Here is a 114244-nt window from a genome sequence, read left to right as displayed (position 1 = left end):
GCTTTGCCCGCTCTCTGGGCTGGTGATTGCGCTACCGCTGATGTGGCTGCTGCCACTTAACCCACTGCAAACCGCCGTGCTGTTGGTGTTTGCCGCGCTGCCACCAGCGGTGCTGAATTACCTAGTCGCGGAGCAGTATAAGCTCGCCCCGCATAAGGTGGCATCGCTGGTGCTAATTGGTAATTTGGGAAGTTTAATCGTTATGCCGCTAACGCTAGCGGCTGCCTTTGCCTGGATTCAGCCGCCGCCCTAGCGATTGGGTTCACCCTTTATTCTCGGGTTCATTCTTTACTTCATAACTCTTTACTTCATAGCTGCCTTCCAGGGCATCCTGCTGCCCTGACGGCTGTTCGCTTGCATAGCCGCCGCCGATGTCTTGGGCATTATCGGCACGCATCTGCTCCAGGCGCTTTTTCATCTTATGGCGCACAAACGGCATCATGGCCCAGCCGATCAGCAGGAAAAATAACCCAAGCACAACGCCAACAATCATCAGTGCGCCAAACGCGAGCCACGTCAACAGCAGTTTTAAGCTACCTACCAGCCCATTGGGCTGAGTTTGCGCAGCCCGAGCGCGCCACTGATTAGCAGCCTGCCAAGCGGCATTACGTTGGTCGCGATTCATCTGTGGCATGAAAGCCTCCGTCGTTCGTTTGCCACCATTGGAACATAGCCGAGGTCGCAAGTTCACTGCTTCTTTTTTAAGACTTAAAAACCAATATATAAGATATATCTAATTTTTATGTGTAAAGCCCCTAGCATGCGATAGCTAGCATCGAATGTTAGGATTTAAGTGAGCGCACTAACATTATGTGCGTTTTTTTATGAGCTAACGTTTTTATGAAGCGTTTTTTTATGCAGCAATGTTTTTATAAACCCATATGTTCATTAACCAGGGTGGTGCTATGACGAACCATGGAGGTAAGTCGGTGTTTATCGCATCGGCAATTATTATTTTTGGCTTAGTCGTTGTTGGAGCTGCGTTTCCGGTGGCGTTTGGGGGCGCTGCTGAAGCCGCTCTCACAACGATTACTGAGCTATTTGGCTGGTTTTATCTCTTTTCAGTGTTTGGCTTTGTGGTGTTTTTGATTGGCTTGGCGCTTAGTAAATATGGAAAAGTGCGCCTAGGGCCACAGGATAGTACGCCCAGCTACAGCTTTTTTTCCTGGATCAGTATGTTACTGGCCGCCGGCTTTGGGGTAGGGCTCGTGTTTTACGGCATGGCAGAGCCCATGACGCACTACATCAACCCACCTTACGGAGATGTTCCAGCCGAAAGCGAAGCCGCTGCGCGCTATGCGATCCAGTACAGCTACTTTAACTGGGGAATCCACCAGTGGGCGGCGTTTTCCGTGGTGGGGCTGATTATTGCCTACTTTCAGTTCCGTAAAGGGCAGGCAGGGTTAGTCTCGTCGGTACTCTCTTCGGTCACTGCCAAGCATCCCCGAGTGCGTCCTTATGCCTCCTGGCTGGATGTCTTTGCGGTAGTCGCTACTGTGATGGGGGTAGCCACATCGCTGGGCTTGGGCGTGTTACAAATGAATGGCGGCCTGAACGCGGTCTTTGGCCTGCCGGAAAACGGGTTTTGGCAGTTTGTCATTTTGTTTGTGATGTTCTGTGCCTATATGGCATCTACCTGGTCGGGGCTGGATAAAGGCATTAAGCGCTTATCCAACCTAAACATGGCGCTGTGTATCGGCTTAATGCTCTATGTACTGGTCACTGGCCCGACCATCGCCATTTTGGAAACGATTACCCTCGGGATAGGCGATTATCTGCAGAACTTTATCGGTATGAGCCTGCGAATTTCACCCTATAGCGATAATCAATGGGCCAGTAGCTGGACCATCTTCTACTGGGCCTGGGTGATTGCCTGGTCGCCCTTTGTAGGCACCTTCGTGGCGCGTGTTTCCCGTGGCCGTACCATCAAAGAGTATGTGTTTGGGGTGCTGTTTGTGCCGCCGCTCTTGGCCTGCTTGTGGATTGGCGTATTTGGTGGTGCGGCGCTTAATCTGGAGCTTAACGGCAGCGATGTTGGCTTAGCCGCCGCGACCGAGGCGAATATTACGGTAGCACTGTTCGAGATGTTTGAACTGATGCCGTTCTCGGGCGTGCTCTCTGTGGTAGCCATGCTGCTGATTTTCATTTTCCTGGTGACTTCAGCAGATTCCGCTTCGTATATTGTGGCGCAGATGACCGATAACGGCTCCATCAACCCACCGCTCTATAAACGGGTGGTGTGGGGCGTGCTGATTGCGGCGATTTGCCTGACGCTGATCGTGGCGGGTGGACTCTCCGGACTGCAGTCGGCAGCCGTACTGTCGGCGCTGCCGTTTACCTTTATCCTGTATATGATGGTGATTGTGTTGGTGCGCGAGCTACGTGCAGATCGTAAAGCGATGCTGACCCAGCTTTACCGTCGCCACGGCGAAACCCCCGTGGGTGCTGATGCCTTCGAGGCAGAACAGCTTGGGGAAGAGGAGCGGTTGCGTCGTGCGCCTAACGTGGTTAACCGGCGCATTAATAGTTAAATCACGGCTTCGTTAGGGGAAGCAGCTATGGAAACAGCGTACTAATGGCTGCTCGGCAGAGCCGCCACGGTGCAACGCGGAGGCAGCCAAAAGGGGCAGCCTTTGACCGTTGGTTAGACCGCGTGGTGACCGTTGCGGTAGTGACAGCGATGGTAGTTGGTATAGCGGCGGTGATTGCTCACTGGCTGCTTTGACACGGAGCCTATTGATGGCCACGAGCGCCCGGCTATGCCGGGCGTTCGTGTATCTCTATGCGGTTTCGGCCACGCCGTTTGGCATGGTAGAGCTGCTGATCGGCCTTGTTGAGTAGGTCATCGGCGCTGAGGGGGTGCTCAGGAGTCGTGGTGGCAATACCCATACTGGCCGTTAAGTGTGAATGGGTGCTGGAGTAAGCATGGGGAATCGCCAGTGAGAGGATAGCTTGGCGCAAGCCGTTGGCAATATGCATCGCATCGTTGGCATCTTTGCCGGGCAGCACGCAGATAAACTCTTCACCACCATAGCGGGCCAGCAGGTCACAGCTTGAGTCGATACACTGATTGAGTACCGTGGCGACTGCACGTAGCGTGTCATCGCCCATGGTATGGCCGTAGTGGTCGTTAAACTCTTTAAAGTTATCAATATCGATAAAAATCACCGACAGCGGCTGTTTGGCGCGTTGCGCCCACTGCCACTGTTGGGCAAAAAATAGATCAAAGTGCCGACGGTTTGCCACTCCGGTTAAGCCGTCATACTGGGAAAGCTGATGAAGATGGTCACGTTGAGCCAACCCCATCTGAAATTCGTTGAGTAGATGGTCCAAGCTTTCTACTAAGTGCCCTAGCTCATCGTCCTGATGCCCTTTCAGGGCCGGTTTTGGCCATTGCCCTGGCCGAGTGGGGTCGGTTTGAGTAATAGCTGCGTGAACTTTAAGCAGTGGGCGAGTGATAAAGACATGGAAGAAAGCAATAACTAAACTGCTTAACAGGAAGGCTTCCGCCATGCTTCTGCCCACAACGGTGTAGCTGCGGTCGAGGAATCTCTGGGTAAGGTGTGCCGTATCCAGTGACAGCTGTATTTCTCCCACCGTGGTTGCCGGTGTATCGCCGCCCATGTAGTAGTGCAACGGCATCTCATGATAGACGATGTCGCCAAATAGGCGCTCACTTAGCCAGCCTGTGGATAATGATTCATCTTGATGAAATTCTGCTAAGGCACGGCCAAAGTCATCGCGAATAGTCACTTGAGCAACGTCACTGTCGTTAAACAGGCCGTAGGCAATTTGGTGTGCTAAATCAGGGTTGAGTTGGAAGGCCGCTTCTGCAGCAGCTCCATTCACAATGGCAAGCTGTTGTGAGGTTTGCTGTTGTACGTTTTCACGCATGCTGCTGGCATGGCTAATTAGCTCAAAACTGCCTGCGATAAGTGTGATCATAAACGCAATCAGCAGGGTGAGAAGTGCCTGCTTAAGCGTTAAACGACCGCTGGCAAGCGATGGCTTCGTGGGACTCACGGCATCGGCTCCAGTGGGGTGGCAAATGGGGTATCAAGCTGCTGCTGAAGGCGCTCCATCACATCGCTTCCTACGCTTGGGTGGCAGGCAAGATAGAGCGGCGCGTAATAGAACGTGAAGAGATGCTCAATCGCGAGGTTTTGCTCTTCGGCAAGGTACTCGCCGGTCGCTCGCCCGGTGACAATAACATCTAGTAGGCCAGCGGCCAGCCGAGCCATATTTTCTCTCTCGGTAGGTGCACGTAATACGCTAACGCCTTGGCTCTCTACATAGTCTCCTACAGCATCTTCTCGAAAGCTGCCAACGCGCCACGCATGAAGGTCGTCTAGCTGGGTCAACGCTAACTGTCGCTCAGCTAGCCCAAAGGCTGACCACTCGTTAATCACTAGCGGCCCTGCCCAATGGAACTGTTGTGCGCGTGCGTCGGTACGAGTTGTTGAGTACACACAATGATGGTCGCGCAGCCGAGCCTCAGTATAGGCACGTGCCCAAGGTAGTACCCGAAAATGCGCCTCAATACCTGCATGGCGCAGTGCGTTGCGCAGTTTCTGGGTGGCTATACCGTCTACTATGCCCTGCGCGTTTAGATAATTGAATGGTGGGTACTCTTCTGTGTTGATGGTCAGCAGCGGGGGCTGGGCGCGCGTCGGCAGGCTGTTGCCCACCAGCAAAATGCCTAAAGCGATGATGAGCCAGTACGGCTTTACGGGAGAACGCGGCTGCTTAACCATCGCTACCTACCTGTGTGGCCACTGAGAAAGAGGTTACTCGTTCAAACGCTTGCTGCAACTGAGCGACAAGCTGTGGGTCTGTTTCAGGATTAAGAGCAAAGTATAGGTAAGATTCACTAAGCGTGTAGAGGGGTGTCAATATCTCCTCGGAGTACCCCTCCTGCTCGGCAATCCATTTAGCGACATCGGCACTGTAGGCCCATAAGTCGACTCGACCGTGTAGGAGCATGTGCAGCGCGCTATGATTATCGATTGCAGGCCGAATGAGCGCTTCTGGGTAACCGGCCTCTACCAAGGCTTGAGCGCCGATATCCTCTCGGATAACGGCAACGCTCAACTCTTGATCAATCGCATCGTCAAGAGAGCGGATGCGGAGAGGCGTATTGTGCCGTGCCAGTAGCACGACTTGGTCCTGGGCAATCGGGCCAACCCAGTGAAACTTTGCTTCTCTGGTGGGAGTGCGTGTCGTTGAAAAAAGCACAGTGTTAGGGCGACTAAGTGCGAGTTCATAGCCACGTACCCAGGGGTAGTAGTGGATATTACTGTGATCCAGGTGAAGCCCTGCCTGAATCAGCATCTCTTCTAAGAGGCGCACCGAAGTGCCCACCACTCGGCCATCCTCTTGATAATTGTAAGGTGGGTACTCTTCGGTAATAAAGGTCAGGGTAGCAAGAGAAGCAGGCGGCGTATCAGCAGATAGTGGCAGAACAGCAGAAGTGCACCCTAATAAGAGTGAAAGCGTAACCGCTAAACGCTTTTTTATAACGTTGCCACACGCCATTTATCTGCGCCCCCCATTGTTAGGTAGTCCAGTAAAGTTAGAGTAACTTTATGGCGCTGTCATCTCTATTCTGTTAACGCTAGTCATAGCGGTGCGTTACAGCTAGCTGCTAGTCTTATCCCTCTTTCCAAGAGACCACGCTATTTTCCAAGAGAGCACGCTATGCCGCCCACAACCTCCTCAGTGGTTGCATCTCCCTATGCCTCACGCCGCGAGATTTTCGGCTGGGCGATGTTCGATTTCGCCAATCAAGCGTATACGCTGCTGATTATTACCGTGGTATTTGGCGAGCTGTTTACCACGGTGATCGTCGGTGATCGTAACGATAGCTATCGCTTAGCGAATTTTTTATGGAGCTTGGCCCTAGCCATCAGCTATCTCATGGTGGTGATCAGCGCCCCTTTGTGCGGTGCCATTATGGATTACCGCGCCGAAAAGAAGCGCTTTCTTCTATTTAGCTATGTGGCAACAGTGGCGACCACCGCCATGCTCTACTTCGTTGAGCCTGGCTATGTAGTGCTGGGATTACTGTTAATCATACTCTCTAACTACGCTTACTCTATGGGGGAGTCGTTTATTGCTGCTTTTCTCCCAGAGCTTGGCCCGCCGGATGCACTGGGGAAAATCTCTGGTTTTGGTTGGGCATTAGGCTATATCGGTGGGTTAGTAGCGGCAGGGTTTACCTTGATTGTGCTAGGCGAGGCAACGGCCGATAATTTTGAGCGCATCCGCTGGGTAGGACCTTTTGCAGCAGGCTTCTTTTTAGTGGCGGCAATACCCACTTTTCTATGGCTGAAAGAGCGTGGCGTGCCTAAATTTCATGCTGCCTCCTATCGTCAAATAGCTCGACAGCGAATTTTGGGGACCTTTCATGAGCTTCGCTACTTCAAAGACCTAAGCATTTTCTTAGTATCGCTGCTGTTTTCGATGGCGGGCGTTTACATCATTATCGCCTTTGCTTTTATTTACGGGGCCCAGGTGATTGGCTGGGATGAGAGCGTGCGCAATATCATGTTTATTATTGTGCAGGTAACGGCGGCGGCGGGAGCCATCGGGTTTGGTTGTTTACAGGATAAGCTGGGTGCTAAACACACCTACCAAATGACGCTTGCGTTGTGGGTGGCCGCAATTATTGCTATTTGGGCAACGCCGGAGTTAACCGTGTGGCTCAATCAGCAGTTTGGGCGGCAGTGGCAGGCGCAACACCTATTTTTAGTCGTTGGCTGTTTAGCTGGGTTGAGTTTAGGGTCTAGCCAATCAGCCAGCCGTGCATTGGTTGGCGTATTTTCACCGTTGGAGAAGTCGGCAGAGTTTTTTGGCTTCTGGGGGTTGGCGAACAAGCTGGCGGGCGTGCTGGGCATCGTTATACTGGGCGTGTTGCAAACGCTGATTGGCCTGCAGGCGTCTATTCTGTTATGTGCTGGCCTATTTATCGCAGCCATGCTGATTTGTGTAGGCGTCAATGAACGCCGTGGCCGTGAGGCGGCGGTGTCCTGGAAAAGTTCCTGATGCCGTGAGGTGAACGATGGCAAAACACAGGCCTCAGCAAGGCGGCATTGTAATAATGCTGCTGTTTTGGGTGCTGCTCATGGCAGTGGGTACATGGTGGATCCAGGGTGGGCTTGAAGACATGCTGCACCCAAATGTGCACATCATGAATACCTCTCCAGACAACGGCCCGGTTACGCTAAAGCGTAACCGGGCAGGGCATTTTGAAGCGCCGGGCCAGATCAACGGTGAACCGGTTACATTTTTGTTGGATACCGGTGCCACTTACGTGGCGGTGCCTGGTGAGTTAGCCAAACGGCTAAGCCTAGAGCCAGGGCGGCGAGCTTGGTTTAACACTGCTAATGGCCGTGTGGAGGGTAACCTGACTCAGCTAGATGAAGTGGTGCTGGGCGGTATACGGATGAACAACGTTCAGGGCTCTATCAGCCCCGGCATGGAGCGAGATACGGTGCTATTGGGAATGAGCTTTTTAAACCAGCTAGCCATCGAGATTCGTGGCGGTGAAATGGTGCTGCGTTTGCCGGAACCCTAGGGCGACTTGTGTGCACTGCGGTGTTGTGCTTAGCTGAAGGTTCATGGATGCCAACATGCTAAGGAGTTGCTATGGGTATTGAAGTCGGTGGTTTGCTCGGTCTTATCTGGCTCATTATTGTGGTATGGGCCATCGTCAAAGTGGCCAAAAGCTCGGCGAGCGGGCTTGCTAAGCTACTGTGGATTATTGCGCTACTCGTGTTTCCCCTGGTAGGGCTGATCGCTTGGTTCTTGTTTGGCCCCAAGGGATAGCCATTTTAACCATGAAGATAAATTAACAAGGCAGACCTCAATAGGCCTGCCTTTTCTTTATCTGCGCGCCGTCATTCGAGTGAGCCATTGCTTTCGCTGGGTGGCGCTTTATAGTGCCCGGGAATTTTTAACTTTTCTCCGTTGGGCAGGTCACGCACTTGCGTTGGAACATAGATACGCTTAATGACACTCTTGGCTTTGCCATCTCCCATGGCGATCTCCTCCTGTCAGATTGTCGACAGTTTGCCGATTCACATTAGCGCTTGGTGGTGGAAGAATCAAGCTGCCCTTGGGGGGCTTAACGGAGATAGATACGGGAACATTCATCAAGGGGGCAGGCGTTTGTGAGGTTTTAAGGTATCCTGGAAGTTATCACAACCTGCTTTTGCACAGGGTGAGCGGGTGATAACACAAACTGCCTAAGCGGAGTAAAGAAAAAGGATGGTAGAACACTTGGAACAGCAATTTCAAGCTCTTGGTGCTCAGGAGTCGGTCACTCCCGATTACCCTGACCAGGATCATGTGCTGATTATTGAAGATGACCAGCGCTTGGCCGAGCTCACCCGCGACTATCTGGAAGCAAACGGCTTTCAAGTGACGCTAGAAGCGGATGGTGCCAAAGGCGTAGATCGCATTTTAACGCTGCAGCCAGACCTAGTGATTTTAGACCTGATGCTACCGGGTGAAGATGGCCTGGCGATTTGTCGCCGAGTACGCCCCAATTTCGCCGGCCCCATCATGATGCTGACCGCCCGCACCGATGATCTTGATCAAGTGCTTGGCCTGGAAATGGGAGCAGACGATTACGTTCCCAAACCTGTGCAACCCCGTGTTTTGTTAGCACGCATGCGAGCGCTGCTACGCCGGGCGGATGCACCAGCCCCCGATGGTGAAATGCGTCTTAAGTTTGAAAACCTGGAGATTGATAACGCCACTCGGGAAGCCTGGCTCTCTGGTGAACGCATCGACCTGACCAGCGCCGAGTTTGACTTGCTATGGCTGCTAGCGCGTAATGCCGGCCGTGTACTGACTCGAGAAGAGATTTTCAGCGACCTGAGGGGGATTAAATACGACGGTCAAGACCGCTCAATTGATGTGCGTGTCTCGCGTATTCGCCCCAAAATTGGTGACGACCCCAACCAGCCGCACCGTATCAAAACCGTGCGCAGTAAAGGTTATCTGTTTGTTAAAGACAGTTAAATAAGAGGGGTCGCCTAATGCGGCGAGTGCTTAGCCACGGCTCGTTTTTACGCTTCTACCTGCTGCTAGGCCTAGCGCTATGCGTGGTGTTTTTTATTGCGCTAGGTGGACGTTCGTTTATTGAGCAGGTACGCCGGGAAGATTATCGTGAACAGCTCGCCGCACTGCCCATGTCATTAATGACACAGCGGCTTGCCAGTGTGCCTACGGAAGAGCGTGAAGCATTAATAGGCAACTTTTCCGAGCAGTTGGGTATGCAGCTGGCACTCCGCGACATGAGAGATGCTCCGTTAGGCTACTTCGAACGAGCGCGGCTTGAGCGAGGCACCGTGTTAGTGGCTGAAGAGCCGTGGCAGTTGCGCCAACGGCTGCCCCTCGCTAGCGGTTCAAGTGATGAGCAGTGGATGTTGGAAGCGACCTTTAACGCTTGGAGCGAACGCCAGTGGCAGGGCAGTATGGTCTTGTTAGGAGAGTGGTTGGCCGCTATGCCTATGGAGGAGCGTTTAGATGCTTTGGCGGCGCTACGCCCTGGCAGCTGGCCGCTTAGCTTGCTGAATGCGCTGCCGGATGACTTAACCACCGAGCAGCAATTTCAGCTAACGCTTGGAGGCGTTATTACTCGGCTTGTCTCCGATAAGCTCTCGATAACGCTGCTGTATCAGCTGCCTAACCCTTCAGGTGGAACTGACCAGTGGCTCCAGGCCGGGCCGATTTCTCGGGGTGACACCTTGCCGCCCAATTTACATTTACCGCTGCTAGTGGCGCTGATGGTCGTGCTAAGCCTAATCGTTTATCTGATTATGCGCAGCATTGAGTCGCGTATGGCACGGCTTGAGTTGGCGGCAACGCGCATTGCCAGCGGCCGCTTGGAAACCCGCGTCAAGGTGGAGAGCGGTGATTTTCTGGGGCGCTTGGGAATGGCCTTTAACGGCATGGCGAACCAAGTGCAGAGCCTGTTGCGTGGCCAACAGGAGATGATTCGCGCTGTTTCCCACGAGCTACGCACACCGGTGGCACGCATCCGCTTTGCGGTGCAAATGGTAGAGGACATGACCGACCAGCCCGCCATTCAGCGCCAGTTGCAGGGCATTGATGCGGATATCGCCGAGTTGGATGAGCTGGTGGACGAAATTCTGACCTACGCCCGCCTAGGGGGCGAAACGGTCAACGGCGCCGAGCTGGAGATGGCGCTGGTAGATTGCCGCGCTATGGCCGAGCGGGTGATTGATACCTTGGCCCCATTGCATAGCGGGCTAACATTGGAGCTGATGCCAGGGCCTGACATTGAGCTGTTGGCAGAGCCGCGCTACCTTCAGCGGGCGCTACAAAATTTAGTGGGCAATGCCTGCCGCTACGGCCAGTCCCAGGTGGTAATCCGCCTGTGGGACGAACCCCACCTGGTGCGTATCGATGTGGAAGATGACGGGCCGGGCATTCCTTTTGAAGCACGTGGGGATATCTTCAAACCCTTTGCCCGTCTTGATGATAGCCGCGCCCGCAGCTCCGGTGGCTACGGCCTGGGCCTGTCGATTGTCCAGAAAATTATGGCAGGCCATGGTGGTAGCGTAACGGTGGATAGCAGCCCCGCACTCGGCGGGGCGCGCTTTACGCTGCTGATTCCTCGTCGCGACTCGCCGGTTTAATCCCAGAGAGCACCGCAAAGGAGGTCTCCTTGGCGGTGCGCAAGAAGTCCTGCATCCACGGCGCTTCCGCTGACTCCTCACGGATCGCCGCATAGAGCGTGCTCCAAATACCCTGTTCGCCTAGCTTCACAGCGCTCACATAGTCGCGCTCTAAATACTCGGTGAGCGCCCAATTGGGTAGCGCGCACACGCCGCGGCCACTGGCTACCAGCTGCATCATCATAATCGTCAGCTCTGCGGTGCGGATCTCTTTAGGGCGCACATTGGCCGGGGCCAAGAACTGAGTAAACACATCCAGCCGTGACTGCTCCACCGGGTAGGTAATGAGCGTTTCCTCGGCCAGCGATGCAGGGGAGACAAACGCCTGCCCGGCAAAGGGGTGCTGTCGGGCAACGGCCAGCAGTCCTTCATAGCGAAACAGCGGTACATAGCGCACGCCCTCAAGCGGCTGAGGGTCGGCGGTGATGACTAAATCCAGCTGCTCGCGGGCCAGCGCGGGCAGCGGGTCGAAGTGGTGCCCGCTGGGAATATCAATCTCCACCTCCGGCCAGTGGTCGCGAAAGTAGTCCACCGTGGGCATTAGCCACTGAAAGCAGCTATGGCACTCAATGGCCATGTGCAGGCGACCCTGTTCGGTGCCAGCAAGCCGCGCTAGGTCCCGCTCGGCTTTGCGTACTTCCGGCAAAATCTCATCGGCCAGGGCCAACAGCCGCAGCCCCGCCCGAGTGAACTCCACCGGCCGCGTTTTACGCACAAATAGCGCGCTATCCACGCGGCTTTCCAAGTCTTTCAATTGATGAGAGAGGGCCGACTGCGTTAGGTGTACCCGCTCGGCGGCTTCCACAAGAGAGCCGGTTTCGCGCAGGGCCAGCAGGGTGCGCAGATGGCGTAATTCAATCATTGTGAGTAATTTTCATGGTTGATATTAAAATCTTTAGTTTGATTCACGTTGGTGTGGCGCTCAAACTGTGTGAAATCATTCACGTTAGAAGGATTCATCATGACAGTTTCTCATATTCTCGGCTATCCCCGTATCGGCGCACAGCGTGAATTGAAAAAAGTCACTGAGGCTTACTGGAAAGGTGGCGTCAGCCGTGAAGAGCTTGAAGCGGCAGGCCAAGCGCTGCGGCTTGCCCACTGGCAAACTCAGCAGGCCGCAGGTTTGGACATGGTCAGCGTGGGTGATTTCGCCTTTTACGACCAAGTGCTAAACGTTTCCGTGATGCTGGGTGCGGTACCTGACCGCTTTCAAGCCCAAGAGGAAGTCAGCGCAGGCCGCGTCGACCTGGATACCGCCTTTCGCATGGCCCGTGGCCGCGCGCCGAGCGGTACTCCGGCGGCCGCCTGCGAGATGACCAAATACTTCGATACCAACTACCACTACCTAGTCCCAGAACTCCACAAAGGGCAGACCTTTACCTTAGCCTCCCAGCGCCTCTTTGACGAGGTGGATGAGGCGCTACAGGCGGGCTTTACCCCTAAGGTCACGCTAACCGGCCCGTTGACCTGGCTATGGTTGGGCAAGACCAAAGGGAGTGAATTCGACCGTTTGGAACTGCTGGAGAGCGTGCTGGATGTTTACAGCGAAATTCTTTCCCGCCTAGCGACCCAGGGCATTGAGTGGGTGCAGCTAGATGAGCCGGCGCTGGTACAGGATTTACCGCTGGCTTGGCAGCAGGCGTACGAGCGCGCTTACCATCGCCTGCAGTCGGCACCGTTGAAGCTATTGGTGGCTACCTACTTCGGTGCCCTGGGCGATAACCTATCGCTCGCTACTCGGCTGCCTGTCGATGGTTTGCATATTGATGCAGTGCGAGCGCCCGAGCAAGTGGAGAGCGTCATTGACCGGTTAAGCCCGCATCAAGTGCTATCGGTGGGGTTAGTGGACGGGCGTAACATCTGGCGTGCCGACCTAGCCGCACTGCGCGAGCGCCTGCTGCCGCTGAAGGTGCGGCTAGGCCAACGGCTGTGGCTGGCGCCGAGCTGTTCACTACTCCACGTGCCGGTGGATGTGACCCAGGAAACCGAGTTAGACGCCGAGTTAATCAGCTGGTTGGCCTTTGCCCGTCAGAAACTGGATGAAGTGGTGACACTGGCACGGCTGATGGATAATCGCGCTACTCCGATAGACGAGCAGCGCTTGCGCGAGGCCACCCGCGCCTTGGATGCGCGCCGGGAGTCGGCTCGCATCCACCAGCCTGCGGTGAGCGAACGCTTAGCCTCCGTCACGCCCCAGGATAGCCAGCGACATTTACCCTATGCCCAGCGCGCGCAAGCCCAGCGCAGGCTGCTGGAACTGCCGCTGTTCCCGACTACCACGATTGGCTCGTTCCCGCAGACAGATGACATCCGCGCGGCGCGGCGTGCGTTTAAAGCCGGTGAGCTAAGCCAAGCGGAGTACGAAGCGCGGATGCGCGAAGAGATCGCCTACGCGGTGGAGCGCCAGGAGGCGTTGGGGTTAGACGTGCCAGTGCACGGTGAGGCCGAGCGTAATGACATGGTGGAGTACTTTGGCGAACAGCTGGATGGCTTTGCGTTTACCCGCTTTGGCTGGGTGCAGAGCTATGGCTCCCGCTGTGTGAAACCGCCGATTATCTATGGTGATGTGACCCGCCCCGAGCCGATGACCGTGCGCTGGAGCGAGTATGCACAATCGCTCACCCACAAGCCGATGAAAGGGATGCTGACAGGGCCAGTGACGATTCTGCAGTGGTCGTTTGTGCGTGATGACCAGCCCCGCGCCACCACCTGCCGTCAGATCGCCTTGGCACTGCGCGACGAAGTGTGTGACCTGGAAAAAGCTGGCATTCATGTGATTCAAATTGACGAGCCAGCGCTGCGTGAAGGGTTGCCGCTACGCCAGAGCGATTGGCAAGCGTATCTGGATTGGGCCGTCGAGAGCTTCCAACTGAGTGCCGCAGGCGTGGCCGACAGCACCCAGATTCATACCCATATGTGCTATTCAGAGTTCAATGACATTATTGGTGCCATTGCAGCGCTGGATGCCGATGTGATCACCATCGAGACCTCCCGCTCGGATATGCAGCTGCTGGATGCGTTCCAGGACTTCGCCTATCCCAATGAGATTGGGCCGGGCGTCTACGATATCCACACCCCAAATATTCCCGAGGTGGAGTGGATGGTGGCACTGATGGAGAAGGCGCTGGAGAAAATTCCGGCAGAGCGGCTATGGGTAAATCCAGACTGCGGTTTGAAGACCCGCGGCTGGGCCGAAGTGGAGCCTGCCTTGGCCAATATGGTGGAGGCCGCCCGGCAGCTGCGCCAGCGCTACGCATAAGCCGGATGGGTTCTATTCATCGCTCTATTTGCCCCGCTGCCAAGCGCAGCGGGGCTTTCGCGTTAACTCTTGGACGCGTAGGCGTAAAGCAGCGTTTCCTGGGCGCTGATCGCATCGCTACTGCCTGGGTTTTGTAGCTGGTAGCTGCCGTCGCTCTGCAGTAGCCAGCTCTGGCAGTTATCCACCAGGTAGGTTTCCAGGTCTTTACGCACCCGCGTGGCGAGCTTTTTATCCAGTAGCGGGAAGCAGGTCTCTACCCGATGGAACATATTGCGCGACATAAAATCCGCGCTGGAGCACCAGGTTTCCGGCTTGCCGTCGTTGTGGAAGTGGAAGACCCGCGTGTGCTCAAGAAAGCGGCCGATAATCGAGCGAACGCGAATATTCTCCGATACCCCCGCCACGCCGGGTTTTAAACAGCACATACCGCGGATAATCAGGTCGCACTCCACCCCTGCCTGGGAGGCACGGTACAGCGCCTTGATCAATTTGGGTTCGGTCAACGAGTTGCACTTAATAATGATATGCCCGCGCTTGCCCTTACGCGCTATCTGGGCTTCCCGGTCAATCATCTCGACTAACCGCTCATGCAGTGTAAAGGGTGCATGTAGCAGCGTATCGATTTTGCGCGCCCGGCCCATGCCCGAAAGCTGCTGGAAGACTTTATGCACGTCGGCACAAAGCGCCTCGTTGGCGGTGAGCAGGCTGTAGTCGGTATAGAGCTTGGCGGTTTTCGAGTGGTAGTTGCCGGTGCCTAAATGCGCGTAGTGGCGCAGCTCGCCTTTTTCACGGCGCACGATATGCAGCATTTTGGCGTGGGTTTTGTAGGCCATAATGCCGTAAATAACGATAGCGCCCGCCTCTTGCAGCCGTGAAGCGAGCTGCAGGTTGTCGGCCTCGTCAAAGCGTGCCCGCAGCTCAATCACTACCGTCACCTCTTTCCCCTGGCTAGCGGCGTCTACCAGCGCGCTAACGATGGGCGAGTCCGAGCCGGTGCGGTAAAGCGTCTGCTTGATGGCCAGCACGTCGGGGTCGCGGGCGGCTTCCCGTAGTAAATCCTCAATGGGCGAGAAGGATTGAAAAGGGTGGTGAAGCAAGATATCGCTTTTAGCAATGGCGCTAAACAGGCTGCCGCCTTTCAGCGTTTTGGGCACGCTGGGGGTAAACGGGCGGTAGAGTAGCTCGGGCCGGTCCACATCGCCCAATACCGCCATCATGCGGGTCAGGTTGACAGGCCCCCTTACGCGGTACAGGTCACCGCTTTCCAGGTCGAACTGGCGGAGCAGGAAGCTGGTTAAATCGTCGGGGCAGTTGTCGGCAACCTCTAAGCGCACGCCGCTGCCGTAGCGGCGGGCTAACAGCTCACCGCGCAGGGCAGAGGCAAGATCGGAGACCTCTTCCGGGTCGACGGTCATATCCGCATTGCGGGTCAGGCGGAACTGGTAACAGCCCCGCACGCGCATGCCGGGGAAAAGCTCCTCGGCGTGGGCGTGGATCATCGACGATAAGAACACATACTCGGAAAAACCTTCCGCGCACAGCTCTTTAGGCAGCGCCATCAGGCGCGGCAGCGAGCGCGGCGCGGGCAGAATCGCCATGCCGCCCGCGCGGCCAAAGGCATCTTTGCCCTCTAGTTCGACAATGAAGTTGAGGCTCTTGTTGACCAGCCTTGGAAACGGGTGGGAGGGGTCCAGGCCAATGGGGCTAATCACCGGCATGATTTCGTTATCGAAGAAATCCCGTACCCAGGCTTTTTGCTCGTCTGTCCACTGGTCGCGGCGGCGAAAGCGTAGCCCCTGGGCTTCCAGCGCAGGCAGCAGCGTATCGTTGAGAATCTCGTACTGGCGGGCAATCTGCTGGTGAGCGATCTCGGAAATCTCGGCCAGCACGGCTTTGGGTAGGCGCCCATCGGCAGCGGTGGTGTCATCGCCCAAGGCCATTTGATGTTTTAGCCCGGCCACACGTATCTCGAAAAACTCATCCATGTTAGATGAGAAAATAAGCAAGAACATCAGCCGGTTGAGCAGCGGGTGCGCCTCGTCTAACGCCTGCTCTAACACGCGAATGTTAAACTGTAGGTGGGAGAGCTCGCGGTTAAAGTAAAGCTGCGGGTCGTCAAGGTCAGCTTCGGTGTGTGACTCCTTCGCTTGAACCCCGGTAGGTGTGCGGTTAATACGCAGCGGCGCAGTTTCACCTTCGCCGCTGGGCTGCTCGTTGGGCTGCGCTGTAGATAGTGTCGTAGATAATGTTGGCGTGGAATCTGTTGCGTTGTCGTCCATGGTTGCCCCCCCGCAGTAGTGGTTCTGCCCATCATAGCGTTTTAACGTTTATTAGGGTGAGTATGCAGGGGGAAGATGACAAACAGGTGTCACCGATTTGTCATCTTAATAGCATAAATGGCGATTAACGCTGCAGCAGGCGGGCTGCCTCTAGGGCAAAGTAGGTCAAAATGCCGTCGGCGCCGGCACGTTTAAAGCACATCAGCGACTCTAGAATCACCGGCTCTGCTTCTAGCCAGCCATTATCGAACGCGGCGCGGTGCATGGCGTACTCGCCGCTTACCTGATAGGCAAAGGTGGGCACCTGAAGCTCGCTCTTTACCCGGCTTACTACATCCAGGTAGGGCATACCCGGTTTGACCATTACCATGTCGGCGCCTTCGGCAATATCCATCGCCACTTCGTGCAGCGCTTCATCGCTATTGGCGGGGTCCATCTGGTAGGTGCGTTTGTCCGCTTTGCCTAGATTAGCCGCCGAGCCGACCGCGTCGCGGAAGGGTCCGTAGTATTTAGAGGCGTACTTGGCGCTGTAGGCCATAATGCGTACGTTATGCAGATGCTCCTGCTCTAGCACCTGGCGGATAGCACCAATACGGCCATCCATCATATCGGAGGGTGCCACCACATCGGCGCCTGCTTCCGCGTGGGAAAGCGCCTGCTTTAGCAGCGTATCGACGGTGCGGTCGTTTTGAACGTAGCCGTGCTCATCGAGAATACCGTCCTGGCCGTGGCTGGTGTAGGGGTCGAGGGCCACATCGGTAATAATCCCTAGTTCCGGCAGCGCCTCTTTCAGGGCGCGCACGCTGCGCTGTACCAGGCCGCTGGCGTTATAGGCCTCTTCAGCCAGCTCGCTTTTTTGCTCGGGGCCAATCACCGGAAACAGCGCCAGCGCGGGAATACCCAGCGCATAAGCTTCGCGGGCCTGCTCGATGAGCAGGTCAATCGAGAGGCGCTCAACACCGGGCATGGAGGCCACCGTTTCGCGCTGATTTTCGCCTTCCAGTACAAAGACCGGCAGGATCAGGTCGCTGGGGGTTAAGGTTGACTCCTGCATCAAACGGCGCGAGAAGTCGTCTCGGCGCATACGGCGCATCCGGGTGGCAGGGAAGTGGCGTGGGCTTGAGGTATTCAACGGCTCTCTCCAGGCAATCGCATTGAGGATGCCCCTCGCTATGGGGCTTGGTGTGAGTATATCAGTCATACCATGCAGCGAAAGCCGCCTTGTGGCAGCGATAGAGACTGACTAAAGTGAGCCATTCAGCCACATGGATGGCTTGGACAAGGAGATAGGTATGACAAAGCAGGTAGCAGTCGTATTGGCAGGTTGTGGCGTGTTTGATGGCTCGGAGATTTACGAGACCACCCTGACGCTGTTGCGTCTTGACCAGTTGGGTATCGGATACCGCTGCTTTGCCCCGGATGTGGCGCAGCACCATGTGGTCAATCACCTGGATCAAACGCCGGTGGAGGGGGAAACGCGCAACGTGTTGCAGGAGTCTGCTCGTTTGGCCCGTGGCGATATTAGCCCGATTACCGAGCTGGATGCCGGTGCCTTTGATGCAGTGATTGTGCCGGGTGGTTTTGGAGTGGCTAAAAACCTCTCTGATTTCGCCGTACAGGGTGACAGTATGCAGGTATTGGAGAGCGTCAAAGAGGCGTTGGCTGGCTTTAAAGAGGATGCTAAACCCATCGGCTTGATGTGCATTGCGCCAGTGATGGTGCCGCGCCTGCTGGGCGATGGCATTGCGGTAACGGTAGGCAACGATCCGGGCGTATCCGGGGCGATCAGCGCCATGGGTGGCCTGCACCGTAGCTGTGGCGTGGAAGATATCGTTGTGGACCATGAGCACCGTGTGGTGACAACGCCGGCCTATATGCTTGCCACGCGTATTAGCGAAGCCGCCACCGGTATTTTCAAGCTGGTGGACCGTATCGATGAAATGATGGGCTAAGAAGCGCACGCTCGGCAGAACCGAGCAACGAAACCGGCGGGAAAAAAGCCTCTGTCATCGTGGGATGACAGAGGCTTTTTAGAGGGCACTGCTTGCGTTTTGGGGACTACTCTTCGTCGTCATCCGCTGCGCGGCGCTTGCGAACCAAGCGGCCAAACAGCAGGCCAACTTCGTAGAGCAGATACATGGGGATCGCCAAAAGGCTTTGGGAGATAACATCTGGCGGTGTCAGCAGCATGCCGATTACAAAGCAGCCCAGCACAATGTAGGGGCGCTTTTTCGACAGGCTCTCGACGGTGGTGGCGCCGGATAAGATCAGCAGGAATGTCGCAATGGGGATCTCAAAGGCCACCCCAAAGGCGAAAAACAGCTTCAGTACAAAGTTCAGGTACTGATTGATGTCGGTCATCACCGCGACATCTTCCGGGCCGGTTTGAGTAAAAAACTCAAATAACAGCGGAAACACCACGTAGTAGGCAAACGCCGCACCGGCATAAAACAGCGCAACGCTGGATACCAGAATAGGAATCGCCAACGCTTTCTCGTTGTCGTAAAGCCCGGGTGCTACAAATGCCCAGGCCTGATGCAGCACAAACGGTATGGCAATAAAGACCGCCACGACCAGCGTCAGCTTGAACGGCGCCAAAAACGGCGAGGCCACCTCGGTCGCAATCATCTGCGAACCTTCCGGCAGCAAAGCCATCAGCGGTTCGGCGACAAAGCTGTAGATGTCGTTCGCAAACGCGTAAAGCCCCAGGAAAACCACCAATATCACCACAATCGCCTTCATTAAGCGCGAACGCAGTTCGATGAGGTGCTCAATGAGAGGCGCTTGGCTTTGGTCGTTGTGCGGCTCCTGGGAATCGCCAGACATACTCATTGGGGGTTGCTATCCTTTTGATGATCGGCCTTATCGGAAGGGGCTGGGGCGTCGTCACGTACCGTCTGCAGCGCGTCGTCCAACCGAGCGCTGGCGCTGGCAACCCGCTGTTCGGTGGCATCATCCTGGGCGGGTGTTTGGGAGCTACGGCTGGAAGGTGCATCTGCGATGCTTTCGACATCCTGCTTAGCTTTCTTCAGGCTGTCGTCAAGCTTCTTCTGCTGCTCATTAAGCTTCTGCCGTAACTCTTCCGCTTCCAGCTGGGCGCTGATCTCACGCTGCATGCCGGATACCGTACGCTTGATCTTGCCGATCCATAACCCCGTGGTACGCGCCGCTTTGGGCAGGCGCTCGGGGCCGAGCACCAAAAGCCCCACGATGCCAATGAGCATAAGTTCAAGAAAGCCGATATCCAGCATGGCTTATTTGCGCTCTTCGTTACGCTCTGCGGCGCGTTTCTCTTCCGCCTGAACGTCGTAGGTGTTACCGGCCTCTTCATGGCTAACCTTCGCCTGGGGCTGGTCGGCGTCTTTCTTGTCGCCCTCTTTTTCGTCTTCGTGCATGGCTTTCTTGAAGCCCTTGACCGCACCGCCTAAGTCGGTGCCCACGTTGCGCAGTTTTTTGGTGCCGAAAATTAGGATGATAATGCCCAGAACAATCAGCAACTGCCAAATACTGATACCACCTAACATATGCATTTCCTCATTGGTGCAGAGTTAATGTTGCGGCCGGGACGCTTTTTCGTCGTGGCCAGAAATACCGAACCGCCGGGCGAGTTCATCGAGTACCTGCTGATGGTCAAGATCCAGGTGCGACAGCATCACAAGGCTATGAAACCACAGGTCGGCCGTTTCGGCGATCAAGGCTTCTCGGTCTTGGTCATTACCGTGCTCAGCATCTTTGGCGGCCAGCAGGGTTTCGGTGGCTTCTTCGCCTACTTTTTCGAGTATCTTGTTCAATCCCTTATGATGCAAGGAGGCAACATAAGAATCTTCTGGATTGGCGTGACGGCGCTGCTTTAAAACCTCAGCAAGGGCGTCTAGCACGGGAGCGTTGATAGCGTCGGTCATGGTGTTCCCTTTATCAATCGGCGTCGTCGTTTCGTCAAGTGTCGTATGGAACTAGTGCCAAAGCAGTAGCACCAAGCCGACCCCGGCCGCCGCCAATATTGGCCAATCCTGGGTGGCGGCCCAGCTGCTTAGCGGCTGCCAGGCCAGGGCAATGGCGACCAGTGCCAGGCCAAGACGTAGCCGGTGCTGGCGCTTGCCCTGTTGGCTTAATTGACGGTGCATTTGGCTAATCGCAGTGACCTGCTGGTGACGCTGGCGATGTTCATGCTCCATACGGCTTAGCGCCTGGTGGGCAAGTACTGGCAGCTCAGGTAGCTGGTGCGACAGCTCCGGTGCCTGGCGCTTGAGCGACTCCCATAGCCCGCCAATCCCTGCCCGCTCCTTCATCCACTTCTCCAGGTAGGGTTTGGCGGTGCTCCATAAATCCAGCTCCGGGTAGAGCTGGCGGCCCAGGCCTTCGATATTGAGCAACGTTTTTTGCAGCAGCACCAGTTGGGGCTGCACTTCCATATTAAACCGCCGGGCGGTCTGGAACAGCCCGAGCAGCACCTGCCCGAAAGAGATGTCTTTAAGCGGCTTCTCTAAAATGGGCTCGCATACCGTGCGGATAGCGGCGGCAAACTCATTGGCGCGGGTGTTTTCACCCACCCAGCCCGACTCGATGTGCAGCGCGGCGACCTCGTAGTAATCCTGGTGGAAGAACGCCAGCAGGTTACGGGCTAGGTAGTCTTGGTCTTCCCGGGTGAGGCTGCCGACGATACCGCAGTCGATTGCAATATATTGCGGGTCGTTCGGGTCATCGCAGTTCACAAAGATGTTGCCGGGATGCATATCGGCATGGAAAAAGTTGTCGCGGAACACCTGGGTGAAGAAGATCTCCACCCCGCGCTCGGCGAGCTTTTTCAGGTTGGTGCCCCGTGCCATTAAGGTGTCTAGGTCGGCGACCGGCACGCCGCGGATACGTTCCTGCACCATGACATGCCGCCGCGTGTAGGGCCAGTAAATAGTCGGCACAAACAGCAGCGGCGAGTCTTTGAAATTACGCTTGAGCTGGGAGGTGTTGGCGGCCTCTTTGTAGAGGTCCAGCTCATCGAACAGTGTGGCCTCGTAATCGCGGATCACTTCCACGGGGCGTAAGCGTCTGGCTTCTGGTACTTTGGCCAGCAGTTTGGCCACCTGATACATCAGCCCCATATCCTGGCGCATAATGCGGTCAATGCCGGGGCGGATGATTTTAACTACCACGTCTTCGCCGCTATGCAGCGTGGCGGCGTGGACTTGGGCAATCGAGGCTGATGCCAACGGCACACGGTCGAAGGCGGCAAACGCTTCGCCCAGCGACATCTCCAGCTCTTTCTCTACTCTCGCGGCAGCAAGCTCGCCAGAGAAGGGCGGTACCTGATCCTGTAGGCGTTTAAGTTCGTCGGCGATATCCTCCGGCAACAGGTCGCGGCGGGTGGAGAGCATCTGGCCGAATTTAATAAAAATCGGCCCCAGCGCTTCAAGCGCTAAACGCAGCCGCTCACCGCGGCTGCGTTGGCCTACCGGCACCAGCTGTAGCGGTGACAACTTAAGCAGCAGGCGCATCCATAGCGGCAGGCGCTCAACGGGAATCAAGGTGTCTAAACGGTGTCGAGTGATGACCCAGACAATTTTAAACAGCCGCAGGCTCATCCGCGCTGCTCCTTAGGCGTTGATGGCTCCGCTTGCTGCGTGAGGCGCTTATGTAGGCGATTCAGCCGCGCTTCCAGCCGGTCGGTGGCGATCTCAAGCTCGGTTAAGTGGTCGCGTAGTACGTCGCGCTGTTGGCGGCCGGGCAGCAGGCGGGCTTCTTCAAAGACATACTCCGATACGTCTTGCAGCAGCTCGTCTTTGGCGCGCAGCCCCCAGCGGGCAGCACGTCGAATACCTTCCGCAAGCGAGTGGGCAGGCAGGTCGCCTAGCCAGCGGGCCAGCTCGCCTTCCCAGTCGATATCCAGGTCGAAGAGCAGGTCACGGGTCGCTTCCAACAGGTGAATACGACCGCGCACGGCCAGCTTGCCGTCGAACATAAGCCGCTCAATAGAGGCACCGCTCAGCCACTCGGAGAGCGTTTCGGGGGTGAGTTCAACGACGGCGTCCACGTCGGTCTCTTCCACCTCATCGCCATGCTGCAGGTCAATGCCTGCCGGGTGATAACACAACAGTAGTACTAAATGGGGCTTCTCCAGACGTACCAGCAGGTGGCTGCCCGCTAGCCGGGCCAAGCGCGCGGGAGCGGCTGGGTCGCGGGCAAGCAGGGCATTTAACGTGCGTTCACATCCGGCCAGCAGTAGGGTCGGGGTGACTAGCATACTGGCCTCTTGTTCCAGTGGGTCATCGCGTGATGCTGCTGTGTCATAGCTTGATGCCGCGGTGAAGGGCGACGATACCGCCGGTTAAATTGGTGTATTCCACCCGCTCAAGGCCCGCGGCTTCCATCATGCCTTTCAGGGTTTCCTGATCTGGATGCATACGGATCGACTCGGCAAGGTAGCGATAGCTTTCACCATCACCTGCCACCAGCTCGCCCATTTTGGGCAGTAGCCGGAAGGAGTACTCGTCGTAGGCTTTGGAAAGCAGCGGGTTATTGGGTTTGGAGAACTCTAGCACCAACAGGCGACCGCCTGGCTTCAGTACCCGCGCCATGGAGCGTAGTGCGGCGTCTTTATCGGTGACGTTACGCAGGCCGAAGGCAATGGTAATGCAGTCGAAGCTGTTATCCGGGAAGGGCAAGCACTCAGCGTTGGCTTGAACGTACTCGACGTTGCCACCCACGCCGTTATCCATCAGCTTGTCGCGGCCAACCTTGAGCATCGAGGCGTTGATGTCGGCCAGTATCACTTTGCCGCGAGGACCCACCAAGCGAGAGAACTTGAGGGTGAGGTCGCCGGTGCCGCCGGCGATATCCAGCACATGGTGCCCAGGGCGAACGCCTGCGCGCTCGATGGTGAGACGCTTCCAGACGCGGTGGATGCCCATGGACATCAGGTCGTTCATGACATCGTAACGAGCGGCAACCGAGTGGAAAACATCGGCCACGCGGGAGGCTTTCTCTTCGACCGGCACTTCTTGGTAGCCAAAATGGGTAGTGCGCTTTTCCGTGGGGCTCATGGGGCTTTAGCTCCCGAGTTCGAGGCGGTAGTTGTCGACCGTGAGGTCATCGCAATAAATGATGGGCAACATTGTAGCCTTCTCGACCCCGGCTTGTCTGCGCTTCACCTGGGGCGCAGGGTCACAGTTGCTTGAATTGAATACCAGCAGGCTCGCGGGAGGCGCCTGCTTCCTCTAACCGCTTGAGGTAGTTTTGCCAGTAGGCGTCTTGGTGCGTGGCAAGGTCGAAGAGATAGTTCCAACTATAAAGGCCGCTATCGTGGCCGTCGTCGAAGTGCAATTTGAGTGCGTAGTTACCGGCCTGGGTAATGTTCTGCAGGCCAACGTCTTTTTTGCCCACCTGGAGAACGGCGGTGTCGCCACCGTGGCCGCGCACCTCGGCGGAGGGGGAGTAGACCCTTAAAAATTCGACGGAAAGCCGATAGGTGTCACCGTTGGCATAGCCAAGTTCAAGCTCGCGGGCCTGTTTGTGGTAGTGAACCCGTGTGGGCGTCGGGGCGTTCATGGATGTAGGACCTCGTAACGATAAGTAGCAAAGGCAGCCTGCCCACCCATGCGGACAGGCTGCCGGTGGCTATACCGATGGTAGCGCTTACAGAATATAGCGCGACAGGTCTTCGTCGACCGCCAGCTCGCCCAGTTGGGCATTGACGTAGTCGGCGTCGATCACTAAGGGGCTGTCCATATCGCCACCCTTGAACGACGCCTCTTCCAGCAGTCGCTCCATCACCGTATGCAGGCGGCGGGCGCCGATGTTCTCGGTGCCTTCGTTCACCTGCCAGGAGATTTCGGCAATCCGCTCGATGCCATCGGGAGTGAACTCAACATCCAACCCTTCGGTCGCCAGCAGCGCCTGGTATTGCTTGGTGAGCGATGCGGAAGGCTCGGTGAGAATCCGCTTGAAGTCGCCTGGTGTCAGTGCGTCTAGCTCCACGCGAATGGGTAGGCGGCCCTGCAGCTCGGGAATCAGGTCGGAAGGCCGCGACAGGTGGAAAGCACCGGAAGCGATGAACAGAATGTGGTCGGTTTTCACCATGCCGTATTTAGTCGACACCGTGGAGCCTTCGATTAGCGGCAGCAGGTCACGCTGCACGCCTTCACGGGAGACTTCGCCACCGCTGGATTGGCCGCTGCCCTTAGCCACTTTATCGATTTCATCCAGGAACACGATGCCGTGCTGTTCGACGGCTTCCACCGCGCGGGCTTTGATCTCTTCTTCGTTAACCAGCTTACCGGCCTCTTCGTCACGCAGCAGTACCAGGGCCTCTTTGACGGTGACGCGGCGCTGCTCACGCTTTTGCTGCCCCATGTTGGAGAACAAGCTCTGCAGCTGGCTGGTCATCTCCTCCATGCCCGGCGGGGTCATGATGTCGATGCCCTGGCCTTGGGACGAGATTTCGATATCGATCTCTTTATCGTCCAGCTGGCCTTCGCGCAGCTTCTTACGGAAGGCTTGGCGGGTGCCGCTCTCTTCGCGGGGTTTGTCTTCCTGTCCCCGAGGCGGCGGCAGCAGCGCGTCGAGAACGCGGTCTTCGGCGGCGTCTTCGGCGCGGTGACTCACTTCTTCTTTGGCGTGCTCGCGGACCATTTTAATGGCGGCTTCCATCAGGTCGCGGATAATCGACTCAACGTCGCGGCCCACGTAGCCCACTTCGGTGAACTTGGTGGCTTCCACCTTGATAAACGGCGCGCGGGCGAGCTTGGCTAGGCGACGGGCAATTTCGGTCTTACCAACGCCGGTGGGGCCAATCATCAGAATGTTTTTCGGCGTGACCTCCGGGCGCAGCTCGTCATCGAGCTGCATACGGCGCCAGCGGTTACGCAGGGCAATGGCCACGGCGCGCTTAGCATCCTGCTGTCCAATGATGTACTGGTCCAGCGCATGAACGATTTCGCGGGGTGTCATCTGGGTCATAAAGTGGCCTTAACGATCGTTGATGTTCAGCTCTTCGAGCGTCACGTGATGGTTGGTGAATACACAGATGTCACCGGCGATAGCGAGGGATTTTTCGGTGATTTCACGGGCGGAAAGCTCGGTGTTTTCGAGCAGTGCCCGGGCGCTGGCCTGGGCAAAGTTGCCGCCAGAACCAATGGCGATGATGCCGCGCTCCGGCTCGACCACGTCGCCGTTACCGGTAATGATCAACGAGGCGCTGTGGTCGGCGACGGCCAACAGCGCTTCCAAGCGGCGCAGGGCGCGGTCGGTGCGCCAATCTTTGGCCAGCTCAACAGCAGCTTTGGTGAGGTGGCCTTGGTACTTCTCAAGCTGTGCTTCAAAACGCTCGAACAGGGTGAAGGCATCGGCGGTGCCACCGGCGAAGCCGGCCAGCACCTTGCCACGGTAGAGGCGGCGCACTTTACTGGCATTGCCTTTCATGACGGTGTTACCAAGAGAGACTTGGCCGTCGCCTGCAAGTGCAACTTGGTTACCGCGGCGAACGGAAACAATCGTGGTCATGGAGATAACTCCTTGGGGGAGACGCGCTCCCGATGACTGATCGGCCGCTTGGCGGCCGTAAAAAAAGCGATTCACAACAAAATGCGGGCAGCCGATAAAAAATCAACCGCCCGCAAGCGAAAGCCGGCAGATAAAGCGTAGCGAGAGGCGCCGAGCGCCTTTGAAGTTAGTTCTGGAACTGAATTAGTTCTGGAGCTGAATCAGTAGCGGCTCGATGCCCTGGGTGCTCATCAGGTCCTGGGCGCGGTTGAGTTCGCGGGTATCATCGTAGGGGCCAACCTGTACTCGGTGCCACGTATCGCCATTGGCCTGCACCTCGCTGATTTGCGCCAGCAGGCTTAAATTACGTAGGCGGCTACGCAGCTGTTCGGCATCGCTTAGCTCACGAAATGACGCTGCCTGTAGCATGTAGCGGTTGGCCGCGCTGGCGGGTGCTTGCTGCACGGCGGTGGCCTGGTCGCTGGGACGTGTATTGGCCGCAATTACCTGGGCAATCGGGTCGTCTGTGCCGCTATCCTGGGTGCTGTCCGCGCTGTCGTTTTGTGCCGCCGTGTCGTTTGTAGCCTCTACGGCGGTTTCCGCGACGGCGGGCGGCGTCACGCTGGACGGAATGGCACCGCCAGGCGCGATCACTTCAGTTTCGGGAAGCAGCGTATAGAACTCAAACGTTGGCATGGCCGGTTCGGCGGGTGTTTCCGTCTGACGCGCGGCGCTGCGCTCGTCGCTACCGGCGGGTTTGGGCAGCACCGTGGCCTGGGGAGCACTGTTTTGTTCCTGCCAGGGGGCGGTGCCGTGCTGGTGTTGGGCAAGGAAGAAGCCTGCGGCTAACCCTGCAACCCCCCATAGCCAGCCAGGTACGCGCAACCCGCCGCTAGAGCGGCGGGCGGACTTGCGCTGCGTGGTGGCACCGCGGCGGGCGGGCTTATTACGCGGGCTGGCCATGAACTACATCTCCTCTGGGGCGCTAACACCCATAAGGTCGAGGCCGTTACGCAGCACTTGTCGAACAGCCAGGCCCAGCGCTAGGCGGGTGTTGCGCAGGGTGTCATCTTCTACCATCACTTTGACGGCGTTATAGCAGGTGTGGAAATCGCCGGCCAGGTCCAGCAGGTACTGGGCGACCTGCTGCGGTTCACGGTTATTGGCCGCGTGTTCGACCACCTCTGGGTAGCGGGCCAGGCGGTTAAGTACGGCTTTCTCTTGGTCGCTATCCAGCAGTGCCAGGTTGGCCATGGCGGTGGCGTGGTCGAAGGGCTGGCCCGCCTCTTCGGCTTTGCGCAGCATGCTGCATACCCGGGCGTGGGCATACTGAATGTAGTACACCGGGTTGTCGTTCGACTGGGAACGGGCGAGATCGATATCGAACGTCAGCTGGGAGTCGGCGCGGCGTGCCGCTAGGAAGAAACGCGTGGCGTCGCGGCCGACTTCGTCGATCAGGTCGCGCACGGTGACGTAGCTGCCCGCCCGCTTGGAGAGTTTCACCTCTACGCCTGAACGGGTCACCATGACCATCTGGTGTAGCACGTAGTCGGGCCAGCCTTTGGGGATACCCACTTCCAGCGCCTGCAGGCCTGCACGCACCCGCGTCACGGTGGAGTGGTGGTCGGCGCCCTGCTCATTAATCACGGTTTTAAAGCCGCGCTGCCACTTGTCCAGGTGGTACGCCACGTCGGGCAGGAAGTAGGTGTAGCCCCCTTCGCGCTTACGCATCACACGGTCTTTGTCATCACCGAAGTCGGTGGTGCGCAGCCACATGGCGCCATCTTCTTCATAGGTGTGGCCATTGGCGACCAGCTTCTCGACGGTGGCCTCGACCTTGCCATCTTCATAAAGAGAGGACTCCAGGAAGTAGACGTCAAACTCAACGCCAAAGGCTTTGAGGTCTAGATCCTGCTCGCGGCGCAGCCAGGCAACAGCAAAGGCTTGGATGGCATCCAGGTCGTCGGCGTCGGCTTTAGCGGTCACTTCCCGGTCGTCGGCGGTGACGGTCTTGCCTGCCATGTAGTCGTTGGCGACGTCGATAATGTACTCGCCACGGTAGCCATCTTCCGGCCAGTTGGCGTCGTCGGGGCCGAGGCCTTTGGTACGCGCCTGAACGGAGAGCGCCAGGTTTTTGATCTGCGCGCCCGCGTCGTTGTAGTAGAACTCACGGGTCACGTCGTAACCGGTGGCTTCCAGCAGGCGGCAGAGGCAGTCGCCAATCGCCGCGCCGCGGCCGTGACCAACGTGGAGCGGGCCGGTGGGGTTGGCGGAAACAAACTCCACCTGCACTTTTTCGCCTTTGCCAATCAGGCTGCGGCCAAAAGCATCGCCGCAGTCCAGCACTTGGGCAACGATTTGCGCGGCGGCGTCGGCGGCGGCAAAAAAGTTAATAAACCCAGGACCGGCAATCTCGGTTTTTTGAATGGCATCGCTGGCGGGCAGGGCGGCAACCAGGGTCTCGGCTAGCTCGCGGGGCTTCATGCCTGCCGGTTTGGCCAGCATCAGGGCGAGGTTGGTGGCGTAGTCGCCGTGGGCCTTGTCTTTGGTAGGGTCCACTTTGATCGTGGGCGTTAAATCGTTGGGCAGCACGCCTTGGTGCTTAAGCGCGTCAACCGCGCCTTCGAGCAGAGAAATAATCGTATCTTTCATGTAAATATCCGGATGTCGTCGGTGGCGGCGTGTGCAGGCGCCCAGGTAATGCAGCGGCAAAGCGCTCATTATCGGCAATTGGCGCGCAGTTTCAAAGCCGTATTCCCTTAGGATAGGGCCCGCGTTGGATGAAAATGCTGTCGGCTAGGCGAGGGTTTGCGGGTCGATATCAATCGACCAGCGCACTTTTCGCGCCTCGCGGTTGGCCTCAAGCCACTGCACCAGCCAGTTGGCGGCGGCGTGGCGATGGCTGCGTTTGTCCGCCGCCAGCATGACATGCAGATGGTAGCGGTTCTGGCGGCGCTCCATAGGCGCAGGCACCGGCCCCAGGCAGCGCACCGGCACATTGGCGTCCTTCAACCACTGGCGTAGCGCCTGGGCGGCCTGCTGGGCCAGCGCTAGGGCGGCGTGCTCTTGGGGGCTTTCGACACGCAGTAGGGCCATAAAGCTGAACGGTGGCAGTTTGGCAATGCGGCGCTCTTCCAGCAGGTTGCGGGCCAGCGCGCCGTAGCCATGTTCGGCCAGTTGGCCTAGATGTGGGTCATCCGGGTGGAGGGTTTGCACCAGCACCCGGCCAGGGTGGGCGGCGCGGCCCGCGCGCCCCGCCACTTGCTCCAAGAGCTGTGCGCTGTGCTCCAGGGCGCGGAAGTCCGCCGCGTAGAGGCCGCCATCGGCGTTGACCACCACCACCAAGGTGACGTGGGGCAGGTGGTGGCCTTTGGCAAGCATCTGCGTGCCTACCAGCAGGCAGGGTTCGCCGCGCTGGATCTCTTTGAGCACCTGTTCAAAGCTCTCTTTTTTGCGCGTGCTGTCGCGGTCGATACGGTGAACGGTGGTGTCAGGAAACAGCCCTTGTAGCGTCTCCTCGGTGCGTTCGGTGCCGCTACCGAGGGCGCGGAGGTCTCCGCTGCCGCACTCTGGGCAGGCATCCGGCAGCGCTCGGCGGCTATCGCAGTGGTGGCAGGCCAGTAGCGGCGGCTGGCGGTGTAGCGTCATACGCGCATCGCACTGGCCGCACTCTGCCATCCAGCCGCAGCTATGGCAGGCTAGGCTCGGCGCAAAGCCACGCCGGTTGATAAACACCAGCGCCTGCTTGCCTGCGGAGAGGGTGCTTTTGATGGCTTTGATGGCCCCCGGCAGCAGCCCGCCCTGGCGGCGCTGGTGGCGCAGGTCGATCAGTTCCAGCTTGGCCGGTGGGTGGCGGCTGGGCCGCTGGGTAAGGCGCAGGTGGCGGTAAGCGCCGGACAGCGCTTGCTGCAGGCTTTCCAGCGAGGGCGTTGCACTGCCCAACAGCAGCGGAATACCGTGGTAGTGCGCCCTGGCAACGGCGAGATCGCGGGCGTGGTAGCGCAGCCCATCGTGCTGTTTATAAGAGCCGTCGTGCTCTTCATCGACGATGATCGCGCCGGGGTTCGCTAGCGGTGTAAAAATGGCCGAGCGGGTGCCGATGATCACCAGCGCGCGGCCGCTGGCGGCGGCTTCCCAGACATCCAGGCGCTCCGGGTCAGTGAGCGCAGAGTGCAGTGCCACCACCGGCACGCGAAAGCGGCTTTTAAACCGCGCCAGGGTTTGCGGCGTGAGACCAATTTCGGGCACCAATACCAAGGATTGCTTTCCTTTGGCAGCGAGCGCTTCGATGAGCTGCAGGTAAATCTCGGTTTTGCCGCTGCCGGTGACGCCTTCCAGCAAACAGGGGTGGTAGCCGTCGAGCTTTTCATGCAGCACGGCGAGTGCCGTGGCCTGCTCGCGATTCAGCGGTAGCGATGGCGAGGCGAGTAGGCTACCGCTGGTAGGCTGGGTGGCGGTCAGGGTGATCTCTTGGGACTGGGCAAAGCCCTTTTTTTGCAGCGCTAATAGCTGCTCCCGGGTGAAGCCGTGGGCGCTCACGGCACGGCCTGGCAGCCCGTGGGGGTGCTGGCGCAGCAGGGCGTAAAGCGCCGTCTGCTTGGGCGCGCGTGCCAGCGCTGTTTCATCGTTGGGTAGTGCCAGCCACAGAGTTTGGGTACGCCCCTCCATAGGGTGACCCTGACGCAGCCTAGCGGGCATGGCGTGCTGCATGGTATCGCCCAGGCTGTGCTGGTAATAACGCGCCGCAAAATGGCACAGCCACTGCCAGTCGCTGGGCAGAGGGGCGTCATCCAACGCTTCGCTAATAGCGCGTAGCTGGGAGCGGGGGAGCTCGCTGCCGGTAGCAAGCGACACCACCACGCCCACCACTTCCCGGCGGCCAAACGGCACCCGCACTCGCAGCCCCGGTTGCCAGCCACAGGCGGGCGCGCGCGGCGCGGGTAGGTAGTCAAATAAGCGGCGCAGCGGCGAGGGCAGCGCCACCTTTAGCACCTGAAAAGCGCCTTGAGGCAGCCTCGATGTAGGGGGCTGGGAAGAAACAGAATCGGACAATTGGCCTCCGGCGATTAGTTTGCTAGAATGCGCGGCCGCTCTGAATCTATCGGATGGGGCGGTTAACCGGTTAGCAGTTTTTTCAAACCCGTATGCGGTGCCTGGCAACGGATCAGGTGGCGGCATATAGCTCATGAGGCTCAAGATGAAACAAGGTATCCACCCGAATTACAACACGGTCACCGCCAACTGTTCTTGCGGTGCAAGCTTCCAGGTTGGTTCTACCTCTGGTCAGGACTTCTCTCTGGACGTGTGCTCCAACTGCCACCCGTTCTACACTGGTAAGCAGAAGCAAGCGACCACTGGTGGCCGCGTAGAGCGCTTCAACAAGCGTTTCGGCGCTGCAATCAAGCGCGGCTAATCCTAACGGATTCAGCCTATCGCAGGCACACCTTGTGCTCTGTGCAAAAGCCCACGCCACGGCGTGGGCTTTTTGTCCCTAAAGGACTACTCTTTTTACTAGCATTATTTTTAATAACGTTTTTGCTGCCATAAGCACACTCTGCTGCTTGTTCAAGACGCGTTGCCTTTTTAGCACGGCTTATCTCAGCTCCTTTTGCTACTTTTCTTGTTACTTTCCCGCTACTTTCTCCACAGGTTGTTTGCGCCAACCGGGTGTGGATAACTGTTTTTGGCATTGTTGTTGGAATTTATTTCCAAAAATAATGCGCTGCATCAATAAGGAAACCTTTATAGCTGATGGTGCGAAGCATAAGTTGCAGCAAATAATAGGGAAAAGTTGCGAAGTTGAGGGAAACGTAGCTAAAACGGGCGTTTTTTAGGTGAGTTGACTACGTGCTTGAGGCGCCTAGGTTTTTTCTATATTCTGATAAAACTTTTCTACTTTAGATTGATTGGACCTTGACCATGACGGATGCAAATAAGCAGGCAGCTTTGGATTATCACGCTAAACCGATCCCCGGTAAGCTTTCCGTGGAGTTGACCAAGCCCACAGCAACAGCGCGGGATTTGGCGCTAGCGTATAGCCCAGGCGTTGCTGAACCGGTTCGTGAAATCGCGCGCGAAGCGGAAAATGCTTACCGTTATACCGGCAAAGGCAACCTGGTCGCGGTGATTTCGGACGGCAGCGCTATTCTTGGCCTGGGTAACCTTGGCCCGCTGGCTAGCAAGCCGGTCATGGAAGGTAAAGGCGTGTTATTCAAGTGCTTTGCGGGCATTAACTCGGTGGATATCGAAGTAGACGCCGAAAGCCCGCAGGCGTTTATCGATACCGTTGCCCGCATTGCCGATACCTGGGGCGGCATTAACCTGGAAGATATTAAAGCGCCTGAGTGTTTCGAGATCGAAAAAGCACTGATTGAGCGCTGCAATATTCCGGTGTTTCACGATGACCAGCACGGCACCGCGATTGTGACGGCGGCGGGCATGCTCAACGCTCTGGATATCGCGGGCAAACGTATCGAAGAGGTGAAGATTGTCTGCATGGGGGCAGGGGCAGCGGCGATTGCCTGTATGCGCCTACTGATCTCTTGCGGTGCCAAAAAAGAGAATCTGGTGATGCTGGATCGTCGCGGTGTCATTCACACCGACCGCGATGGCATCAACGAATACAAGGCTGAGTTCGCCCGCGATACTGACATGCGCACGCTAGACGATGCCATCGACGGTGCCGATGTGTTTATCGGCCTCTCTGGCCCAGGCCTGCTCTCTGCTGAGCAAGTGAAAAAAATGGCCGCTGACCCGGTGATTTTCGCCTGCACCAACCCCGACCCGGAAATTCACCCGGACGTGGCTCGCGAAGCGCGCCCGGATGTGATCATGGCCACCGGCCGCTCGGATTTCCCGAACCAGGTGAACAACGTGCTGGGCTTCCCGTTCATCTTCCGTGGTGCGTTGGATGTGCGCGCAACGCGTATTAATGAAGCCATGAAGCTGGCCGCCGTTCACGCGCTGAAAGATCTGGCCCGTGAGCCGGTTCCCCAGGAAGTGCTGAACGCCTACGAGCGTACCGAGATGAGCTTTGGCCGCGAATACATTATCCCCACGCCGGTAGATATCCGCCTGCTGGCGCGTGTGTCATCAGCAGTGGCCCAGGCAGCGGTAGACTCTGGTGTGGCCCGCAAGCCTTACCCAGCTCACTACCCGCTGAAAACTATTAATGATGTGTATGGTGGGTAATTAACAAGGCCACTTAGGTCAGGACAGCCCGTAACGGGGGTCTTTCGCCATGGATGGCGAAAGTAGCGCCCAAGGATGGGTTTACAGCGCCCCCGTCTAGGGTTGTGCTGACCGGTATTTTACAACGCCCGCGGACTGCGGGCGTTGCTGTTTTTAGAGGTGTTCAGGGCAGAGGTTCAAGACTGCGGATAGCGCACCAACCCCTCCTGCGCTGTGGAAGCGACTAAACGCCCATCGCGGCGGTAGATATGGCCCCAAGCCAAGCCCCGTGCACCGCCGGTCCAGGGGGAGTCGATGGCGTAGAGCAGCCACTCATCTAGCCGCGTATCTTCGTGCAACCAAATCGCATGGTCGAGGCTCGCAATGCGCAGTTTTGGGTCAGTGTACTTGATGCCATGAGGAATCAGCCCGGTGGTCAGCAGGTTGAAATCTGACGCATAAGAGAGCAGATGGCGATGCAGCGCCGGGTCATCCGGCAGCGGCCCGCCGGCAAAGCGGAACCATAGGCTCTGGCCAGCGGGGGAAGCGCTGTCCGGGTTGTCCTTCAAGTGTAAAAACTCGATGGGATGGCCAGGGAAGCGTGCGTGCTTGGCATCGCCGCTCTCAATCAATGCTTCCGGCGTGGGCACCTGGGGCATGGCTCGCTGATGGCTAATGCTCTCCTCAGTGCTCTGGAAAGAGGCGCTGCAGAAGAAAATCGGCCGCCCTTTCTGAATAGCCGTCACCCGCCGGGTGGTAAAGCTGCCGCCATCGCGGATGGTGTCGACCTGGTACACCACCGGGCGGTGTGGGTCTCCAGGGCGCAAAAAGTAGCCATGCTGGGAGTGAGGGCGGCGCTTTTCGGGAACCGTTCGGGCTGCTGCTGCTAGCGCTTGCCCCAATACCTGGCCGCCATATAGCTGAGGAAAGCCCAAATCCTGGCTTTGGCCGCGAAATAGTGTCTCTTCAAGGGTTTCAAGCTCTAACAAGCTAACCAGTGACTTCAGCGCATCGTTCATTCTCTGTATCCTTGGTGCTGTCTGTTTTCTCGCCGATGATTGCAAGTATACCTAGTGCGGCCATCACGCTATTAAAACGATCGTTTTGCTACCTTAGCGGAGTTTACCCCGATGCGCAGCGATGAATTTTACATGCACCGCGCCATGGATCAGGCGCACCTGGCGTTTGCTGCAGGGGAAGTGCCGGTGGGGGCGGTGGTGGTGGATGCCCAAGGGGAGATCATTGGCGCGGGCCACAACGCCCCGCGGGCAAGCTGCGACCCCAGTGGCCACGCCGAGGTGCGTGCCCTGCGTGATGCGGGGCAGCGGCTGGGTAACTATCGCTTAGAGGGTTGCACGCTGTTTGTTACCCTGGAGCCCTGCATGATGTGCGCGGGCACCATGGTACATGCGCGCATTGCCCGTGTGGTGTACGGTGCGCCCGAGCCACACACCGGCATGGTGGAATCAAAAGCCAACCTGCTTGCCCAGCCCTGGTTCAACCACCAGATCGCGGTAACGGGTGGCGTGCTGGCTGCGCCTGCCAAAAAGCTGCTCAAGCAGTTCTTCGCCGAAAAACGATAGCTCGCTACTGCTTACTCATCAATTGGTGGAATGATATCGAACAGCAGCAGTGGCTCTTCGCTGTTGGGCGTTTGCTCTAGCTGAAAAAACTGCTGCCGACTACGCTCCACGTACTTAATCATCTCGTAATAGCGACGAATGTTGCGCACGTAGATCACCGGCTCGCCGCCACGGGCGTAGCCGTGGCGGGTTTGGCTATGCCACTCCCGCTCCTGCAACAGTGGGAGCGCTACGCGAACGTCTTGCCAGCTATCCGGGTCGCCCCCGCGCATTTCGGCAATTTTACGGGCGTCATAAAGATGACCAAGCCCTACGTTATAGGCCGCCATGGCCATATAGAGCCGGTCGTCTCCGGTAATGCTCTCTGGCAGGCGATCTTTAATACTGCGCAAGTAACGCGCGCCGCCATCAATACTTTGCGCGGCATCGGTGCGGTCGGCCACGCCCATTTCACTGGCCGTGGGGTTGGTTAACATCATCAGGCCGCGCACCCCGGTGGGGGAGACGGCCGTCGGGTCCCAGTGCGACTCCTGGTAGCCAACGGCGGCCAGCAGTTTCCAGTCAAAACCGGTGTCCCGGGCAGCCTGCTTAAATAGCTCGGTGTAATCGGGTAGTCGCTCGTCCAGGTGCTCTAGGAAAGTGCGCGTGCCTACATACTCAAGATAGTCATCGTGGCCAAAGTAGCGGCTCACGAGCTGGTCAAGCGTGCCGTTCTCCTGTAGCTCCTGCAGAAACCGATTGGCGGCCTCTAACAGCCCCAGCCCGCGGCCGCTGGGCACCGCCCAGACCAGAGAGAGCGGCTCGCCTAAAAAGAAGCCGCGCTCAACATTAGGAAAGAACAAGCGGTTTAAGCGGAATTGATGATCAAAAATAATCGCCGCATCCAAGGTGCCACTCTCTACCCGTGCCAGTAGCTCGGCCACTTCAAGCTCGTGGGACTCTTTCCAAGTGAGGCTGGGGTAGTCTCGCTGCAGCGAAAGCAACGCTTGACTCGTGCCCGCTTCGCTTAGCGTACCAAGCTCTAGGCCGACGAGGTCTTCTGGCCCATCAATGCCGTGAAGCCCGCGGCGATACACCACCAGCGGCTGCATCTGAATAATGGAGCGGGTGTAGTGGATACCTGGTGAATCCGCCAGCAGGGGCAGGGCGGCAGCGCCTAGGTCGCCCTGCTCGCGCACGGCAGGCAGCACGCTTTCCGGGTGGTGGCTCGCGTTTAGGTTAAGGCTGACCCCTAAGTAGTCTGCAAAGCGGTGCATCAGCTCATACTCGAAGCCGGTAGGCCCATGCCGCCCTTCGTAATAGGTGGTGGGGGTGTTGCGGGTATGAATCGTGATGAACTCTTTTGCGTTAATTTGCGCTAAATGCTCACCACTTGGCACCGACGGGCTGCGCGGTACCAAAATAAGTAAAAGTGTCGCGATTATCGCGAAATAGACCCGGTAATAGGGCACAAAATGTCGGCAAATCAACGTCGGCATGGCGTCTTGTCGGCATGGAACAAGCTGTCACGATACCCAGCCTGCTAGACGCTGTCACCTTGTTGATTTCGTGTGGCCGCCGCTTTCCAGTATCATAGGGCAAAGTCCGTGTGATGGCCGCTTTGCGGTCCGGTGATTTCCTGCTCGAACTCTCCCTGCTTTAGAGGCTCCCAGATATGCTCGAACTGCGAGGCGCACCCGCCCTTTCCGCCTTCCGCCATGAACGGCTGTTAACGGTGTTGCGTGACCGTGTTCCAGAGGTGGAGGCACTGTCTGCCCATTACGTCCACTTCATCGACCACCACGAAGAGCTCGATCATGCCGCCCAGGAGCGGTTGGCGAAGCTGCTGGAGTACGGCAGCCGCGAACACCAAGAGCACCCCGACAACGCTCAGCGTTTTCTGGTCGTCCCGCGTTTGGGCACCCAGTCACCGTGGTCCTCTAAAGCAACCGATATTGCCCATAACTGTGGGTTAAACCAGATCAACCGCATTGAGCGCGGTGTGGATTACCGGGTAGGGCTGCGCGGCGCGCCCAGCGCTGAACAGCTGGAAGCCATTAGCGCGCTGCTGCACGACCGCATGACCGAGAACGTGCTGGCCGACGTAGCCGATGCCAACAAGCTATTCGCCCACCACTCGCCGGCACCGTTGGGTAGTGTGGATATTCTGGAAGGCGGCCGCGATGCGCTTGTGACCGCTAACCGTGAGCTGGGCCTTGCGCTGGCGGATGATGAGGTCGACTACCTCGTTGAGGCCTTTATCGAGCTAGGTCGCAACCCTAGCGATGTGGAGCTGATGATGTTCGCCCAGGCGAACTCAGAGCACTGCCGACACAAAATCTTCAACGCGGACTGGATCATCGACGGCGAAGCCCAGAGCCACTCGCTGTTCAAGATGATCAAGAACACCTTCGCCACCTCGCCGGATAACGTGCTCTCCGCCTACAGCGATAATGCGGCGGTGATCAAAGGCAGCCACGGCGGACGCTTCTTCCCCACGCCGCTCACCGGTGCCGAGGGCGAGCGGGCCAGCTACGATGCCCACCAAGAGCCGATCCACATTCTGATGAAGGTGGAAACCCACAACCACCCCACGGCCATTGCACCGTTCCCTGGTGCGGCCACCGGCTCCGGCGGTGAGATCCGTGACGAAGGCGCGACCGGTATCGGCGGCAAGCCGAAAGCGGGTCTGGCGGGCTTTACCGTCTCTAACCTGCGGATTCCTGAGTTTGTCCAGCCCTGGGAAGCCTTCGACTACGGTAAGCCCGAGCGTATGCAGTCGGCCCTGCAAATTATGTTGGATGGCCCGATTGGCGGCGCCGCGTTCAACAACGAGTTTGGCCGCCCCAACCTGACCGGCTACTTCCGCACCTACGAGCAGGATGCGCTGAGCGAAGGCGGCATTGAGCGTCGCGGCTACCACAAGCCGATCATGATTGCCGGTGGCTACGGCAACATTCGCGCGCAACACGTGCAAAAAGGCGAGATCCCGGTCGGCGGTAAGCTGATCGTCATGGGCGGCCCGGCGATGCTGATCGGCCTGGGCGGCGGTGCGGCGTCCAGCATGGCGTCCGGTGAGTCCAGCGCGGATTTGGATTTCGCCTCCGTTCAGCGGGAAAACCCGGAAATTGAGCGCCGTGCCCAAGAAGTTATCGATCGCTGCTGGGCGCTGGGTGAGAAAAACCCGATTCGCTTCATTCACGACGTAGGCGCAGGCGGGCTGTCTAACGCCCTGCCGGAACTGGTAAAAGACGGCAACCGTGGCGGTCTGTTTGACCTGCGTGCGGTACCCAATGCCGAGCCAGGCATGAGCCCGCTGGAAATCTGGTGTAACGAAGCTCAGGAGCGCTATGTACTGGCCGTTGCCCCAGAGGATCTCGACACCTTCGACGCCCTGTGCAAGCGCGAGCGCTGCCCCTACGCGGTAGTGGGCGAAGCCCAGGCAGAGCACTACCTGGAAGTGCGCGACGGCCATTTCGAGACCAAGCCCGTTGATCTACCCATGAGCGTGCTGTTTGGCAAGCCGCCGAAGATGACACGCTCTTTCGAGCGCCAAACGCCCGAACTCTCCGGTGTCATGCTCGATAACCTGGACCTGCGCGAAGCAATGGACCGAGTGCTGCGCCTGCCCACGGTGGCCTCGAAAAGCTTCCTGATTACCATTGGCGACCGCTCGATTACCGGCCAAGTGGCTCGCGACCAGATGGTCGGCCCCTGGCAGGTGCCGGTGGCCGACGTAGCGGTCACCACCGCCAGCTTCGACACCCATGCCGGTGAAGCCATGGCCATGGGCGAGCGCCCGCCGGTGGCGCTCATCAACCCCGCCGCTAGCGCACGCTTAGCGGTGGCCGAAGCAATTACCAACCTCGCGGCTGCGCCGATTGCCAAGCTCTCGGATATCAAGCTCTCCGCCAACTGGATGAGCGCCGCCGACCACCCCGGTGAAAACCAGGCGCTGTACGACGCGGTTCATGCCGTCGGCATGGAGCTATGCCCGGCGCTGGGGATTGCCGTGCCGGTGGGTAAGGACTCCATGTCCATGCGGACCGCGTGGCAAGAGGGCGACGATGCCGAAGAGAAGAGCATTACCTCGCCGCTGTCGCTAGTGGTCACAGGTTTTGCGCCGGTGACTGACGCGCTGGCAACGCTGACGCCGCAGATCAACCTGGAGCAGGACGAGTCCGACCTGATTTTGATTGATCTGGGTAACGGCCAGAACCGCCTTGGCGGCTCGGCGCTGGCGCAGGTCTATGGTCAGGTGGGCGATGAATGCCCTGATGTGGACGACCCGGAAGATCTGAAAGCGTTTTTCGAAGTGGTCCAAGGTCTGAACCGCGACGGCAAGCTATTGGCTTACCACGATCGCAGCGATGGCGGCCTGCTGGTGACGCTGCTGGAGATGGCCTTTGCAGGGCACGCAGGGCTTGAGATCAAGCTCGACTGGCTGATTGATGAGCCGGTGGAGGCCTTCAACGCGCTGTTCTCCGAAGAGCTTGGGGCGGTGATCCAGGTAAGCCGTGAGCACACCGAAGAGGTGCTGACCCAGTTCGCCATGGCCGGTATCGAAACCTGCGGCGTGATTGCCCGCCCGCGCTACGACGACCAAGTACGCGTCACGCTGTTTGAAGAGCCGCTGCTGGAAACCACACGTCAACTGACTCAGCGTACCTGGGCCGAAACCAGCTACCGCATGCAGGCGCTGCGGGATAATCCCGAATGCGCGAAGAACGAGTTCGATAACCTGCTCGACGTTCGCGACCCGGGCCTTAGCGCCGCGCCCACCTTCGATATCAACGACGATATCAGCGCGCCGTATATCAACACCACCAAGCCTGCGGTGGCCGTGTTGCGCGAGCAGGGCGTCAATGGTCAGGTAGAGATGGCCTGGGCCTTCCACAAAGCGGGCTTCGATGCGGTGGATGTGCACATGAGCGACATCCTGGAAGGCCGTGTCTCCCTGGAGGAGTTCAAAGGCCTGGTGGCCTGTGGTGGCTTCTCCTACGGCGATGTGCTGGGCGCAGGCGGCGGCTGGGCGAAGTCAGTGCTGTTCAATGAGCGCGCCCGCGAGCAGTTTGAAGCGTTCTTCACCCGTGACGACAGCTTCTCGCTGGGCGTATGTAACGGCTGTCAGATGCTCTCGCAGCTCAAAACGCTGATCCCCGGTGCGGAAAATTGGCCCGCTTTTGTACGCAACGAGTCCGAGCAGTTCGAGGCCCGCGTTTCCATGGTTCGGGTCGAGAAGAGCCCCTCGATTCTGCTGGCGGGCATGGAAGGCTCCAAGCTGCCCATCGCCGTTGCCCACGGGGAAGGCCGCGCCGAGTTCCGCGATACGGCCCATTTGCGTAGTATGCAGTCGAGCAGCCAGGTTGCCCTGCGCTACATCGACAACTACGGCCAAGTGACCACCCGCTATCCGGCCAACCCCAATGGCTCGCCGTCAGGCATTACCGGCCTGACCACGCCGGATGGCCGCGTGACGATCATGATGCCCCACCCGGAGCGGGTGACCCGTGCGGTCACCAACTCCTGGCGTCCGGCGGAGTGGACCGAAGATGGCGCGTGGCTGCGTCTATTCCGCAACGCGCGGGTATGGCTGGGCTAACGTCATGTGATCAACCCGATAGGTGATGGATGACACATCCTGACAAGGCGGCCTCCGGGCCGCCTTTCTTGGCTAATATGGCAACGCCTTCGCTGCGCCCCTACCAAACCGAGGCGGTGAAACGAGTGGTGAACCACTTTCGCACCACCAGCGCTCCCGCCGTGGTGGTGTTGCCCACCGGCAGCGGCAAGTCGCTGGTGATTGCCGAGCTGGCCAGGCTTGCTCGTGGGCGGGTGCTGGTGCTGGCCCACGTGCGCGAGCTGGTGGAGCAGAACCACGCCAAGTATCAAGCCTACGGCCTGGAGGCGGATATCTTCAGCGCCGGGTTAAAGCGCAAAGAGGCCAGCCGCCAGGTGGTGTTCGGCTCGGTGCAGTCGGTGGTGCGTAACCTGGATCAGTTCAACGACGCCAGCTTCACATTGCTGGTGATTGATGAGTGCCATCGGGTGTCGTTGGAGGAGGACTCCAGCTATCGCCAGGTGATCGAACACCTGCGGAGCCAGAATCCTCAGCTAAAAATCCTCGGCCTAACCGCCACGCCGTTTCGTTTGGGGCAGGGCTTTATCTATCATCGCCACCACCACGGCATGGTGCGCGGTTCAGAAGAGAGCTTTTTTGCCGACTGTGTGTTTGAGCAGCCGCTGCGTCTGATGGTCAAGCAGGGCTTTTTGGCCGCACCCAAACGGCTGGATATGGCCATCGAGGGGTACGACTTCTCGGCGCTTGCGCCCTCGTCCAGCGGGCTGTTTCGGGAGGAGGAGCTTAACCGCGTGGTAGCAGGCAACCGCGCCACGCCGGGCATTATTGCCCAGGTGGTGGAGTACGCTGCCGACCGCCAGGGGGTGATGATTTTCGCCGCTACGGTGGCCCACGCCGAAGAGATCATGGGCTACTTGCCCGCCGAGCAGACCGCGCTGATTACTGGCGCGACGGTCTCGGCCGAACGCACTGCGCTGATCGATGCGTTCAAAGCGCGCCAGTTAAAGTATTTGGTCAACGTGGCGGTGCTGACCACCGGCTTCGATGCGCCCCATGTAGACCTAATCGCCATCCTGCGACCCACGGAGTCGGTGAGCCTGTATCAACAGATCGTAGGTCGCGGGCTGCGCCTCTCGCCGGGTAAAGAGGAGTGTTTGATACTCGATTACGCGGGCAATCCGTGGGATCTCTACGCCCCGGAAGTCGGCGAGCCTAAGCCGGATAGCGACAGCGAGCCGGTGCAGGTGGCCTGCCCAGACTGCGGCCACGCCAACTTGTTCTGGGGCAAGCGCGACGGCGAGCTGGTGATTGAGCACTTTGGCCGTCGCTGCCAGGGGCTGATCGAGGATGACGCAGGGCGCCGCCGCCAGTGCGAATTTCGCTTTCGCTTCAAAGTGTGCGACCAGTGCGGCGCAGAGAACGATATTGCCGCCCGCCGCTGCCACGGCTGCGAGAAACTGCTGGTGGACGCCGACGATAAGCTTAAGGATGCGCTAAAGCTAAAAGATGCCAAGGTGCTGCGCGTCAGCGGCATGCAGTTGGAAGCGACCACCAATGGCCGAGGCCTGCCGCGCCTGAAAGCCACCTACTACGATGAGGATGGCGCTAGCCTGAGCGAGTGGTTTGCCCTGGAAACCCCGGCCCAGCGCCGCGCTTTTTATGCGGTGTTTTTGCGTGCCCACTTGCGTGCGCCAGGCAGCCAATGGCAGCCGACGACGCCTGATGAGGTGGTAGGCGAGCAGCGTCGCTTGCGTCATCCAGACTTTGTGGTGGGCCGGAAGGTGGGCCGCCACTTTCAAATCCGCGATAAGCTGTTTGATTACCAGGGGCGCTACCGCAAAGCCGCCGATGCTGGCTAGGTGCCGTACCGCAGGTGCGCTGGTACACTGCCGCACTCTAACACTTCAACGAAGGATCCGACCCGCGTGAGCGAGACGCCAAGCGCAGCGCCAGAGCAAGAAATGACGGAATCTACTGCCGAGCCGGTGGTGGGGGCACTTGGGCGTCTGTTCGATGAACCCATCACCCAGCTACCGGAAGACCTTTACATTCCCCCTGCGGCGTTGCGGGTCTTTCTGGAGGCCTTCGAAGGGCCGCTGGATCTGCTGCTCTATTTAATTCGACGCCAGAACCTGGACATCCTGACCATCAATGTCGCCACCATTACCCACCAATACATCGAGTATGTGGAGCTGATGAAAGCCATGGAGATTGAGTTGGCCGGGGAGTACCTGCTGATGGCCGCCATGCTGGCAGAGATTAAATCCCGCACGCTGCTGCCCCGCCCGCCAAAGGCAGAGGGCGAGGAGGAGGAAGACCCCCGCGCTGAGCTGATTCGCCGCCTGCAGGAGTATGAGCGGTTAAAAGAGGCCGCCGAGGCGTTGGATGCGCTGCCCAGGGTAGGGCGGGACTGGTTTAGCGTACAGGCGGGCCTGCCTCCGCTGGAAACTCGGGTGATTCATCCTGATGTGGGGCTCGATGAGCTGCTGGGCGCTCTGTCCGATATTCTCAAGCGGGCAGAATTGGCTCAGGCCCACCAGATCAGTCGGGAAGTGCTCTCTACCCGCGAGCGGATGCTAAACATCATGGAGCAGCTCAGTCAGGATGGCGCGAACGGTCGCTACACCCCCTTTGAGGCGCTGTTTACCCTGGAAGAGGGCCGGGCCGGTGTGGTCGTGACCTTTATGGCCATTTTAGAGTTGGCGAAAGAAGCCATGATCGAGATTGTCCAAAACGCGCCGCTGTCGCCCATTCACGTGCGCGCCCGCCAAGCGGCGCTGGCTGATGGGGAAGAGGACGCTTTCGAACGCTCGGAGGAAGAGCAGGGCGATGCCGCCTCGGCATTTGAAGAGTCCGCGTTTGAACCTGACGAGGAGTCGCGGTGAGAGACACCACGTTAGACGATATTATTGAAGCTGCGCTGCTGGCCGCGGGCGAGCCGCTGCCCATCGAACGCCTGGAAACGCTATTTTTGGCCGATGAGTGCCCTTCCCGCAAAGCGCTGCGGGAAGCGCTATCGCGGCTGGCGCTGCGCCACGAAAATGGCGCGCTCGAACTGGTCGAGACCGCCTCTGGCTTTCAGCTACGCATTCGCCCTCGCCTGGCCCATTGGGTATCGCGGCTGTGGGACGAGCGCCCCCAGCGCTACTCGCGGGCACTGCTGGAAACGCTGGCGCTAATTGCCTACCGCCAGCCAGTTACCCGGGGCGATATTGAGGATGTGCGCGGCGTGAGCGTTAGCAGTTCGATCATTCGAACACTGATGGAACGCGGCTGGATACGCGTGGTGGGGCACCGTGATGTGCCGGGCCGCCCTGCGGTGTATGCCACCACGCGCAGTTTTCTGGATGACTTCGGCCTGAAAACCCTGGATGCGTTGCCGCCTATGCATACCCTGGTCAACGGCGATGATAGCGAAGAGCTTTCCCTTGAGGAGACATCATCCGAACAAAACCCGCCGCCAGCACTGGACGAAACGGCGCAAAGCGTGCAGGATGCGCCACCCCAGAAAGATGAGAACACGTCGGCAGCAAGTGCCGACCACCACGCCGAGACGGCGTTAACCCAGCCGCTCAGCTTTGCCGATTTAGAGGCACGGCTGGCGGCACGTGCACAGCGTCAACATGAGGACGCTGGCACGCAGACCAACGATGTGAGGTCAGACGACCATGAGTCAGAGTAACAACACCACGCCGCCCACCAGCGAAAAGCTGCAGAAAGTCCTCGCCCGTGCAGGCCTTGGCTCCCGCCGTGAAATGGAAACCGCCATTTCCGATGGTCGAGTGAAGGTGAATAGCCAGGTCGCCAAACTGGGCGACCGAGTGGAAGCCCGGGACAAGGTCAGCTTTGATGACCGCCCGGTGACGCTGCGCCCGGAAGAGGAAGTGCCGCGCCGGGTGATCATGTATAACAAGCCGGAAGGCGAGCTGTGCACCCGTAAAGACCCAGAAGGCCGCCGCACGGTATTTGAGCGCCTGCCGCGTTTAAAAGGCGAACGCTGGATTGCCATTGGCCGTTTGGACATCAACACCAGTGGTTTGCTGCTGTTTACCACCGACGGTGAGCTAGCCAACCGCTTGATGCATCCCTCTACCCAGGTAGAGCGTGAGTACGCAGTGCGCGTCATGGGCGACGTCAAGCGCGAGCATATCGTCGCCATGGTCGATGGCGTGATGCTGGAAGACGGCCCCGCGCGTTTCACCGACGTGCAGGAGTTTGGTGGCGAGGGCATCAACACCTGGTTCCACGTGGTGATTCTGGAAGGCCGCAACCGTGAAGTGCGCCGCCTGTGGGAGTCCCAGGGGCTCACCGTTAGCCGCCTGAAGCGCGTTCGCTACGGCAATATCTTCCTCGATAAGCGGGCGAAAGCCGGTGAGTGGGTGGAGCTCTCCCAGGATGAGGTGGATGACCTGGCAACGCTCGCCAACCTGGAAATCCGCAAAGTGCCCGAGTTGACGCCGGATGAGAAGAATCGCTGGAGCCGCGACAAGCATAAGCGCCGCCCCGTGCAAGCAATGCGTAAGCCAAAGCGCCGATAATTTTTCGCTCTCCGTGCGTGCAAAGTGAGGCTCTTGGTGTGCGGAGAGCGATTATTTTAGACGAAAGGTAAAAAAAGGGCTTGCTATTAGCAAGCTGTATCCGTACTATATGCATCCGTTCAGGCGGGTCGTTAGCTCAGTTGGTAGAGCAGTTGACTTTTAATCAATTGGTCGTAGGTTCGAATCCTACACGACCCACCATCCGAACCAAACAAACGCACTAGGCCGTCATCTACTCAATGCTTTGTTTGACGTAAGTAAATGCGGTATCCGCTAGTGCTTACATGCTTAGTATTTGCGTATTAGCGCAGCAAAATTTGGGTCGTTAGCTCAGTTGGTAGAGCAGTTGACTTTTAATCAATTGGTCGTAGGTTCGAATCCTACACGACCCACCAAATTCGACGCCCTTGGTAGCTTGCTGCCAGGGGCGTTTTGCTATGCATGATTTGCCGCGCTGCAGCGTGACTTTATGCTTGCAGGGGGCAATAATTGTCCACCACAATGATGTGACAATTAAGTGTTAGCCACTAACAGACAGATAGTGGCTGATAGAGCGTAATGGATAGATCGTTTGGCTGCCGGAGATGTCACGGCGGCTCTGGCCTTTGGTTACGGCCAAGTTGGCGACGCGCCACCGCGAGAGACGCAGCGGCCGTTGCCCCGAGTGCGGCGCATGCGGAGCGCGTGCGCCGTGACTGGTGTTTAGCAGGGGGATTCCCTGTTCGTCACGGTGGTAGACACGATGACTATTATGACTTCCCAAGCAGAGCTAGACGCTCCGCTGCCAAGCCCGTACTGCCCTACTCGTATTCCGGCGGAAGACGAAGCGCGAGTGGCTGAAATCAAACAGCTGCTCAAGGCGAACAACGCCGTTTTGGTAGCGCACTATTACACCGATGATGCCATTCAACAGCTTGCCGAAGAGACCGGCGGCTGTGTGGCTGACTCCCTTGAGATGGCCCGCTTCGGTGCCCGCCACGACGCCACCACGCTGGTGGTGGCGGGCGTACGCTTTATGGGCGAGACGGCCAAGATCCTCTCCCCCGAGAAGCGTGTGTTGATGCCTACCCTGGAAGCGACCTGTTCTTTGGATGTGGGCTGCCCGATTGACGAGTTTAGCGCGTTCTGCGACGCCCACCCAGACCGTACGGTCGTGGTGTACGCCAACACCTCGGCGGCGGTAAAAGCGCGCGCTGACTGGGTGGTGACCTCCTCGATTGCCGTAGAGGTCATCGAGCATCTGCAGGCGAAGGGCGAAAAAATCCTCTGGGCACCGGATAAGCATCTAGGTGGCTATATTCAGAAAAAAACCGGCGCGGATATGTTGATGTGGGACGGTGCCTGCATCGTGCACGAGGAGTTCAAGGCCAAAGGCATTGAAGATTTAAAGCGCCTTTATCCGGATGCCGCCGTGTTGGTGCACCCCGAATCGCCGGATTCCGTTGTGAAGCTGGCCGATGTGGCTGGCTCCACCTCGCAGCTCATCAAAGCGGCACAAACTCTGCCCAATGACAAGCTGATTGTTGCCACCGACCGCGGCATCTTCTTCAAGATGCAGCAGGCGGTTCCCGACAAAACACTGTTTGAAGCGCCCACGGCGGGCAACGGCGCTACGTGCCGTAGCTGCGCTCACTGCCCTTGGATGGCGATGAACGCGCTGGATAACCTGGCCGGAGCGCTGCGTGAAGGCAGCGGCGAAATTTTCGTCGATGATGCGCTGCGCCAGCAGGCGCTAAAACCCCTTGAGCGGATGCTGAGCTTTAACGCTTAAACATAAGCGCAACGTTTCTACAGTGAGCCAAAAGCCCGAACGCTATGCGTCGGGCTTTTTTGCATTGGCGCTAAAACTTCTCCAGCGCTTCGCGGTACTCAAGAAACGCTTCTCTGCGCTGTTCAATGCGTGCCAGCGCTTGGGTATCGTTTTCCTGCTGAGCGGCGTCTTTGGCAATACTCAACTGGCGAATGCCTCGGTCCACGCGGCCGGTAAGCTGTAGGTGCTCGGCGCGGGCCAGATGCCCCCAACCGTTAAAGCCGCTGCGCCCGGCAGCCTCCGCCAGCAGGTTGAAGCCCTGAGGGTTTTCTGGATGCTGCGCGGTGATATCCCGAAGCAGGTCGTAAGCTGCTTCTGGGTCGCGCTGTAGCTGCGCCTCCGCCAGGGTAAGCTGCGCTGGCAGGTAGTTAGGCATCAGCCGCAGCAGCCGCTGGCTGCGGGCAATGGCCTCATCGTAGCGCTGCGCTTCTAGGGCAACATTCGCCGCCGTGGCGGGCAGCATGCCGTAGTCCGGAAGCTCGTTGGCGAGTTGATCGAGCACCTGCAACGCGCGATCGGTCTGGCCGTTGCGCGCCGCTATCAGCGCGTCGATGTAGCGCAGTGCAGGCTCCTCGGCATCCTCCTGAGCTAGCCGCGAAGCTGCCTGCTGGGGCGTGTTGCGGTAGATGCTCAGCAGAGCCCGGGCGCGCATCATATCGTACAGGGTGTTGCTGGTGTAACGGCTGGCGACGCTGAGTTGCGATACCCGCGCCTGGGCGTCGCTCAGGCGGCTGTCCGAGACGGGGTGGGTCAGCAAGAACTCTGGCGGCGTGCCGCCCTGAAGTCGTGAAAGCCGCTGCATGGTATCGAACATACGCACCATGGCTTCTGGGTCGTAGCCTGCCTCCGCCATGGCCTGCAGGCCGATGCGGTCGGCCTCCTGCTCAAAGCGCCTGGAGTAGGCGAGCTGGTCCTGAATCAACGCCGCCTGGGAGCCCATGGCGGTGGCAATGCCCGCATCGCCACCGCCGCTGGCGGCAATCAGCATACCCGCTAGCATGGCCGCCATGGCGGGCAGCTGGGTTTGCTCCGCGCGAGCGCTGCCGCGAGCATAGTGGCGCTGGGAGAGGTGCCCTAGCTCGTGGGCAATCACCGACACAAAAGCGCCTTCGTCTTCGGCAAAGGCAAACAGCCCTGAATTGATACCTACTACGCCGCCTGGGACCGCAAAGGCGTTGAGCGAACGGTTATCGACCATCACCGTCGTGGTTTGCAGGCTACCCAGTTGGCTGTAGGGTGCCAAGCGTGCCACCAAACTCTCTAAATAATCGCTGACGATAGGGTCCTGCCACTGCGGCGCCTGGGCGCGAAACTGGCGCAGCCATGCGCGGCCAAGGCGAAACTCCTCATTACTTACCGATGCCGACGTACCCCCTAGGCTGGGCAGCTGATAGTCATCGAAGCTATAGCTAGGCAAGCTAATGCACATGGCGCTGAGCGATAGCGCTAGCGCGCAGGCCCAGCGAGGGTAAACGGGTCTAAAGTGCAGCATGGCATCCCCATTCGTTCAGGTAGTAGGCGCAGCAAACAACGGTGTGACATTGATTCAGGCAGGGAAGTGCCGTTAAATCAATTTCACGGCGGGCATCGCGAAAAAAGCAGTTTATGCAACAATGCTGTCGTTATGTAGCCATTAAACGATTTAGCAACATGTGAAGCAGCATTTTGGGGGAGAGGGTATGTCTGAACAAACAGCGTCTGGGTTAGCCGAAGGGGTTCAGCCCGATAGGGTATTGGACGCCACCGGATTGCACTGCCCGCTACCGCTGCTAAAAGCAAAGCAGGCACTGGCGAGCCTTGCGCCGGGCCAACTGTTGGAGGTCAGCGCGACCGATGCCGGCTCGTGGCGGGATATGGCTGCGTTTACCGAACTAAGCGACCACGTAATGGAAGCGCGGGTGCAGCGTGGCGACGTGTATGTTTTTTGGATACGTAAAGCAGGGAACACCCACTCATGACCATGCGCAGCATTCTGAAAAGTTGGGTAGAGCGCTACTTTTCAGACGAAGAGGCGTTAATTCTTCTGGTGGTACTGGTGGCGGGGTTTGCCGCCATTATTTGGTTTGGCCGCATGTTGGCACCGTTCTTTACCGCGTTGGTGCTGGCGTTTTTACTGCAAGGCGTGGTTAGCGCGCTCACGCGGCGCGGCGTGCCTCATCTGCTAGCGGTGATACTGGTGTTTTTAGCCTTTGTCAGCGTGCTGCTGACGCTGGCATTTATTTTAATGCCACTGATTTGGAATCAGCTGGTGGGGCTGGTGCAAGAGACGCCGCGCATGTTTGCCAGCGGTCAGGAGTGGCTGGATCAACTGCAGGCACAATATCCCAATTTAGTGACTCCTGACCAAATGCAGAGCTGGATTGGCGTCGCTGGACGGGAAATAAGCCAGCTAGGGCAGCGTGCCTTAACGCTCTCACTGGCCTCGCTGGGCAATATTATGTCACTGATCATCTATCTGGTGCTGGTGCCAATCCTGGTCTTTTTTATGCTGAAAGACCGAGAGGCGCTCGTAGGGTTTACGCTATCGCTACTGCCGCAAAAGCGCACGCTGCTCACTCGCATCTGGCATGAAATGGATCGGCAAATTGCCAACTACATCCGTGGCAAGGCAATAGAGATTATTATTGTCGGAACTGTCTCGTTTTTTACCTTCGCCTTTTTTGGCTTGCCCTATACAGCCCTGCTGGCAGTGCTGGTTGGGTTTTCCGTTCTGGTGCCTTACATTGGCGCGGCCGTAGCGACGATTCCCGTGGCAGCGGTAGCGGGCTTCCATTTTGGTATCAGCGACCAGTTTGTCTATGTGCTAATTGCCTATGGGGTGCTGCAAGCGCTGGATGGCAACGTGTTGGCGCCGGTGCTGTTCTCGGAAACCAATAATATCCACCCAGTATCGATTATTGTGGCAGTGCTGTTCTTTGGCGGTATTTGGGGATTTTGGGGGGTGTTTTTTGCCATCCCACTGGCAACGCTACTCAAAGCGCTGGTCTATGCATGGCCAAGGGGGCTTGAGGGCCGGCTCGCGAATCGACCGCCGCAGCTTGAGCAAGATTAATGTGAGCTTGGCTGTGCCCCTTTTTCGGGCACAGCCGCGAGCGCGATTATTGGCTATTCAATTCCTGGGCCGCTGCAAGCACTTCCTCCACATGGCCGGGTACTTTTACGCCGCGCCACTCTCGGGCAAGCTTACCATCACGATCAATCAAGAAGGTGCTGCGCTCGATGCCTAGGTGCTCCTTGCCGTACATCTTCTTGAGTTTGATGACGTCAAACAGTTGGCAGACCGCTTCGTCCTTGTCGGAGATCAGCTCAAAATTGAAGTCCTGCTTGGCTTTAAAGTTCTCCTGGGCGCGCAGTCCATCCCGGGATACGCCGATGACCACGGTATTGGCGGCGTCAAAGGCGGCTTTGCGATCACGAAAGTCGCCGCCTTCGGTGGTGCAGCCTGGCGTGCTGGCTTTCGGGTAGAAGTAGATCACTACCTGTTTGCCGCGCAGTTGCGACAGTGTGATAGTGGTGTCGCCGGTGGCGGTGGCGGAAAAATCAGGGACGGGCTTGCCAAGTTCAATCGCCATAAAGGCTCCTTATTGGGGTGACTTTCATGAAGAATTACACGCAAGCACTGGGCTGCTGTCAAAGCATTAAGCAAACTCGCAGCGCTTTACGCTGTACAGGTTCGAATCGCCTGAGTACCATTTGCTGTTTATGGGCAGGGGTGAGCGTGCTCCTGCAAAGCATCAGCGCCGCGGTTTCACTCAATGTACGTCATTGCATCCCGCGTGGCAGCTTGATTTCAACTTTTTGCAGGTGAGGAAAATACGGATGATCACAGGCAGCATTGTCGCCCTGGCGACGCCGATGAAAGTCAATGGCGACATCGACTGGGAGGCGCTTCGTCGCCTGGTGAACTTCCACCTCGATAATGGCACCGACGCCATCGTCGCTGCGGGTACCACGGGTGAACCCACTACCATGTCTTTTGCCGAGCACTTCGATGTGATTCGTAGCGTGGTGGAAGAGGTGAATGGCCGCATTCCGGTCATTGCTGGTACAGGGGCGAACGCCACCTCTGAAGCGGTTGAGCTGGCGCGCTATGCAAGTGAAGTAGGCGCGGACTACTGCCTGTCGGTTTGCCCTTACTACAACAAGCCTACTCAAGAAGGTTTGTATAGGCACTTTAAAGCTGTCGCCGAAGGCAGCAAGCTGCCGGTAATCCTATACAACGTGCCGGGCCGCACCTGCTCTGATCTCTATAACGAGACCGTGGTTCGCTTGGCGGAAGTGGACAATATTATCGGCCTGAAAGATGCGACCGGGAACCTTGAGCGCGCTGAGGATCTAATCTCACGCCTGAAAGGCAGCGACTTCATGCTTTACTCGGGTGACGACGCGACGGCCTGTGACTTTATGCTGATGGGCGGACATGGCGATATTTCCGTGACCGCGAACGTTGCTCCTAAAGCCATGCATGACCTATGCGCGGCTGCCGTGGCTGGCGACGCCGACAAGGCACACCAAATCAATACGCGCCTCATGCCGCTGCATACCAACTTAGGCATTGAGTCTAACCCTATTCCTGTTAAGTGGGCACTGCATCGCATGGGGTACATGGACGCCGGTATTCGTCTGCCGCTCACCTGGCTGTCGGAGAAATACCACGGCACGGTAAGCGAAGCGCTGCAACTGGCGGGCGTCATAGAGGAGTAATCCCGGCGCTAAGAACCCTTTTGCTACCCGGTGATGGCATGGCCTGCCGGGTAACTGATCTGTTGACTGTTAAGGTGGCTTGATGAGCTCTGTGCTTGAACAACGTGCGCTTAAATGGATACCGCTGGCACTCGCAGCCGCTGTCACACTGGCAGGTTGCGCGCGCGAGGGTTACTACCACGACCGCAACTTGGACTACACCGAAGCGGCTCCCGCGCCGCCTCTTGTGCTGCCTGACTCCCGCAACACCCAGCGTTACCGCGATGCAATGCCGGTTCCCCAGGTGGCTGTAGAGGGCACAAGTATCGACGAGCCGGCCGAGATCGAGCCACCCCAGTCGCTGGCTATTGGCAGCGGGCTGGAGCCTGAGTACGTCGAGCGCCGCCAGGCCGGTGATCAGAGCTGGTTAGTCGTCGCCGCCGACCCTGGTACCGTTTGGCCGCAGCTGGAAGCCTTTGTGCGTAGCCGCCAGCTCCCCGTTCAGCAGAGCAGCGCCAACCAGGGCGTGATCGTGACTCCGCAAGCCACACTAAGCCTGCAGAGCGCCATGCGCGCCGGTAGCAGTGAGGTGCGCTGCGATCAGGGTGGCCAAAGTGTTGAGAGCTGCTTGGCGGCGCTGGAGCAGTATCTGGGCGCGCGTAGCGCCACAGCCAGTTCTTCCTCCTGGACAGCACAGCGCCTTGCCAACGAGCAAACGCTACAACTGCGCCAGCAGGGCGATGAGTGGGAGGTGGTGATTCCGCAGCCCATCGACCGCGTCTGGGCAGAGTTGAACCACTACTTATCGCTTGATTTTACCCAAGAGGGGCAGCGCGACCTGCTCGAAACTTCCGCCGATAACTATGAGTTTTTGGTGGAGTACATGACGGAAACCGAGCGTGGACGTAACCCGCTGCAGATCGTCTTTAGCCCCGATGTCCGCCGTATGTCACAGCAGATTCGCCTAGCGTTAGAGCCCGACGGTGACCAAACCGTGCTGCGCGCTATTAACGCCAGCGAGCGTAGTTTTAGCGCTGATGACCAGCGCGAGTTGCTTGAGCGTGTCTCCGGCTACTTACGTTAACCCTTTGACTCTCACTTTCTCACGGAGCCTCCATGGAAAAGCGCCAAGAACTCTATGCCGGTAAGGCAAAATCCGTCTACACCACTGACGACCCTGACCTGCTGGTGCTGCACTTTCGTGATGACACCAGCGCCTTCGATGGTAAGAAGAAAGAAGCGCTGGCCCGTAAAGGGATGGTCAACAACATCTTTAACGCTTTCATCATGCAGCGTTTGGAAGAGGGCGGTATCCCAACGCATTTTGAGAAGCAGCTTTCCGACAACGAAAGCCTGGTCAAAAAAATGCAGATGATTCCGGTCGAGTGCGTAGTCCGCAACATTGCTGCGGGCGGCCTGGTGAAGCGCTTGGGTGTGGAAGAGGGGATCGCCCTTAACCCGCCGACTTTCGAGCTGTTCTTAAAGAACGATGAGAAGGGCGACCCGATGATCAACGAGTCGCTAGCGGAAACCTTTGGCTGGGCCACCCCCGAACAGCTCGCTAAAATGAAGACGCTGACCTTTAAGGTGAACCACATCCTCAAACAGCTATTTGCCGAAGGCGATATGCTGCTGGTGGATTACAAGCTGGAGTTCGGCGTGTTCAAAGGCGAGGTAGTGCTGGGCGATGAGTTCTCTCCAGACGGCTGCCGTTTATGGGATGCCAACACCCGGGAGAAGCTGGACAAAGACCGCTTCCGCCAGGGCTTGGGTGGCGTCATCGAAGCCTACGAGGAAGTCGGCCGCCGCTTGGGAATTACCTTTCCCGCCTAACGCCGTTTAGTCAGTCAGCGGGTCAATCGCCACCACCCTCAGGGTGGTGGTGTCGTTTTCAAAGGGTGTTTCTTGTACCGCTTGGAATTTCACATCTACATCCCGCAGCCGTACCCCGTAAATGCGCTTGCTCTGCCCCTCACGCTGGTACGCGGGGCGTGGGTCCTGGCCCAATACCTGCTCAATCAGGGCATGTAGCGACGCTCCATCGGCGCGGGCAGCAAGGCTGGCCTGGGCGGCCTGGCTAAAGCTGACAGGCAGCAGGGGCGGGGCGCTGGGGGCAAACCCTGCTCGCGCCTCGGGCTTGGCTTCGGCCCAGGGCAAGTAGGGTTTAATATCGACCACCGGCGTACCGCTCACCAGATCGCAGCCTGCTAAATGGAGGCATACTCCGTGCTGGGTATCAATATGCGATAGCTCAATCAGTGAAAGCCCCAGCCGGTTAGGACGGTGGGTGCTGCGGCTGGCAAATACGCCGACTTTACGGTTGCCGCCCAGGCGCGGCGGACGCACTAGCGGCGTCCAGCGGACAGGGCTTTGATGGAAAATAAACGACACCCATAGGTGGCTAAAATCTTCCAGGCCCCGTACGGTGAGAGGATCATCAAACGGCGGTACGAGCACTAAACGGGCATTGGCCGCTGGCGCCAACCCTGGTTGGCGGGGAACACCGAACTTATCCGGGTAGTCGCTGACGATATGGCCAATAGGTGTGAGTGCAAATGGCGCGCTGTCTGAAGGATCGTGCATGGCACTGCCCTGTGGACGTTGGCCGGCGCCAACGTGGTGAATGAAAAAGCGTGTTGATAAGCACAAGGCTCGTCAGCACGGGTCTTATCAAGCCGCGGCTTATAAATCTATGTTTTATAAACCTATGTTTTATAAACCTGTGTTCTATAAACCTATAATCTATAAACCCGTGGCCTTACGCAGCGATGAGTATAAAATAGCCGGCTGGCGACAGGCAGTCGGTTGTCCGTTGCTAGTAGATGAATCGCATTGAGGCGAAGCATGTTGAAAACTAACGAACGCGTGGCATCCCCGGTGCCAACGGCGCGAGTGACTTATCGGGCGGCGCTGGCGAAGGATGCCGCTGACCAGGCCGAAGTATTTTACCATGCGGTGATGCAGGGGGCGGCTACCCACTATGGGTTGGACGAGCGCCGTGCGTGGGCCAATGCGCTGCCCCGCGAGGCAAGTGCCTGGGCGGCGCGCCAAGCACTCTACACCACGCTGGTCGCCGCCTGCGATGGCCGCTGCGTCGGCTTTTTGGAGCTGAATATCAGCGCCGGGCGTATTGAAACGCTCTACGTGTGGCCTTCGTTAACAGGCCGTGGCATCGGCACCACGCTGCTGATCCATGCCGAGCGCATTCTGCTTGAACATGGCGTCTCCCAGGTGGAGATCGAGGCGAGCCTGGTACTCTACGAGCGCTTGCTACGCCGAGGCTTCGTGAACCACGGCGAGCAGTGGGTAGAGCGCAGCGGCGAGATGCTACAGCGCTACCGGCTCGTCAAGCAGCTAAACGCAGTGGAAACCTAGCCGCTCAGACGTTAAAGGTTTGGGTGATACGCATCGACAGGTCGATGGACTTCACATCTTTTGTCAGCGCGCCGCTAGAAATGCAGTCTACGCCGGTGTCGGCAATCGCTTTTAGCGTGGTGTCATCCACATTGCCGGAGGCTTCCAGAGTGGCGCGTCCGCCATTGATTTCCACCGCCACGTGCAGGTCTTCAATGGCGAAGTTATCCAGCATCACGATATCGGCACCGGCGGCCAGGGCTTGATCCAGCTCCTCAAAGGTCTCCACTTCCACTTCGACCGGTAGGTCGCTGGCCAGCTTGCGAGCCTGGGCGACCGCCGCTTGGATGCCGCCGCAGGCCGCAATGTGGTTCTCTTTGATTAAGAACGCATCCCACAAACCAATGCGGTGATTGTGCCCGCCGCCGCAGGTGACGGCATACTTCTGAGCCAGCCGCAGGCCGGGCAGGGTCTTGCGAGTATCCAGTAGGCGAACGCCGGTACCTTCAATTAAATCAACGTAGCGCCGCGTGGCTGTAGCGGTAGCTGATAGCGTTTGCAGCATATTAAGCGCTGCTCGCTCCCCCGTCAGCAGGCTGCGGGCTGGGCCTTCCAGCTCTAGAAAGCACTGGTCTGCCTCCAGGCGGTCGCCGTCGGCTGCCTGCCAGCGTAGGGTAACGCGACCATCCAGGCGACGAAAAATCTCATCCACCCAGGCAACGCCACACAGCACGGCGGGTTCACGGGTAATCACCTTCGCGGTTGCCCACTGGTTGTCGGGAATCAGCTGTGCCGTAATATCACCCGCGCCAACGTCTTCAGCCAACAGGCGGGCGGCACAGGCGCGAATCTCTTCAGCAAGAGCGGTTTGATAATCCATAGCGATGAGTTCTCTGGGCGTCGTCTTCGATGATGGGCATTATAGTGAAACAGAACGCTAACGTAGAGGAGCGTATGCGCTCATGAATAAAGAAAGCGTACCAGGGCAGTGGCACAAGGCGTATCAGATAGCCTCGCCTAACCAGGATGCCCGACCCCAAAACGAAGTGTCGCTGCTGCTGCTCCATGCCATCAGCCTGCCGCCTGGGCAATTCTCGGGCGATGCCATTGAAGCGCTATTTACCAATCGCTTGGACCCAAGCGCGCATCCCTTTTTTGCCGATATTTGCCACCTGAAGGTATCGGCGCATTTGCTGATCCGGCGGGATGGCCAGTGTATCCAGTTCGTCAATACCGAACAGCGCGCCTGGCACGCCGGCCGCTCCTGCTGGTGGGACCCTGGGATGGGCATTTGGCGTTCGGCGTTAAACGACTTTTCTGTTGGCATTGAGCTGGAAGGCGATGATCAAACGCCTTTTACTAAAGCGCAGTATGCCGCTTTAGTGGAGGCAACGTGCTGGCTGATGGCGCGTTACCCTGCGCTAACGGCGAATCGAATCACCAGCCACGCCAAAGTGGCGCCGCTGCGTAAAACCGACCCCGGACCTGCGTTTGACTGGGCCTATTTTCGTCAGCGGCTGTTTGCAGCCCACGCTGTTGCGGCGGGCGGTTAGGTTAAAATTGCAATTTAAGTGGTTCTAACATCAGCAAATAAAACGGTAGTTTAACTACATGGTGATAGCGTTAGTCGCAGCGGCGAAAGTCTTATAAAGCGCTCATGTTGCAGTGCAATAGTTTGTTTTAGATGGCCTTTTACAGCTCGCTGGAATTGGCAGCGTGGCGACTTTGCGGTATCTTCGCATATACAAAAGGCTAATCTTTACCGCATAAGTGTAGCTTTACTACATCAAGACGAGCGTAGCTTGTTGAATGTAGAACGAAAACCCCCGCACGGTGCTAAGGCGCCGTGCCATTGTTTGGCCTGTGGTGGCTAAACACCGCAGCCGCCCCAGGCCCTAAGGGTTGGCGGGGCTCATTGTCATTTATCGTCATTCGGAGAGACCTCTATGAGTCTGGAGACAAGAGAAGATCTCGATCCGGTCGAAACCACGGAGTGGCTGGAATCCCTGGAATCGGTACTGGATCGTGAGGGCGAAGATCGTGCCCGCTACCTGATGACCCGCCTGGCGGATCGCCTGCGCCGGGACGGGATGAAGGTGCCCTTCTCGGTGACAACCCCCCACCGTAATACGATCCCGGTTCACCGCGAAGCGCCCATGCCGGGCGATCTGTTCATGGAGCGTCGGATTCGCTCTTTGATCCGTTACAACGCCATTGCCCAGGTCATTCGTAACAACCGGGCGAACCCGGGGTTAGGGGGGCACATTGCAAGCTTTATGTCGTCCGCCACGCTGTACGATGTCGGCTTTAACCACTTCTTCCGCGCCCCTAAAGGCGACTTCGAAGGCGACCTGATCTACATTCAGGGCCACGTGGCACCGGGCATCTACGCGCGCTCCTTCCTGGAAGGCCGCCTGACGGAAGAGCAGATGGACCGATTCCGCCGCGAAGTCGACGGCGACGGCCTCTCCTCCTACCCGCACCCGTGGTTGATGCCGGACTACTGGCAGTTCCCGACGGTCTCCATGGGGCTTGGCCCGATCCAGGCCATTTACCAAGCCCACGTGATGAAGTACCTGCATCACCGTGAGCTGAAAGACATGCACGACCGCAAGATCTGGTGCTTCATGGGTGACGGCGAGTGTGACGAGCCGGAATCCCTGGGCGCGATCTCCCTCGCTGGCCGTGAGAACCTCGATAACCTGATCTTCGTGATCAACTGTAACCTGCAGCGCCTGGACGGTCCGGTACGCGGAAACTCCCGCGTGATGGACGAGCTGGAAGGCGTCTTCCGTGGTGCCGGTTGGAATGTAATCAAGGTTGTTTGGGGCCGCCATTGGGATCCGCTGTTTGAGAAGGATAAGAAAGGCATCCTTCAAAAGCGTATGGACGAAGCGGTCGACGGTGAGTACCAGAACTACAAGGCGAACGGTGGTGCTTACACCCGTGAGCACTTCTTCGGTAAGTACCCCGAAACCGAGGCGATGGTCAAAGACCTCTCCGACGAAGATATCTGGAAGCTCAACCGGGGTGGCCACGACCCGTTCAAGGTCTACGCGGCCTATCACGAAGCGGTCAATACCACCAACGGCAAGCCGACGGTGATCCTGGCGCATACCGTGAAAGGGTACGGCATGGGCAGCGGCGATGGCGAAGCGGCCAACGAAGCCCACCAGGTGAAGAGCATGGAGTACGAGGCGCTGAAGAAATTCCGCGATCGCTTCGGCATTCCGCTCACCGATGAGCAGCTCAAGGACGTACCGTACTACAAGCCGGACGAAGACTCGCCCGAGCTGAAGTACATGCACCTGCAGCGCGAGCGCCTCAACGGCTACCTGCCGAGCCGCCGTAGCACGTTTGACCCACTGGACATTCCAAGCCTGGAAGACAAGACCTTTGCCTCGCAAATGGGCGGTTCCAAAGGGCGCGAAGTCTCGACCACCATGGCGTTCGTGCGGATTCTGAATGGCTTGGTAAAAGACAAGAAGCTGGGCAAGCAGGTCGTGCCGATCATTCCGGACGAAGCGCGTACGTTCGGCATGGAAGGTATGTTCCGTCAGCTCGGTATCTACACCTCGGAAGGCCAGAAGTACGAGCCGGTCGATAAAGGCCAGATCATGTACTACCGCGAGGACCAGAAAGGTCAGGTTCTCGAAGAGGGTATCTCGGAAGCAGGCGCGATGTCGGCGTGGATTGCCGCCGCGACCTCCTACAGCAATAACAACGTCACGCTGCTGCCGTTCTACATCTACTACTCGATGTTCGGCTTCCAGCGTATCGGCGACTTGGCGTGGGCCGCAGGCGATCTGCAGGCACGCGGCTTTATGGTTGGCGGCACCGCAGGGCGTACCACCCTCAACGGTGAAGGCCTGCAGCACCAGGATGGCCACAGCCTGATCCAGGCCTCTACCATCCCCAACTGCCGCAGCTACGACCCGACCTACGCCCACGAAGTGGCGGTCATCGTGCAAGACGGTCTGAAGCGCATGTTCACGGATCAAGAGAACTGCTTCTACTACCTGACCGTGATGAACGAGAACTACGAGCACCCCGAGCTTGAGAACGTACCGGCTGACGATATCGTCAAAGGTATGTACCTGCTCAAAGAGACCCAGGGTGACAAAGGTCGCGTTCAGCTGATGGGCTCCGGCACCATTCTGCGTGAAGTCGAGGCAGCGGCCGAGCTGCTGGCCAACGACTGGGGCATCGGTGCGGATATCTGGAGTGTGACCAGCTTCAACGAGCTGCGTCGTGAAGCGCTGCTGCTGGAGCGTGAAGCGTTCCTGAACCCGGATGCCGAGGCCAACAAACCTCACGTTACCCGGTGCCTGGAAGGCCGTGACGGCCCGGTGATCGCCTCTACCGATTACATGAAGCTCTATGCCGACCAGGTGCGTGCGTGGGTGCCGAGCGACTACACCGTGCTGGGTACCGATGGCTTCGGCCGTTCCGATACTCGCGAGAAGCTGCGCTACTTCTTTGAAGTAGACCGCTACTTCGTCACCGTTGCGGCGCTGCGCGCCCTGGCCGACCGCGGCGACATTGACCGTAAGCACGTCGGGGAAGCGCTGAAGAAGTATGGCATCGACGCCAACAAGCCGAACCCGCTGACCAGCTAAACCGCTGCCCGGCGGGCAGTTGCCCGCCGGCTCGATCCGATTTGGAAGGAGCGCGACCTTGAGTAGCGAAATCATCAAAGTTCCCGATATCGGTGGCGATACCGATGTCGAAATCATCGAGATTGCGGTGTCGGAAGGCGACGTCATTGAAGCGGAAGACACCCTGATCACTCTGGAATCCGACAAAGCCAGCATGGATGTACCGGCCCCGAAAGGCGGCAAGGTCATCAAAGTGCTGGTCAAAGAGGGCGATAAAGTCTCGGAAGGCGACGATATCGTTGAGCTGGAAGTGGAAGGCGGCGGTGAGAGCGATGCCGAGCCGGAAGCTACCGCTGAAGACAGCCAGCCAGACGACGCGCCCGCCAAACAGCAAGAAGCGGCCCCCGCACCGAAAAAAGCCAGCGGCGGCAAGCAAACCGTGGATATCAAAGTCCCGGATCTGGGTGGCTCTGACAACGTCGAGATTATCGACGTCGCGGTCGGCGCAGGCGATGAGGTCAACGCCGAAGATACGCTGATTACCCTGGAGTCCGATAAAGCCTCCATGGACGTGCCCAGTCCGCACAGCGGCAAGATTGTGGCGCTGACGGTGAAAGAGGGCGATACCGTTTCCGAAGGCGACGTGATCGGCCAGATGGAAATCGTCGGTGGCGACGATACAGCCGACGAGGGCGCGCCTGCTCAAGCAGACGAGCCCGCACCGGCTAGCGAGCCTGCCGAAGAAGAAGCGGCCGACGAAGAGAGCGGCAGCGGCGAGCCGGAGCGTAAAGAGATTCGCGTGCCGGATCTCTCGGGCGCTTCCGACGTGCCGATTATCGAAATTGGCGTCGCCGCCGGTGACGAGGTTGACGTCGAAGACCCGCTGATCACCCTGGAGTCTGACAAAGCCTCCATGGACGTGCCTAGCCCCTATAAAGGTAAGATTCTGGAGCTGACCGTCAAAGAGGGTGACACCGTCTCTGAAGGCGACGTGATCGGCTATATGGAAGTCGCAGGTGCCAAGAAAGCGGCACCGAAAAAAGCGGCACCCGAGAAAGCCTCAGGCGGTAAAGGGGCGCAGAGCAGTGCTAGCCAGTCGAGCGCCGCGCCGACACCGGCTGGAACCCCCAGCCCCGAAGCGCAAATGGCCGCGCATAAGCCCCGCGACGGTAAGCTGGTGCACGCAGGCCCTGCCGTGCGTATGCTGGCCCGTGAGCTGGGTGTCGACCTTGGCCTCGTGAAGCCCAGCGGCCCGAAAGACCGCGTGCTGAAAGAGGACGTGCAGGCCTACGTCAAGCAAGCGATTGCCAACCAGGGCAAAGCCCAGGCAGCCGCCCCCGCCGCTAGCGGTGGTGCCGGCATTCCCGCCGTGCCGGAAGTCGACTTCAGCCAGTTTGGTGACGTGGAAGAGAAGCCGATGGGTCGCCTGCTCAAGATGGGCGCGACTAACCTGCATCGCAGCTGGCTCAACGTGCCCCACGTGACCCAGTTCGACGAAGCGGATATCACCGAGCTTGAGAACTTCCGTAAAGCCATGAAGGCGGAAGCCGAAGCCCAGGGAGCGAAGCTTACGCCGCTACCGTTCCTGGTCAAAGCCTGTGCCTTTGCGCTGCGTAAGTTCCCGCAGTTCAACGTCAGCCTAAAAGGCGACGGCGATACACTGGTGTGGAAAAAGTACGTCCACATCGGCATCGCGGTGGATACGCCGGATGGCTTGATGGTGCCTGTGCTGCGCGATGCCGATAAGAAATCCTTGATCGAGATTGCCAAGGAGATGGCCGAGCTAGGCAAGAAGGCGCAAACCAAGAAGCTCAAGCGGGAAGAGATGACCGGTGGCTGCTTTACTATTTCGAGCCTTGGCTCGATTGGTGGTTCGGCCTTTACACCGATCGTCAACGCCCCTGAGGTCGCGATCTTGGGCGTGTCGAAAGCGCAAATGAAGCCGGTATGGGATGGCAGTGCCTTCCAGCCGCGCTTGATGATGCCGCTGTCGCTCTCCTACGATCACCGCGCGATCAACGGAGCGGACGCCGCACGTTTCACCGCCTTCCTGGCGGACGTGCTCACCGATATCCGTCGTTTACTGCTGTAAACGGTCATTGAGCAAGCCCCAAGCGGCGCCCCATGGGCGCCGCTTGTGTTTATAACTGCTGAGGAACTTAAGCGTGGCGATCAGCGCATGAAGGGGGTGACCAAAGTACTAAAGCTCTTCACCATGCTGTTTTCGCTTAAAAAAACATAAAATAATCGTGCTCTCAGGCTTTTGGGGAGTTGTGTCGCCTGAACGGCACGGTTATTGTCAATTCATTGATTTCACCTATCACTACCATTCAAGACAATCATTCAAGGAGCAGTGCCATGCGTTTAATCCTGTTGGGTGCCCCCGGCGCGGGGAAGGGGACTCAAGCTCAATTTATTTGCGAGCAGTTTAAGATCCCTCAAATTTCCACCGGGGATATGCTGCGCGCCGCTATCAAGGACGGCACTGAATTGGGCCTTAAAGTTAAGGAAATCATGAACAGCGGTGGTCTGGTGTCAGATGACATCATCATCGACCTGGTCAAAGAGCGCATCAGCCAGCCCGATTGCGAGAATGGCTTCCTGTTCGACGGTTTTCCACGCACGATTCCCCAAGCGGACGCCATGAAAGAGGGTGGCGTCAAGCTTGACCACGTACTGGAAATCGCCGTGCCGGATGAAGAGATCGTCAACCGCTTGGCGGGACGACGTGTTCACCCGGCGTCTGGCCGCGTGTACCATGTTGAGCACAATCCGCCCAAAGAGCCGGGCAAAGACGATGTGACCGGCGAAGCGCTGATTCAGCGTGAAGACGATCAAGAGTCTACGGTACGCAACCGTCTGTCGGTCTACCACGACCAAACCGCGCCGCTGGTGGAATACTACAAACAGTGGGCGAAAGAAGACCCAGCCGCCGCGCCCCAGTACCACCGCGTAGAGGGCGTGGGCAGCGTGGCGGACATTACCCGCCAAGTGAAAGAAGCGCTGAGCTAATTACACCGTCGCTTCGCGTTTAACGATGGCCCGCAGGCTTCCTGCGGGCCATCGTCGTTAAGGACGTGTGGCGGTATACTAGGGGCCTATTTTTACAGAGTGCAACACCGCTATGTCGTCGTTATACCTTTTGGCACTGGATGCCTCCTCCAGCGCCTGCTCTGCGGCGCTGCTCCGCCAAGTGGACGGTCAGCGTGAATGTTTAGCGCGGTTTGAGATGACCCCCCGGGCACACACTAAGCGCTTAATGCCGATGGTGGACGAGCTGCTGGCGGATGCCGGTATCACGCCCCAGGCGCTAAATGCCATTGCCTTTGGACGCGGCCCTGGCTCGTTTACCGGCCTGCGCATTGCCGCCGGTGCCGCTCAAGGGCTGGCGTTTGGCTTGGATTGCCCTTTGCTCGGCGTCTCGACCTTAGAGGCTTTGGCGCTTCAGGCGCACCGCCGCTATCACTACCGCCATGTCGTCACCGCACTGGATGCGCGGATGGGGGAGGTTTATGCCGCCAGCTGGCATTGCCTGAACGATGCTCTGAGCTTGCAGAGTGATGAGGTGGTGATCGCACCCAATGCCTTTCGGCTGCCTGTTGATGAAACCGACTGGGTCGGTGTTGGCTCTGGGTTTACCCTATGGGACGAGTTCTCAGTGGGCGTGCAGGCAAGTATGTCGCAGCACCTTACGGACCTAGAGCCACGGGCAGAGGAGATGGCCTGGCTAGCCGCCCGCGATTTGGAGGCGGGGTTAGGTCAAGCGGCCCATGAGGCGCAGCCGGTCTATATACGCAATAACGTTGCCTGGAAAAAACCGGCATGAGCCAGCCTGTGCCGGAAGTGGCGCTGCCGCCTGGGTTAACGCTGGACTATGTGGATGGACGGCTTGCTCTGGCGGGAGACGAGCGTCAGTATGGTAAACCGCTCAGTGTGGATTTTGTCTCGGGTAAGGCTGCGCACCGCCGTCAGTTCGGCGGCGGCCGTGGGCAGCTGGTTGCCAAGGCCTGCGGACTAGCCAAGGGTGTCACTCCTAACGTCGTCGACGCGACGGCAGGCCTTGGCCGCGATGCCTTTGTGTTGGCAAGCTTGGGCGCGCCGGTACTCATGGTTGAGCGTGTGGCGGCCATTGCCGCGCTACTTCAAGATGGTCTTGACCGCGCTGCCCAGGCGGAAGAGACCGCGCAGATTGCCGCGCGCATGATGCTGTGCCATGGCGATGCCGCAGAGCAGCTGGCAGTGCTGGTGGCGGCGGCTGACTTTGCTCCCCAGGTGATCCATTTAGACCCTATGTTTCCCCATCGTGAAAAATCCGCGCTAGTGAAAAAGGAAATGCGCGTGTTTCGTGAGCTGGCGGGGGACGATGACGATGCGCCGCGGTTGTTAGAGGCTGCGCTTGAGGTGGCGACGCACCGCGTTGTCGTAAAACGGCCCCGCAAGGCGCCGCCCATTGCCGGGCCTGCGCCGCAGCACACGCTGGAAGGTAAAACGAGCCGCTACGATCTGTACGTTCATCGCTCATTAAGCCGCTAAGTGCGGTTGTCAGCAGACGTGGCGTAAGAGAAGGAGTCTCTATGCAGCACGAGTGGCGAGAAGGTAACCGTGTCATGCTGCTGCCGGAAGCATCGCGCTTTTTGCCGGCGATGTTCGAGGCGGTGAGCCAAGCACAGCACTATGTTCTGGTGGAACTCTACCTAATGGAGTCCGGTGAGTTGGCCAACCAGATGATTGATGCCCTTAGCTCCGCCGCCCAGCGGGGGGTAAGCGTATGTTTGCTGCTGGACGGCTACGGCGCCATAGGATTGGAGCGACGCGACCGTGAGCGCCTGCAGGCCGCTGGTGTAGCGTTGCAACTATTCAACCCGATTGGCTTTCACTCTCTCGCTCGTAACCTTAGCCGCGACCACCGTAAGATTGTGGTGGTGGATGGCGAGATCGCCTTTACCGGCGGCTTTGGCGCGGTGGATGAGTTTTTGCAGGCGTGGTACGAGATTGCATTACGCATCGACGGGCCGGCGGTGGCGGATTGGGAAGCGCTATTTCGCCGCCTGTGGCGCTCCCGCCTCACCCGGCAGGCGTCGGGCAGCCAAACGCCCATTCCGCTGCCGCCTCAGCGTAGCGCTACCTCTTATCATGATGGCGTGCGCGGGAGGGTGATGTCGGCGCGGGGCTACCGCTACCAGGCAATCCGCCACTCCCTCTATGCCAGGGTAATCCGCGCCAATCAGCGGCTATGGTTATGCACTCCCTATTTTGTTCCCACGTTTTCGCTGCGCCGCCGCCTGATCCGCGCCGCCCGGCGAGGCGTCGACGTTCGCCTGCTGCTGCCCGGTACCAAGCATGACCATCCCGGCGTGCGCTATGCGGGGCAGCGCTTCTATCAAGGGCTGTTAAAGGCAGGGGTGCGGATTTTTGAGTTCCAGCCGACGTTCATACACGCCAAATTCGTGCTGGCTGATGAGTGGGTTAGCCTCGGCTCGTGCAACTTCGACCACTGGAACTTGCACTGGAATCTGGAAGCCAACCAAGAGATAGAAGACCCAGGGTTCGCCAGCGAAGTGCAGGCGCTCTTCGAGCGTAATTTTGCCGCTAGCCAAGAGGTGGATGCCGTGGCCTGGGCCGCGCGCCCTTGGGGGCAACGGGCCAGGGAGTGGGTGTATGGGGTGATTGATGGGCTGGTAATGCGCCTGAAGTAGCGACGCGACTATTTACGCTTTTTACCCTTCGCCTTGGCGGGCGTCTTTTTACGCGGTTTCGGCTTGGGCGTTTCCGGCGGTACGCGGTAGTGTAGGTACAGATCGAGCACGAGCTCGGGCAGTTGAGCCACGAAGGACTCTTGGCTAGCTTGATCTTTTGCCATCTCGGCCATATCGGGTTCGTCGTCAAACAGCCCCGACAGCGACATGAACGGCAGCAGCAGCGTGGCGGCTGCTTCTTCGTCATCCTGGAACCAGGCGCTCTCGTCGCTGAACACCCCCTCCATAAAGCCCGCGCACCAGTCGCCAATGGGGGTTTCCTCGGCGGGCAAGCCATCCAGGGTTAGCTCGAAGGGCAGCTCCGGTAGACCGCCTTGCTCCAGCACCGCCATGGCGTTATCACGCAGCAGGGTCAGTAGCTGAATGATTTCCTCGCGCTCGGCGGCGTCGCGGTAGTTGGGTTCGCCCTGGAACAGCTCCTCTAGCCACTGTTCGGTGGGCTGTTCGCTGGGGGCGACCGCGAGTGCGACTAAAAAGCCGTGGGCTGAAATCAGGTCGAGGGCATCTTCGCCCACCTGGTCGGAGTCGAGAAAATCATCCAGCCTGTCTAGCTGTTCATCATCAAGCAGCGGCTGAGGCGGGGCACTGTCGGGCGAGTTTGCTGCGGGCACGTTATTGCGCTCTGCCATAGGGAGCCTCGTGGTCAACGTTTGAGAAACCGCTGTCGATCCGTAACAATCGAGCAACGTTACTAATGGCTAGTTTATCACTAATGAAGAGTGCACCACTCCCCCCGTGGCCCAGCGATGATCTCATGGCGCGCCCCCAGGAGGCGCTGCTCCAGGCGGCTCGGGAGCGGGTAGCCCAAGCTCTGGCGCGCTGCCGGGAAGTCTACCCAACGCTGCCTGCTCCAAACGTGTGGTTTGATTTAAAAGGAGCCGCCGCAGGGCAGGCGCATCTTGGGCGGGGTGGGCTACGCTTTAACCCAGTGCTGTTGAATGACAACCGGCAGGCCTTCTTCGATGAAGTGATTCCCCACGAGATGGCCCACTGGCTAGTCTTTCATCTTGCTGATGGCAGGCGTTTAAAACCCCATGGCCGAGAGTGGCAAGCGGTGATGCGAGACCTGTTTGGTTTGGTGCCACGGGTTACCCACCGCTTTGATATCCAGCGCTCGCAGCCACGCCCTTACCGGTATCAGTGTGGTTGTCAGGTCCACTATTTTACCGCTAGGCGTCATGCCTTAGTAGCAAAGGGGCATCGTTACCGCTGCCGCCATTGCGATCAGACCTTGGTCTACAGCGCATTTGAAAACCCATAAATCTATTTTAAGTTATTGTTTTTAAAATTAAAAACGTTAATACCAATGTCTAAAGGGAAGCCGTCCCTGGGAGGTTTATGCTAGGTAAATATTAAGCGCGTCGGTACTATCAATAATAAAGCCGATATCATTTTCCAGAGAGTGCATTTTCACGGACAGAGGCAATTTCATGAGCGAGCAAAGCAACGTCTATCCAGTGCGCGATAGCATCGCCGCCAATGCATGGGCCGATAAAGATAAGTATGCGGCCATGTATCAGCAGTCCATGGACGACCCGGAGGGTTTTTGGGCCGAGCAGGCGAAACGCTTGGACTGGATCAAAACTCCCACCAAGATCAAAAACACTTCGTTTGCCCGGGATAATGTTGATATCCGCTGGTTTGAAGATGGCGAGCTCAACGTCGCGGCGAACTGTCTGGATCGTCACCTGGAAAAGCGTGGCGATCAAACGGCGATTATCTGGGAAGGCGATAATCCCAACGACTCCAAACACATTACTTACCGTGAGCTATACGAACGTACCAACCAGCTGGCGAACGGCCTGAAGTCATTGGGCGTTCAGAAAGGCGATACGGTGACCCTGTATATGCCGATGATTCCCGAAGCCGCCATGGCCATGTTGGCCTGTGCCCGTATCGGTGCGGTGCATTCGGTGGTCTTTGGCGGTTTCTCTCCTGATGCGGTCGCCCAACGGGTAATCGGTGCGGATTCCAAACTGGTGATCACTGCCGATGAGTCAGTACGCGGTGGCAAGCACGTACCGTTGAAAGATAATGTCGACTCGGCGCTGAAGCGCGACGGCACTGACGTGTGCAAAAACGTACTGGTGGTTAAGCGCACTGGCGGCGAAATCGAGTGGCAGGAAGGCCGTGATATCTGGTTTGACGAGCTGGTCGACAAGCAGTCAACCGAGTGCCCGGCAGAGGCCATGAATGCGGAAGATCCGCTATTCATTCTCTACACATCAGGTTCCACCGGTGCACCAAAGGGCTTGAAACACACTACCGGCGGCTACCTAACCTACGCCGCCATGACCCACCAGTACGTTTTCGACTACCAAGAGGGCGAAGTCTACTGGTGTACCGCGGACGTGGGCTGGGTCACCGGCCATAGCTATATCGTCTATGGCCCGCTGGCGAACGGTGCCACCACGCTGATGTTTGAAGGCGTACCGAGCTATCCGACCCACGGCCGGATGGGTGAAATCGTCGATAAGCACCAGGTTAATATCCTCTACACCGCGCCCACCGCCGTGCGTGCGTTGATGGCTCACGGCGACAGTGTGATGGACTCCAGCAAGCGAGACTCACTGCGCCTGTTGGGCTCAGTGGGCGAGCCGATCAACCCCGAGGCGTGGGAGTGGTTCTACCGCGTGATCGGCAACGAGAAGTGCCCGATTGTGGATACCTGGTGGCAAACCGAAACCGGCGGCATCATGATTGCGCCGCTGCCGGGGGCTACTGACCTCAAACCAGGGTCAGCTACCAAACCGTTCTTCGGTGTTAAGCCCGCTCTGGTGGATAACGAGGGCAATAAGCTGGAAGGCGCCACCGAAGGTAATTTGGTAATCCTAGACTCTTGGCCGGGGCAGGCGCGCTCCATCTGGGGAGACCACGAGCGTTTTGTTCAGACCTACTTCTCCACCTACGACGGTATGTACTTCACCGGCGACGGCTGCCGCCGCGATGAGGATGGCTACTACTGGATCACCGGCCGTGTGGATGACGTGTTGAACGTTTCCGGCCACCGCATGGGCACCGCCGAGATCGAGTCGTCGCTGGTGGCGCACTCAGCCGTCGCGGAAGCGGCAGTGGTAGGCTTCCCCCATGATATTAAGGGCCAGGGGATCTATATTTATGTCACCCTGAACGATGGTATCGACCCCACTGACGAACTGAAGAAAGAGCTGACCCAGTGGGTGCGTAAAGATATCGGGCCGATTGCCTCGCCAGATGTTATCCAGTGGGCACCGGGGCTGCCGAAAACCCGCTCAGGTAAGATTATGCGTCGCATTCTGCGCAAAATTGCTGCCAACGAGTGCGATGGGCTGGGTGATACCAGTACGCTGGCAGATCCTTCCGTTGTGGATGATCTGATTGAGCATCGGGCGAATAAGTGAGCGTAATGCCCCCACGCGATGAGCGGCGGGGCAATCTTTCATGACAGACGTCAAACGTTTGCTCATTATCGTAAGGCAAACTGCGTTAATCTATTGCAGTGCCGGCCATGAGGCCGGCACTGCTGTTTCTATTCGGATGACGTCTCAATGACAAATTATGCATGTGATGCTTGGGCATGATGAAGCCCATGGGGTACCATGCTTCAACCGTATGAGCCTAGCGTCGCGGCGGCAGGCAACCCCGCTGCTCGAGGAACCGGAGGAATATCCATGGCAGTAGCCCATAAGTTTATCGTCGCTGACGACCATCCGCTGTTTCGTGCAGCGCTCACCCAGGCGTTGCGCCAGTTGGCCCCCCAGGCTGAGATTGTCGAAGCCGACACCATGGAAGCCACCACTGAGGTCGTTAATCGTCACCCTGATGCGGATTTAATTCTGCTTGATCTACATATGCCCGGTGCCCACGGCTTTTCGGGTCTTATTCAACTGCGCGGGCAGATGCCGGATATTCCGGTAGCTGTGGTGTCCGGCAGCGATGAACCCTATGTGGTGCGTCGTGCTATCGACTACGGTGCCTCTGGCTTTATCCCCAAATCATCATCGCTACAGCTGATTGCCGAAGCAGTAGGTGAGATACTTCAAGGGGAAGTATGGCTGCCAGAAGCGCTGGCAAATGTACTAGAAGAGACCAGTGAAGAGGAATCGCGCTTCGCCGAGGCGATTGCTTCTCTGACTCCCCAGCAGTTCCGTGTACTGAACATGCTGACCGAGGGCTTGCTGAATAAACAGATTGCCTACGAGCTCAACGTCTCGGAAGCGACCATCAAAGCCCATGTAACGGCTATTTTGCGCAAGCTGGGTGTACACTCCCGCACCCAAGCAGTTATTGCCGCGCAGAAGCTGGAAGTGGAGCCGCCAAAGGTCGAGTCCTAACGGCTAACGGATAGGCTAGCCGCGCCGCGCTTGGAGCTTTCTAAGCGCGGCGCGGCTGTTTTCGGCCCTGCTTTACGGTTTGGCGCGGCTGGCCTGGAGAGTACGGGTAAGCAGCGCTCGCAGGGCGGCGGGTTTTACGGGCTTTAACAACAGCTGGTAGCCCGCCCGTTTGACCTCTTCTGCCACAACTTCGGTGCGGTCGGCGGTGATGACAATCCCTGGTACCGCACCCGTGAAGCGCTCGCTAAGTGCCTCTAGCGCCATCAGGCCGGTGACCTCGTTATCCAGGTGGTAATCCGCCAGGATGGCGTCAGGGTCGCCTTCCATATTACGTAGAATCGATTTTGCTCCACCGATACTAGTGGCGGTAAATACCTCGCAGCCCCAGCCACTGAGCATCGCGGTCATGCCTTCCAGAATCAGCGTCTCGTTGTCGATACACACGATCCGAGTGCCTGCCAGCTTGTTGCCGCTGCGGCGGCTGTGGGGTTCTTGATGATCAGCTATCGTCGCTTCCCGTGCCGCAACGATGGGCACGCTGACCGAGAACACCGTACCTACACCCTCCCAGGAGCGCACCTTGATGGGGTGATCCAGCACGCGGCTCATACGGTCGGCAATGGAGAGCCCTAGCCCCAGGCCTTTCTCGCTCTCTTTATGGCGGGAGACTTGGTCCAAGCGGCGGAATTCCTGGAAAATTTCCGTTAGTTTGGATTCAGGAATCCCTGGGCCGCTGTCCCACACTTCAACCAGCAGGCGCCCTCCTTGGCGGCGGCAGCCTAGCAGCACACGCCCCTCCTGGGTATAGCGAATCGCGTTGGAGAGAAAGTTTTGGATAATCCGGCGCAGCATCTGTGGGTCGGAATCCACCCATTGGCGGGTGGGCACCACCACAAGGTCAAGCCCGCGGTCATCCGCCATTACGTCGAACTCCGCGCGTAGCGGGCGGAAAATGTCAGCCAGGGCGAAGTGGCTGCGCCGTGGCGTCAGCGCACCGGCATCCAGCTTAGAGATATCCAGCAACGTACCGAGAAGCTCTTCGGCGGCCTGAAGAGAGTTATCGATATGACCAATGGTGCGCTGGGTGTCGCTGGCGGTGACGTTCTGCATTAGCGCCGAGGTGAACAGCCGCGCGGCGTTCAAAGGCTGAAGCAGGTCGTGGCTGGCGGCGGCCAAGAAGCGGGTTTTCGAAGCGTTGGCGTCTTCAGCGAGCTGTTTGGCCTGGCGCAATGCCTGCTCCGCTTCGGCACGCACGCGGTTCTCTTGGCGTAGAGCGGCGTTGGCCTCCGAGAGCGCCTGGGTGCGTTCGCGCACCCGTTCTTCCAGGGTTTCGTTAGTCTCTTTCAGGGCGATTTCCGCCTGACGGCGTTCGGTAATATCTTGATACAGCGCGAAGAACCCCAAGATCGACTGGCTATCGCCAAAGTGCGGTGTATAGGTCACCAGCATATAGCGCATGGCATCGTTGACCCGCATGGAGACTTCAAAACTGACCCGCTCACCGGCCAGGGTGCGCTGTACCCAGGGCAAGCGCTCTTCAGCCTGTTTGACCGGCAGCACGTCTTCATAGCGCCTTCCAATCACCGCGTTGCGGTCGATATTAAATGCTTGTTCGTAGGCTCGGTTGGTGAACAGGTAGCGGCTCTCTTTATCGAAGTAGGCAATGAGCGCTGGGACATTGTCGGTATAGATACGAATATTGTTTTCTGAGCGGATCAGTGCCTCTTCAATGCGCTTTTGCTGGGTAATGTCCTGATAGGTATACACAAAGCCGCCACCGGGCATGGGGTTGCCCTGTACTTCCAGCACGCTGCCATCCTGGCGGTAGCGCACATAGCGATGGGGTTGGCCATCGCGGATGTTGTCCAGCAGCAGCTGCACGTGCTCCTCTGGGTCACCAGGGCCGTACTCGCCATTGTGGGCGTTATAGCGGAAGATGCGATCCATCGGTGCGCCGACGCGAATGATATGGTCGGGGAAACGGAATAGCTCCAGATAGCGCTGGTTCCACACCACCAGGCGTAGATTCTGGTCGACTACGCTGATGCCCTGGTTGATGTTCTCGATGGTGGCTTGCAGCAGGGCGCGGTTGAATTCCAGCACCTGTGACGCCTCATCCACAATCGAGATCACATCGGAGATGCCGATACCGCGCCCCTGCAGTGCGGAATTCACTACGATACGTGCCGATGAAGCCCCCAGCACCGAAGCGAGGAAACGCTCGGTGAACTGGATTACGTCGATGGAGGCGCGGGTGCCGTCATCTAGCGGTTTGCCCGCCCGGCGTGCGTAATCATCGAAAGCGCGATCAACTTGGCCTGCCCCTAAAAAACGCTCACACAGCACTTTTAAATCGCCCACGGTGGTGGCGCCTGTCCAGGGACGGTTCACCGAGGTTTGACGGGTTTCGACGCTATCTACAAACAGCGACGCCTGTATACGCTCCACCACCCGCTGGGAGGTGATCTGGGAGACAAAGATATAGCAGAACAGGTTAATGCCTAGCGACAGCATCACGCCATGGGTGAAGGAGTCCCCCAGGTTCAGACCAAACAGCGCTGTAGGCGAGAGCCAATTAAGCCCCAAGGGTCCACCCGCCAGCCAGGCTTGGGGCAGCACCCCTGCATTAATCATCGCGGGCATCAACAGGCTGTAGGCCCAAATAGCGAAGCCGACGTTCATGCCCACAATCACGCCTAGGCGGTTGCCACGTTTCCAGTACAGCCCGCCAATTAACGCGGGGGCAAACTGGGCTGCAGCAGCAAAAGAAAGCATGCCGATAGAGGCGAGCGAGGTGAATTCAGCAATCAGCTGATAGAAGCCATAGGCCATCGCCAGTACGGCCACAATAGTGAGACGTCGGGCGCGCAGCACAAGGCGGCCATAGTCGCGGGCTTTAGTATCAAACCAACGCAGCCTGAAAAGGGCAGGGATCACAATCTCGTTAGAGATCATGATGGATACCGCAACCGCTGCCACGATGACCATGCCGGTAGATGCAGAGAATCCGCCAATAAACGTCAACAGCGTTAGCCACTGCTGGCCTGATGCCATTGAAAGGGCGAGTACGTAGGTGTCGGGCTCCACGCCGCTTTCTGAAAAGAGCAGTAGGCCAGCAGCAGCCAGGGGTACCACAAAAAAGGCAATTGCTAATAGGTAGAGCGGGAAGAGCCAGCGCGCTTTGGTGGCGTCGTCAGGGTGGATATTCTCGACCACCGCCACATGAAACTGTCGCGGTAGACACAGAATGGCCAGCATGGCGAGTAGCGTTTGCGCCCAAAAGCTTTGTCCGAAGTCTTGGTTGGCGAGCTGGCGCTGCAGCTCCAACTGGCTTTCGGCGTGGCCCATCAGCTCGCTCAGGCCGTCAAACATGCCCCATGTCACAAACGCCCCAAGTACTAAAAATGCCACCAGCTTCACAAGTGACTCAAAGGCAACTGCATGGATCAGCCCTTCATGGTGCTCGGTGGCATCGGTGTGCCGTGTGCCAAAAAGAATGGCAAAAATCGCCATCACCACTGCCACATAAAAGGCCGTATCACCAAACAGCGGCGTATGGGTCATATCCTGCGCATCCGTTAAGACGCTAAAAGTTGTCGAGACCGCCTTTAGCTGTAGTGCGATATAGGGCAGGGTGCCGATCAGTGCTACGAGGCTGGCAAAGGCTGCTAGGGATTGAGTTTTGCCGTAACGGGAGGCGATAAAGTCGGCAATGGAGGTGACGTTTTGATGCTTAGCGACGCGGATCATCTTCGCCAGTACAGGCCAGAAGAGCAGAAATGTCAGAATGGGCCCAACAAAGATACTGGCAAATGACCAGCCCGCCGTGGCTGCTTGGCCCACCGCGCCGTAGAACGTCCACGAGGTGCAGTAGATAGCGAGCGCTAGGCTATAAATGATCGGGCGGCGGCGGCTAGCACCGTGGGTGCGTGCACGTCGATCGCCAAACCAGGCAATCCCAAACAGCACTGCGATATAAAGGAGTGATACGGCAATTAGCAGCCCGCCATGAAACATAGTGTCTCCCAACCTATCGTACTTCTAAACTAAAGCGCTTCAGAAAGTGCTTTTTAAAGTACTGTAAAAAGTACTTCGCCTAGCAAAGTGCTCCATTCTAGGCGAAGGGGAGGCACTACGTCTGCCGTTAGTTGGCCAGTTGGCAAACGGTAGTGAGAAGGGGCGAGGTTTCGCGCAGGGGACGAAGCTCGCTGAGATCAGCTTCACCACTTTCTGGGTTTAGTGGAATAAGCTCTCGGCTAGCGCAGTTAAGTACATAAGGCTGCGTGGTAATCAGGTCGGTATGGCGGCGCTCAAACTGGTACAGAATGAATTCGGCTACCAGGTCGCCTTCCACGGTTTGCGAGCGCACGTTCTCGCTATCCACCACGCTAAAGGTGGTGGTAATCGGAAAGATCAGGGTCCAGGGGCGCCATATATTGCTGGAGGTGTCGCTGGAAATTACCTTGGCGGTTTCCGGCAGCTGTAGCTGCTTATGCTCAAACCAGCTGTACTCGAACTGGATTTGATAGCCCAGCATGCCTAAGCCGCCAAATACCGGCACGATCCATTTGGGTAGCCGTTTGCGGCTGAGCGTTCGAAGTAGTAGGCCAATGCCTGCGGCGGCAAGGCCTGCAAATACAGCGGCGACTAAGTGCCAAATCATAACGTTTCCTTCTGAAAAGCCATCGGGCTCCCCTGAGGAAGCCCGATGGTAGGTGGTTCCATAGCGCTATTGGCCGACGGCGCAATAGAGTGGAACAATTATGACTTAGTGATCAACCGCTGCACCAGCACCTTTCGGGTAGCGTACGCTTTCCACCAGATCCTGAATCTCTTGGGGCGGCGCATCAGTGGCATTAGAGACAACGAAGGCCACGGAGAAGTTGATTAATGCACCCACAGCACCGAACGAGAGCGGTGAAATACCCAGTATCCAGTTGTCTGGCGTGTTGGCCAGCATGTTGGTGCCCGGAACAAAGAACCAGCCCAGGTAGGTGAAAATGTACAGCAGGGTGCAAACCAGACCTGCCAGCATACCGGCAATCGCGCCTTTGTTGTTCATGCGCTTGGAGAAGATACCCATCATCAGCACAGGGAACAGCGAGGCACCGGCAATACCGAAGGCAAGCGCCACGGTTTGAGCGGCAAACCCGGGTGGGTTGAGGCCTAAGTAGGTCGCCAGTAGGATTGCGCCACCCATAGAGATACGCGCTGCCAGCATTTCGCCTTTTTCAGAAATTTTCGGGTTGATCATCGTTTTGATCAAGTCGTGACTGATCGCTGAGGAGATCGCCAGCAGTAGACCTGCCGCAGTAGAGAGTGCCGCTGCAATACCACCCGCTGCGATTAAGCCCACTACCCAGCCTGGCAAGTTGGCAATTTCAGGGTTCGCCAGAACTAGGATGTCGTTGTTAACATCCAGCTCGTTGCCTTCCCAGCCGCGATCTGCAAAGTCAGCAGCACCGTTGTAGAACTGGATACGGCCATCTTCGTTTAGGTCGTTATGAACAATCAGGCCTGTCTCTTCCCAGGTGCGGAACCACTCAGGGCGATCTTCGTAAAGGATCGGGTTACGAGCAGCTTCTTCGTAGTTTTCGGTTTGGCCTGCCATTTCGGGATAAACGGTGGTCATCAGGTTCAAGCGTGCCATAGAGCCAACCGCAGGAGCCGTCAGGTAAAGCAGTGCAATGAACACCAGTGCCCAGCCCGCTGACCAGCGCGCATCAGCTACCTTCGGCACGGTGAAGAAGCGGATGATAACGTGGGGCAGACCCGCAGTACCCACCATCAGTGACAGAGTGAACAGCACCATATTCAGCTTGTTATCCACATCTGCGGTGTAGTCGCGGAAGCCAAGCGCTGATACTACGTCATCCAGCTTCTGCAGCAGCGGTACGCCGGATTCGGTGTGCGTGCTGAACATACCGAACATCGGAATCGGGTTGCCGGTGAGCTGCATGGCAATAAATACTGCCGGGATGGTGTAAGCGATGATCAGTACTACGTACTGAGCGACCTGCGTATAGGTGATGCCCTTCATGCCACCAAAGACGGCATACATGAAGACGATGGCAGCTGCAATCCAGATACCCCAGGTGTTGCTCACTTCGAGGAAGCGTGAGAACGCAACGCCAGCGCCTGTCATCTGACCGATAACGTAGGTCACGGAGGCGACGATCAAGCAGATAATCGCCACTAAGCGGGCAGTGTTGCTGTAGAAGCGGTCACCGATAAAGTCCGGCACGGTGAACTTGCCAAACTTACGCAGGTAAGGGGCAAGTAGCATCGCCAGAATAACGTAGCCGCCAGTCCAGCCCATCAGGAAGGTAGAGTTGGCATAGCCGCCAGAAGCCAGCAGGCCTGCCATAGAGATAAACGAGGCCGCAGACATCCAGTCGGCCGCTGTAGCCATACCGTTAGTGATAGGGTGCACGCCGCCGCCAGCGACGTAAAAGTCTTTGGTTGACCCCGCACGGGCCCATATCGCGATGCCGATATAGAGCGCAAACGAGGCGCCAACAAATAGTAAGTTAATTGCAAACTGGCTCATGCTAGCTTACTCCCCAAGGCCATATTTTTGATCAAGCGCATTCATTCTCCAGGCGTAGAAGAAGATCAGCACGATGAAGGTAAGAATGGAGCCCTGCTGAGCAAACCAGAAGCCTAGGTCTGTTCCACCGACTGGAATACTGGCCAGGATGGGGCGGAAGAGGATGGCGCACCCGTAAGAGACAAATGCCCAAACCGCTAGACATCCAAAGATTAGCCGGACGTTGGCCTTCCAGTATTCAGCAGCATTGGATTTATCGTCTGCCATTGTGTTGCTCTCCAGTTGTGATTTTTAGGGTTGGAAAGTGAACTCAAGATAGCGTGTGAACCCGCAGGGTAGCCCTGCATAGAAAACCGCTATTAATTATGGGCGGTAAGACAGCATTGCCAAGCGCGTCACCTTCTTGTTGTTAAGCTGTCTTGTGTCATTACCAGGTGATCGGCGAATTATCCTCAACGACTTGCAGTGTATCGGATAGGTGCCACGCGATGACCTTGTATGACTCGCTGATAATACTGGGCAATAATTGCAAAAAATAAATCCCAGACTTTGGTATCACTCGCTATAAGTAGTGCCATTGGGATGGCTGTTTCGATTATAAAGCTTTATTTTTTCTGGTTTTTGAGCGTTTTTTTAACGCCGTTCAACGGAAGATAGGACAATGGTCTATGGCTCGGTTAAAAGTAATGTTTGCTACCTTAAAGGGAAGCTTTTAGTTGGTTGTTAGATGGCTAAAAGTGACACTACTTTGGTCTCTAAACTAACGTCGTTAAGACGTTAGCGCTATAGCAAAAAGTATAGTGAAGGTGTTGGTTATAAAGTAATCAAACCGTTCGTCATGCTTCCTAGTCATTGAGTATAAGCGAGGTTGCTCATGGTTGAAGTGGATCTGTCCCAGCTGCCGTTTACGCTGATGGATGAGGAGGGGCGTGACCATGTCAGGCGTGGGATGGATCTTGCCTTCTTCGATCGCGATGAAATCATTTTAGAGATGGGGCAGGCGGGTGAGTCGGTATTTCTGATTCATAAAGGTGAAGTTGCCGAGCTTGACCCAACGTTACCTGCCGCCAGTGCGCGTATTGGGCACTATACTGCGGGTGACCTGTTTGGCGCGATTAGTATCCTCAATGGCAAGAGCCGCTACCGTTTTCAGGCAGAACAAGAGTGCTTGTGTTATGTCATGCCTAAGGCACTCTTTACACAGTTGTGTCGCCGCTATCCCCCATTTGAGCGGTTTTTTAAGCAATCGCTGTCCCATAAGGCGCGCCTGTTAACCGAAAAGCGCGCTGAAGGTGGCGTGACCATGGCTGGCTTTATGCTCGCCAAAGTGCGTGAATGTATGCGTGAGCCGCTGCTGATTGATGCCTCAAAGGATATTCAAGACGCCGTACGTCAGCTTAATGACAGCCACGCCGACAGTTTATTAGTTGCTACCCAAGGCACCCTGGGTATGGTGACTAAAACCGACCTCCTCAATGGCTTAGTGTTGAAGAACTGCACCCAGGAAACGCCAGTGGCGACCCTGGCCAACACCGCCCTGGTTACGGTAACGCCTGAGCAGTACCTGTTTGAAGCGCTTATTTTGATGACCCGCCACAAAGTAGCGCGGGTGGTAGTGATGGAAGGGGAGAGCGCGCAAGGCGTCGTTGAGCTGATGGATGTATTGAGCTTCTTCTCCAGCCGCAGCTACGTAGTGAGCTTGCAGGTCGAGCAAGCCAATAGCCTGGAAGCGTTAGCGGCAGCTAGCCAGCGCACACCGGAGCTGGTGAATGCCTTGATGGCGCAAGGCGTGAAATTGCGCTTTGCCATGGACCTGTTGGCAGCGCTCAATGGTCGCATCATGAGTAAGGCCTGGAGCTTCACGGTGCCTGAGAAGTATCACCGTCAAAGCTGCCTGATGGTGATGGGCAGCGAAGGGCGCGGTGAGCAGATCCTTAAAACTGATCAGGACAATGGCTTGATCTTGGCGGATGATTGCCAATGGCCCACGGTGGCTGAAGAAATGACCACCCTCACTGAAACGCTGGTACAGCTAGGCTACCCGCCTTGCCCTGGCAATATCATGGTGTCTAACCCGGAGTGGGTGGGTACAGTTTCCCAATGGAAAAATAACATCGTCAAGTGGGTCAATGCCCGTGATGGTGATAGTTTGATGAAGCTGGCAATTTTGCTGGATTCCCACGGTGTTGCGGGTAACCCAGCGCTCTTGGATCAAGTACGTGAAGCGTTATTTGAGACCTGCTCCCACGATGAGCTGCTGCTCTCTTACTTTGCTCGGGCGGCACTACGCTTTTCGACACCGCTGACACTGTTTGGCTCGTTAAAAAAGCCCCAGCATGGCATTGATATTAAAAAAGGCGGCATTTTCCCGATTGTTCATGGCGTGCGCACCATGGCGCTTGAAAGGCGAATTAAGGCAACATCCACCTTGGATCGATTAGATGCCTTGGCCGCAGATGGGCGGCTTGATCGCCGCTTTGCTGATGACTTAGGTGAAGCACTGGCGCTATTTACTGAGCTACGTCTGCGTCAGCAGCTGCAAGAACTGGACAACGCCAGCAGTAAGCGCACCAACCGGGTAGTAGTCCAGGAACTCTCTTCACTAGAGCGGGATTTACTGCGTGAAGCTTTACATATCGTGAAAGACTTTAAGCAGCGGCTTTCTCATCGTTACCATTTGGAGTATTCGTGAGCGGAATGCGCTTGTTAGATCGTCACATGACACTGTTCAGTGGGTCTCTGCGAACGCTGCTGCAACGTGAAAGTGACCGTCGACGCTGGGCGAACTCTCCCTATGCCTGGCTGTTTCAACCTTATATGGGAGAAGAGGCGGTGGCCTTGGCTTGTCAGGTAAGCGATGCTCGGCCTGCGGTGGTGAGTCTGGCAGCGATAGTGTTAAGCCCTCAAAAGGTTCATACCAGCCGTACTTGGGTGGCTACGCTGGCGGCGGCACCGTCACTAGCACCTGCAACCTTGCGTCGCCATCACCAGCTGCATGACACGCAATTGTCCCGCATGCCTGATGCAGAGTGCCTGGGAGAGCTTGCGGAGTTTATTGGCAACCGGCCGTTGGTTGGTTGGCAGTTAGATCAAACAACTGAACCGTTAAATGGGTTATTTAGGGCTGCCTTAGGATTTGGGTTGCCGAACGCTCAAGTCGATATCGCTAAGCTAAATGCCCGCCAGCTGCGTAGGTTACATCCTCAAGTAGATGTTAGTAGCCGCTTATCAGACGCGCTAACACGCTGGCACCTACCTTCTTTATCCTGGCCCAGTGTAGTGAGTGAAGCCACGGCTAGTGCGCTGTTGTATCTACGGCTTCAGCGCGAGATAGCGCTAACTGACTAGGGTTTGTATTGGGTAGGGCTTAGGAGTGTTGTTAGAATACCTACTGCTCCTTCACTCATCGGCAGTGCAACGACCATGTTACAACCTGATTATTTTGACCCTTCATCATTAGACAGTGCGTCCGATGATCCCCGCTTCCATCAGCGCGACCAGCATGATGCGAAACAGAAGCGTGAATTCAATAAGCTGCAAAAACGCCTGCGGCGCGAAGTGGGAAACGCCATTATCGATTACAACATGATCGAGGAAGGCGATCGGGTCATGGTGTGTCTATCCGGCGGAAAAGATAGCTACACAATGTTGGAGATTTTGCGCAATCTACAGCGCAACGCGCCGGTCAATTTTTCGCTGGTCGCGGTAAATTTGGACCAAAAACAGCCGGGCTTTCCAGAACATGTATTACCACAATATCTAGATACGCTTGGTGTGGAGTATCACATTCTGGAGCGTGACACCTACTCGGTGGTGAAGGAGAAAACCCCAGAAGGTAAAACTACCTGTGCGCTCTGCTCACGATTGCGGCGTGGTTCACTGTATGGCTTCGCGGAGGAGATCGGGGCGAATAAGATCGCGTTGGGCCACCATCGGGAAGATATCCTGGAAACCCTGTTCCTGAATATGTTTTTTGGTGGCACCCTGAAGGCCATGCCGCCGAAGCTGCTCTCAGATGACGGTAAAAATATTGTGATTCGCCCTTTGGCTTACTGCAAAGAGGCGGATATTGCTGAATTTTCGCGGCTGATGGAGTTTCCGATTATCCCCTGCAACTTGTGTGGCTCGCAGCCCAATATGCAGCGTCAGATCGTGAAAGATATGCTGGCAGAGTGGGATAAAAAGCATCCGGGTCGGCTTGAAAGCATGTTCAAAGCGGTAACTAACGTTGCGCCCTCACAGCTGGCCGACCGAGAACTGTTTGATTTTGTGGGATTAGAAGCAAAACAAGCCACCCTGATGGAAGGGCGCATCCAGGCGTTTAACGTGAGCTAACTGCCTGTTCTTCCTCTTCGGCTAGCGTAACCAAGCGCTGCATATCGAGGATATTGACCTCGCGTCCAGAAACCGCCACCACGTTTTGCTGTTGAAAGCGGCTAAGAATACGGCTAACCGTCTCTACTGCGAGGCCTAGGTAGTTACCAATATCTGCTCGTGACATCGAAAGCCGGAAGCTGTAGGGGGAGTAGCCCCGCCGCCTGAAGCGGTCAGAGAGTGTAATTAGGAAGCTCGCTAGCCGCTGGTCGGCAGTTTTGCGGGATAACAGGCGCATCATCCGTCGATCATCCCGCAGCTCTTTACTCATACTGCGGTAAAGTTGACCGCGCAGTTCGGGCAACTCTTCTGAAAGCATGTCTAGGCGGTCAAAAGGAATCTCACACACCGTGGTGGTTTCTAAGGCAATCACACTACCGGGATAGTGCTCTTCGTCAATCCCGTCCAGGCCTACCAGCTCACTTGGCAAATAGAAATTAGTGAGTTGGTCGTTGCCGTTACCCTCGCTGGTCACCTGCTTCAAGCTGCCAGAGCGCACCGCATAGACACTGGTAAACTGATCACCCTGGCGAAACAGCGGCTCGCCTTTTTTCAAGGGTGCCCGCCGGCGAATAATGGCATCAAACTGGCTCATATCCTCAAGCTCTAGAGCGAGCGGTAGGCACAGCGAGCTTAGGCTGCAGGTTTGGCAGCGGGCCTCTTGCAGCATTGAACGTCGTTGGCTGGCAGGATATGGCATGTCGATCTCCCTTTTGATTAGCCATCATAAGCACAGGGTCCAGACGACTCAAGATACTTATACAATCTTTGAGTATCGCTGAATGGATTGACGAGGCAGGTGAGCATCAAAGGCCATGGCTAAGTGCCGAATTAACAGCCGTCCCATGGGGGTGGCATGCAAGTAGAGGCCATCGCGGATTAGCAAGCCATCCTTCTCGGCAACTTTTAAGTACTCCAGCGCTGCTGCAAAATAGTCAGCTGCGTTAATTTGCCAGCGCTGGCCTATCGCTGCAAGATCAATCGCCATGTCACACATCAGGCGCTCAATCACGTCCCTGCGTATAAGGTCATCTTCATTTAAACGCAGCCCTTTTACGGTGGCTAGCCTACCTTGATCTAAGGCTTCTTCATAGTGTTCTAGCTGAGTAGGGTTTTGGGCGTAAATATCATCTACTCGTGAAATAGCTGAGACCCCTAACCCAATCAAGTCGCACTGGGCATGGCTTGAGTAGCCTTGGAAGTTACGTTGCAGCGTGCCATGACGTTGCGCTTGAGCCAAACTGTCATTTGGGCGAGCAAAGTGATCCATGCCAATATGAACATAGCCCGCTTGGGTCAGCATCTCAATGGTGCTGCGTAGAATGGCCAGCTTTTCATCAGGGCTAGGCAGGTCGGCTTGGTTAATACGCCGTTGGGGGGCAAAGCGCGTTGGCATATGGGCATAGTTAAATACCGATAGCCGAGCGGGATTTAGCTCAATAACTTGGCTGAGCGTTTCGGCAAAGCTTTCCTCTGTTTGAAACGGCAGGCCGTAAATCAGGTCAAGGTTTAGCGAGCGAAAGCCAAGGCGGTGCGCCTCATCCATCAAGGTTTCCGTGAGCACTCGTGGCTGAACGCGGTTAATCGCCGCCTGCACTTGTGGATTGAGATCCTGAACGCCTAGGCTTAACCGGTTAAAGCCAAGCGACTGTAGATGTCGGAGGGTAAAGACATCCGCTTCGCGTGGGTCAATTTCAATGGCGTAGTCGCGATCTGGGGCGTTTGATAAGCCAAACCGAGCATCCAGGCGGTCTATTAAGTCGCTCATTTGCGCTAAGGTTAAGAACGTCGGTGTGCCACCGCCCCAGTGTAACTGCTGTACTGGCCGCTGAGTGTCTATATGGCGAGAAGTGAGCACCATCTCACGGTCTAATCGAGAGATGTAGGGCTCTGCTAGGCTCGTATTTTTAGTAGCAATTTTATTACAGGCACAGTAGAAGCAAATTTTGCGACAAAAGGGCACGTGGACGTAAAGCGAGAGTGGCTTTTGACTTTTATTGCTGCGCTCTAATGCCTGGATCATATCGTCAGCTTTAAACTGATTATGAAATGATAGAGCCGTAGGATAGGAAGTATAGCGAGGGCCGCTGGTATCATAACGGCGCAACAAGGCGTCATCCCAGGCAGAGGTCTCAGCCGCTGCAGGGGTAGAAGGATAGGGAGCAGCAGTGGCATGAACAGGCATGAAGGGACGCTCCGAGGTGAACAGTGCAAAGCAAGTAACAAGACAAGGTGTGCGCTGAGTTCAGTGACTCGCGCGTTTTTTAGCATGCTACTGCAACAGCACAGTTCCAGCGTTGAGCTATATCAACCTATGGCATGGTAGGGCTAGTGAGCGGTATGGGGCAGCAACACCCAAAGCTGCCAAAGGGCAAAACCAATAATAATAAGGGCGGCAATGCTGCGCGTTGCGGGGTGGCGAATCAAGTGATTGAGCTGCCGAGCGGCAAGGCCGGTGACCAGCAAGGCAGGTAGTGTCCCAAGACCAAAGGCTCCCATAAGCAGTGCCCCTTGTACCGGTTCGGCAACCGCTAAGCTCCAGGCCAGCATGGAGTAAACCAGGCCGCAGGGCAGCCAGCCCCATAAAGAACCTAGCGCAAAGGCCTGGGGCAGGTGTACCACGGGCATCAAGCGCCTGCCAAGCGGCTCGATATAACGCCAGAGCCAGCGCCCTAGCTTTTCTACCTTTAGTAGCCCCTTCCACCAGTTGGCGATGTAGAGCGCCATCAGGATCAGCATAGCGGCGGCGATCACCTGCAGTGCTAATCGCGCCGTGGGCGATAGCGATATCAGAGTGCCAAGGGCTGCCACCAAAGCGCCTGCTGTCATATAGCTAAGGATTCGGCCCAGGTTATAGCTCAGCAGTAACCCGCCCATACGGGCAGGGTGGCGCATACTCGGCGGTACGGCAAAGGTGAGAGCGCTCATTATACCGCCGCACATGCCAATGCAGTGGGCGCCGCCCATTAGGCCAAATACGAACGCCGCCAGTAGCGGCGGCAGCTCTAGGCCAGTGGGGTTCATTTGGGAGGCTCGCGTTCGCTGGTGGGCTTGGCCGCTTTTTTACGTTCGGCTTTACGTTCGGCGCGCTGCTCTGGCGTGAGGTCGTTCTCATCGTCATCGAACAGGATACGGTGGGCGGGGCCTTCTAAATCATCGAACTGATCATTCTTAACGGCCCAGAAAAAAGCCCACACCGCCAGCCCCAATAAAATCAGCGAGAGGGGAATCAGCAGGTATAAAATCGTCATACAGTCACCGGGGTTGCAGGCACCACCTGGGGAGCGGCAGAGGTGCGCCAGCGGGTTAGGCGTAGCGCATTACCTACCACGACCAAAGAGCTTATCGACATGCCAATGGCTGCCAGCCAGGGGGGCACAAGGCCCATCGCCGCCAGAGGCAGCGCGGAAAAATTGTAGCAAACCGACCAAATCATGTTTTGGCGCATAATCCGCCGGGTGGCACTGGCAATCTCAATGGCCTCGAAAATACGCATTAAGCGCGGGCTAAGCAATACCGCGTCGGCCCGCGTGCGGGCCAGATCCGTGGCACCATTCATGGCAATAGCGACATCGGCCCCTGCCAGTACTGGCACATCATTAATGCCATCGCCAATCATTACCACACGCTCGCCGCGCGCCTGTAGCTCACGCAACCGTTCAAGTTTGCCTTCTGGTGATTTACCTGCGTGCCAGGTCGAGATGTTGAGCTGCTCGGCTAAACTTCCTACAGCCTCTTGGGTGTCGCCAGAAAGCAGCTCGACTTCCAGCCCCCTTGCCTGCATGGCGGCAACGGTTTGGGCGGCATCCTCACGAATACCGTCGTGTAGTTTAAACCAAGCCCGCGGAGCGCTATTCTCGCTCAGCAGCAGCCACTGCCCTGTGCTGGGAGGTGTGGGTGGATTAGAGGCGGCAAAGTCGGGCCTGCCTAGTCGCCAAATAGCCCCATTGAGTGTGCCTTCTAGTCCGCTGCCGGTATAGCTTTTCACCTGGCGCGCCTGCAGTGTGGCATCGCGGAATGGACGGAATGCGCGGGCAATGGGGTGCTCGGAGTGTGCTTCCAGAGCGGCAGCAATAGCGCGCAGGTGCTCGCTGCTTTGATCCGTTAACGGGCAAGTCTGGGTGAGCTGCATTTGCCCTTGGGTCAGAGTGCCGGTCTTATCAAAAATCACTCGTGTGACGTGGGAAAGCGATTCAATGGCATCGGCGCGTGTAATGAGTACACCGCGCTGGCGCAGTTGGCCGTGACCTGCCGTTAGCGCAGTGGGGGTCGCCAGTGCCAGCGCGCAGGGGCAGGTGACGACAAGTACCGAAAGCAGCACCCACAGCATGCGGGAAGGGTCGATAAACCACCAGGCGACGGTAACACAAGCAGTCACTACCAGCAGGCGCAGAACAAACAGGTGCGCCATGCGCGCCGCCATTTGGGCCAAGCGCGGGCGGCTGGCGAAGGCACGGTCGGTCAGGTCGACTATGCTGGCTACCCGCGCGCTGCTGCCGGCGTGGGTCACCCGCACCGTCAGTGGGTTTTCCATATTCTGGCTGCCGCCCACGACGTGTTCCCCCACTCGGCGGGTAACAGGTAGGTACTCGCCGGTCAGCATCGACTCGTCCAGGCTGGATTCGCCGTCTTCAATAATGCCATCAGCGGGTACGCCGTGGCCGGGCTTGATCAGCACGCGGTCGCCGGGGCTAAGCTCGCTAGCGGGCAGTATACGCTCGCTGCCGTCGGCTTCTAGGCGAGTAGCAGAGACCGGCAGTACCCCGCTAAGCGCGTTACCGCTATGGCCACTGCGCCGTCTGGCGCGACCTTCGACGTAACGGCCAAACAGCAGGAAAAAGGTGAACATGGCGACGGAGTCGAAATAGACGTCGCCTACGTTGAATAGCACCGCATAGCTGCTGGCGAGATAGGCGCCGCCAATCGCCAGCGAGACGGGAACATCCATCCCCAGTACGCCAGTTTTCAAATCGCGTAAGGCGTTGCGGAAGAAGGGCAGTGCCGAGAAAAATACCACAGGCGTTGCTAACGCAAATGAGAGCCAGTGAAACAGGGCAAAGAAGTCCTCGCTAAGCTCCCCTGGGCCTGACACATAAATGGGAATGGAGAACATCATCACCTGCATCATTCCCACCGCCGCGACAATCAAGCGGCGTACATTCATACGCTCTTCATGCTGCAGGCGCGCTTGGGCTTGATCGGGCTCGTAAGGCTGCGCGTCGTAGCCAATGGCGGCAAGCTCGGCAAATATCTGTGAGAGCTTGACCATGCCTGGGTCCCAGGAGACCCTCAGGCGGTGGTGGGTCAGGTTGACTGCACTTGAGGTAACGCCCTCTAAGGCGTTCAGCCGATGCTCAATCAACCAGGCACAGGCAGCGCAGGTGATGCCCTCAATGGCGAGCGTCGCTCTAACATGGCCGTTATCGCCTTCTGGGTGCACAAATTGCGCCTGTAGGCCAGGGTCATCATACACTGACCAAGTATCTGCCTTAGCAGCTTGGCGCTCATCGGGGCGTTCGGGCAGTTCGGTACGATAGCGGTAGTAGCTCTCTAAACCGCCATCCACAATGGCGTGTGCCACGGCTTCACAGCCGGGGCAGCACAAAGGGTGCGATGTATCTTCAATCACAATATGCCACGGCGCTCTGTCGGGCACCGCGCTACCGCAGTGGTAGCAGCTAGGGGTAGTGCTCATTCGCTCTCTGACCGCCCTCCGGGCAGAAGGGCAATGCTCTCTTCGCTGGGGAAGCGGGCTTCCCCGATGAGTCGCCACTCAGCGTCATCGCTCTGCTCGGGCTGAATCTGTAGGTACCAGCGGTAGCGTAGATTATCCGGCCCCTGGGTGATATAGCGGCCGTCCCGCACGTGTTCCAATACAAAGGATTGGTCGCGATCATCTTCCGTGGGAAAGATCAGATCAAGGTAAAGCCTGTCGGGGCGGGCATCGCCGGAGAGGTCGACCACGATATCGCTGGTAAGCGGGTCAATCAGCATTTCGGCGCTCAGGTTTAGCTCGCGGGCGCGTTTCTGTTTTGACAGCACCATGTTAATGGCTTTGCCATGCTCGTAGTAATCCTCTTGTACCACCATGCCATCGTAACTTTTGATCGACATGATGGCATAACCCACACTGAACAGAATGGATGAAAAAAGTAGCCCGAGTAAGAACCACGGCCAAAACTGTTTATACCAGGGTGGAATTGGAGTGTCGGACATGGTGCAGTTATCTCCTAATATCGCCTAAGAAGCGCGCTTCGCGGGCCTGACGAATTTGTTCATCTTGCTGTGCTTGCAACGTAAAGGTAATGGCATGGCTGGGCTGGCTGAGCGTCTCTGGATCAGCGAGCACGGTAATTACCTGAATACGTGACTCACCGGCTGGCACCTGTAAGGTGGTGTTATCCAGCTGCAGGTTAGGCAGGCCGGACGCGCTAATATTATAGATATGGTCTTCGTTATCTAGGTTGCGCACGGTGAGGCTGTAAACGTTGCTAATCAGCCCATCACGAGTCATTTGATACAGCTGTGTGCGCTCCCGCTCGGCATCGAAGCTCAGCGGGGTGCGGTCATTCACTGCCCAGGCAAACGTCGCCACCATCACCACTAGGGCAACAAAATAGCCGATTAAGCGCGGGCGCAGAATATGGCTCTTTTTGCCTTCCAGCGCGTTTTCGGTGGTGTAGCGAATGAGGCCTCTAGGGTAACCCATTTTATCCATGACGCTGTCGCAAGCATCGATACAGGCGGCACAGGTGATGCACTCGTATTGCAGGCCGTCGCGGATATCAATACCAGTGGGGCATACCTGCACACACAGTTCACAGTCGATGCAGTCACCCAAACCAGCTTCTCGCGCTTGAGTGTGGCTTAGTGATTTTTTGCGGCTTCCCCGCGGCTCGCCTCTGGTTTGATCGTAGGAGACGATGAGGGTGTCGCGGTCAAACATTACGGACTGGAAGCGGGCATAAGGGCACATATAAATGCATACCTGCTCACGCAGCCACCCCGCGTTTAAGTAAGTAAATACTAGAAAAAAGCCTACCCAAAAATAAGACCAGCCGTGGGCCTCTAAAGCAGGTAACTCAACAACAAGATCACGTATTGGCGTGAAATAGCCTACGAAGGTGATACCTGTTGCCAGAGCGATGAGTAGCCAAGCGGTGTGCTTAGCACCTTTACGCCACGCTTTGTTAGCGTTCATCGACTGCTTGTCGAGCTTGATGCGTTGGTTGCGTGTCCCTTCGATACGGTGCTCAAGCCAGATAAAAAGAAACGTCCAAACGCTTTGTGGGCAAGTGTACCCGCACCATACGCGCCCAGCAAAGACAGTAATAAAAAACAGCCCAAAGGCGCAGATGATCAGTAGCCACGACAGGAGAACAAACTCCTGGGGGTAAAATGTGGCGGCGAAAATATGAAATTCGCGACCCGGCAAGTCAAACCATACCGCAGGACGGTCGCCCCAGTTCAGCCAAGGCAGAAGAAAGAACCCCATCATTAGCGCCCAGTTGGCGCTGCGCCGTACTTTTTGGAAGAGGCCTTTTATTTCGCGCACATAAATGTGGCGACGCTTGGCGTACATCTCTTGGGTAATCGTTTCTTCAGGGGTGTGATGCCCAACGGTTGGCGGCGTAATATCGTGGCTAGGTATTTTTTCCATGGCAGTGATCGCAGCTCAAATAGGCAGGAGTGGTCGGCAGCATGGGTATCGTGATGCTAGATAACGCAGCTGTATGCCGTGTCGCTAAACAATAGTGTAACGGATAGAGGGGACTACTGAACGGCCGCTAGATGAAGAAAGGGTGCGGTATGTAACCGCACCCTTCTACTAAGCGTTACAGGTCGACCAATGAACTTAGTCGTTGAAACGCAGGCTATAAACGTAGGCCGCTACAAGGTGAACACGCTCTTCACCAATGTAGGCCGCCTGAGCCGGCATATGACCATTCCGGCCATTACGCAGCGTTTGACGAATTGAGTCGGCAACGCTCTGGCCAGGTGCCAGGTAGAGCCAAACGTCATCAGTCAAGTTAGGCGCTCCTAGAGCCGTATTGCCCGTGCCACTTGGAGTGTGGCACGCCGCACAAGCGGCTAGATAGGTGCTTTCACCGCTTGCTGCACGCTCAGCATCATGCTCTTCACCAGATAACGACAGCACGTACTGGGTCAGATTCTCGATGTTATTTTCACCTAGCTGCTGCCAGGAAGGCATTAAGCCGTTACGGCCATTGTTTAAGCTAGTGAGAATGTTTTCTGGTTCACCGCCGTAGAGCCAATCGTCATCAGTCAGGTTTGGAAAGCCGTAGCCACCCTGAGCGTTAGAGCCATGACATACAGCACAGTTATTCAAGAAGATACGCTCGGCTACCTGCATAGCTTCAGGATCTTGTGCTAATTCAGGAATTGGCACTTCTTGGTATTGGGCAAAAATTGGCGTGAAGCGCTCTTCTGCGTCGGCCACCTCTTCTTCCCACTGGCTCTCCTGAGACCAGCCCAGAATGCCTGCATAGTTACCCAGGCCTGGGTAGAGCACCAAATAACCTAGAGCAAACACAACAGTTAGAACGAATAGCTGAAACCACCACCGAGGAAGTGGATTGTCATACTCTTCGATGCCGTCTGCTGCGTGGCCAGTGGTTTCAACATTGCCGTCTGGATCTGGAGTTTTGTCAGTTCGGCGGTTGGCTAGCAAAATCCAAACGCTCAGAGCGATTGTGCCCAGCGTGACGACAATAATCCAGGCGCTCCAGAAGCTGGATAGGGAGTCACCCCATAAATTATTCATCTATTCTTATCTCCCCTGTCGTGGCGGGAATCCGCTTCGTGTTCTGTCGAAGCATGCTTGTCACGGGTCGGTTGCTTATCTTCATCATCGGCGAAGGGCAGGTTAGCTGCTTCGTCAAAGTCTGGTTTGCGACGCTTAGAGTAGGCCCATAGACAAATGCCTATAAAAGCGACAATCAAAATCAGCGTGATAAGGCCGCGGAAAGTTCCCGTATCCATAACTTAACGAGTGCCCTCAAGCACGGTTCCTAGCTGCTGTAGGTAGGCGACCAAGGCGGTAATTTCCTGGGTGCCGCGAACATCAGCAGTAGCATTGGCGATGTCTTCATCGGTATAGGGCACGCCTAACTGGCGGAGGGTGCGCATTTTATCCGGTGTTGCTTCGCCATCGAGGGTGCGTTCAAACAGCCAGGGGTAGGCTGGCATAACGGACTCCGGTACTACATCGCGCGGGTTGTACAGGTGTGCACGATGCCAGTCATCGCTGTAACGGCCGCCAACACGTGCCAAATCTGGCCCGGTACGCTTGGAACCCCACAGGAAGTTGTGCTCGTAAACCTGCTCGCCGGCTACGTTATAGTGGCCATAACGCTCGGTTTCCGCGCGGAAGGGGCGCACCATCTGAGAATGACAGCCTACACAGCCTTCCCGGCGATAGATGTCACGACCTTCCAGCTCCAGTGCGGTTAAGGGGCGAAGCCCCTCAACCGGCTCGGTGGTCTGCTTTTGAAAGAACAGCGGTACCACTTCGGCCAAGCCACCGAAGCTGATCACAACCAGGATCAACACGGCGAGTAGGCCAACGTTCTTTTCAACAATCTCGTGTTTCATTGGTCTTAACTTCCCCGGTTTAAGCGGCTTGCGGCGCAGTGATGCCAAGGGCTTCGCGACGCTTCACGGTCATGTACACGTTAAACGCCATAATCAGCATGCCGGTTACCCAGAAGAGGCCGCCGATCATGCGGACAATGTAGCCGGGGCCGCTTGCCTCAACAGACTCCACAAAGGTGTACATCAGCGTGCCGTCAGCATTGATGGCGCGCCACATCAGGCCTTGCATGATGCCGTTAACCCACATGGCGGCGATGTACAGTACGGTACCGATCGTTGCTAGCCAGAAGTGCACAGCGATCAAGTTAACGGAGTACATTTCGGTGCGGCCAAAGACCCGTGGAATCAGGTGATACATGGAGCCGATAGTGATCATCGCTACCCAGCCGAGTGCACCAGAGTGAACGTGGCCGATAGTCCAGTCGGTATAGTGCGACAGCGCATTGACGGTCTTGATCGCCATCATCGGGCCTTCAAAGGTCGACATACCGTAGAACGACAGGGCAACCACTAGGAAGCGCAGTGTCGGGTCGGTGCGCAGCTTATGCCAAGCGCCTGACAGGGTCATCATGCCGTTGATCATACCGCCCCAAGAGGGAGCCAGTAGGATGATTGACATAATCATACCGAGAGACTGAGCCCAGTTAGGCAGCGCGGTGTAGTGCAGGTGGTGAGGGCCTGCCCACATGTAGATCATGATCAGCGCCCAGAAATGGACGATAGAGAGACGGTAGGAGTAAACGGGCCGCTCTGCTTGCTTTGGTACGAAGTAGTACATCATGCCCAGGAAGCCAGCTGTGAGGAAGAAACCTACCGCGTTGTGGCCATACCACCACTGCACCATGGCATCGACAGCACCTGCGTAAATGGAGGTGGAGTACATGGGCGTGACAGGAATCGCGGCGTTATTGACGATATGTAATACCGCAACCGTCAAAATAAAGGCAGCAAAGAACCAGTTAGCCACATAAATATGCGAAGTGGCGCGCCTTTTAATGGTCATCAAGAAAACGATCGCATAGCTTATCCACACGACAGCGATCAGAATATTGATTGGCCACTCAAGCTCTGCGTACTCTTTTGTGGTGGTGTAGCCCAGTGGCAGCGTTACCACTGCGGAAAGGATAACCGCTTGCCACCCCCAAAAGGTGAACGCTGCGAGCTTGTCAGAGAACAGCCGTGTCTGACAGGTCCGCTGTACGACGTAGTAAGACGTCGCAAAAAGCGCTGAGCCACCGAAGGCGAAAATAACGGCGTTAGTATGTAACGGACGCAGGCGCCCGAAGCTAGTCCAAGGTAAGCCAAGGTTCAGTTGCGGCCAAACCAACTGGGAGGCAAGGATAACGCCAAGCGCCATACCTACGATGCCCCACACAACGGTCATAATCGCGAACTGCCGAACTACCTTGTAATTGTAGGTCGGGTGTTCCAATGCTGTGCTCATTTCATGTTCCCATCGAACGCGGTTAGGGGGTAACCCGTGACATTTTGCACGGGTGCGGCCACCCGCTTGATGATGCAGGTCAAGATCCGACATAGATTCTATCGCAGCCGAGGCTTAAGCTGAACACGCCAATAGATGTAACATTGAATTACTAGGAGCTATAAAGTGTCCTATTACGCTGGACTTGAGTTCGTATCTATTAAGCCAGAGGCGCTTTCAGAACGGCTAGCGTGCCCCACCACTCAGCGGTTTATCGTTGATGGCTATGGGCCAGTCAGCGTTTCTGGCCGCTCGGAAGTAGGGCGAATACTACTGGCGCATGGAGCGGGAGCAGGACACTTGTCTGATTTCATGCGGCAATTTGCCGCTACGCTCTCCAGTCAAGGCGTACAAGTATGGGCGATTGATTTCCCCTATATGCAACAGATGAATGAGCAGGGAAAGCGTCGGCCCCCACCACCGGTGAAGAAAACAGTTGAGCATTTTGCAGCCTGGTATGACTTGCTGGCCGCTCTAAACGCTGGCCCGCTATGGGTGGGTGGTAAATCCATGGGAGGGCGGGTTGCTTCCCTCTTTGCCAGCGAGCGCAGTTGCGAGGGGGTAGTGGCAGTAGGCTATCCATTCCACCCGCCTAAAAAGCCTGAGTCACTGCGCACGGAGCACTTTGCGTCTATTGAGTCCCCTATGCTGGTTCTCCAAGGCGAGCGCGATCGCTTTGGTAGCCGTGAAGAGGTGGCAGGCTATGATTTACCGGCTTCTATTCACATAAACTGGCTTACTGACGGTGACCATGATTTCAAGCCTCGGCAAATATCTGGTGTAAATCAGCAAGTTTTGATTGACGAGGCGGCCATAGTTGCGGCATCCTTCGTCCGCGCTCAGTTAGCGGATGCCGCAAGAACGTGCAGTACCCTGGTTTAAATCAAAAATTTAAACACAAGGTGTTGACATTCAGCCAAGCTTCTGTAGAATGCAGCGCCACGTGACCAGCGGGTGGTTAGCTCAGTTGGGAGAGCACCAGCCTTACAAGCTGGGGGTCACTGGTTCGAACCCAGTACCACCCACCATTTATTTGGCGCCCTGGAAACGTAACGTAGTAAGTGATGTATATGCGGACCGGTAGTTCAGTTGGTTAGAATGCCGGCCTGTCACGCCGGAGGTCGCGAGTTCGAGTCTCGTCCGGTCCGCCATCATCATCTTAATCTGCAGTAAGTTATCGCTATTCGGACCGGTAGTTCAGTCGGTTAGAATGCCGGCCTGTCACGCCGGAGGTCGCGAGTTCGAGTCTCGTCCGGTCCGCCACGATAACTTGATAAGTAGCAATATTGATAAGCGATAAGCTTTCAATACCCTGGGTGGTTAGCTCAGTTGGGAGAGCACCAGCCTTACAAGCTGGGGGTCACTGGTTCGAACCCAGTACCACCCACCATTCAAGAAAATGTTTATGCGCCTCTGAACCGCTTAAACAATACGTCTGAATGGTTAGTGTGTGTCTTAACGTGGACCGGTAGTTCAGTCGGTTAGAATGCCGGCCTGTCACGCCGGAGGTCGCGAGTTCGAGTCTCGTCCGGTCCGCCATAAGCACCTGTCGGCAGTCAGTTACTGATAAAGCCGAACAATTTCTAAAAAGCCCGAATCTCTGATTCGGGCTTTTTTATTGCGCGCTCATTAATAACAATGAAGCAGCGTGCCGTTGCTCTATGGCACGCTGCTTGGCGGGCACGAATGCTTAAGCGATCACGCTCACGCCAGCCTTGGCGATTTGCACGTCTTGATCCGGCTTCACGCCGGAGATACCAACGGCGCCCACGACTTGGCCGTCCACAATGATCGGCACGCCGCCAGATAGCAGGCCTTGCAGCGGAGCGGATACGAAGGCGGTACGGCCACCGTTAATCATCTCTTCAAATACTTGGGTCTCTTTACGACCTAGGGCCGCGCTACGCGCTTTTTGGGTAGCGACATCGGCGCTGAACGGGGCGGCACCATCCAAACGGCGCAGTGCCAACAAGTGGCCGCCGTCGTCGGTAACGGCAATAGTGACTGGCCAACCGTTGCTGTCTGCCTCTTTCTGGGCAGCGTCTAATACCTGAATAACGTCGGCCTGACCTAAAACAGCTTTGGTTTGCATCGAATAATCCTTTTTATCAAGGGGAGTAAGGCGCTGCGCCTGGCAGATACAGCGTTGCAAAGCGCAGCGAGCGTTGAAGGTTATACCAGGGCATCGTCTACGACTTCCACCCAGTGGCGTACCGGCGTGCGGTTAGCGCTTGCCAGGTGCGTTTGACAGCCGATGTTGGCGGTCACAATCACCTCGGGGTTGCCCGCTTCCAAAGCGTTCAGCTTGTTATCGCGGAGCTGAGTAGCGAGTTCAGGTTGCGTAACCGAATAAGTACCCGCCGAGCCACAGCACAGGTGGGCATCTTTCACGGGCGTCAGGGCGAAACCGAGTTTGCTAAGCACGCCTTCCACTGCACCGTTGAGTTTCTGGGCGTGTTGTAGTGTGCAGGGGCAGTGAAACGCCAAGCGCTGGTGTTCTTTAAGCTTCAGTTCTTCGAGTGGTTCGTCGCGCAGAATTTCGACGATATCCTTGGCCAGCGCGCTGACCTTTTTGGCTTTTTCAGCGTAGGCGGGGTCGTCCTTGAGCATGTCGGCATACTCTTTCACGAACGCGCCACAGCCGCTGGCCGTTTGTACGATGGCTTCCGCCCCCTGCTCAATGTGCGGCCACCAGGCATCGATGTTGGCACGCATACGCTCGCGGCCCGCCTCCTGGGCATTGAGGTGGAAGTCGATGGCTCCACAGCAGCCTGCTTCACTAATCGGCGTGACGCTGATGCCCAAACGATCAAGTAGGCGTGCCGTGGCTGCGTTGGTGTTAGGCGAAAGGCCTGGCTGTACGCAGCCTTCTAGTATCAACACCTTGCGGGCATGGCGCTGGCTGTCGGGGCGCTGGCCCGCATCTACCGGTGCGGGCGGCATTTTGCTGCGCAGTTTGCCGGGCACTAGAGGCTTAAAAGTTTGCCCTAACGTTAGCAGCGCTTTGAAGCGTTTCGGGTCGACCAGCATTTTGCGCAGCGCATAGCGCTGGGCGCGTTCTGCCGCCGGGCGTGGTACACGGCGATCAATTTCCGCGCGGCCAATATCCAATAACTTGTGATACTCCACGCCAGACGGGCAGGTGGTTTCACAGTTGCGGCAGGTCAGGCAGCGGTCTAGGTGCAGGCGAGTCTCTTCGGTGACTTGGTCGTCATCATCGCGGCTCTCCAGCAGCTCTTTCATTAAGTAGATGCGCCCGCGTGGTCCGTCTCGCTCATCGCCCAATAATTGATAGGTGGGGCAGGTAGCGTTACAGAAGCCGCAGTGTACGCAGGTACGTAGAATGCGCTCGGCTTCCTGAATATGCGGTTTCTGGCGGTCGGCATCGGTAAAGTGCGTCTGCATGTCAGCTCTCCTGATTAAAATGCCGCATAAAGACGACCAGGGTTGAAAATGCCGTGGGCATCCAGCTCGGCCTTCAGGTTGCGATGGTACTTCTCCACCACTGGGTTCAGCGGAGTAAACGGCGACTCTGCGCCCCCTTGGGCATGCGGGGTGTAGCAGGTGGCGTGGCCTCCGGCTTTCTGGCATGCCTCGCGCAGCGTTTCTGCAGGCAGGGCGGTTTTCACCCAGCGCTGGCTGCCGCCCCAGTCATAGAAAATATCGCTTTCATCGATGGCGAGTTCCAGTGGTGCGGTATGGGGCGGTAGCGATAAGCGCCACAGCGCCTGCCCTTCGCCGAGGCTAAAAAAGTCATGCTGCTGATCGCGAAGCTGCTGCCAGAAATCCGCAGAAAGCGCTTCACCGCCCAGGCGCTCTTTGGTGGCCTTGACGGAGCTTTCGCCGCCTTCTAGGCGGATAAACAGCTCGCCTGCATGCCATGCCGCAGCGGTGATTGGCAGCGGCTGGCGGCCAAGCTCAGAGAGCTTCGCTAGGGCGTCTTTCAGTCCCATAGAGAGGCGCAGGCTATGGCTGGCAGTTGGGATAGGCAGCACTTTAAAGGAGATATCGGCCAGCACGCCTAGGGTACCTTGGGCGCCTGTCATCATGCGGGAAAGGTCATAGCCCGCGACATTTTTCATCACTTCTCCGCCAAAACGCAGCAGCTTGCCCTCTTGGGTAATGATTCGCGTACCCAGGACAAAATCCCGCGCAGCCCCAGCCCAAGGGCGGCGGGGGCCAGACATGCCGGTGGCCACCGCACCGCCAATAGTGCTGGCCTCGCCAAAGATCGGAGGCTCGAAGGGTAGCATCTGGTTTTGCTCCGCCAGCGCAGCATTTAGCGCGTTTAAGCGGGTGCCGGCCCGCACGGTAACGACCAGTTCCACGGGGTCGTAAGAGACGATGCCGCTATGTGCTGCGACGTTGAGCGGCGTGCCCTCTACCGGACGGCCATAAAAAGCCCGCGTATTGCCCGCTACGATGCGTAGCGGGGTGCGGTCGTGGTAAGCGCTGCGAACCTGTTCGCACAGTTCAACGGCGATATCTTGGTCGGCAGCCTGTGTCGCTAGTTCGGTCATGGTCGATCCTTATGGCATCAGAAGCGGGGCAGTTCTGGATGCGGTAACTCGTTGTTGTGCACATGCATGGCGCCAAATTCGGCGCAGCGCGCCAGGGTCGGAATGTTCTTCCCTGGGTTGAGCAGCCGTTTCGGGTCAAACGCTGCTTTCAGCGCGTGGAAGACCGTTAGCTCATCGGGCTGGAACTGGCTGCACATTTGGTTAATTTTCTCGCGCCCCACGCCATGCTCGCCAGTAATCGAGCCACCGGCTGCCACGCATAGTTCCAAGATCTTGCCACCCACATCTTCTGCCAGAGCAAGCTGACCCTCTTTGTTGGCATCGAACAGAATCAGCGGGTGCATGTTGCCGTCCCCTGCGTGGAAGACATTGGCCACGAGCAAGCCACTCTCTTCTGACAGTGCTGCAATGCCCTTCAAGACGCGCGGTAGCTCGCGGCGTGGGATGGTGCCATCCATGCAGTAGTAGTCCGGCGACATGCGGCCTACGGCGGGGAAGGCGTTTTTACGCCCTGCCCAGAATTTGGCACGCTCCGCCTCGTCACGGGCCTGTTGAATATTGGTGGCACCGGCTTTCTCAAGCACACGGCGAACGGTATCGCAGTCGTCGTCCACATCAGCTTCTACGCCGTCCAGTTCACAAAGCAGAATGGCTTCTGCTTCAACCGGGTAGCCTGCCTTAATGAAATCTTCGGCCGCTTTAATGGCGAGCTTATCCATCATCTCTAGCCCACCGGGAACAATGCCTGCGGCAATAATATCGCCTACCGCGCGGCCTGCTTTTTCAACATCGTCGAAGCTAGCCATCAAGACTTTGGCGGTTTCCGGTTTGGGCAGCAGCTTAACGGTGATTTCCGTCACCACGCCCAGCATGCCTTCGGAACCATTCATCAGCGCTAGCAGGTCAAAGCCGGGTGCATCCAGCGCTTCAGAGCCCAGCGTCATATGCTCGCCTTCAATGGTCAGTACATCCACCCGCATCACGTTATGCACGGTGAGACCGTACTTCAGGCAGTGTACGCCGCCCGCATTTTCAGCCACGTTGCCGCCAATCGAGCAGGCGATTTGCGAAGAGGGGTCGGGGGCATAGTAGAGCCCGTAAGGAGCGGCCGCCTCGGAAATGGCAAGGTTACGCACCCCTGGCTGAACGCGGGCAATGCGCGCGTCAGGGTCAACGCTGATAATTTGGTTAAAGCGTGACATGACCAGCAGAACACCCTGCTCTAAAGGCAGTGCACCGCCAGAAAGGCCGGTACCCGCGCCACGGGTGACGACCGGTACTCCCAGGGCGTAGCAGCGCTTGAGCAGGCCTTCAACCTGTTCCAGCGTTTCTGGCAGGGCCACCAGCATCGGCAGTACACGGTAAGCAGCTAAGCCATCGCATTCGAAGGGGCGTAAATCCTCCTCCCGGTGCAGTAGCGTTAATGATGGCACAGCGCTCTGCAGGTCGCTTAGCACCTCGGCTTTATCACGGTGGACGAGCTCACCATCAAGGCGCTCGTCGAATAGGATATTCATAGTAACTCCTGTGGATGAGGAGGGCAGAAAGCTATCTAATCACTTGATGGAAAATATTTCCATAACGTGTTTGTTTTTTTGGAAGTATTTTTCATAAAGAGTTAGTGAGCGGTGGCTAAAACATTAGACAACTACCGTTTGATACAGTGCTGGGTAGCCCTAGGGCTACCCAGCAGATGATGACCAATGAGGTAAAGAGGCCCTTTACATCAACGGGTCAGTCACCCCTAAGACATAAAACGCGATGAGCGCGATAATGCCAGCAAAGACGAGGTAATAGATGGTCGGGATAATCGTCTTGCGAATGGTGGTGCCTTCGCGGCCGAGCAGGCCGACGGTAGCGGACGCCGCTACAACGTTGTGAATCGCAATCATATTACCCGCTGCGGCGCCTACTGCTTGTAGGGCCACCATCATGGCAGTAGACAGGCCCAGCGTTTCAGCAACGCTGAACTGGAACTCTGCCAGCATTAGGTTAGACACTGTGTTGGAGCCTGCAATAAATGCTCCCATAGCGCCCACCGCAGGAGCGAAGAACGGATAGATACCGCCCACACCGTCTGCTACGGCCTGTGCCATCATCACCGGCATAGAGACGAGGTCCGCACCATTGACACCAGAGTTAATCAGAATACGCACCATCGGCACGGTGAAGATCAGCACAAAGCCCGCACCAAAAATGGTTTTGGTTGACTCGGAGACCGCTGCACTCATCTGACGCGGATTCATGCGGTGTAGGAAGTAAGTCACCAGTACGACCGCCAGGATAATACCGCCCGGGAGGTAGAGTGGCTGAATACCACCGCTGACACCCGCTTCGCCGAAAATATTCGCCCAGCTCAGGTTGATCGAAGTGAGTGCGGCTTTGAGCGGCTCAATAGTGCGTGAAGCCACCAGGAACAGGGCGAGCAGCACGTAAGGCACCCAACCTTTAAAGGTCGACATCGGCGCTTTACCCGCTACATCGTCAAGCTTGATTTGCAGGTTGCCGATCCACTCGTCCGGCCAAGAGGTTGATTCTGGGAAGTCCCAAGTATCTTTGGGCAGTAGGAAGCCTTTACGTGCCGCAGGCACCACAATGGCTAGGCCGATCATCGCGCCAATCATGGAGGGGAATTCCGGTCCAAGCAGTACGCCCACCAACATGTAAGGCACAACAAACGAGATGCCAGTGAAGATGGCGAAGGGAGCAATAGAGAGCCCTTCTTTCCAGGAGCGGTTAGCGCCGAAGAAGCGTACCATCACCAGCACCAAAATCAGCGGCATCAAAATACCCACAATGCCGTGTGTGATGGCGACAGAGCTGGTGACCTGCTGGAAAAAAACGTCCCAGGTAGAGCCGGACGCTTCAAGCTGTGACGTGATCTCAGCACGGTTCAAACCGCTACCCACACCCACCACGATAGGCGTGCCCACTGCACCAAAAGATACCGGCGTGGATTGAATCATCATACCCACGACAACTGCTGCCAGGGCAGGGAAGCCCAGCGCCACCATCAGTGGTGCAGCAACGGCAGCGGGGGTGCCGAAACCGGAAGCACCTTCAATAAAGCAGCCAAACAGCCAGGCAACAATCAGCGCTTGCACGCGACGGTCAGGACTAATGCCCGAAAAACCGTTACGAATTGCAGTGATACCGCCGGAGTGCTTGAGCGTGTTGAGCAGCAAGATAGCGCCAAAAATAATCCACAGTAGGCCAGCGGTTTGGATAAGCCCCTGTACGGTGGATGCCGCTACGCGGCTAAATGACATATCCCATGCGGTCAGACCAATAATGGCTGCCGTGAGAAAAACAATCGGCATCGCTATTTTGGCAGGAATTTTGAAGCCAATAAGCAAAATCCCAGCCAGCAACAGCGGCAGAAATGCCAGAAGTGCGAGTATAGTTTCATTCATGGGAGGAACGGCCCCTTGTTATTGATTTGGTATGCTCCGCAGTAGCCAACTGATCATCTTCAATGGCAGTTGGGTCAGTGTGAAAGATACGGTCAGGCGAGCTGTATGACTACATTGGAAAATTGGTATTACCATTTTTGCGGAGGTATTCAAGGTTATTTTGAAGCCATTGATTGTATTTAAGTTTTTGTTTTTTATTGATTTTTAATTTTTCAGGTGGGAAAAAGTAGCTGGGTAGTCATTAGACTAATAGACAGTACTGCTAGCGACCGCTCTACTGGTTAAGTCACTGCGTGTAGCATTAACGATTTAGCTCAATGTGGGCAATCTGTCTATCTCGTAAAAAAGGAAACCTAACAACATGGCAATAACTCTTTATGACCTATGCGGCCGTGATGAACGTCTACGTTTTTCTCCGTACTGCTGGCGAGTACGTATGGCGCTTGCCCATAAAGGGCTGGGCTACGAGACAATCGCTTGGCGTTTCCAGGAGAAAGACGCGCTTGCATTTGCCGACTACGACAAAGTACCCGTGCTGACGGATGGCGATACGGTGGTGACCGATAGCTTTGAGATTATGCGCTATCTGGACCGCGCCTACCCTGAAGCTCCCGTGTTGGGCGAAGGTGTTAGTTTCCAGCGTGTGCAGTTCTTTAAATACTTTGTAGAGCGTAGCGTGACGCCCGCGCTATTCAGAATCGTAGCGATGGACCTGTTGGCAGCGATCCATCCCGATGATCGAGCTTATTTTCGGGAAACCCGTGAAGCGCGTTTTGGCGCTAGTTTGGAAACGGTTCATAATCCAGAGCAGGGACGTCAACAGTTGAAGCAGGCATTAGCGCCTGTACGCACCCAGCTTCAGGAGAGCTTGTTCCTGGATGGTGAAGCGCCTAGCGGTGCGGATTACCTGCTGTTTGGCAGCATGATGTGGGCCTATACCGTTTCCACTGAGCAACTGGTGGAAGAGAGCGATCCGGTGTCTGCTTGGTTTGCACGTATGCTAGAAGTGCACGATGGCGTTGCAGAGAAGGCCATCACGATTCGTGATCTATAATAGGTAGGCGGCTATAGGCCGCCTCATACCCACAGGCAACACAAACGGTCTAAATCGTTTGTGTGAAAGGAGATGGCAATGATTGACCTGTACTACTGGACAACCCCAAACGGCCACAAAATCTCCATCATGCTTGAAGAGGCAAAGCTCGCTTACCGTGTTAAGCCGATTAATATCGCCCGCGGTGAGCAGTTTGACCCCGAGTTTCTCGCCATTGCGCCCAACAATCGCATTCCTGCCATTGTAGATCACGCCCCCAAAGATGGTGGCCAGCCGCTGGCGCTCTTCGAGTCGGGCGCAATTCTTGAATATCTTGCTGATAAGTGCGGCCAATTCCTGTCAGCAGAAGGGCGAGAGCGCTACGTTGTACTGCAGTGGCTGCACTGGCAAGTGGGTGGGCTTGGCCCTATGGCGGGTCAGAACCATCATTTTTGTCACTACGCACCGCAAAAAATTGAGTACGCCATAGAGCGCTATGTACGCGAAACCAATCGGCTCTACAGTGTATTGGATCAGCGGCTTTCCCAGCAGCACTATGTCGGCGGTGACAGCTACTCCATTGCTGATATAGCGATCTACCCCTGGATTGTACCCTGGGAGAAGCAGCGCCAAACCCTAGAGGAGTTCCCCGACCTTGAGCGCTGGTTTGAGGAGGTGGCGCAACGCCCCGCAGTAAGAAAAGCGTATGCATTAGTCGAAGATATTAACCCACAAGCAGGCGTTGTCATGGACGACGAGGCGCGTAAGCACCTATTTGGCAACCGTTAAACAGGCTGCGAGAGGTGAGCGATAGGCAGTGGGCTCAGTGGTGCCCGTGGAGTGGTATAAAAATCATGTTGCGCTGCACAAAAAGCACTGCTAGCTTTGTGGTAGCACAGTAATTGCCAACCGTTGGCCGCCTATGTTGCGTGCCAATTCGCTAGCTCACCCAAGGAGATTGCGTAATGAATAAGGCAACAGAGAAGACTAACCAGCAGCAACAGCAGTTTGAGTCCATTTTTGTATCACCGATGCGCTCCTATACGCTCGCAGCCCTAGATTACTACGAGCAACTTGTTGGGGCACAAATCGACGCCGCTCGCGCCTATACCGATATGACGATTGCTCAAGCGCGTACTTGGCTAGATGTGAAAGATGCCGATAGCTTCAAAAAGGCGATGGAGAGCCAGCAGAAAGCGGCTACTGACCTAATGGAGCGTATGAAAGGGGATTCTGAAAAAGTCACCTCTATCAGCCAAAGCTTCATGCAAGAGAGTCAGAAGAAAGCCGAGGAAACTACCAAGAAAGCAGCAGAAGCCGCCAAGCATTAACCGCTAGGCTGGAGTGAGAATACCGCGCCCAAAGGAGGGCGCGGTATTTTTTTGCACAGCTGTTTTGTAGCGTCACCGCACACACCGCTATGCGTCGGCTTCCGCAGCGGCTTGTGCTTTAGCCAGTTTCTCCTTGCGGTTGGGCTTGCCCGGTAAGATGGCGTCTAGCAGCAGTGCTGCCAGTGCGGCAGGTACCAAGCCCGACTTCAACAGCAGCCCCAACTGCCCTGGCATTGTTTCCGAAATGGCTTCTACTGCCGGTAAGCCAATGCCCAAGCTGAGTGACACCGCGATAATCAGCATATTGCGCTGATCCAGTTCGCACTCTTTGATAATTTTTAAACCTGCCGATGCAATCATGCCGAACATCACCACACCCGCACCGCCTAGTACGGCGTGGGGCATAGCAGCGACTAAGCCCCCGAGCTTAGGGAACAGGCCCATCGCAATCAGCAGTAAACCGCCGATGGTGACAACGTGGCGGCTTACGACACCCGTTAGGGTGATTAACCCCACATTTTGCGCGTAAGCAGTATTGGGCAGCGTATTAAAAATAGCGGCGAACGAGGTTGCCACGCCATCCGCCATGACACCGCCGGAAAGCTCGCTATCTTTCGCTGGGCGGCCCGCACCGCCGGTGGTAATGGCGGAGATATTGCCGATTGTTTCTAAGCCCACAACGAACATAATCAGGGTCATGCCTAGAATCGCGGTGCCTGAGAAGGTCATGCCATACTCAAGAGGTTTGGGCAGGGCAAACCAAGCAGCGCTAGTGAGCGAGGTAAAGTCTACCTTACCCAGCGCAATAGCCACCAAATAGCCTGCTACTAGCCCAAAGAGAATAGAGGACGCTTTAATAAATCCCTTGCCGTATTGATGCACTGCGATGGTGACGCTCAGCACAAACAATGCCAGCAGCAAGTTGGATGGGGAAGCAAAGTCATCAGCACCTACCCCGCCAGCGGCGTAGTTCAGCCCCACCGGCATCAGCGTAATACCTATCAATAGGACGACAATACCGGTTACAACGGGGGAGAACCAATGGCGAATACGCTTCAAAAATGCGCCAAGTAGCACTTGTAGCAGCCCGGCAACAAATGAAGCACCAAGCACGGCGGGTAGGCCAAACGCTTTAGCGAGGGGCAAAGCAACGGGGAGGAAGCCAAAACTCGTGCCTTGCACAATCGGCAAGCGTGCGCCAATAGGGCCAACCCCGATGGTCTGTACCAGGGTAGAAACGCCTGCTACAAACAACGCTACTTGGATGAGAAAAATTTGCTCAGCAGGAGAAGCGCCAATCACACCGGCAATAATGATAGGTGGCGTTACGTTACCGGCGAACATGGCCATGATGTGCTGCAACCCAAGCGGTATTGCCTTGGGTAGTGGCGGCATGGCGTCAGGGTTTTGGTTAATGGTGCGCGTAGGATTTGTTTTTGGATCGGGCGGAGGAGACATAGTGAGCCTTTATTGCGTTATTAAACATGAGTGGCATTATGCTGTTGCATCCATAAACGAATAGAATCGTATACAAGATATAAATGCAATTACCCTTAGGGTCAACCAGCCATATTTAATGCTGCAGTATGCCGCCCGATCAAAGCGCCGCCTGGTCAAAGCGCTATGCCTCGCCAGCGCGTGCTCTTAGGCGGAAGCGGGCAATACGGATAATTTGTTGAACAGCAGTTTCGCGCTCTTGGGCTAAGTCGTTCTCCAGGCGCTCTTCAAACGCTGCAAGGATGTCGTAGCGATCCAGCCCTTTCACTGCGACCACAAACGGAAAGCCAAATTTCTCTTTATAAGCTGCATTCAACCGCTCAAAGCGGGCAAACTCTTCAGGTGAGCATTGGTCTAGCCCCGCGCCCGCCTGCTCGCTAGTAGAGTCTTTGGTAAGCTCGCCGGCCAAGGCGGCTTTACCCGCGAGATCTGGGTGGGCCTGAATCACGGCAATTTGCTGCTCAGGGGTGGCCTGCTGAAGCATCAGCCCCATCAGCTCTGCCAGCGCATCCGGTGTGTCATGGGGCTCGCTTAAACCGTGTTGCCAAGCAGCTTCGGCCACCCAAGGTGAATGTTCATAAACATCGCCATAGTGTTTCACGAATGTTTCAAGGCTACATTGGCTCGGGGCGGGTGATAGTTGTAATGAGGGTTGATGAGGCACTGATACTCTCCTGTGGTGCATAAATGGAATTACTGTATACAATAAATAGCATCAACGGTACTCTTTGACCAATAGGTTAAATAACGTCAACAAATCCAATGATTGAGGAGTGGCTATGGGACGCTTAACCACACACGTGCTGGATACCGCCAAAGGGCAGCCCGGCCAAGGTATTACCATTGAGGTTTTTCGGCTAGCGGACGGCAGCCGCGAGCATTTAGGCAATGCCGTTACTAATAGCGATGGCCGCTGCGATGCCCCTATTCTAGAAGGCGATGCGCTAACGCCAGGTGAGTATGAGTTAGTGTTCCACGCCGGAGACTACCTGCGTGCTCAAGGGGTAGAAGCTGCTGAACCGCGTTTTTTAGACGTTATTCCGCTGCGCTTTGGCGTGGCCGATGCCAGCCAGCACTATCATGTACCGCTGCTGCTCTCGCCCTACGGCTACTCCACTTACCGTGGTAGCTGAGAGGACCAAGTATGCAAGCGTACATCATCGAATTTGTGAATCTACTGCTGCGTTGGTTACACGTGATCGCAGCGATTGCTTGGATCGGAGAGTCAATCTACTTCGTCATGCTGGATAACGGCCTACGCACCCCCAAAGCCGCTGAAGATCGTGAAAAGGGCGTCTTTGGTGAAATGTGGGCTGTACACGGCGGCGGTTTCTACCATAACCAGAAGTACGCCACTGCCCCGGCCAAGTTGCCCAATGACCTGCACTGGTCATTCTGGAAAGCTTACACAACCTGGCTTTCGGGCTTTGCGCTGTTCGTGATTCTTTACATGGTGAACCCTGGCTTCTATCTGGTGAACCCAGACAGCAACTGGGCCTGGGCCGCCAACCTTACCGGCTGGCAAGCCAACCTGCTGGCGCTAAGCTTCCTGCTGGGCGGATGGGTGGTCTATAACGAGCTGTGCAAGCGTATTAGCCCCAACATGGAGCGCGATGGCCTGCTGAGTATTGCCGTTGCGGTGATGATGGTGGTGGTGGCCTACCTAAGTACCCAGATGTTTACCGGGCGGGCGGCGTTCCTGCTCACCGGCGCGGTGATGGCCACGGCGATGTCGGCCAACGTATTCTTCTGGATTATTCCCGGCCAGCGCCGCATGGTAAAAGCCATGAAAGCGGGGGAGACCCCCAACCCGATTGATGGCAAGCGCGGCAAGCAGCGTTCGGTGCACAACACCTACTTCACGCTGCCTGTAGTGCTGCTGATGGTGAGTAATCACTACTCCTTTATCTACGCCCACGAGCTCTCCTGGGTAGTGATGGTGCTGTTTATCTTTGCCGGTGCGCTGATTCGGCAGTTCTTTGTGCTGATGCATGCCGGCAACATTCAGCCTGCCTACCCAGCAGTGGGCGTGGGGCTGATTTTGCTCGCATTTTGGGTGGCAGCGCCTAGCCCGCGTGAAGCGGTGGAAGGTGCGGGAAGCGCCCCCAGCCAAGCACAAATATCTGGGCTGATTGAGCAGCACTGCACCCAGTGCCATGCCCGCGAGCCGGAACATGCCGGCTTCTCCGCGCCGCCTGCAGGCTACGCCTTTGATACCTGGGAAGATATTCTCGGCCACAAAGCGCAAATTCAGCAGGTCGTTGGCAGCCGCTATATGCCGCTTGGTAATATCACCAACATGAGTGATGAAGAGCGCGATATCATTGCGGCTTGGGAGGAGTGATCAAAGTCGCAGACAGGAGAATCTATGAGTGATGCGCAGGCGGCGTTAAAACGGCGGCCTTCTGACAAAGAGGGCGACGAGCGTCATGAGGCGATTTATCGTGCGGTGAGTGACGCCATTGTCGAGCAGCGGCTCAAGCCTGGTGCTCGGCTGCGTGAAGACGCGCTGGCTGAGGTATTCGGCATTAGCCGCACGGGGATTCGTAAAATCCTCCAGCGCCTGGCGCTGGAACAGCTGGTTACGCTCACCCCGCGCCGGGGGGCCAGCGTGACACGTCCCACCGCCGATGAAGCGAAAGACGTGTTCGACGCCCGCCAGCTCATTGAGTGCGGCCTGATGCCCGACGTGGCAAGGCGTATGGATGCCAAGGCCGCTGCTGAGCTGCGCGAGATGGCCCGTGAGGAACGTCAAGCCCTACGCAGCGGCCAGCAGAGCGTCGCCATTCGCCTCTCGGCGGACTTTCACGTGCGCCTCGCGCAGCTTTCCGGTAACGCCACGTTGGCGGAGTTCGTTGAACGCCTCTGCTCCCGCTCATCGTTGATCCTCGCTGTCTACGGCCATCGCGGCCACCTGGGCTGCGAATCCCACGACCACGACGACCTCATCGGCTATCTGGAAACCGGCAACGGCGAGCGCGCCAAAGCCTTTATGAGCCGCCACCTAAAAGCCATCGAAGCCTCGCTCTCCATGGTTGAAGAGGAAGAGAACGTACCGGATTTGCAGCAGATTTTTGGCGTGCAGTGGCGTTTTTAGTGGCGTACTCACTCGCTCTAAAGACAGCAGTAGCCCACCATAACCACCGTGATCAGCTCCGGTGGCGTTTTTAACGTTTTGTGTTGCTTTTACGTGTTTCAGCTGCGTGTGGGTGGTAGCGTCAGATTTGAAAAATCCGCGAACTTGCCGGTAAAGGCTTTTGGGCGTGGGTAGTCCAAATCGCCGTATTTGCTGGTGTGTAAGCCCATCCCGACGAGGGATTCAGCCAGCTTCAGTGCGGCGCTCACCCCTTCCACCACTGGCAGGCCCACTTCACGGCTAATGGCGTGCGTTAGGTTAGCCATGCCGCCACAGCCCAGCACAATCGCACCGATGCCATCTTCATCACGGGCGCGGCAGCACTCTTGCACGATGCGGCTAAAGGCAGCGTCAGGGTGGTCTTCCAAATCCAGCACCGGAATCTCAGCGGCGCGAATGCGGCGGCAGTGGTGGCTAAAGCCGTACTGCTCAAGAAGGTGCTCGGCAATAATGCCGGTACGGCCTAGCGTGGTCACAATCGAGAAGCGCGTGCTAATCAGGGTTGCCATGTGAAAAGCGGCTTCGGCAATGCCGATTACCGGGGCACGGGTAAGCTCACGGGCGGCCAGCAGGCCGGGGTCACCAAAGCAGGCCACCACGTACGCATCGATATTGCCTTCGCGCTCGCCTTTCAGCACCTCTTCGGCCACGCCAACAGCGCTGACCGCTTCATCAAAGTGACTCTCGATGGAGACTGGGCCAGCATCGGGCTGAGTGGCACTAATGGTGGTCGATGGAGCAGCTAGCTGCTCGGCAGCCTGTCGGATCGTCGCCGTCATGGCAGCCGTGGTATTGGGGTTAATCAAGCGTATATGCACGGGGTGATACTCGCATGTGAACAATATTTTCTATCTTGTATACGAAAATAGGGCGCTTTTTTTATATGCGCAAGCCTTTTGATGCCTTGTTCACTCGCGTAAAAAGTTGACCAATTGTTCAAGTTTCAATGGCTTAGTGTGTTATGGGAGCGAAAAGCGTCGAAATCTCAGCTAATTAGCCCTGCACTGAATTGCGGCGAACGAGTAAAATGGCTATTTTGTATACAAATTAGAATGCTCTTCATTTTATAAGGAGCTTTATGATGTCCCGTTCATCCGAGCCTTTGTCTAACGTTTATCCGCGTGACCTGATTGGCTATGGCCGCACGCCGCCCCACGCCAACTGGCCGGGCAAGGCAAAAATTGCCGTTCAATTTGTGCTCAACTATGAAGAGGGTGGCGAGAACTGCGTGCTGCACGGCGATGCCGGCTCAGAGCAGTTTTTATCTGAAATCATTGGCGCCGCTAGCTACCCGGATCGCCACCTGAGCATGGAGTCTATTTATGAATACGGCTCCCGCGCGGGGGTATGGCGCATTCTGCGAGAATTTGAGCGCCGTGGCCTGCCGCTCACCGTCTTTGGGGTGGCGATGGCGCTAGAGCGACACCCTGACGTGGCCCAGGCGTTTAAAGAGCTAGGGCACGAAGTGGCGTGCCACGGCTATCGCTGGATTCACTATCAAGAAGTACCGGAGCACGTAGAACGCGAGCACCTGCAAAAGGCTATGGAGATTTTCCAGCGCCTCTACGGCGAGAAGCCCCAGGGCTGGTACACCGGGCGCGATAGCCCCAATACCCGGCGTTTGATTCTGGACGAAGGCGGTTTTCTCTACGATAGCGACTACTATGGCGACGACCTACCATTCTGGACCACGGTCAGCGACAGCCAGGGCGCAGAGCATAACCACTTAATCGTGCCTTACACCCTGGATACCAACGATATGCGCTTTGCCGCCCCCCAGGGTTTCAACACAGCGGATCACTTCTTCACCTATCTGCGCGACGCCTTTGATGTGCTGTATGCCGAAGGGGAAGAAGCGCCGAAGATGCTCTCAATCGGCATGCACTGTCGCTTGCTGGGCCGCCCGGGCCGCTTCCGCGCGCTGCAGCGCTTCTTAGACCACATTGAAGCCCACGACCGGGTGTGGGTGACTCGCCGTGTGGACATTGCTCGCCACTGGGCGGAGCATCATCCGGCACCGACTCGTTAAAAGGCAGCATCATAATGAATAAAACGACTTACTACGCCCCTACTGGCGGGCATCCGCCGCAAACCCAGCTCACCGCTGACCGTGCGGTCTTTACCGAAGCCTACGCACTGATCCCCAAAGGCGTGATGCGCGATATCGTGACCAGTAACCTGCCGTTTTGGGAGGGCACTCGGTTATGGGTGCTGGCGCGGCCGCTGTCGGGATTTGCGGAGACTTTCTCCCAGTACATCATGGAAGTGCAGCCCGAGGGCGGTAGCGACAAGCCCGAGTTGGACCCCCAAGCGGAAGGCGTGCTGTTTATTGTTGAGGGTGAGTTAACGCTTACTTTAGCCGGAGAGCGCCACATCATGGGGCCTGGCGGCTACGCGTTTATTCCTCCTGGCAGCCACTGGCAAGTACGCAACGAAACCCGCGAACCGGTGCGTTTCCACTGGGTGCGTAAAGCCTACGAATTTGTGGAAGGGCTGGAAGTGCCCAAAGCCTTCGTGACCAATGAGCAGGAGATCGCGCCGATCGAAATGCCGGGTACCGAAGGGCGTTGGGCGACCACGCGGTTTGTGGACCCCAACGACGTGCGCCACGATATGCACGTCAATATCGTCACCTTTCAGCCGGGCGGCGTGATTCCGTTCGATGAAACCCATGTGATGGAACACGGCCTTTACGTCCTGGAAGGCAAGGCGGTGTATCACCTGAACCAGCAGTGGGTCGAAGTGGAAGCGGGCGACTTTATGTGGCTGCGGGCTTTCTGCCCCCAGGCGTGCTATGCCGGTGGCCCCGGCCCGTTCCGGTATTTGCTGTACAAAGACGTTAACCGCCATGCGGCGCTCAAACTCTGAGACGGAAAGCCCACAACGACGATCACTCGAAGGATGATGCCATGTTACATCTGACGGCTAAGCCGCTAACGGCGGAGGCGTTTGCGCCCTTTGGGGATGTGATTGATGCCCGCACATCGGCCTCGTTTCCGATTAACGCTGGGCGTACCCAGCGCCATCACGATCTCGCTAAGGTTGAAACCCTCGGTGAAAACGCCCACACGCTGATCAATATTTTCGTCAGCCAGCCGGTGACGCTGCCGCTGAACCTCACGTTTTTAGAGCGCCACCCCCAGGGTAGCCAGGCGTTTATGCCGCTGCATCGAGAGCGCTTTATTGTGGTGGTGGCACCGCCTGGCGATACCATTGAGCCAGACGAGGTGCAGGCGTTTGTGACCGACGGTCGCCAAGGGGTGAACTACCGCGCAGGTACGTGGCACGCGATTCAGTCAGTGTTGGAGCGCGAAGGGGAGTTCCTAGTGGTGGACCGTGGTGGGGAAGGCAATAACTGTGACGAATATCCCCTGGATGTTACCGTCACCTTAGGGGAATAGCCCACCGTAAGTGCATGCGAGTGTCATCTTGGTTGGGTTATCCTGATAAGCTGACACTCCACTCTATGAACGGTTAGGACATTTATGAGCGCACACACCCATATCCCCCTTCGTCGTACCAAAATTGTCGCGACCCTCGGCCCTGCCAGCGATCGTGAAGGCGTGCTGGAAGCCATGTTGAAGGCGGGGGTGGATGTGGTCCGCCTAAATTTTTCCCACGGCACCGCTGACGATCACCGCCGACGCTTAGCCCGGGTGCGTGACATCGCCGCTCAGCTAGGCCGCAGCGTGGCCGCGCTGGGCGATTTGCAAGGCCCCAAAATTCGCATTGCCCGTTTTAAAGAGGGGGCGATCTATTTGGAAGAGGGCAAGCCGTTTGTATTAGATATGGCCATGGACAGCGACGCCGGTGACATCCACGGCGTAGGCTGCGATTACAAAACCCTGGCCGACGATGTCACGGCGGGCGACCGCCTGCTGCTGGATGATGGCCGCGTGGTGCTGGATGTCACTCGCGTAGAGGGTAAGCAGGTGCACACCGAAGTGGTGGTGGGCGGCAAACTCTCTAACCATAAAGGCATTAACAAGCAGGGTGGCGGGCTATCCGCTCCCGCACTGACGGAAAAAGATAAAGCCGACCTGAAAACCGCCGTTGAGATAGGCGTTGATTACCTAGCGATCTCCTTCCCCCGTTCGGCGGAGGATATGCTGGAAGCCCGCCGCCTGCTGGGCGAAGAGGGAAAGGAAATTGGCCTTGTCGCCAAGGTGGAGCGCGCCGAAGCCGTGGCCGATGAAGCCACGTTGGATGGCATTATCGAAGCCTCCGAAGCGGTGATGGTTGCCCGTGGCGACCTCGGCGTGGAAATTGGCGATGCCAAGCTGGTGGGCGTGCAAAAGCGTATGATTAAACGCGCCCGCTCGCTCAACCGCGCGGTGATTACCGCCACCCAAATGATGGAAAGCATGATCTCCGCGCCGCTACCCACCCGCGCCGAAGTGTTCGACGTGGCCAATGCGGTGCTGGATGGCAGTGATGCGGTGATGCTCTCTGCGGAAACCGCCGCAGGCGATTACCCGCTGGAAACCGTCGAGGCAATGGCTCGGGTGTGCCTGGGTGCCGAGCGTGAGCGGGTCGCCCAAGAGTCGGGCCACCGTATCCACGAAGGCTTTACCCGCCCGGATGAAACCATTGCGCTTTCCGCCATGTACGCGGCCAACCATATGAAAGGCGTGGTGGCGATTGCCTGTATGACCGCCTCTGGCTACACGCCGCTGATTGCCTCGCGCATTCGCTCGGGCTTGCCCATCGTTGGTCTGGCCCACAACCCGATTGCCCAACGCCGTATGGCGCTGTATCGGGGGGTAGTCTCGCTTCCCTTTGATACCTCGGAAATGAGTGCCACCGAGCTGAACGATCAAGCCCTCACGCTGCTGGTGAAGCAGGGCGTGGCCAAGCCGGGCGACCATGTCATCCTCACCCGTGGCGACCATATGAATGCCCACGGCGGTACCAATACCATGAAAGTCATGGTGATTACCGAACAGCATGCCGAAAGCGCTAAGGCGTAAGCATATGCGGGTAGTGTTGATGATGCTGTGCTGCCTGCTGCTAGGCGCGCCTGCGATGGCGGGAGCGCCCATCGTGGCGGCGGCCTCTAGCTTGCAGTTTGCCTTGGAGGATGCCGCTGCTCAGTTTACCCAGCAGACCGGGCACGCGCTGCGGCTGAATTTCGGCTCTTCCGGCAACTTTCGACGTCAAATCGTCCAGGGCGCACCCTTCGAGCTTTTTCTGTCAGCGGACGAAGACTTTGTGCAAGCGCTCTATGAAGGAGGGCACGTAGATAACGAGGGCGTGATTTACGCCCGCGGGCGGCTCGCCTGGGCACAGCCAATTGGCCGGTACTCACTGCCTGACGAGCAGGCACCGCTGAGCGGCGTTCAGGAGGCAGTCGCGGCATTGGAGAAGGGCCAGCGGCTGCGTATCGCCATTGCCAGCCCTGAGCACGCTCCCTACGGCGTGGCCGCGCGGGAAGTTTTGCAGGAGGCAGGCCTATGGGAAGCCAGCGAACCTCTGCGGGTGCAGGGCGAGAATGTTTCCCAGGCGATGCAGTTTGCCCTTTCTGACGAGGCGCGCGGTGGATTGGTGGCTTACTCGCTGGTGGTGGCACCTGCGCTTGCTGAACGCAGTGAGGCGGTGTTGATTCCCGAAACCTGGCATACGCCACTGCGCCAGCGCATGGTGTTAACGCCGCAGGCTGGAGAAGCCGCTCACGCCTTTTATGAGTGGCTGCAGCAGCCTGCGGCGAAAGCGATCTTTGAAACCTACGGATTTAGTACCGACTAATGGATTGGTCTGCACTTTCAGTCTCGCTGAGGCTTGCGGCGTTTACCTGCCTGTTCTTACTCCCCGTGGGAATTTGGGGTGGCCGCCTACTGGCCACCTCGCGGTTTCGGGGCAAGGGGCTGTGTGAAGCGTTGATTGCGCTGCCGCTGGTGCTGCCGCCCACGGTACTGGGATTTTACTTGCTTCAGCAGTTCGGCCGCGATGCGCCATTAGGTAGCGCTTGGGCCGCGCTCACCGGCGGTGGTCTCAACTTCACCTTTAGCGGTATTTTACTGGCCTCTCTGATTGCCAATCTTCCTTTTGCCATCCAGCCGATTCAGCGCGCCTTTGAGCATGTGCCTACTCACCTGCGCGAAGCTGCCTGGTGCAGTGGTCTAAGCCCGTGGCAAACCCTGTGGCGTATCGAACTACCGCTGGTGTGGCCGGGCATTCTATCGGCGGCGGCGCTGACCTTTGCCCATACCCTGGGGGAGTTTGGTGTGATTCTTCTAGTAGGCGGCGCTATCGACGGCGAAACCCGCACCCTCTCCATTGCTATTTATGATCGCGTACAGGCCTTTGACGAGCAGGGGGCGGCTACCATGTCGGCACTCCTACTGGTGATTTCCCTGGCTACCCTGGGGTTGGTTTACGGGCTAGCAGGCAAGCGAAGGTGGGCGCGTGGATAAGCTGCTGGTCACCGCGCAACAAGCAGGCCCTATTCCGCTAAACGCCTCGTTTAGCTGCGCCCCAGGTGAACTACTGGCACTGGTAGGGCCGTCAGGAAGCGGCAAAACGACGTTGCTGCGTACCATTGCCGGACTCTATCAACCCCAGCGGGGGCAGGTGAGCTGTGCGGGGGCGACATGGTTTTTGGCGCAGGGCGGTCAGCGCCTCTCGCTAACGCCCCAGCAGCGCCAAATTGGCATGGTATTTCAAGACTATGCGCTGTTCCCCCACCTAACGGCGTTGCAGAATGTTCAGCTTGCCATGGGGCATCTACCCCGCGCCCAGCGGCTTGAACAGGCTGTTCAGTGGCTCACTAAAGTGCGCTTGGAAGGCTTAGAGGCGCGCTACCCTAGCGAGCTTTCCGGCGGCCAGCGTCAACGCGTGGCTTTAGCTCGCGCGTTGGCAAGGGAGCCACAGGTGCTGCTGCTGGATGAGCCGTTCTCCGCTGTTGATCAGGTGACTCGTCGCCGCTTGCAACGTGAGTTGGCACTGCTACGTGAGCAAATCAATATCCCGATTGTTTTAGTGACCCACGACCTGGAAGAAGCCACCGCGCTAGCTGATCAAATCTGCGTGCTGCATAACGGTGTCAGCCTGCAGCAGGGTACGCCTGAAGCGCTGTTTAGGCGTCCCGTTTCTCCGCTGGTGGCTAAGCTGCTGGATCGCCATAACGTCTATACGGGAAAGGTTGTGGAGACGGCTAACGGTCGGCGTTTGCAGTGGGGGGAGTGGCTGCTAGAAGTAGGCGGGGGGATGGCTAGCTGTGATGTCGGAGAGTCGCTGGCCTGGTACCTGCCGCCGTCGGATATTGTACTGCATCGGCGGGGGCGGCCCTCCCAAGGAGAACGAGAGAACCCAGTCGCCGCCACCGTGAGTGAAATGGTTGTGCTGGGAGGAATAACTTCCGTCTCACTGCGTGTCTCCCACGGAGATATGCTACGTTTCGACATCGCCACCCACGCGGCTAAACGTAACCAGCTACGCCAAGGAGAGTCGGTGCACGTCTCGCTGCTGGCGGAAGGGATCCATCTCATGCCAATGCCCGTTCCCAAGCGGACTCACACAACAAAAGGAACCTGTTATGACCCTGACACGCCGCCAACTGCTTAAAAGCGCTGCCGCTGCCTCACTGGTTGCCTGCGCGCCCCTGTCGTTACTAAACGCTTGGGCGACCGAGCCCGCACCAGCCAACACGCTCCCGCTGGCGATTCATAGTGAGGGCGGCCCGCACCGGCTGGATGTGGAAGTGGCTGAAACCGCTTCCCAGCGCCAGCGCGGCTTAATGGGCCGCGATCACCTGCCGGAAGCGCGCGGTATGCTGTTTCGGTTTGAGCATGAGCAGCCCGCCGGTAATGCCTTCTGGATGTACCGGACGCTGATTCCGCTGGATATTGCTTACATCGACGGTGAAGGGCGTATCGTTGCTATTAACACGATGCCACCCTGCGAATCGGACGCCCCCCAGGAGTGCCCCTCCTATCCCGCCGGTGCGGCCTACCATGCAGCGCTGGAAGTCAACGCAGGCTACTTTGCCGAGCGTGGTATCCAGGTAGGCGACTGTGTATCGGTGCCTGCGCTGGCTGGTTTTTGCCGCCCTGAGTAAGGCAGTTGGCACATGCCCTAGTGATGGCTGCTTACGAACATTTAGCCCCCAAGGCGGGACTCTATCAAGGGAGGGCTATAACAGTTAAAGGTGTGTTTAGGTCAATTATGAAAACATAGTGTTATAGTAAGGCGGCAACAGTCGTTGTATCGA

Annotated in this window: 103 protein-coding genes, 7 tRNA genes and 1 pseudogene (1 of these 111 only partly in view); 60 read left to right on the top strand and 51 right to left on the bottom strand. The window is 57.2% G+C overall.

The genetic code is table 11. The features are described from left to right. Positions 1-253 carry the 3' end of an AEC family transporter gene (locus LG300_RS13075; protein WP_404375752.1) on the top strand. 641 nt of this gene lie to the left of the window's left edge, so the window shows 253 of its 894 coding nt (coding positions 642-894); its start codon lies beyond the left edge, outside the window; it ends in the stop codon at positions 251-253. Positions 254-262: 9 nt separating this feature from the next. On the opposite strand, the gene LG300_RS13070 is transcribed toward LG300_RS13075, so the two are convergent. After that, positions 263-634, bottom strand: coding sequence for a hypothetical protein (locus LG300_RS13070; protein WP_404375751.1), 372 nt, complete (start codon positions 632-634; stop codon positions 263-265). A gap of 271 nt (positions 635-905) precedes the next feature. Between LG300_RS13070 and LG300_RS13065 the strand changes: the two genes are divergently transcribed. Continuing rightward, positions 906-2531, top strand: a complete 1626-nt coding sequence (locus LG300_RS13065) for a BCCT family transporter (protein ID WP_404375750.1) — start codon at positions 906-908, stop codon at positions 2529-2531. Positions 2532-2575: 44 nt separating this feature from the next. Continuing rightward, the gene (locus tag LG300_RS13060) at positions 2576-2725 is read left to right on the top strand and encodes a hypothetical protein (RefSeq protein ID WP_404375749.1); all 150 of its coding nucleotides are present in this window, start codon (positions 2576-2578) and stop codon (positions 2723-2725) included. Positions 2726-2757: 32 nt separating this feature from the next. Here the strand turns inward: LG300_RS13060 and LG300_RS13055 are convergent, their stop codons facing one another. Genes LG300_RS13055 through LG300_RS13045 form a run of 3 tightly spaced genes read right to left on the bottom strand, consistent with a single transcriptional unit; the run spans position 2758 to position 5535 of the window. After that, positions 2758-4023, bottom strand: a complete 1266-nt coding sequence (locus LG300_RS13055; RefSeq protein WP_404375748.1) for a GGDEF domain-containing protein — start codon at positions 4021-4023, stop codon at positions 2758-2760. Continuing rightward, positions 4020-4754 carry a substrate-binding periplasmic protein gene (locus tag LG300_RS13050; protein WP_404375747.1) on the bottom strand — a complete coding sequence of 245 codons (735 nt, stop codon included), beginning with the start codon at positions 4752-4754 and terminating at the stop codon, positions 4020-4022. The genes LG300_RS13055 and LG300_RS13050 overlap by 4 nt, the downstream gene beginning before the upstream one ends. Beyond that, the gene (locus LG300_RS13045; protein WP_404375746.1) at positions 4747-5535 is read right to left on the bottom strand and encodes a substrate-binding periplasmic protein; all 789 of its coding nucleotides are present in this window, start codon (positions 5533-5535) and stop codon (positions 4747-4749) included. Before LG300_RS13045 ends, LG300_RS13050 begins: the two co-directional genes overlap by 8 nt. 114 nt (positions 5536-5649) lie before the next feature. On the opposite strand from LG300_RS13045, the pseudogene LG300_RS13040 reads away from it, so the two are divergent. The 3 genes and pseudogenes from LG300_RS13040 to LG300_RS13030 form a co-directional block, all read left to right on the top strand. Continuing rightward, positions 5650-7044 (top strand): annotated as a pseudogene (locus LG300_RS13040) (MFS transporter); the annotation flags it as partial. 55 nt (positions 7045-7099) lie between these two features. Beyond that, positions 7100-7576 carry a TIGR02281 family clan AA aspartic protease gene (locus tag LG300_RS13035; protein WP_404375745.1) on the top strand — a complete coding sequence of 159 codons (477 nt, stop codon included), beginning with the start codon at positions 7100-7102 and terminating at the stop codon, positions 7574-7576. Between the two features lie 71 nt (positions 7577-7647). Further along, positions 7648-7827, top strand: a complete 180-nt coding sequence (locus LG300_RS13030; RefSeq protein WP_044630479.1) for a PLDc N-terminal domain-containing protein — start codon at positions 7648-7650, stop codon at positions 7825-7827. A 71-nt stretch (positions 7828-7898) separates the two neighbouring features. Here LG300_RS13030 and LG300_RS13025 read toward each other — a convergent pair whose 3' ends face one another. Then, complete coding sequence (locus LG300_RS13025) at positions 7899-8039, bottom strand: hypothetical protein (protein ID WP_404375744.1); 141 nt, start codon at positions 8037-8039, stop codon at positions 7899-7901. Between the two features lie 229 nt (positions 8040-8268). Here LG300_RS13025 and LG300_RS13020 point away from each other — a divergent pair, with 229 nt between their 5' ends. Next, positions 8269-9027: a winged helix-turn-helix domain-containing protein gene (locus LG300_RS13020; protein WP_404375743.1), complete on the top strand. Its 759-nt coding sequence runs from the start codon at positions 8269-8271 to the stop codon at positions 9025-9027. Positions 9028-9044: 17 nt separating this feature from the next. Next, complete coding sequence (locus tag LG300_RS13015) at positions 9045-10670, top strand: ATP-binding protein (protein ID WP_404375742.1); 1626 nt, start codon at positions 9045-9047, stop codon at positions 10668-10670. On the opposite strand, the gene LG300_RS13010 is transcribed toward LG300_RS13015, so the two are convergent. Beyond that, positions 10633-11571, bottom strand: coding sequence for a LysR family transcriptional regulator (locus tag LG300_RS13010; RefSeq protein ID WP_404375741.1), 939 nt, complete (start codon positions 11569-11571; stop codon positions 10633-10635). The genes LG300_RS13015 and LG300_RS13010 overlap by 38 nt on opposite strands. 99 nt (positions 11572-11670) lie before the next feature. Between LG300_RS13010 and metE the strand changes: the two genes are divergently transcribed. Next, a complete protein-coding gene (gene metE, locus LG300_RS13005) occupies positions 11671-13968 on the top strand; it encodes a 5-methyltetrahydropteroyltriglutamate--homocysteine S-methyltransferase (RefSeq protein ID WP_404375740.1) in 2298 nt (765 codons plus the stop codon). A gap of 62 nt (positions 13969-14030) precedes the next feature. Here metE and ppk1 read toward each other — a convergent pair whose 3' ends face one another. Further along, positions 14031-16247 carry a polyphosphate kinase 1 gene (gene ppk1 / locus LG300_RS13000; protein WP_404375739.1) on the bottom strand — a complete coding sequence of 739 codons (2217 nt, stop codon included), beginning with the start codon at positions 16245-16247 and terminating at the stop codon, positions 14031-14033. Positions 16248-16371: 124 nt separating this feature from the next. Beyond that, positions 16372-17379 carry a porphobilinogen synthase gene (gene hemB / locus LG300_RS12995; protein WP_404375738.1) on the bottom strand — a complete coding sequence of 336 codons (1008 nt, stop codon included), beginning with the start codon at positions 17377-17379 and terminating at the stop codon, positions 16372-16374. A 160-nt stretch (positions 17380-17539) separates the two neighbouring features. On the opposite strand from hemB, the gene elbB reads away from it, so the two are divergent. Further along, positions 17540-18199 carry an isoprenoid biosynthesis glyoxalase ElbB gene (elbB, locus tag LG300_RS12990; protein ID WP_404375737.1) on the top strand — a complete coding sequence of 220 codons (660 nt, stop codon included), beginning with the start codon at positions 17540-17542 and terminating at the stop codon, positions 18197-18199. Between the two features lie 106 nt (positions 18200-18305). Here the strand turns inward: elbB and tatC are convergent, their stop codons facing one another. The 13 genes from tatC to LG300_RS12925 form a co-directional block, all read right to left on the bottom strand. After that, entirely contained in the window at positions 18306-19079 is a 774-nt protein-coding gene (tatC, locus tag LG300_RS12985) for a twin-arginine translocase subunit TatC (RefSeq protein WP_404375736.1), read from the bottom strand. Continuing rightward, on the bottom strand, positions 19076-19498 hold the full coding sequence (tatB, locus tag LG300_RS12980) for a Sec-independent protein translocase protein TatB (RefSeq protein ID WP_404375735.1): 423 nt from the start codon (positions 19496-19498) through the stop codon (positions 19076-19078). The genes tatC and tatB overlap by 4 nt, the downstream gene beginning before the upstream one ends. A gap of 3 nt (positions 19499-19501) precedes the next feature. Next, a complete protein-coding gene (gene tatA, locus LG300_RS12975; RefSeq protein WP_404375734.1) occupies positions 19502-19771 on the bottom strand; it encodes a Sec-independent protein translocase subunit TatA in 270 nt (89 codons plus the stop codon). A 24-nt stretch (positions 19772-19795) separates the two neighbouring features. Next, entirely contained in the window at positions 19796-20149 is a 354-nt protein-coding gene (locus LG300_RS12970) for a phosphoribosyl-ATP diphosphatase (protein ID WP_404375733.1), read from the bottom strand. Between the two features lie 51 nt (positions 20150-20200). Beyond that, positions 20201-21823: a ubiquinone biosynthesis regulatory protein kinase UbiB gene (ubiB, locus tag LG300_RS12965; RefSeq protein WP_404375732.1), complete on the bottom strand. Its 1623-nt coding sequence runs from the start codon at positions 21821-21823 to the stop codon at positions 20201-20203. Next, positions 21820-22482 carry an SCP2 domain-containing protein gene (locus LG300_RS12960; RefSeq protein ID WP_404375731.1) on the bottom strand — a complete coding sequence of 221 codons (663 nt, stop codon included), beginning with the start codon at positions 22480-22482 and terminating at the stop codon, positions 21820-21822. Before LG300_RS12960 ends, ubiB begins: the two co-directional genes overlap by 4 nt. 43 nt (positions 22483-22525) lie before the next feature. After that, positions 22526-23281: a bifunctional demethylmenaquinone methyltransferase/2-methoxy-6-polyprenyl-1,4-benzoquinol methylase UbiE gene (gene ubiE / locus LG300_RS12955; RefSeq protein WP_404375730.1), complete on the bottom strand. Its 756-nt coding sequence runs from the start codon at positions 23279-23281 to the stop codon at positions 22526-22528. Between the two features lie 121 nt (positions 23282-23402). After that, positions 23403-23786 carry a gamma-butyrobetaine hydroxylase-like domain-containing protein gene (locus LG300_RS12950; RefSeq protein ID WP_404375729.1) on the bottom strand — a complete coding sequence of 128 codons (384 nt, stop codon included), beginning with the start codon at positions 23784-23786 and terminating at the stop codon, positions 23403-23405. An 87-nt stretch (positions 23787-23873) separates the two neighbouring features. Beyond that, entirely contained in the window at positions 23874-25196 is a 1323-nt protein-coding gene (gene hslU, locus LG300_RS12945) for an ATP-dependent protease ATPase subunit HslU (RefSeq protein ID WP_404375728.1), read from the bottom strand. Positions 25197-25205: 9 nt separating this feature from the next. After that, positions 25206-25739: an ATP-dependent protease subunit HslV gene (gene hslV / locus LG300_RS12940; RefSeq protein ID WP_404375727.1), complete on the bottom strand. Its 534-nt coding sequence runs from the start codon at positions 25737-25739 to the stop codon at positions 25206-25208. A 183-nt stretch (positions 25740-25922) separates the two neighbouring features. Then, on the bottom strand, positions 25923-26681 hold the full coding sequence (locus tag LG300_RS12935; protein WP_404375726.1) for an SPOR domain-containing protein: 759 nt from the start codon (positions 26679-26681) through the stop codon (positions 25923-25925). 3 nt (positions 26682-26684) lie between these two features. Continuing rightward, positions 26685-28370: an arginine--tRNA ligase gene (gene argS, locus LG300_RS12930; protein ID WP_404375725.1), complete on the bottom strand. Its 1686-nt coding sequence runs from the start codon at positions 28368-28370 to the stop codon at positions 26685-26687. 144 nt (positions 28371-28514) lie between these two features. Beyond that, a complete protein-coding gene (locus LG300_RS12925) occupies positions 28515-30896 on the bottom strand; it encodes a primosomal protein N' (RefSeq protein ID WP_404375724.1) in 2382 nt (793 codons plus the stop codon). Positions 30897-30915: 19 nt separating this feature from the next. Between LG300_RS12925 and rpmE the strand changes: the two genes are divergently transcribed. Continuing rightward, complete coding sequence (gene rpmE / locus LG300_RS12920; RefSeq protein WP_044630499.1) at positions 30916-31131, top strand: 50S ribosomal protein L31; 216 nt, start codon at positions 30916-30918, stop codon at positions 31129-31131. 506 nt (positions 31132-31637) lie between these two features. Continuing rightward, positions 31638-32909: a malic enzyme-like NAD(P)-binding protein gene (locus tag LG300_RS12915; protein ID WP_404375723.1), complete on the top strand. Its 1272-nt coding sequence runs from the start codon at positions 31638-31640 to the stop codon at positions 32907-32909. Positions 32910-33085: 176 nt separating this feature from the next. Here the strand turns inward: LG300_RS12915 and LG300_RS12910 are convergent, their stop codons facing one another. After that, the gene (locus LG300_RS12910; protein WP_404375722.1) at positions 33086-33907 is read right to left on the bottom strand and encodes an acyl-CoA thioesterase; all 822 of its coding nucleotides are present in this window, start codon (positions 33905-33907) and stop codon (positions 33086-33088) included. Between the two features lie 111 nt (positions 33908-34018). Here LG300_RS12910 and tadA point away from each other — a divergent pair, with 111 nt between their 5' ends. Next, positions 34019-34471 (top strand): tRNA adenosine(34) deaminase TadA, encoded by a 453-nt coding sequence (gene tadA / locus LG300_RS12905; protein WP_404375721.1) that lies wholly within the window; start codon positions 34019-34021, stop codon positions 34469-34471. An 11-nt stretch (positions 34472-34482) separates the two neighbouring features. Here tadA and mltF read toward each other — a convergent pair whose 3' ends face one another. Next, positions 34483-35949, bottom strand: coding sequence for a membrane-bound lytic murein transglycosylase MltF (mltF, locus tag LG300_RS12900; RefSeq protein WP_404375720.1), 1467 nt, complete (start codon positions 35947-35949; stop codon positions 34483-34485). Between the two features lie 176 nt (positions 35950-36125). Between mltF and purL the strand changes: the two genes are divergently transcribed. From purL to nadA, 8 genes are all read left to right on the top strand, one after another. Next, complete coding sequence (gene purL / locus LG300_RS12895) at positions 36126-40052, top strand: phosphoribosylformylglycinamidine synthase (protein WP_404375719.1); 3927 nt, start codon at positions 36126-36128, stop codon at positions 40050-40052. Between the two features lie 77 nt (positions 40053-40129). Further along, on the top strand, positions 40130-41890 hold the full coding sequence (locus LG300_RS12890; protein ID WP_404378039.1) for a DEAD/DEAH box helicase: 1761 nt from the start codon (positions 40130-40132) through the stop codon (positions 41888-41890). 66 nt (positions 41891-41956) lie between these two features. Next, the gene (locus tag LG300_RS12885; protein WP_404375718.1) at positions 41957-42916 is read left to right on the top strand and encodes a segregation and condensation protein A; all 960 of its coding nucleotides are present in this window, start codon (positions 41957-41959) and stop codon (positions 42914-42916) included. Then, positions 42913-43713, top strand: coding sequence for an SMC-Scp complex subunit ScpB (scpB, locus tag LG300_RS12880; protein ID WP_404375717.1), 801 nt, complete (start codon positions 42913-42915; stop codon positions 43711-43713). The genes LG300_RS12885 and scpB overlap by 4 nt, the downstream gene beginning before the upstream one ends. Continuing rightward, positions 43700-44569, top strand: coding sequence for a 23S rRNA pseudouridine(2605) synthase RluB (gene rluB / locus LG300_RS12875; RefSeq protein ID WP_404375716.1), 870 nt, complete (start codon positions 43700-43702; stop codon positions 44567-44569). Before scpB ends, rluB begins: the two co-directional genes overlap by 14 nt. 125 nt (positions 44570-44694) lie before the next feature. Then, positions 44695-44770, top strand: a tRNA-Lys gene (locus LG300_RS12870). A 118-nt stretch (positions 44771-44888) separates the two neighbouring features. Beyond that, a tRNA-Lys gene (locus LG300_RS12865) sits at positions 44889-44964 on the top strand. A 347-nt stretch (positions 44965-45311) separates the two neighbouring features. Continuing rightward, positions 45312-46340: a quinolinate synthase NadA gene (gene nadA, locus LG300_RS12860; protein ID WP_404375715.1), complete on the top strand. Its 1029-nt coding sequence runs from the start codon at positions 45312-45314 to the stop codon at positions 46338-46340. 70 nt (positions 46341-46410) lie between these two features. Here the strand turns inward: nadA and LG300_RS12855 are convergent, their stop codons facing one another. Continuing rightward, positions 46411-47871: a M48 family metalloprotease gene (locus tag LG300_RS12855; protein WP_404375714.1), complete on the bottom strand. Its 1461-nt coding sequence runs from the start codon at positions 47869-47871 to the stop codon at positions 46411-46413. Positions 47872-48058: 187 nt separating this feature from the next. Here LG300_RS12855 and LG300_RS12850 point away from each other — a divergent pair, with 187 nt between their 5' ends. Both LG300_RS12850 and LG300_RS12845 read left to right on the top strand, forming a co-directional pair. Further along, complete coding sequence (locus LG300_RS12850) at positions 48059-48337, top strand: sulfurtransferase TusA family protein (RefSeq protein ID WP_404375713.1); 279 nt, start codon at positions 48059-48061, stop codon at positions 48335-48337. Beyond that, positions 48334-49431, top strand: a complete 1098-nt coding sequence (locus tag LG300_RS12845; protein WP_404375712.1) for an AI-2E family transporter — start codon at positions 48334-48336, stop codon at positions 49429-49431. Before LG300_RS12850 ends, LG300_RS12845 begins: the two co-directional genes overlap by 4 nt. Before the next feature lie 46 nt (positions 49432-49477). On the opposite strand, the gene LG300_RS12840 is transcribed toward LG300_RS12845, so the two are convergent. Next, complete coding sequence (locus tag LG300_RS12840) at positions 49478-49951, bottom strand: peroxiredoxin (protein ID WP_404375711.1); 474 nt, start codon at positions 49949-49951, stop codon at positions 49478-49480. Between the two features lie 247 nt (positions 49952-50198). Between LG300_RS12840 and dapA the strand changes: the two genes are divergently transcribed. The 3 genes from dapA to purC all read left to right on the top strand — a co-directional run bounded on the left by dapA (position 50199) and on the right by purC (position 52895). After that, a complete protein-coding gene (gene dapA, locus LG300_RS12835; RefSeq protein ID WP_404375710.1) occupies positions 50199-51083 on the top strand; it encodes a 4-hydroxy-tetrahydrodipicolinate synthase in 885 nt (294 codons plus the stop codon). An 82-nt stretch (positions 51084-51165) separates the two neighbouring features. Then, positions 51166-52146: an outer membrane protein assembly factor BamC gene (gene bamC / locus LG300_RS12830; RefSeq protein ID WP_404375709.1), complete on the top strand. Its 981-nt coding sequence runs from the start codon at positions 51166-51168 to the stop codon at positions 52144-52146. Between the two features lie 32 nt (positions 52147-52178). Then, the gene (gene purC, locus LG300_RS12825; protein ID WP_404375708.1) at positions 52179-52895 is read left to right on the top strand and encodes a phosphoribosylaminoimidazolesuccinocarboxamide synthase; all 717 of its coding nucleotides are present in this window, start codon (positions 52179-52181) and stop codon (positions 52893-52895) included. Positions 52896-52901: 6 nt separating this feature from the next. On the opposite strand, the gene tsaA is transcribed toward purC, so the two are convergent. Beyond that, positions 52902-53645, bottom strand: coding sequence for a tRNA (N6-threonylcarbamoyladenosine(37)-N6)-methyltransferase TrmO (gene tsaA, locus LG300_RS12820; protein ID WP_404375706.1), 744 nt, complete (start codon positions 53643-53645; stop codon positions 52902-52904). 261 nt (positions 53646-53906) lie between these two features. Here tsaA and LG300_RS12815 point away from each other — a divergent pair, with 261 nt between their 5' ends. Beyond that, a complete protein-coding gene (locus LG300_RS12815) occupies positions 53907-54437 on the top strand; it encodes a GNAT family N-acetyltransferase (protein ID WP_404375705.1) in 531 nt (176 codons plus the stop codon). 4 nt (positions 54438-54441) lie between these two features. On the opposite strand, the gene nadC is transcribed toward LG300_RS12815, so the two are convergent. Beyond that, positions 54442-55296, bottom strand: a complete 855-nt coding sequence (nadC, locus tag LG300_RS12810; RefSeq protein WP_404375704.1) for a carboxylating nicotinate-nucleotide diphosphorylase — start codon at positions 55294-55296, stop codon at positions 54442-54444. A gap of 82 nt (positions 55297-55378) precedes the next feature. Here nadC and ampD point away from each other — a divergent pair, with 82 nt between their 5' ends. From ampD to LG300_RS12775, 7 genes are all read left to right on the top strand, one after another. After that, positions 55379-55969: a 1,6-anhydro-N-acetylmuramyl-L-alanine amidase AmpD gene (gene ampD / locus LG300_RS12805; protein ID WP_404375703.1), complete on the top strand. Its 591-nt coding sequence runs from the start codon at positions 55379-55381 to the stop codon at positions 55967-55969. A gap of 393 nt (positions 55970-56362) precedes the next feature. Further along, positions 56363-59035 (top strand): pyruvate dehydrogenase (acetyl-transferring), homodimeric type, encoded by a 2673-nt coding sequence (aceE, locus tag LG300_RS12800; protein ID WP_404375702.1) that lies wholly within the window; start codon positions 56363-56365, stop codon positions 59033-59035. 58 nt (positions 59036-59093) lie between these two features. Then, entirely contained in the window at positions 59094-61106 is a 2013-nt protein-coding gene (gene aceF, locus LG300_RS12795) for a pyruvate dehydrogenase complex dihydrolipoyllysine-residue acetyltransferase (RefSeq protein ID WP_404375701.1), read from the top strand. Positions 61107-61372: 266 nt separating this feature from the next. Next, complete coding sequence (adk, locus tag LG300_RS12790; protein ID WP_404375700.1) at positions 61373-62026, top strand: adenylate kinase; 654 nt, start codon at positions 61373-61375, stop codon at positions 62024-62026. Positions 62027-62138: 112 nt separating this feature from the next. Next, the gene (tsaB, locus tag LG300_RS12785; protein WP_404375699.1) at positions 62139-62840 is read left to right on the top strand and encodes a tRNA (adenosine(37)-N6)-threonylcarbamoyltransferase complex dimerization subunit type 1 TsaB; all 702 of its coding nucleotides are present in this window, start codon (positions 62139-62141) and stop codon (positions 62838-62840) included. After that, on the top strand, positions 62837-63547 hold the full coding sequence (locus tag LG300_RS12780; protein WP_404375698.1) for a class I SAM-dependent methyltransferase: 711 nt from the start codon (positions 62837-62839) through the stop codon (positions 63545-63547). The genes tsaB and LG300_RS12780 overlap by 4 nt, the downstream gene beginning before the upstream one ends. A gap of 41 nt (positions 63548-63588) precedes the next feature. Next, positions 63589-64710, top strand: a complete 1122-nt coding sequence (locus tag LG300_RS12775) for a phosphatidylserine/phosphatidylglycerophosphate/cardiolipin synthase family protein (protein ID WP_404375697.1) — start codon at positions 63589-63591, stop codon at positions 64708-64710. Between the two features lie 8 nt (positions 64711-64718). Here LG300_RS12775 and LG300_RS12770 read toward each other — a convergent pair whose 3' ends face one another. Beyond that, positions 64719-65399, bottom strand: a complete 681-nt coding sequence (locus LG300_RS12770) for a YecA family protein (protein ID WP_404375696.1) — start codon at positions 65397-65399, stop codon at positions 64719-64721. 65 nt (positions 65400-65464) lie between these two features. On the opposite strand from LG300_RS12770, the gene LG300_RS12765 reads away from it, so the two are divergent. From LG300_RS12765 to LG300_RS12755, 3 genes are all read left to right on the top strand, one after another. Continuing rightward, complete coding sequence (locus tag LG300_RS12765) at positions 65465-66031, top strand: SprT-like domain-containing protein (RefSeq protein WP_404375695.1); 567 nt, start codon at positions 65465-65467, stop codon at positions 66029-66031. 169 nt (positions 66032-66200) lie between these two features. Beyond that, positions 66201-68150 (top strand): acetate--CoA ligase, encoded by a 1950-nt coding sequence (gene acs, locus LG300_RS12760; protein ID WP_404375694.1) that lies wholly within the window; start codon positions 66201-66203, stop codon positions 68148-68150. Positions 68151-68420: 270 nt separating this feature from the next. Beyond that, positions 68421-69083: a response regulator transcription factor gene (locus tag LG300_RS12755; RefSeq protein WP_016916171.1), complete on the top strand. Its 663-nt coding sequence runs from the start codon at positions 68421-68423 to the stop codon at positions 69081-69083. A 72-nt stretch (positions 69084-69155) separates the two neighbouring features. Here LG300_RS12755 and LG300_RS12750 read toward each other — a convergent pair whose 3' ends face one another. From LG300_RS12750 to LG300_RS12735, 4 genes are all read right to left on the bottom strand, one after another. Beyond that, positions 69156-73100: a NahK/ErcS family hybrid sensor histidine kinase/response regulator gene (locus LG300_RS12750; protein ID WP_404375693.1), complete on the bottom strand. Its 3945-nt coding sequence runs from the start codon at positions 73098-73100 to the stop codon at positions 69156-69158. A 127-nt stretch (positions 73101-73227) separates the two neighbouring features. Beyond that, positions 73228-73746 carry a hypothetical protein gene (locus LG300_RS12745; protein WP_404375692.1) on the bottom strand — a complete coding sequence of 173 codons (519 nt, stop codon included), beginning with the start codon at positions 73744-73746 and terminating at the stop codon, positions 73228-73230. Between the two features lie 105 nt (positions 73747-73851). Beyond that, the gene (locus LG300_RS12740) at positions 73852-75633 is read right to left on the bottom strand and encodes a sodium:solute symporter family protein (RefSeq protein ID WP_404375691.1); all 1782 of its coding nucleotides are present in this window, start codon (positions 75631-75633) and stop codon (positions 73852-73854) included. A gap of 6 nt (positions 75634-75639) precedes the next feature. Continuing rightward, entirely contained in the window at positions 75640-75900 is a 261-nt protein-coding gene (locus tag LG300_RS12735; RefSeq protein ID WP_404375690.1) for a DUF4212 domain-containing protein, read from the bottom strand. 607 nt (positions 75901-76507) lie between these two features. Here LG300_RS12735 and LG300_RS12730 point away from each other — a divergent pair. From LG300_RS12730 to ttcA, 3 genes are all read left to right on the top strand, one after another. Then, positions 76508-78325, top strand: coding sequence for a putative nucleotidyltransferase substrate binding domain-containing protein (locus LG300_RS12730; RefSeq protein ID WP_404375689.1), 1818 nt, complete (start codon positions 76508-76510; stop codon positions 78323-78325). A 5-nt stretch (positions 78326-78330) separates the two neighbouring features. Beyond that, positions 78331-78981 carry a DNA polymerase III subunit epsilon gene (locus LG300_RS12725; protein WP_404378038.1) on the top strand — a complete coding sequence of 217 codons (651 nt, stop codon included), beginning with the start codon at positions 78331-78333 and terminating at the stop codon, positions 78979-78981. Between the two features lie 75 nt (positions 78982-79056). After that, entirely contained in the window at positions 79057-79968 is a 912-nt protein-coding gene (ttcA, locus tag LG300_RS12720; RefSeq protein WP_404375688.1) for a tRNA 2-thiocytidine(32) synthetase TtcA, read from the top strand. On the opposite strand, the gene fnr is transcribed toward ttcA, so the two are convergent. The 11 genes from fnr to ccoN all read right to left on the bottom strand — a co-directional run bounded on the left by fnr (position 79955) and on the right by ccoN (position 91066). Beyond that, a complete protein-coding gene (fnr, locus tag LG300_RS12715; RefSeq protein ID WP_404375687.1) occupies positions 79955-80707 on the bottom strand; it encodes a fumarate/nitrate reduction transcriptional regulator Fnr in 753 nt (250 codons plus the stop codon). The genes ttcA and fnr overlap by 14 nt on opposite strands. A gap of 57 nt (positions 80708-80764) precedes the next feature. Beyond that, a complete protein-coding gene (gene hemN / locus LG300_RS12710; RefSeq protein WP_404375686.1) occupies positions 80765-82192 on the bottom strand; it encodes an oxygen-independent coproporphyrinogen III oxidase in 1428 nt (475 codons plus the stop codon). A 143-nt stretch (positions 82193-82335) separates the two neighbouring features. Beyond that, positions 82336-83031 carry a sulfite exporter TauE/SafE family protein gene (locus LG300_RS12705; RefSeq protein ID WP_404375685.1) on the bottom strand — a complete coding sequence of 232 codons (696 nt, stop codon included), beginning with the start codon at positions 83029-83031 and terminating at the stop codon, positions 82336-82338. Then, positions 83028-83258 (bottom strand): cbb3-type cytochrome oxidase assembly protein CcoS, encoded by a 231-nt coding sequence (ccoS, locus tag LG300_RS12700; RefSeq protein ID WP_404375684.1) that lies wholly within the window; start codon positions 83256-83258, stop codon positions 83028-83030. Before ccoS ends, LG300_RS12705 begins: the two co-directional genes overlap by 4 nt. Then, on the bottom strand, positions 83255-85702 hold the full coding sequence (locus tag LG300_RS12695) for a heavy metal translocating P-type ATPase (RefSeq protein ID WP_404375683.1): 2448 nt from the start codon (positions 85700-85702) through the stop codon (positions 83255-83257). The genes ccoS and LG300_RS12695 overlap by 4 nt, the downstream gene beginning before the upstream one ends. Then, positions 85699-86223 carry a FixH family protein gene (locus LG300_RS12690; protein ID WP_404375682.1) on the bottom strand — a complete coding sequence of 175 codons (525 nt, stop codon included), beginning with the start codon at positions 86221-86223 and terminating at the stop codon, positions 85699-85701. Before LG300_RS12690 ends, LG300_RS12695 begins: the two co-directional genes overlap by 4 nt. Positions 86224-86230: 7 nt before the next feature. Next, positions 86231-87667 (bottom strand): cytochrome c oxidase accessory protein CcoG, encoded by a 1437-nt coding sequence (ccoG, locus tag LG300_RS12685; protein ID WP_404375681.1) that lies wholly within the window; start codon positions 87665-87667, stop codon positions 86231-86233. A gap of 195 nt (positions 87668-87862) precedes the next feature. Beyond that, entirely contained in the window at positions 87863-88792 is a 930-nt protein-coding gene (gene ccoP / locus LG300_RS12680; protein ID WP_404375680.1) for a cytochrome-c oxidase, cbb3-type subunit III, read from the bottom strand. Continuing rightward, a complete protein-coding gene (locus tag LG300_RS12675) occupies positions 88789-89010 on the bottom strand; it encodes a cbb3-type cytochrome oxidase subunit 3 (protein ID WP_404375679.1) in 222 nt (73 codons plus the stop codon). Before LG300_RS12675 ends, ccoP begins: the two co-directional genes overlap by 4 nt. Before the next feature lie 3 nt (positions 89011-89013). Next, the gene (gene ccoO / locus LG300_RS12670; protein WP_404375678.1) at positions 89014-89622 is read right to left on the bottom strand and encodes a cytochrome-c oxidase, cbb3-type subunit II; all 609 of its coding nucleotides are present in this window, start codon (positions 89620-89622) and stop codon (positions 89014-89016) included. 19 nt (positions 89623-89641) lie between these two features. Next, positions 89642-91066 (bottom strand): cytochrome-c oxidase, cbb3-type subunit I, encoded by a 1425-nt coding sequence (ccoN, locus tag LG300_RS12665; RefSeq protein WP_404375677.1) that lies wholly within the window; start codon positions 91064-91066, stop codon positions 89642-89644. 165 nt (positions 91067-91231) lie between these two features. Here ccoN and LG300_RS12660 point away from each other — a divergent pair, with 165 nt between their 5' ends. The 6 genes from LG300_RS12660 (at position 91232) to LG300_RS12635 (ending at position 92644) form a co-directional block, all read left to right on the top strand. Further along, entirely contained in the window at positions 91232-91987 is a 756-nt protein-coding gene (locus tag LG300_RS12660) for an alpha/beta fold hydrolase (protein ID WP_404375676.1), read from the top strand. Between the two features lie 70 nt (positions 91988-92057). Beyond that, positions 92058-92133 (top strand) — tRNA-Val (locus LG300_RS12655). A gap of 46 nt (positions 92134-92179) precedes the next feature. Beyond that, a tRNA-Asp gene (locus LG300_RS12650) sits at positions 92180-92256 on the top strand. 35 nt (positions 92257-92291) lie between these two features. Continuing rightward, positions 92292-92368: transfer RNA gene (locus LG300_RS12645), tRNA-Asp, on the top strand. Between the two features lie 51 nt (positions 92369-92419). Further along, positions 92420-92495 (top strand) — tRNA-Val (locus tag LG300_RS12640). A gap of 72 nt (positions 92496-92567) precedes the next feature. After that, positions 92568-92644, top strand: a tRNA-Asp gene (locus tag LG300_RS12635). A gap of 151 nt (positions 92645-92795) precedes the next feature. On the opposite strand, the gene LG300_RS12630 is transcribed toward LG300_RS12635, so the two are convergent. The 5 genes from LG300_RS12630 to LG300_RS12610 form a co-directional block, all read right to left on the bottom strand. After that, positions 92796-93197 (bottom strand): heme-binding protein, encoded by a 402-nt coding sequence (locus LG300_RS12630; protein ID WP_404375675.1) that lies wholly within the window; start codon positions 93195-93197, stop codon positions 92796-92798. 80 nt (positions 93198-93277) lie between these two features. After that, on the bottom strand, positions 93278-94510 hold the full coding sequence (gene glcF, locus LG300_RS12625) for a glycolate oxidase subunit GlcF (RefSeq protein WP_404375674.1): 1233 nt from the start codon (positions 94508-94510) through the stop codon (positions 93278-93280). A gap of 14 nt (positions 94511-94524) precedes the next feature. After that, positions 94525-95625, bottom strand: a complete 1101-nt coding sequence (gene glcE, locus LG300_RS12620; protein WP_404375673.1) for a glycolate oxidase subunit GlcE — start codon at positions 95623-95625, stop codon at positions 94525-94527. Between the two features lie 17 nt (positions 95626-95642). Next, positions 95643-97142 (bottom strand): glycolate oxidase subunit GlcD, encoded by a 1500-nt coding sequence (glcD, locus tag LG300_RS12615; RefSeq protein WP_404375672.1) that lies wholly within the window; start codon positions 97140-97142, stop codon positions 95643-95645. A 204-nt stretch (positions 97143-97346) separates the two neighbouring features. After that, entirely contained in the window at positions 97347-99038 is a 1692-nt protein-coding gene (locus tag LG300_RS12610) for an L-lactate permease (protein WP_404375670.1), read from the bottom strand. A 361-nt stretch (positions 99039-99399) separates the two neighbouring features. Between LG300_RS12610 and LG300_RS12605 the strand changes: the two genes are divergently transcribed. The 3 genes from LG300_RS12605 (at position 99400) to LG300_RS12595 (ending at position 101402) form a co-directional block, all read left to right on the top strand. After that, a complete protein-coding gene (locus tag LG300_RS12605; RefSeq protein ID WP_404375668.1) occupies positions 99400-100092 on the top strand; it encodes a glutathione S-transferase N-terminal domain-containing protein in 693 nt (230 codons plus the stop codon). 78 nt (positions 100093-100170) lie between these two features. Next, a complete protein-coding gene (locus tag LG300_RS12600; protein WP_404375666.1) occupies positions 100171-100860 on the top strand; it encodes a glutathione binding-like protein in 690 nt (229 codons plus the stop codon). Between the two features lie 176 nt (positions 100861-101036). Then, positions 101037-101402, top strand: a complete 366-nt coding sequence (locus LG300_RS12595; RefSeq protein ID WP_058577162.1) for a phasin family protein — start codon at positions 101037-101039, stop codon at positions 101400-101402. Between the two features lie 87 nt (positions 101403-101489). On the opposite strand, the gene LG300_RS12590 is transcribed toward LG300_RS12595, so the two are convergent. Together LG300_RS12590 and uraD are read right to left on the bottom strand one after the other, a co-directional pair. Continuing rightward, positions 101490-102860 (bottom strand): uracil-xanthine permease family protein, encoded by a 1371-nt coding sequence (locus LG300_RS12590; RefSeq protein WP_058577165.1) that lies wholly within the window; start codon positions 102858-102860, stop codon positions 101490-101492. 163 nt (positions 102861-103023) lie between these two features. Further along, on the bottom strand, positions 103024-103584 hold the full coding sequence (gene uraD, locus LG300_RS12585; RefSeq protein ID WP_058577166.1) for a 2-oxo-4-hydroxy-4-carboxy-5-ureidoimidazoline decarboxylase: 561 nt from the start codon (positions 103582-103584) through the stop codon (positions 103024-103026). A gap of 94 nt (positions 103585-103678) precedes the next feature. Here uraD and uraH point away from each other — a divergent pair, with 94 nt between their 5' ends. From uraH to LG300_RS12570, 3 genes are read left to right on the top strand one after another with little or no spacing between them, the layout of a single operon-like run. Next, positions 103679-104032, top strand: coding sequence for a hydroxyisourate hydrolase (uraH, locus tag LG300_RS12580; protein ID WP_404375665.1), 354 nt, complete (start codon positions 103679-103681; stop codon positions 104030-104032). Between the two features lie 11 nt (positions 104033-104043). Continuing rightward, the gene (locus LG300_RS12575; RefSeq protein WP_404375664.1) at positions 104044-105243 is read left to right on the top strand and encodes a urate hydroxylase PuuD; all 1200 of its coding nucleotides are present in this window, start codon (positions 104044-104046) and stop codon (positions 105241-105243) included. Between the two features lie 24 nt (positions 105244-105267). Further along, positions 105268-105996 (top strand): GntR family transcriptional regulator, encoded by a 729-nt coding sequence (locus tag LG300_RS12570; RefSeq protein ID WP_404375663.1) that lies wholly within the window; start codon positions 105268-105270, stop codon positions 105994-105996. Positions 105997-106094: 98 nt separating this feature from the next. Here the strand turns inward: LG300_RS12570 and LG300_RS12565 are convergent, their stop codons facing one another. Continuing rightward, the gene (locus tag LG300_RS12565) at positions 106095-106853 is read right to left on the bottom strand and encodes an aspartate/glutamate racemase family protein (protein ID WP_404375662.1); all 759 of its coding nucleotides are present in this window, start codon (positions 106851-106853) and stop codon (positions 106095-106097) included. A gap of 263 nt (positions 106854-107116) precedes the next feature. Between LG300_RS12565 and puuE the strand changes: the two genes are divergently transcribed. The 8 genes from puuE to LG300_RS12525 all read left to right on the top strand — a co-directional run bounded on the left by puuE (position 107117) and on the right by LG300_RS12525 (position 114091). Next, complete coding sequence (puuE, locus tag LG300_RS12560) at positions 107117-108064, top strand: allantoinase PuuE (protein ID WP_404378037.1); 948 nt, start codon at positions 107117-107119, stop codon at positions 108062-108064. 14 nt (positions 108065-108078) lie between these two features. Continuing rightward, positions 108079-108903 (top strand): bifunctional allantoicase/(S)-ureidoglycine aminohydrolase, encoded by an 825-nt coding sequence (locus tag LG300_RS12555; protein WP_404375661.1) that lies wholly within the window; start codon positions 108079-108081, stop codon positions 108901-108903. 41 nt (positions 108904-108944) lie between these two features. Beyond that, the gene (locus LG300_RS12550; protein ID WP_404375660.1) at positions 108945-109436 is read left to right on the top strand and encodes an ureidoglycolate lyase; all 492 of its coding nucleotides are present in this window, start codon (positions 108945-108947) and stop codon (positions 109434-109436) included. An 84-nt stretch (positions 109437-109520) separates the two neighbouring features. Continuing rightward, positions 109521-111005, top strand: coding sequence for a pyruvate kinase (gene pyk, locus LG300_RS12545; protein WP_404375659.1), 1485 nt, complete (start codon positions 109521-109523; stop codon positions 111003-111005). Positions 111006-111009: 4 nt separating this feature from the next. Then, on the top strand, positions 111010-111780 hold the full coding sequence (gene modA, locus LG300_RS12540; RefSeq protein ID WP_404375658.1) for a molybdate ABC transporter substrate-binding protein: 771 nt from the start codon (positions 111010-111012) through the stop codon (positions 111778-111780). Further along, positions 111780-112448 (top strand): molybdate ABC transporter permease subunit, encoded by a 669-nt coding sequence (modB, locus tag LG300_RS12535; protein WP_404375657.1) that lies wholly within the window; start codon positions 111780-111782, stop codon positions 112446-112448. Before modA ends, modB begins: the two co-directional genes overlap by 1 nt. Next, complete coding sequence (locus LG300_RS12530; protein WP_404375656.1) at positions 112441-113598, top strand: ABC transporter ATP-binding protein; 1158 nt, start codon at positions 112441-112443, stop codon at positions 113596-113598. Before modB ends, LG300_RS12530 begins: the two co-directional genes overlap by 8 nt. After that, entirely contained in the window at positions 113570-114091 is a 522-nt protein-coding gene (locus LG300_RS12525; protein WP_404375655.1) for a DUF192 domain-containing protein, read from the top strand. The genes LG300_RS12530 and LG300_RS12525 overlap by 29 nt, the downstream gene beginning before the upstream one ends. The last annotated feature ends 153 nt before the right edge of the window (positions 114092-114244 follow it).

The organism is Vreelandella aquamarina (assembly GCF_044805175.1).
In the GTDB taxonomy this organism is placed as follows: Bacteria; Pseudomonadota; Gammaproteobacteria; order Pseudomonadales; family Halomonadaceae; genus Vreelandella; species Vreelandella aquamarina_B.
The sequence above is the reverse complement of the archived record's forward strand: the minus strand, read 5'-3'. Positions and strand labels throughout refer to the sequence as shown.

Bases quoted from the DNA above. Each gene is read 5' to 3' on its own strand.
- aceE (WP_404375702.1), top strand. From the start codon at position 56,363: ATGAGTCTGGAGACAAGAGAAGATCTCGATCCGGTCGAAACCACGGAG.
- tatA (WP_404375734.1), bottom strand. From the start codon at position 19,771: ATGTTAGGTGGTATCAGTATTTGGCAGTTGCTGATTGTTCTGGGCATT.
- adk (WP_404375700.1), top strand. From the start codon at position 61,373: ATGCGTTTAATCCTGTTGGGTGCCCCCGGCGCGGGGAAGGGGACTCAA.
- LG300_RS13015 (WP_404375742.1), top strand. From the start codon at position 9,045: ATGCGGCGAGTGCTTAGCCACGGCTCGTTTTTACGCTTCTACCTGCTG.
- LG300_RS12935 (WP_404375726.1), bottom strand. From the start codon at position 26,681: ATGGCCAGCCCGCGTAATAAGCCCGCCCGCCGCGGTGCCACCACGCAG.
- LG300_RS12705 (WP_404375685.1), bottom strand. From the start codon at position 83,031: ATGAACCCCACTGGCCTAGAGCTGCCGCCGCTACTGGCGGCGTTCGTA.
- ubiE (WP_404375730.1), bottom strand. From the start codon at position 23,281: ATGAGCCCCACGGAAAAGCGCACTACCCATTTTGGCTACCAAGAAGTG.
- LG300_RS12590 (WP_058577165.1), bottom strand. From the start codon at position 102,860: ATGTCTCCTCCGCCCGATCCAAAAACAAATCCTACGCGCACCATTAAC.
- tatC (WP_404375736.1), bottom strand. From the start codon at position 19,079: ATGAGTATGTCTGGCGATTCCCAGGAGCCGCACAACGACCAAAGCCAA.
- LG300_RS12630 (WP_404375675.1), bottom strand. From the start codon at position 93,197: ATGCAAACCAAAGCTGTTTTAGGTCAGGCCGACGTTATTCAGGTATTA.
- LG300_RS12735 (WP_404375690.1), bottom strand. From the start codon at position 75,900: ATGGCAGACGATAAATCCAATGCTGCTGAATACTGGAAGGCCAACGTC.
- LG300_RS12600 (WP_404375666.1), top strand. From the start codon at position 100,171: ATGATTGACCTGTACTACTGGACAACCCCAAACGGCCACAAAATCTCC.
- LG300_RS13050 (WP_404375747.1), bottom strand. From the start codon at position 4,754: ATGGTTAAGCAGCCGCGTTCTCCCGTAAAGCCGTACTGGCTCATCATC.
- LG300_RS12970 (WP_404375733.1), bottom strand. From the start codon at position 20,149: ATGACCGACGCTATCAACGCTCCCGTGCTAGACGCCCTTGCTGAGGTT.
- LG300_RS13065 (WP_404375750.1), top strand. From the start codon at position 906: ATGACGAACCATGGAGGTAAGTCGGTGTTTATCGCATCGGCAATTATT.
- hslV (WP_404375727.1), bottom strand. From the start codon at position 25,739: ATGACCACGATTGTTTCCGTTCGCCGCGGTAACCAAGTTGCACTTGCA.
- LG300_RS12915 (WP_404375723.1), top strand. From the start codon at position 31,638: ATGACGGATGCAAATAAGCAGGCAGCTTTGGATTATCACGCTAAACCG.
- argS (WP_404375725.1), bottom strand. From the start codon at position 28,370: ATGAAAGATACGATTATTTCTCTGCTCGAAGGCGCGGTTGACGCGCTT.
- LG300_RS12730 (WP_404375689.1), top strand. From the start codon at position 76,508: ATGGTTGAAGTGGATCTGTCCCAGCTGCCGTTTACGCTGATGGATGAG.
- ampD (WP_404375703.1), top strand. From the start codon at position 55,379: ATGAATAAAGAAAGCGTACCAGGGCAGTGGCACAAGGCGTATCAGATA.
- ccoP (WP_404375680.1), bottom strand. From the start codon at position 88,792: ATGAATAATTTATGGGGTGACTCCCTATCCAGCTTCTGGAGCGCCTGG.
- hslU (WP_404375728.1), bottom strand. From the start codon at position 25,196: ATGACCCAGATGACACCCCGCGAAATCGTTCATGCGCTGGACCAGTAC.
- hemN (WP_404375686.1), bottom strand. From the start codon at position 82,192: ATGCCTGTTCATGCCACTGCTGCTCCCTATCCTTCTACCCCTGCAGCG.
- LG300_RS12855 (WP_404375714.1), bottom strand. From the start codon at position 47,871: ATGCTGCACTTTAGACCCGTTTACCCTCGCTGGGCCTGCGCGCTAGCG.
- dapA (WP_404375710.1), top strand. From the start codon at position 50,199: ATGATCACAGGCAGCATTGTCGCCCTGGCGACGCCGATGAAAGTCAAT.
- LG300_RS12960 (WP_404375731.1), bottom strand. From the start codon at position 22,482: ATGCTAGTCACCCCGACCCTACTGCTGGCCGGATGTGAACGCACGTTA.
- LG300_RS12695 (WP_404375683.1), bottom strand. From the start codon at position 85,702: ATGAGCACTACCCCTAGCTGCTACCACTGCGGTAGCGCGGTGCCCGAC.
- uraH (WP_404375665.1), top strand. From the start codon at position 103,679: ATGGGACGCTTAACCACACACGTGCTGGATACCGCCAAAGGGCAGCCC.
- LG300_RS12555 (WP_404375661.1), top strand. From the start codon at position 108,079: ATGAATAAAACGACTTACTACGCCCCTACTGGCGGGCATCCGCCGCAA.
- LG300_RS13045 (WP_404375746.1), bottom strand. From the start codon at position 5,535: ATGGCGTGTGGCAACGTTATAAAAAAGCGTTTAGCGGTTACGCTTTCA.
- LG300_RS12840 (WP_404375711.1), bottom strand. From the start codon at position 49,951: ATGGCGATTGAACTTGGCAAGCCCGTCCCTGATTTTTCCGCCACCGCC.
- ppk1 (WP_404375739.1), bottom strand. From the start codon at position 16,247: ATGGACGACAACGCAACAGATTCCACGCCAACATTATCTACGACACTA.
- glcE (WP_404375673.1), bottom strand. From the start codon at position 95,625: ATGACCGAACTAGCGACACAGGCTGCCGACCAAGATATCGCCGTTGAA.
- LG300_RS12950 (WP_404375729.1), bottom strand. From the start codon at position 23,786: ATGAACGCCCCGACGCCCACACGGGTTCACTACCACAAACAGGCCCGC.
- tatB (WP_404375735.1), bottom strand. From the start codon at position 19,498: ATGCTGGATATCGGCTTTCTTGAACTTATGCTCATTGGCATCGTGGGG.
- tadA (WP_404375721.1), top strand. From the start codon at position 34,019: ATGCGCAGCGATGAATTTTACATGCACCGCGCCATGGATCAGGCGCAC.
- LG300_RS13070 (WP_404375751.1), bottom strand. From the start codon at position 634: ATGCCACAGATGAATCGCGACCAACGTAATGCCGCTTGGCAGGCTGCT.
- LG300_RS12910 (WP_404375722.1), bottom strand. From the start codon at position 33,907: ATGAACGATGCGCTGAAGTCACTGGTTAGCTTGTTAGAGCTTGAAACC.
- metE (WP_404375740.1), top strand. From the start codon at position 11,671: ATGACAGTTTCTCATATTCTCGGCTATCCCCGTATCGGCGCACAGCGT.
- tsaB (WP_404375699.1), top strand. From the start codon at position 62,139: ATGTCGTCGTTATACCTTTTGGCACTGGATGCCTCCTCCAGCGCCTGC.
- LG300_RS12815 (WP_404375705.1), top strand. From the start codon at position 53,907: ATGTTGAAAACTAACGAACGCGTGGCATCCCCGGTGCCAACGGCGCGA.
- rpmE (WP_044630499.1), top strand. From the start codon at position 30,916: ATGAAACAAGGTATCCACCCGAATTACAACACGGTCACCGCCAACTGT.
- modA (WP_404375658.1), top strand. From the start codon at position 111,010: ATGCGGGTAGTGTTGATGATGCTGTGCTGCCTGCTGCTAGGCGCGCCT.
- LG300_RS12740 (WP_404375691.1), bottom strand. From the start codon at position 75,633: ATGAGCCAGTTTGCAATTAACTTACTATTTGTTGGCGCCTCGTTTGCG.
- LG300_RS12850 (WP_404375713.1), top strand. From the start codon at position 48,059: ATGTCTGAACAAACAGCGTCTGGGTTAGCCGAAGGGGTTCAGCCCGAT.
- nadC (WP_404375704.1), bottom strand. From the start codon at position 55,296: ATGGATTATCAAACCGCTCTTGCTGAAGAGATTCGCGCCTGTGCCGCC.
- ccoN (WP_404375677.1), bottom strand. From the start codon at position 91,066: ATGAGCACAGCATTGGAACACCCGACCTACAATTACAAGGTAGTTCGG.
- uraD (WP_058577166.1), bottom strand. From the start codon at position 103,584: ATGCACCACAGGAGAGTATCAGTGCCTCATCAACCCTCATTACAACTA.
- LG300_RS12675 (WP_404375679.1), bottom strand. From the start codon at position 89,010: ATGGATACGGGAACTTTCCGCGGCCTTATCACGCTGATTTTGATTGTC.
- LG300_RS13030 (WP_044630479.1), top strand. From the start codon at position 7,648: ATGGGTATTGAAGTCGGTGGTTTGCTCGGTCTTATCTGGCTCATTATT.
- LG300_RS12525 (WP_404375655.1), top strand. From the start codon at position 113,570: ATGACCCTGACACGCCGCCAACTGCTTAAAAGCGCTGCCGCTGCCTCA.
- LG300_RS12775 (WP_404375697.1), top strand. From the start codon at position 63,589: ATGCAGCACGAGTGGCGAGAAGGTAACCGTGTCATGCTGCTGCCGGAA.
- LG300_RS12595 (WP_058577162.1), top strand. From the start codon at position 101,037: ATGAATAAGGCAACAGAGAAGACTAACCAGCAGCAACAGCAGTTTGAG.
- purL (WP_404375719.1), top strand. From the start codon at position 36,126: ATGCTCGAACTGCGAGGCGCACCCGCCCTTTCCGCCTTCCGCCATGAA.
- LG300_RS12755 (WP_016916171.1), top strand. From the start codon at position 68,421: ATGGCAGTAGCCCATAAGTTTATCGTCGCTGACGACCATCCGCTGTTT.
- purC (WP_404375708.1), top strand. From the start codon at position 52,179: ATGGAAAAGCGCCAAGAACTCTATGCCGGTAAGGCAAAATCCGTCTAC.
- LG300_RS12845 (WP_404375712.1), top strand. From the start codon at position 48,334: ATGACCATGCGCAGCATTCTGAAAAGTTGGGTAGAGCGCTACTTTTCA.
- LG300_RS12725 (WP_404378038.1), top strand. From the start codon at position 78,331: ATGCGCTTGTTAGATCGTCACATGACACTGTTCAGTGGGTCTCTGCGA.
- LG300_RS12610 (WP_404375670.1), bottom strand. From the start codon at position 99,038: ATGAATGAAACTATACTCGCACTTCTGGCATTTCTGCCGCTGTTGCTG.
- LG300_RS12550 (WP_404375660.1), top strand. From the start codon at position 108,945: ATGTTACATCTGACGGCTAAGCCGCTAACGGCGGAGGCGTTTGCGCCC.
- tsaA (WP_404375706.1), bottom strand. From the start codon at position 53,645: ATGCACGATCCTTCAGACAGCGCGCCATTTGCACTCACACCTATTGGC.
- acs (WP_404375694.1), top strand. From the start codon at position 66,201: ATGAGCGAGCAAAGCAACGTCTATCCAGTGCGCGATAGCATCGCCGCC.
- ccoS (WP_404375684.1), bottom strand. From the start codon at position 83,258: ATGACGATTTTATACCTGCTGATTCCCCTCTCGCTGATTTTATTGGGG.
- LG300_RS12690 (WP_404375682.1), bottom strand. From the start codon at position 86,223: ATGTCCGACACTCCAATTCCACCCTGGTATAAACAGTTTTGGCCGTGG.
- mltF (WP_404375720.1), bottom strand. From the start codon at position 35,949: ATGCCGACGTTGATTTGCCGACATTTTGTGCCCTATTACCGGGTCTAT.
- LG300_RS12750 (WP_404375693.1), bottom strand. From the start codon at position 73,100: ATGTTTCATGGCGGGCTGCTAATTGCCGTATCACTCCTTTATATCGCA.
- modB (WP_404375657.1), top strand. From the start codon at position 111,780: ATGGATTGGTCTGCACTTTCAGTCTCGCTGAGGCTTGCGGCGTTTACC.
- LG300_RS12925 (WP_404375724.1), bottom strand. From the start codon at position 30,896: ATGCCGCCACCTGATCCGTTGCCAGGCACCGCATACGGGTTTGAAAAA.
- nadA (WP_404375715.1), top strand. From the start codon at position 45,312: ATGACTATTATGACTTCCCAAGCAGAGCTAGACGCTCCGCTGCCAAGC.
- LG300_RS12770 (WP_404375696.1), bottom strand. From the start codon at position 65,399: ATGGCAGAGCGCAATAACGTGCCCGCAGCAAACTCGCCCGACAGTGCC.
- fnr (WP_404375687.1), bottom strand. From the start codon at position 80,707: ATGCCATATCCTGCCAGCCAACGACGTTCAATGCTGCAAGAGGCCCGC.
- LG300_RS12570 (WP_404375663.1), top strand. From the start codon at position 105,268: ATGAGTGATGCGCAGGCGGCGTTAAAACGGCGGCCTTCTGACAAAGAG.
- puuE (WP_404378037.1), top strand. From the start codon at position 107,117: ATGTCCCGTTCATCCGAGCCTTTGTCTAACGTTTATCCGCGTGACCTG.
- LG300_RS12890 (WP_404378039.1), top strand. From the start codon at position 40,130: ATGGCAACGCCTTCGCTGCGCCCCTACCAAACCGAGGCGGTGAAACGA.
- bamC (WP_404375709.1), top strand. From the start codon at position 51,166: ATGAGCTCTGTGCTTGAACAACGTGCGCTTAAATGGATACCGCTGGCA.
- LG300_RS13060 (WP_404375749.1), top strand. From the start codon at position 2,576: ATGGCTGCTCGGCAGAGCCGCCACGGTGCAACGCGGAGGCAGCCAAAA.
- ccoO (WP_404375678.1), bottom strand. From the start codon at position 89,622: ATGAAACACGAGATTGTTGAAAAGAACGTTGGCCTACTCGCCGTGTTG.
- rluB (WP_404375716.1), top strand. From the start codon at position 43,700: ATGAGTCAGAGTAACAACACCACGCCGCCCACCAGCGAAAAGCTGCAG.
- LG300_RS12605 (WP_404375668.1), top strand. From the start codon at position 99,400: ATGGCAATAACTCTTTATGACCTATGCGGCCGTGATGAACGTCTACGT.
- elbB (WP_404375737.1), top strand. From the start codon at position 17,540: ATGACAAAGCAGGTAGCAGTCGTATTGGCAGGTTGTGGCGTGTTTGAT.
- ubiB (WP_404375732.1), bottom strand. From the start codon at position 21,823: ATGAGCCTGCGGCTGTTTAAAATTGTCTGGGTCATCACTCGACACCGT.
- ttcA (WP_404375688.1), top strand. From the start codon at position 79,057: ATGTTACAACCTGATTATTTTGACCCTTCATCATTAGACAGTGCGTCC.
- glcD (WP_404375672.1), bottom strand. From the start codon at position 97,142: ATGAATATCCTATTCGACGAGCGCCTTGATGGTGAGCTCGTCCACCGT.
- glcF (WP_404375674.1), bottom strand. From the start codon at position 94,510: ATGCAGACGCACTTTACCGATGCCGACCGCCAGAAACCGCATATTCAG.
- LG300_RS12765 (WP_404375695.1), top strand. From the start codon at position 65,465: ATGGCTAGTTTATCACTAATGAAGAGTGCACCACTCCCCCCGTGGCCC.
- LG300_RS13025 (WP_404375744.1), bottom strand. From the start codon at position 8,039: ATGGGAGATGGCAAAGCCAAGAGTGTCATTAAGCGTATCTATGTTCCA.
- LG300_RS13020 (WP_404375743.1), top strand. From the start codon at position 8,269: ATGGTAGAACACTTGGAACAGCAATTTCAAGCTCTTGGTGCTCAGGAG.
- ccoG (WP_404375681.1), bottom strand. From the start codon at position 87,667: ATGGAAAAAATACCTAGCCACGATATTACGCCGCCAACCGTTGGGCAT.
- pyk (WP_404375659.1), top strand. From the start codon at position 109,521: ATGAGCGCACACACCCATATCCCCCTTCGTCGTACCAAAATTGTCGCG.
- LG300_RS12745 (WP_404375692.1), bottom strand. From the start codon at position 73,746: ATGATTTGGCACTTAGTCGCCGCTGTATTTGCAGGCCTTGCCGCCGCA.
- LG300_RS12780 (WP_404375698.1), top strand. From the start codon at position 62,837: ATGAGCCAGCCTGTGCCGGAAGTGGCGCTGCCGCCTGGGTTAACGCTG.
- LG300_RS13035 (WP_404375745.1), top strand. From the start codon at position 7,100: ATGCTGCTGTTTTGGGTGCTGCTCATGGCAGTGGGTACATGGTGGATC.
- LG300_RS13010 (WP_404375741.1), bottom strand. From the start codon at position 11,571: ATGATTGAATTACGCCATCTGCGCACCCTGCTGGCCCTGCGCGAAACC.
- LG300_RS12575 (WP_404375664.1), top strand. From the start codon at position 104,044: ATGCAAGCGTACATCATCGAATTTGTGAATCTACTGCTGCGTTGGTTA.